The sequence below is a fragment of the Paenibacillus urinalis genome (genome assembly GCF_028747985.1).
Lineage (GTDB): Bacteria > Bacillota > Bacilli > Paenibacillales > Paenibacillaceae > Paenibacillus > Paenibacillus urinalis.
In genome coordinates this window covers 140,001-247,500 of record NZ_CP118108.1, presented here as the reverse complement: position 1 = coordinate 247,500, position 107,500 = coordinate 140,001, and the positions used below count along the sequence as shown (strand labels likewise).

Annotated in this window: 93 protein-coding genes, 9 tRNA genes, 1 rRNA gene, 1 other RNA gene and 2 pseudogenes (2 of these 106 only partly in view); 21 read left to right on the top strand and 85 right to left on the bottom strand. The window is 46.4% G+C overall.

Going from position 1 to position 107,500, the window contains the following annotated elements; translation table 11 throughout:
• From PUW25_RS01185 to PUW25_RS01165, 5 genes and pseudogenes are all read right to left on the bottom strand, one after another.
• Nucleotides 1–358: the 5' portion of an MBL fold metallo-hydrolase gene (locus tag PUW25_RS01185; RefSeq protein WP_274337906.1), read on the bottom strand. 323 nt of this gene lie to the left of the window's left edge; 358 of the gene's 681 nt are visible here — the first part of the coding sequence; the start codon lies at nt 356–358; its stop codon lies off the left edge, out of view.
• Nucleotides 359–362: 4 nt separating this feature from the next.
• On the bottom strand, nt 363–995 hold the full coding sequence (locus PUW25_RS01180) for a TetR/AcrR family transcriptional regulator (protein WP_238546495.1): 633 nt from the start codon (nt 993–995) through the stop codon (nt 363–365).
• Between the two features lie 227 nt (nt 996–1,222).
• Nucleotides 1,223–2,152 (bottom strand): hypothetical protein, encoded by a 930-nt coding sequence (locus PUW25_RS01175; RefSeq protein ID WP_052512278.1) that lies wholly within the window; start codon nt 2,150–2,152, stop codon nt 1,223–1,225.
• 83 nt (nt 2,153–2,235) lie between these two features.
• Nucleotides 2,236–4,395 (bottom strand): annotated as a pseudogene (locus PUW25_RS01170) (alpha-amylase family glycosyl hydrolase); the annotation flags it as partial.
• 316 nt (nt 4,396–4,711) lie between these two features.
• The gene (locus PUW25_RS01165) at nt 4,712–5,404 is read right to left on the bottom strand and encodes a YceI family protein (RefSeq protein ID WP_047913955.1); all 693 of its coding nucleotides are present in this window, start codon (nt 5,402–5,404) and stop codon (nt 4,712–4,714) included.
• 305 nt (nt 5,405–5,709) lie between these two features.
• Here PUW25_RS01165 and PUW25_RS01160 point away from each other — a divergent pair, with 305 nt between their 5' ends.
• Nucleotides 5,710–6,396, top strand: coding sequence for a response regulator transcription factor (locus PUW25_RS01160; protein ID WP_047913954.1), 687 nt, complete (start codon nt 5,710–5,712; stop codon nt 6,394–6,396).
• On the top strand, nt 6,381–7,784 hold the full coding sequence (locus PUW25_RS01155) for a HAMP domain-containing sensor histidine kinase (RefSeq protein ID WP_081872778.1): 1,404 nt from the start codon (nt 6,381–6,383) through the stop codon (nt 7,782–7,784). Before PUW25_RS01160 ends, PUW25_RS01155 begins: the two co-directional genes overlap by 16 nt.
• Before the next feature lie 129 nt (nt 7,785–7,913).
• On the opposite strand, the gene PUW25_RS01150 is transcribed toward PUW25_RS01155, so the two are convergent.
• Complete coding sequence (locus PUW25_RS01150) at nt 7,914–8,540, bottom strand: nitroreductase family protein (protein ID WP_205055152.1); 627 nt, start codon at nt 8,538–8,540, stop codon at nt 7,914–7,916.
• A 227-nt stretch (nt 8,541–8,767) separates the two neighbouring features.
• Here PUW25_RS01150 and PUW25_RS01145 point away from each other — a divergent pair, with 227 nt between their 5' ends.
• The 3 genes from PUW25_RS01145 to PUW25_RS01135 all read left to right on the top strand — a co-directional run bounded on the left by PUW25_RS01145 (nt 8,768) and on the right by PUW25_RS01135 (nt 11,265).
• Nucleotides 8,768–9,652, top strand: a complete 885-nt coding sequence (locus PUW25_RS01145) for an NAD(P)-dependent oxidoreductase (RefSeq protein ID WP_274337905.1) — start codon at nt 8,768–8,770, stop codon at nt 9,650–9,652.
• A gap of 384 nt (nt 9,653–10,036) precedes the next feature.
• The gene (gene udk / locus PUW25_RS01140) at nt 10,037–10,678 is read left to right on the top strand and encodes a uridine kinase (protein ID WP_274337904.1); all 642 of its coding nucleotides are present in this window, start codon (nt 10,037–10,039) and stop codon (nt 10,676–10,678) included.
• Between the two features lie 95 nt (nt 10,679–10,773).
• A complete protein-coding gene (locus PUW25_RS01135) occupies nt 10,774–11,265 on the top strand; it encodes a hypothetical protein (RefSeq protein WP_274338507.1) in 492 nt (163 codons plus the stop codon).
• A gap of 25 nt (nt 11,266–11,290) precedes the next feature.
• Here the strand turns inward: PUW25_RS01135 and PUW25_RS01130 are convergent, their stop codons facing one another.
• From PUW25_RS01130 to PUW25_RS01085, 10 genes are all read right to left on the bottom strand, one after another.
• Nucleotides 11,291–12,544 carry an L-lactate MFS transporter gene (locus PUW25_RS01130; protein ID WP_274337902.1) on the bottom strand — a complete coding sequence of 418 codons (1,254 nt, stop codon included), beginning with the start codon at nt 12,542–12,544 and terminating at the stop codon, nt 11,291–11,293.
• A 133-nt stretch (nt 12,545–12,677) separates the two neighbouring features.
• Nucleotides 12,678–13,406 (bottom strand): LytR/AlgR family response regulator transcription factor, encoded by a 729-nt coding sequence (locus PUW25_RS01125; RefSeq protein WP_274337901.1) that lies wholly within the window; start codon nt 13,404–13,406, stop codon nt 12,678–12,680.
• Complete coding sequence (locus PUW25_RS01120; protein WP_274337900.1) at nt 13,403–15,067, bottom strand: sensor histidine kinase; 1,665 nt, start codon at nt 15,065–15,067, stop codon at nt 13,403–13,405. Before PUW25_RS01120 ends, PUW25_RS01125 begins: the two co-directional genes overlap by 4 nt.
• A gap of 163 nt (nt 15,068–15,230) precedes the next feature.
• Nucleotides 15,231–16,070: a methyl-accepting chemotaxis protein gene (locus PUW25_RS01115; RefSeq protein WP_274337899.1), complete on the bottom strand. Its 840-nt coding sequence runs from the start codon at nt 16,068–16,070 to the stop codon at nt 15,231–15,233.
• 230 nt (nt 16,071–16,300) lie between these two features.
• Nucleotides 16,301–17,113, bottom strand: a complete 813-nt coding sequence (locus PUW25_RS01110; RefSeq protein WP_274337898.1) for a hypothetical protein — start codon at nt 17,111–17,113, stop codon at nt 16,301–16,303.
• Complete coding sequence (locus PUW25_RS01105; RefSeq protein WP_274337897.1) at nt 17,103–17,645, bottom strand: RNA polymerase sigma factor; 543 nt, start codon at nt 17,643–17,645, stop codon at nt 17,103–17,105. Before PUW25_RS01105 ends, PUW25_RS01110 begins: the two co-directional genes overlap by 11 nt.
• 440 nt (nt 17,646–18,085) lie before the next feature.
• Complete coding sequence (gene pcp / locus PUW25_RS01100) at nt 18,086–18,733, bottom strand: pyroglutamyl-peptidase I (protein WP_274337896.1); 648 nt, start codon at nt 18,731–18,733, stop codon at nt 18,086–18,088.
• Nucleotides 18,734–19,123: 390 nt separating this feature from the next.
• Complete coding sequence (locus PUW25_RS01095) at nt 19,124–19,432, bottom strand: DUF3817 domain-containing protein (protein WP_076315594.1); 309 nt, start codon at nt 19,430–19,432, stop codon at nt 19,124–19,126.
• A 292-nt stretch (nt 19,433–19,724) separates the two neighbouring features.
• Complete coding sequence (locus PUW25_RS01090) at nt 19,725–22,511, bottom strand: glycoside hydrolase family 3 C-terminal domain-containing protein (RefSeq protein ID WP_274337895.1); 2,787 nt, start codon at nt 22,509–22,511, stop codon at nt 19,725–19,727.
• A gap of 279 nt (nt 22,512–22,790) precedes the next feature.
• Nucleotides 22,791–22,970, bottom strand: coding sequence for an aspartyl-phosphate phosphatase Spo0E family protein (locus PUW25_RS01085; protein ID WP_047913938.1), 180 nt, complete (start codon nt 22,968–22,970; stop codon nt 22,791–22,793).
• A gap of 425 nt (nt 22,971–23,395) precedes the next feature.
• Between PUW25_RS01085 and PUW25_RS01080 the strand changes: the two genes are divergently transcribed.
• The 6 genes from PUW25_RS01080 (at nt 23,396) to PUW25_RS01055 (ending at nt 29,449) form a co-directional block, all read left to right on the top strand.
• Nucleotides 23,396–23,773, top strand: a complete 378-nt coding sequence (locus PUW25_RS01080) for a helix-turn-helix domain-containing protein (RefSeq protein ID WP_047913937.1) — start codon at nt 23,396–23,398, stop codon at nt 23,771–23,773.
• 108 nt (nt 23,774–23,881) lie between these two features.
• Nucleotides 23,882–25,576 carry a PrpR N-terminal domain-containing protein gene (locus PUW25_RS01075; RefSeq protein WP_047913936.1) on the top strand — a complete coding sequence of 565 codons (1,695 nt, stop codon included), beginning with the start codon at nt 23,882–23,884 and terminating at the stop codon, nt 25,574–25,576.
• Nucleotides 25,577–25,732: 156 nt separating this feature from the next.
• Nucleotides 25,733–26,719: a 2-keto-3-deoxygluconate permease gene (locus tag PUW25_RS01070; protein WP_047913935.1), complete on the top strand. Its 987-nt coding sequence runs from the start codon at nt 25,733–25,735 to the stop codon at nt 26,717–26,719.
• 55 nt (nt 26,720–26,774) lie between these two features.
• Nucleotides 26,775–28,070 carry a four-carbon acid sugar kinase family protein gene (locus PUW25_RS01065; protein WP_047913934.1) on the top strand — a complete coding sequence of 432 codons (1,296 nt, stop codon included), beginning with the start codon at nt 26,775–26,777 and terminating at the stop codon, nt 28,068–28,070.
• Nucleotides 28,067–29,068, top strand: a complete 1,002-nt coding sequence (gene pdxA / locus PUW25_RS01060; RefSeq protein ID WP_274337894.1) for a 4-hydroxythreonine-4-phosphate dehydrogenase PdxA — start codon at nt 28,067–28,069, stop codon at nt 29,066–29,068. The genes PUW25_RS01065 and pdxA overlap by 4 nt, the downstream gene beginning before the upstream one ends.
• A 204-nt stretch (nt 29,069–29,272) precedes the next feature.
• Nucleotides 29,273–29,449, top strand: coding sequence for a hypothetical protein (locus PUW25_RS01055; RefSeq protein ID WP_177178851.1), 177 nt, complete (start codon nt 29,273–29,275; stop codon nt 29,447–29,449).
• A gap of 130 nt (nt 29,450–29,579) precedes the next feature.
• On the opposite strand, the gene PUW25_RS01050 is transcribed toward PUW25_RS01055, so the two are convergent.
• The gene (locus tag PUW25_RS01050) at nt 29,580–30,416 is read right to left on the bottom strand and encodes an alpha/beta fold hydrolase (protein ID WP_047913932.1); all 837 of its coding nucleotides are present in this window, start codon (nt 30,414–30,416) and stop codon (nt 29,580–29,582) included.
• 379 nt (nt 30,417–30,795) lie between these two features.
• Here PUW25_RS01050 and PUW25_RS01045 point away from each other — a divergent pair, with 379 nt between their 5' ends.
• Nucleotides 30,796–32,019: an MFS transporter gene (locus tag PUW25_RS01045; protein WP_274337893.1), complete on the top strand. Its 1,224-nt coding sequence runs from the start codon at nt 30,796–30,798 to the stop codon at nt 32,017–32,019.
• Nucleotides 32,020–32,104: 85 nt separating this feature from the next.
• Here PUW25_RS01045 and PUW25_RS01040 read toward each other — a convergent pair whose 3' ends face one another.
• The 4 genes from PUW25_RS01040 to PUW25_RS01025 form a co-directional block, all read right to left on the bottom strand.
• The gene (locus PUW25_RS01040; RefSeq protein ID WP_274337892.1) at nt 32,105–33,106 is read right to left on the bottom strand and encodes a type I glyceraldehyde-3-phosphate dehydrogenase; all 1,002 of its coding nucleotides are present in this window, start codon (nt 33,104–33,106) and stop codon (nt 32,105–32,107) included.
• A gap of 33 nt (nt 33,107–33,139) precedes the next feature.
• Complete coding sequence (locus PUW25_RS01035) at nt 33,140–34,090, bottom strand: ring-cleaving dioxygenase (protein ID WP_274337891.1); 951 nt, start codon at nt 34,088–34,090, stop codon at nt 33,140–33,142.
• Nucleotides 34,091–34,208: 118 nt separating this feature from the next.
• Nucleotides 34,209–36,050 (bottom strand): amidohydrolase, encoded by a 1,842-nt coding sequence (locus tag PUW25_RS01030; protein WP_047913928.1) that lies wholly within the window; start codon nt 36,048–36,050, stop codon nt 34,209–34,211.
• A gap of 27 nt (nt 36,051–36,077) precedes the next feature.
• The gene (locus PUW25_RS01025) at nt 36,078–36,251 is read right to left on the bottom strand and encodes a XapX domain-containing protein (protein WP_076315583.1); all 174 of its coding nucleotides are present in this window, start codon (nt 36,249–36,251) and stop codon (nt 36,078–36,080) included.
• Between the two features lie 273 nt (nt 36,252–36,524).
• On the opposite strand from PUW25_RS01025, the gene PUW25_RS01020 reads away from it, so the two are divergent.
• Nucleotides 36,525–37,163, top strand: coding sequence for a hydrolase (locus PUW25_RS01020; protein ID WP_047913927.1), 639 nt, complete (start codon nt 36,525–36,527; stop codon nt 37,161–37,163).
• A 133-nt stretch (nt 37,164–37,296) separates the two neighbouring features.
• Here PUW25_RS01020 and PUW25_RS01015 read toward each other — a convergent pair whose 3' ends face one another.
• The 5 genes from PUW25_RS01015 to PUW25_RS00995 form a co-directional block, all read right to left on the bottom strand.
• Nucleotides 37,297–38,859, bottom strand: a complete 1,563-nt coding sequence (locus PUW25_RS01015; protein WP_047913926.1) for a response regulator — start codon at nt 38,857–38,859, stop codon at nt 37,297–37,299.
• Nucleotides 38,834–40,762 (bottom strand): sensor histidine kinase, encoded by a 1,929-nt coding sequence (locus tag PUW25_RS01010; protein ID WP_238546493.1) that lies wholly within the window; start codon nt 40,760–40,762, stop codon nt 38,834–38,836. The genes PUW25_RS01015 and PUW25_RS01010 overlap by 26 nt, the downstream gene beginning before the upstream one ends.
• Nucleotides 40,763–40,781: 19 nt before the next feature.
• The gene (locus PUW25_RS01005) at nt 40,782–42,440 is read right to left on the bottom strand and encodes an extracellular solute-binding protein (RefSeq protein ID WP_047913966.1); all 1,659 of its coding nucleotides are present in this window, start codon (nt 42,438–42,440) and stop codon (nt 40,782–40,784) included.
• Nucleotides 42,441–42,767: 327 nt separating this feature from the next.
• The gene (locus PUW25_RS01000) at nt 42,768–43,643 is read right to left on the bottom strand and encodes a LysR family transcriptional regulator (RefSeq protein ID WP_047913925.1); all 876 of its coding nucleotides are present in this window, start codon (nt 43,641–43,643) and stop codon (nt 42,768–42,770) included.
• Nucleotides 43,628–44,527, bottom strand: coding sequence for a LysR family transcriptional regulator (locus PUW25_RS00995; RefSeq protein ID WP_047913924.1), 900 nt, complete (start codon nt 44,525–44,527; stop codon nt 43,628–43,630). The genes PUW25_RS01000 and PUW25_RS00995 overlap by 16 nt, the downstream gene beginning before the upstream one ends.
• Before the next feature lie 289 nt (nt 44,528–44,816).
• Between PUW25_RS00995 and PUW25_RS00990 the strand changes: the two genes are divergently transcribed.
• Nucleotides 44,817–45,509 (top strand): hypothetical protein, encoded by a 693-nt coding sequence (locus PUW25_RS00990; protein WP_202964141.1) that lies wholly within the window; start codon nt 44,817–44,819, stop codon nt 45,507–45,509.
• Between the two features lie 123 nt (nt 45,510–45,632).
• On the opposite strand, the gene PUW25_RS00985 is transcribed toward PUW25_RS00990, so the two are convergent.
• Both PUW25_RS00985 and PUW25_RS00980 read right to left on the bottom strand, forming a co-directional pair.
• Entirely contained in the window at nt 45,633–46,205 is a 573-nt protein-coding gene (locus PUW25_RS00985) for an ATPase (RefSeq protein ID WP_238546492.1), read from the bottom strand.
• On the bottom strand, nt 46,195–46,392 hold the full coding sequence (locus tag PUW25_RS00980; RefSeq protein WP_047913922.1) for a hypothetical protein: 198 nt from the start codon (nt 46,390–46,392) through the stop codon (nt 46,195–46,197). The genes PUW25_RS00985 and PUW25_RS00980 overlap by 11 nt, the downstream gene beginning before the upstream one ends.
• A gap of 382 nt (nt 46,393–46,774) precedes the next feature.
• Here PUW25_RS00980 and PUW25_RS00975 point away from each other — a divergent pair, with 382 nt between their 5' ends.
• Both PUW25_RS00975 and PUW25_RS00970 read left to right on the top strand, forming a co-directional pair.
• Nucleotides 46,775–47,227, top strand: a complete 453-nt coding sequence (locus tag PUW25_RS00975; protein WP_047913921.1) for a VOC family protein — start codon at nt 46,775–46,777, stop codon at nt 47,225–47,227.
• A 178-nt stretch (nt 47,228–47,405) separates the two neighbouring features.
• Nucleotides 47,406–47,990, top strand: coding sequence for a TetR/AcrR family transcriptional regulator (locus PUW25_RS00970; protein WP_047913920.1), 585 nt, complete (start codon nt 47,406–47,408; stop codon nt 47,988–47,990).
• A gap of 187 nt (nt 47,991–48,177) precedes the next feature.
• On the opposite strand, the gene PUW25_RS00965 is transcribed toward PUW25_RS00970, so the two are convergent.
• Nucleotides 48,178–50,964 (bottom strand): AAA domain-containing protein, encoded by a 2,787-nt coding sequence (locus tag PUW25_RS00965; protein ID WP_047913919.1) that lies wholly within the window; start codon nt 50,962–50,964, stop codon nt 48,178–48,180.
• A 213-nt stretch (nt 50,965–51,177) separates the two neighbouring features.
• Nucleotides 51,178–52,767, bottom strand: coding sequence for a restriction endonuclease (locus tag PUW25_RS00960; protein WP_052512279.1), 1,590 nt, complete (start codon nt 52,765–52,767; stop codon nt 51,178–51,180).
• A gap of 514 nt (nt 52,768–53,281) precedes the next feature.
• Here PUW25_RS00960 and PUW25_RS00955 point away from each other — a divergent pair.
• Complete coding sequence (locus PUW25_RS00955) at nt 53,282–53,410, top strand: hypothetical protein (RefSeq protein WP_274337888.1); 129 nt, start codon at nt 53,282–53,284, stop codon at nt 53,408–53,410.
• 328 nt (nt 53,411–53,738) lie between these two features.
• Here PUW25_RS00955 and PUW25_RS00950 read toward each other — a convergent pair whose 3' ends face one another.
• The 13 genes from PUW25_RS00950 to PUW25_RS00890 form a co-directional block, all read right to left on the bottom strand.
• Nucleotides 53,739–55,283, bottom strand: a complete 1,545-nt coding sequence (locus PUW25_RS00950; protein ID WP_047913917.1) for a type I restriction-modification system subunit M — start codon at nt 55,281–55,283, stop codon at nt 53,739–53,741.
• Nucleotides 55,280–55,876, bottom strand: a complete 597-nt coding sequence (locus tag PUW25_RS00945) for a restriction endonuclease subunit S (RefSeq protein ID WP_047913916.1) — start codon at nt 55,874–55,876, stop codon at nt 55,280–55,282. The genes PUW25_RS00950 and PUW25_RS00945 overlap by 4 nt, the downstream gene beginning before the upstream one ends.
• Before the next feature lie 21 nt (nt 55,877–55,897).
• Nucleotides 55,898–56,716 carry a DUF3800 domain-containing protein gene (locus PUW25_RS00940; protein ID WP_047913915.1) on the bottom strand — a complete coding sequence of 273 codons (819 nt, stop codon included), beginning with the start codon at nt 56,714–56,716 and terminating at the stop codon, nt 55,898–55,900.
• A 438-nt stretch (nt 56,717–57,154) separates the two neighbouring features.
• Nucleotides 57,155–57,518: a transfer-messenger RNA gene (gene ssrA / locus PUW25_RS00935) on the bottom strand.
• Nucleotides 57,519–57,813: 295 nt separating this feature from the next.
• A complete protein-coding gene (gene smpB, locus PUW25_RS00930; protein WP_047913914.1) occupies nt 57,814–58,293 on the bottom strand; it encodes an SsrA-binding protein SmpB in 480 nt (159 codons plus the stop codon).
• Nucleotides 58,294–58,427: 134 nt separating this feature from the next.
• A complete protein-coding gene (locus PUW25_RS00925) occupies nt 58,428–59,561 on the bottom strand; it encodes an N-acetylglucosamine-6-phosphate deacetylase (RefSeq protein WP_052512275.1) in 1,134 nt (377 codons plus the stop codon).
• Nucleotides 59,562–59,660: 99 nt separating this feature from the next.
• Nucleotides 59,661–60,458, bottom strand: a complete 798-nt coding sequence (locus PUW25_RS00920; RefSeq protein WP_081872780.1) for a glucosamine-6-phosphate deaminase — start codon at nt 60,456–60,458, stop codon at nt 59,661–59,663.
• Nucleotides 60,459–60,540: 82 nt separating this feature from the next.
• Nucleotides 60,541–61,569 carry a Gfo/Idh/MocA family protein gene (locus tag PUW25_RS00915; protein WP_052512274.1) on the bottom strand — a complete coding sequence of 343 codons (1,029 nt, stop codon included), beginning with the start codon at nt 61,567–61,569 and terminating at the stop codon, nt 60,541–60,543.
• A 6-nt stretch (nt 61,570–61,575) separates the two neighbouring features.
• Nucleotides 61,576–62,649 (bottom strand): Gfo/Idh/MocA family protein, encoded by a 1,074-nt coding sequence (locus tag PUW25_RS00910; protein WP_047913913.1) that lies wholly within the window; start codon nt 62,647–62,649, stop codon nt 61,576–61,578.
• 232 nt (nt 62,650–62,881) lie between these two features.
• Complete coding sequence (locus tag PUW25_RS00905) at nt 62,882–63,883, bottom strand: sugar phosphate isomerase/epimerase family protein (protein ID WP_081872776.1); 1,002 nt, start codon at nt 63,881–63,883, stop codon at nt 62,882–62,884.
• Between the two features lie 39 nt (nt 63,884–63,922).
• Nucleotides 63,923–64,753, bottom strand: a complete 831-nt coding sequence (locus PUW25_RS00900; RefSeq protein ID WP_205055146.1) for a carbohydrate ABC transporter permease — start codon at nt 64,751–64,753, stop codon at nt 63,923–63,925.
• A gap of 164 nt (nt 64,754–64,917) precedes the next feature.
• Nucleotides 64,918–65,880 (bottom strand): carbohydrate ABC transporter permease, encoded by a 963-nt coding sequence (locus PUW25_RS00895; protein ID WP_076315564.1) that lies wholly within the window; start codon nt 65,878–65,880, stop codon nt 64,918–64,920.
• Nucleotides 65,881–65,903: 23 nt separating this feature from the next.
• Complete coding sequence (locus tag PUW25_RS00890) at nt 65,904–67,277, bottom strand: ABC transporter substrate-binding protein (RefSeq protein WP_274338506.1); 1,374 nt, start codon at nt 67,275–67,277, stop codon at nt 65,904–65,906.
• A 128-nt stretch (nt 67,278–67,405) separates the two neighbouring features.
• Here PUW25_RS00890 and PUW25_RS00885 point away from each other — a divergent pair, with 128 nt between their 5' ends.
• Nucleotides 67,406–69,238 carry a cache domain-containing sensor histidine kinase gene (locus PUW25_RS00885; protein ID WP_205055145.1) on the top strand — a complete coding sequence of 611 codons (1,833 nt, stop codon included), beginning with the start codon at nt 67,406–67,408 and terminating at the stop codon, nt 69,236–69,238.
• Nucleotides 69,239–69,258: 20 nt separating this feature from the next.
• Entirely contained in the window at nt 69,259–70,311 is a 1,053-nt protein-coding gene (locus PUW25_RS00880; protein ID WP_047913908.1) for a response regulator, read from the top strand.
• Nucleotides 70,312–70,421: 110 nt separating this feature from the next.
• On the opposite strand, the gene rnr is transcribed toward PUW25_RS00880, so the two are convergent.
• The 9 genes from rnr to PUW25_RS00835 all read right to left on the bottom strand — a co-directional run bounded on the left by rnr (nt 70,422) and on the right by PUW25_RS00835 (nt 81,189).
• Nucleotides 70,422–73,040: a ribonuclease R gene (rnr, locus tag PUW25_RS00875; RefSeq protein WP_047913907.1), complete on the bottom strand. Its 2,619-nt coding sequence runs from the start codon at nt 73,038–73,040 to the stop codon at nt 70,422–70,424.
• Between the two features lie 232 nt (nt 73,041–73,272).
• Nucleotides 73,273–73,503, bottom strand: a complete 231-nt coding sequence (gene secG, locus PUW25_RS00870) for a preprotein translocase subunit SecG (RefSeq protein ID WP_047913906.1) — start codon at nt 73,501–73,503, stop codon at nt 73,273–73,275.
• Between the two features lie 95 nt (nt 73,504–73,598).
• Nucleotides 73,599–73,778, bottom strand: a complete 180-nt coding sequence (locus PUW25_RS00865; protein WP_047913905.1) for a YjfB family protein — start codon at nt 73,776–73,778, stop codon at nt 73,599–73,601.
• Between the two features lie 130 nt (nt 73,779–73,908).
• Nucleotides 73,909–75,195 (bottom strand): phosphopyruvate hydratase, encoded by a 1,287-nt coding sequence (gene eno / locus PUW25_RS00860; protein WP_047913904.1) that lies wholly within the window; start codon nt 75,193–75,195, stop codon nt 73,909–73,911.
• 109 nt (nt 75,196–75,304) lie between these two features.
• Nucleotides 75,305–76,849: a 2,3-bisphosphoglycerate-independent phosphoglycerate mutase gene (gene gpmI, locus PUW25_RS00855; RefSeq protein WP_047913903.1), complete on the bottom strand. Its 1,545-nt coding sequence runs from the start codon at nt 76,847–76,849 to the stop codon at nt 75,305–75,307.
• 1 nt (nt 76,850) lies between these two features.
• The gene (gene tpiA, locus PUW25_RS00850) at nt 76,851–77,606 is read right to left on the bottom strand and encodes a triose-phosphate isomerase (RefSeq protein WP_081872774.1); all 756 of its coding nucleotides are present in this window, start codon (nt 77,604–77,606) and stop codon (nt 76,851–76,853) included.
• A 31-nt stretch (nt 77,607–77,637) separates the two neighbouring features.
• The gene (locus PUW25_RS00845; RefSeq protein ID WP_047913902.1) at nt 77,638–78,819 is read right to left on the bottom strand and encodes a phosphoglycerate kinase; all 1,182 of its coding nucleotides are present in this window, start codon (nt 78,817–78,819) and stop codon (nt 77,638–77,640) included.
• Nucleotides 78,820–79,070: 251 nt separating this feature from the next.
• Complete coding sequence (gene gap / locus PUW25_RS00840) at nt 79,071–80,075, bottom strand: type I glyceraldehyde-3-phosphate dehydrogenase (protein ID WP_047913901.1); 1,005 nt, start codon at nt 80,073–80,075, stop codon at nt 79,071–79,073.
• 91 nt (nt 80,076–80,166) lie between these two features.
• Nucleotides 80,167–81,189, bottom strand: coding sequence for a sugar-binding transcriptional regulator (locus PUW25_RS00835; protein WP_047913959.1), 1,023 nt, complete (start codon nt 81,187–81,189; stop codon nt 80,167–80,169).
• 332 nt (nt 81,190–81,521) lie between these two features.
• On the opposite strand from PUW25_RS00835, the gene PUW25_RS00830 reads away from it, so the two are divergent.
• Nucleotides 81,522–81,596: transfer RNA gene (locus tag PUW25_RS00830), tRNA-Arg, on the top strand.
• A gap of 204 nt (nt 81,597–81,800) precedes the next feature.
• Nucleotides 81,801–82,400 (top strand): ATP-dependent Clp endopeptidase proteolytic subunit ClpP, encoded by a 600-nt coding sequence (gene clpP / locus PUW25_RS00825; protein ID WP_047913900.1) that lies wholly within the window; start codon nt 81,801–81,803, stop codon nt 82,398–82,400.
• A gap of 77 nt (nt 82,401–82,477) precedes the next feature.
• On the opposite strand, the gene PUW25_RS00820 is transcribed toward clpP, so the two are convergent.
• The 33 genes and pseudogenes from PUW25_RS00820 to PUW25_RS00655 form a co-directional block, all read right to left on the bottom strand.
• Nucleotides 82,478–83,233, bottom strand: a complete 756-nt coding sequence (locus PUW25_RS00820; protein ID WP_047913899.1) for an SIMPL domain-containing protein — start codon at nt 83,231–83,233, stop codon at nt 82,478–82,480.
• Nucleotides 83,234–83,437: 204 nt separating this feature from the next.
• Nucleotides 83,438–83,707, bottom strand: coding sequence for an HPr family phosphocarrier protein (locus tag PUW25_RS00815; RefSeq protein ID WP_047913898.1), 270 nt, complete (start codon nt 83,705–83,707; stop codon nt 83,438–83,440).
• Between the two features lie 106 nt (nt 83,708–83,813).
• Nucleotides 83,814–84,770 (bottom strand): DNA-binding protein WhiA, encoded by a 957-nt coding sequence (gene whiA, locus PUW25_RS00810; RefSeq protein WP_047913897.1) that lies wholly within the window; start codon nt 84,768–84,770, stop codon nt 83,814–83,816.
• Between the two features lie 5 nt (nt 84,771–84,775).
• Nucleotides 84,776–85,762: a gluconeogenesis factor YvcK family protein gene (locus tag PUW25_RS00805; RefSeq protein ID WP_047913896.1), complete on the bottom strand. Its 987-nt coding sequence runs from the start codon at nt 85,760–85,762 to the stop codon at nt 84,776–84,778.
• A gap of 282 nt (nt 85,763–86,044) precedes the next feature.
• Nucleotides 86,045–86,944 (bottom strand): RNase adapter RapZ, encoded by a 900-nt coding sequence (gene rapZ, locus PUW25_RS00800; protein ID WP_047913895.1) that lies wholly within the window; start codon nt 86,942–86,944, stop codon nt 86,045–86,047.
• A gap of 51 nt (nt 86,945–86,995) precedes the next feature.
• Nucleotides 86,996–87,946: an ROK family glucokinase gene (locus PUW25_RS00795; protein ID WP_274337885.1), complete on the bottom strand. Its 951-nt coding sequence runs from the start codon at nt 87,944–87,946 to the stop codon at nt 86,996–86,998.
• A 230-nt stretch (nt 87,947–88,176) separates the two neighbouring features.
• Nucleotides 88,177–89,136, bottom strand: coding sequence for a thioredoxin-disulfide reductase (gene trxB / locus PUW25_RS00790; RefSeq protein WP_047913893.1), 960 nt, complete (start codon nt 89,134–89,136; stop codon nt 88,177–88,179).
• Nucleotides 89,137–89,168: 32 nt separating this feature from the next.
• A pseudogene (locus PUW25_RS00780) lies at nt 89,169–90,958 on the bottom strand (tetratricopeptide repeat protein).
• A gap of 167 nt (nt 90,959–91,125) precedes the next feature.
• Nucleotides 91,126–92,076, bottom strand: a complete 951-nt coding sequence (locus PUW25_RS00775; RefSeq protein ID WP_047913892.1) for a ribose-phosphate diphosphokinase — start codon at nt 92,074–92,076, stop codon at nt 91,126–91,128.
• Between the two features lie 88 nt (nt 92,077–92,164).
• Nucleotides 92,165–92,983, bottom strand: coding sequence for a histidinol-phosphatase HisJ (gene hisJ, locus PUW25_RS00770; RefSeq protein WP_047913957.1), 819 nt, complete (start codon nt 92,981–92,983; stop codon nt 92,165–92,167).
• A 22-nt stretch (nt 92,984–93,005) separates the two neighbouring features.
• The gene (gene hisIE, locus PUW25_RS00765) at nt 93,006–93,698 is read right to left on the bottom strand and encodes a bifunctional phosphoribosyl-AMP cyclohydrolase/phosphoribosyl-ATP diphosphatase HisIE (protein ID WP_047913891.1); all 693 of its coding nucleotides are present in this window, start codon (nt 93,696–93,698) and stop codon (nt 93,006–93,008) included.
• Nucleotides 93,695–94,453 carry an imidazole glycerol phosphate synthase subunit HisF gene (gene hisF, locus PUW25_RS00760; RefSeq protein ID WP_047913890.1) on the bottom strand — a complete coding sequence of 253 codons (759 nt, stop codon included), beginning with the start codon at nt 94,451–94,453 and terminating at the stop codon, nt 93,695–93,697. Before hisF ends, hisIE begins: the two co-directional genes overlap by 4 nt.
• A 38-nt stretch (nt 94,454–94,491) precedes the next feature.
• Nucleotides 94,492–95,238 carry a 1-(5-phosphoribosyl)-5-[(5-phosphoribosylamino)methylideneamino]imidazole-4-carboxamide isomerase gene (gene hisA / locus PUW25_RS00755; protein WP_047913889.1) on the bottom strand — a complete coding sequence of 249 codons (747 nt, stop codon included), beginning with the start codon at nt 95,236–95,238 and terminating at the stop codon, nt 94,492–94,494.
• Nucleotides 95,239–95,359: 121 nt separating this feature from the next.
• Complete coding sequence (gene hisH, locus PUW25_RS00750; protein WP_047913888.1) at nt 95,360–95,983, bottom strand: imidazole glycerol phosphate synthase subunit HisH; 624 nt, start codon at nt 95,981–95,983, stop codon at nt 95,360–95,362.
• A gap of 4 nt (nt 95,984–95,987) precedes the next feature.
• Nucleotides 95,988–96,605 carry an imidazoleglycerol-phosphate dehydratase HisB gene (gene hisB, locus PUW25_RS00745; protein WP_047913887.1) on the bottom strand — a complete coding sequence of 206 codons (618 nt, stop codon included), beginning with the start codon at nt 96,603–96,605 and terminating at the stop codon, nt 95,988–95,990.
• Between the two features lie 110 nt (nt 96,606–96,715).
• Nucleotides 96,716–98,002 (bottom strand): histidinol dehydrogenase, encoded by a 1,287-nt coding sequence (gene hisD / locus PUW25_RS00740; RefSeq protein ID WP_047913886.1) that lies wholly within the window; start codon nt 98,000–98,002, stop codon nt 96,716–96,718.
• 175 nt (nt 98,003–98,177) lie between these two features.
• Nucleotides 98,178–98,813 (bottom strand): ATP phosphoribosyltransferase, encoded by a 636-nt coding sequence (hisG, locus tag PUW25_RS00735; protein ID WP_047913885.1) that lies wholly within the window; start codon nt 98,811–98,813, stop codon nt 98,178–98,180.
• A gap of 34 nt (nt 98,814–98,847) precedes the next feature.
• Complete coding sequence (locus PUW25_RS00730) at nt 98,848–100,068, bottom strand: ATP phosphoribosyltransferase regulatory subunit (protein ID WP_047913884.1); 1,221 nt, start codon at nt 100,066–100,068, stop codon at nt 98,848–98,850.
• 266 nt (nt 100,069–100,334) lie between these two features.
• Nucleotides 100,335–100,859, bottom strand: a complete 525-nt coding sequence (locus PUW25_RS00725) for an acyltransferase (RefSeq protein ID WP_193746110.1) — start codon at nt 100,857–100,859, stop codon at nt 100,335–100,337.
• A gap of 2 nt (nt 100,860–100,861) precedes the next feature.
• A complete protein-coding gene (gene ppaX, locus PUW25_RS00720; protein ID WP_047913882.1) occupies nt 100,862–101,506 on the bottom strand; it encodes a pyrophosphatase PpaX in 645 nt (214 codons plus the stop codon).
• Between the two features lie 6 nt (nt 101,507–101,512).
• Entirely contained in the window at nt 101,513–102,535 is a 1,023-nt protein-coding gene (gene lgt / locus PUW25_RS00715; RefSeq protein WP_205055142.1) for a prolipoprotein diacylglyceryl transferase, read from the bottom strand.
• Nucleotides 102,536–102,576: 41 nt separating this feature from the next.
• Entirely contained in the window at nt 102,577–103,515 is a 939-nt protein-coding gene (gene hprK / locus PUW25_RS00710) for an HPr(Ser) kinase/phosphatase (RefSeq protein WP_274337884.1), read from the bottom strand.
• A 270-nt stretch (nt 103,516–103,785) separates the two neighbouring features.
• Complete coding sequence (locus tag PUW25_RS00705) at nt 103,786–104,910, bottom strand: ABC transporter ATP-binding protein (protein ID WP_047913879.1); 1,125 nt, start codon at nt 104,908–104,910, stop codon at nt 103,786–103,788.
• 143 nt (nt 104,911–105,053) lie between these two features.
• Nucleotides 105,054–106,166 carry a PucR family transcriptional regulator gene (locus tag PUW25_RS00700; RefSeq protein WP_193746109.1) on the bottom strand — a complete coding sequence of 371 codons (1,113 nt, stop codon included), beginning with the start codon at nt 106,164–106,166 and terminating at the stop codon, nt 105,054–105,056.
• Nucleotides 106,167–106,400: 234 nt separating this feature from the next.
• A tRNA-Lys gene (locus PUW25_RS00695) sits at nt 106,401–106,473 on the bottom strand.
• 10 nt (nt 106,474–106,483) lie between these two features.
• Nucleotides 106,484–106,569 (bottom strand) — tRNA-Tyr (locus PUW25_RS00690).
• Nucleotides 106,570–106,582: 13 nt separating this feature from the next.
• A tRNA-Phe gene (locus PUW25_RS00685) sits at nt 106,583–106,655 on the bottom strand.
• 94 nt (nt 106,656–106,749) lie between these two features.
• Nucleotides 106,750–106,826 (bottom strand) — tRNA-Asp (locus PUW25_RS00680).
• A gap of 16 nt (nt 106,827–106,842) precedes the next feature.
• Nucleotides 106,843–106,918: transfer RNA gene (locus PUW25_RS00675), tRNA-Thr, on the bottom strand.
• 5 nt (nt 106,919–106,923) lie between these two features.
• Nucleotides 106,924–106,999: transfer RNA gene (locus PUW25_RS00670), tRNA-Val, on the bottom strand.
• 9 nt (nt 107,000–107,008) lie between these two features.
• Nucleotides 107,009–107,085 (bottom strand) — tRNA-Met (locus PUW25_RS00665).
• 66 nt (nt 107,086–107,151) lie between these two features.
• A tRNA-Ser gene (locus PUW25_RS00660) sits at nt 107,152–107,243 on the bottom strand.
• 157 nt (nt 107,244–107,400) lie between these two features.
• Nucleotides 107,401–107,500: ribosomal RNA gene (locus PUW25_RS00655) — 23S ribosomal RNA — on the bottom strand; it runs 2,832 nt beyond the window's last position.

The following is a 107,500-nucleotide window of genomic DNA, read 5'->3' as shown; positions in this document are numbered from 1 at the left end:
AAAGAGGAGTTGCGAGCTGCTTAGGCAGTGAGGCGGCAGCTTTTTTTCGACGAGGGTAGGCTATATCTCCTTCCATATAGGGGATCTCAACAGGATGCACATAAACAGGGACCTGATGATGTTCTCTTATTGAAGTCACGGAGCCGACATGATCGGAATGTCCATGAGTAAGTACAATCTGCCGAATCTGTCCTGCTCCCAGCTGCTCAACGAACTTCAGTATTCCTTTGGCCATGGAACCCACTCCGGCATCCACGAGAGTCACTCCATCCTCTTCTGCTACAATCCATACGCGCACCGGAAACAGCATCCACGTCTTCAATGCCCAAATATGCTCGGAGACTCGCTCTATTTTCATTGTCTTACCTCCTTGATTTTAGCTTCTCGGTAAAACCCAGTAATATGATCTCAAATGATTCTTTAAATGTAGGCAAGAGTCTCGCTGATAATTCCTCAGCTGTCTCGCTTGATTGATGATAGGTTCCAACGATCCCATGCAGCATATAAAAATATATTCGGGAGTAGGACAACAATGTATCACTTTCTTCTTCAAGCTCATAGATGTCTCCAAGACCTCTCTTAAACAGATTGAACAGTTCATTGCGCAGTTTATTAAGCGGAAGCTCTGGCTCGATATCCACCCGCTCTGTATTGGTTCCGAAAAATATCGTATGCATGTTGCGATGACGCAAGCAGAATTCAATAAATCGCCAGCTCACCTCTATAAGCCTCTCTTTAGAACTCATATTCGTATCTTCAAGCGCCAGAAGCATATTCGACTTTAAACGTTCCAGCGGTGGTACGGATAATTCGTGAAGCAGTGCTTGTTTATCTTTGAAGTAGATATAAATCGTTGTATGTGAGCAGCCCGCTGCTCTTGCAATCTCTCTCATAGACACCGTATCAAAGCCACGTTTCGAGAAAAGCTCAGCTGCCATGGCCAAAATGACCCGCTTGGTTTCTTCAGAACGAATCTCTTGTCTGTTTCCTGCCACTAAAACACCTCCTTTAGATAACCACTGGTTTGTAACCTCTGGTTATAATATAACCAATGGTTATCTAACAGTCAACCATTAATTTCCAAACAAAGAAAATGGAGTTTTTTTGCATCTATATAGCTAAATCAACTTCCGACTTGCAACATCAAGGTTTGTCTACCGCACTTCAAATAAAAAAAACCGAGTCAGGCTCGGCCTGCTCGGAATTCATTAAAATGCTGATATTACGCATCTATATTTCCACGTACGGTCATAGTACCTAATATAGTGTACGTCGATTTAATCGGTTCTTGGCCTTGGATAGTAACTCCTACCCTTCGGGCTTCATCTTCATATCCCCTGCTGCGCAAATATTGCTGTGCTACTACTCTTGTCTCGTACATCGCACTTAATTCTACATTTCGAATGATTGCAAGTGCTGCGGGAAGACTGCACTGGTCAAGTGAGGTTCGTACCTCTTCTTCACTCTCTGGATCTACTTGCTGTATAAGTCGCAGCTCCTCCTCAGCTAGTTCCGCCTTCTCTAATGGATTCGTTACGATATGAAGAGTGTCTTGTGTGAGGACGACAGCACTAGCAGCACGTTCAGCCTGTATTTCTTTAATATAAGCATAAGGATTCTCGATCACAGGCAGATCAAAGTCCTTCCGAAGCCTCTCATGCAGCTCCTTCCTTAGCTTCTCTTCTTCCGGTGTACAGCCATACGGTGAAGCCAAAGCTTCTTCTTCCCAAATCTTAACCTGCGTTCTGTATGCATCCTCACTCTCAAAACGATTATAGAACAGAGCACTATCCGTAAGAGCAATACTTAGAAAATCTCTGAAACTGCCAGCGATCAGTTTGTTTGTTTCTCCAAAATCCATAGGGCTGATGCAGACGATCGGTGCCTGATCCAAGCTCTCCACCTCACCGAAATCAGTCAGATAGCCGTAATGAATACCATCACAGCCATTGGAGCCAAAAACAATAACATCTGAGGGTGTACATAAGTAACGAAAGCTGCCTAGTTCAGGGATGAGCCCCATACCAAAATCCAAGCCCTGCGGATGAACCGCACGGAATTCTTCTTCTATAGAAAGAAGCAGCTGTAGATCAGCCGGGATCTCGTATTTTCCAAAGTTAAGGCGGACGGATTCAGACGAAAGATCATGCATCGTGATAATCCCCTTTTCAAATGATGTATTTTAAACTATAAATACGAGATCCCTTATGGTATTCCTCTATCCTCTCTGCAAGCTCAGCTCTTCTTCTCCTTTAAGACAACAGCCGTCAGCGGCTCCAAAATCATCGTATCTGCCGTGAGCTTCACTCCTGTCGGCTGATCCAGCCGACTGACTCCTGCACGAGTTTGGTCTACAATGACCTCACATGAAGTATAGTCCTGTTGTAGTCTGAGCTTCCTTGCCTTCTTATCCGCATTTACAAACACATGATAGCACTCACGCTCATCACTTGAGAGACAGCTGTATGCGATAACGAGATCTGTTTTTTGAATATCCGGTGTATTAATTCGTGTTACATTGCGATTAATGAGCTCCATGCTGTCTAACCGGAAGGCGTCCGAAGCTTTTCTGAGCTGTATAAGCCCTTGAAGATGCTTGCGGGTCTCGATATTTACTGGATATTGCCCTTCGTCTGTAGCTTTTGCCCACTCGAACATGTTGACGACATCCGTTGAGTCGTGAGAATCATTAATATAATAGTGGATCTTATCCCCGGTTGATGCAAACTCATGGAACTTATGCTCTGGTATACCCTCGGCCTTCCACTGCTTCGTTCTTCCATACTCCTGTCCTGCATGCAGGAACACCGTCCCCTGAGAGGTCAGCACGAGAACATGACCCAGGCGAATCCGCTGATGAATCTCCAGATCGTCCTCCGGAATCTCTGGATCTTTATCGGTTGAGATCGCAATCACATCATAGAGCGTTAAATTGTCATGCGCTTCAATATATTGGACCACATCCCCCGGACTATCTGCCGGGATATTGGAGGGCTGTGCCTTTATGTTGTTGAAAATGAGTTCAATGTCTCTTGGCCCGTCCGTTAGAAAACGGGGTTCTCCTTCATTGCCAAAACCCGACTTCAGCTCATTTCGGATCTCATCTGAGAAGACACCGACATCGTCTGTCTTATCCATCCAGTCCTGATCTGCAGCAAGCCCCTTCAAGGCCGCATCGGATTCATCTCCTGCAAAGGTACGCCATCCTTCGCCGATAAATAGGGCTTGAGGATTGATTTTAGCGGCTTCATCATATGCCTTCTGAACGGCGGGATACGTTGCATCCCCCATCATGTCCCAGCGCAGACCGTCGATTTTATACTCACTAAACCAATATTTGACCGAATCCACCATCAGCTTCTCTGCCATCTTCCGATCTGTCGCCAGATTGTTGCCGAAGCCGCCGATAAATTCTCCCTCCGCATTCTGCCAAGCATAATAACCCGGTACAATATCATTAAGGAATTCCGGGAGTGCCATGTGCGTGTATACGACATCGAGAATAACACCCATTCCGGCCTCGTGAATGGCATGGATGAGTGACTTCAGCTCCTTGATACGAAGCTCGGGGTCAGCAGGATTCTCGGAATACGCCCCGTCCGGTGAGAAATAATTGTGCGGGTCATAGCCCCAGTTATATTCATTGTCGAGGGCAGAATAGTGAAGCTCTCTCTCTCCCATCTTCAGTTCATTCCCTAAATACCAAGCCATAACAGGCAGCAGCTGAACGTGGGTTACTCCCAGCGATTGAATGTAAGCTAATTTGTCCTCAAAAGCTCTATAAGTCCCCCATCTTGCAGACAATTCCCCTTCAATCTGCGGATCAGAAGTAAAATCACGGACGTGGATTTCCCATATGATCGCGTCTTCTCTTTTGTTGTAATCTTTAATAGAAGCAAAGCTCAGATCAGCGACACGGGTACGTTCCAAATCTACGATGGCCGCCTTACCAATAAGTTCGCCGTCCTCACCCGGATCTCCCTTGGTATCCACTCGTGACGGAGCCATGGATTTAGCATAGGGATCAAGCACCTTTTTGGTGACGCCCTGATTTGTAACTTCATATTGATAGAAATAACCGTGAAGGTCATCTACAGATAGCTCATCCGGTGATAGAACCAAACTCCAAATACCGCGTTCTCCTTGAACGAGCGGGAATTGGCCAGCCAGCTTCGTATCGTCATTCGGATGGTATAGACTCACTTTAACTTTAGAGGCAAGTGGAGCCCATAGTTTCAGTGTTACAGAACCGTGATGGTAATGGGCGCCTAAGTCATCACCGCTGTATGCATACTGCTCATCGAATTGCTTCCAATCGACTGGATTGTGTGAAGCTGTGGAATGCGTAGTTTTATGTACGTTCAACTGATTTTGTTCGATCATACCTTGAGCCTCCGGTTCGTTATATAATCTTGCTGCTAAGCTGGAATTCACCAATCAACGTCCTATCTAATTACACGGGCTGCAACTGACTCCATTTTCATAACTCATTTCAACTAATAGGTATTTCCCAAACCCATTCAAAATGAAACATCTTCAATATAAATTTAATTCATCGTAAATGCAACCGTTTGCATAACTTTGCACTAACTTTTTATTTTCTTACCACTTTCAGCATTCTTCTTATTCACTTCAGGATTCTTCTTATTTATAGAAAGAAAAAACCCAGTCTTTTAAATAAAGACCAGGTTTCTCTACTGAATGTATTACATTAAGACTGACTCAATACGAGCTCCAGACGCACATTCACATCATTTTCTGTCTCCACAACGACGTTATGCGGGTTCTCCATCCCAAAATCATCGAATGTCACTTCCGTTTGTCCGGACAATAGGAGGTTTCCTTCCTGATAGCTGACTTCAGAGAAGAAGGTCACATCCTTTTCCATCCCTCTTACCGTCATGGTGCCTTCAATCGTTACTGGCACAACCTCACCTTCTGTCCACTCCTCAGGAAGTCCTGTAAAGGTGTCTGCAGTAAAAGTAGCCTCAGGGTATGCTGCTACATCAAAAAAGTCGCTCTCCTGTAAATGATCATCACGCTGAGCATTACCTGAATCGAGGGCCGACATATCCATGATGCCTTCAGCCGACATCGACTCCGGTGCTGTAAAATCAATACTCCATGCTCCCGTCACCGCATCATTCACAAAGTTTACGGTTTCTTGAGAAGTCGTAATAGACCAGTACACTTTGGATTCATCCTGCAGCGCCCAGGCTCCAGTCAACTCTTCACTGCTTACGGTCTGTGCTTCACCCGAAGGCTCTGTATTGCCAGACATAACCGATTCAATCTCTACATTGTTGCCAAGAAAATTGTTGATTCCTCCATAAGCGGCTGTGCCGCCAACAATAAGGGCCGCGGCTGCTCCTGCAATAATCCAATTTCTCTTTTTCTTATTCATTATTATTCCTCCCAGCATCTCTCATGTTTTTGATCTAATCTATGGTTTCTCTCTTGTGTTCTGGCTGCGGCATGAAAGAATCATAGCAAAGGAATGTGTCAGGAGAATGTCAAAAGAAATAGAGAAGTGTTTATGATAAAATTCATGCATATCCTTGCACAAGGACAGCCATCGAGCTACGTTCATATGAAAAGAAATCAACCTGTAAATGATTAGAGAATAAAGCTTGTACCGTTTAACTGTAACGGATAAATAGAGAATGAGACCTGTGCTGTAATCCGGGAGGAGAAAGGAGAAGGTGTCTGTTGAAAAAAATAATGATCGTGGAAGATGAACGGGCTATTTCAAAAGTACTCAGCGCTTATCTGAAAAAAGCCGGATTTGAAGTGAACGCTGTATATGATGGAGAAGAAGCCGTAAGGCAGCTAACCATTCAGGTACCGGCGCTTGTCATATTGGATATTATGCTCCCTCGCAAAAACGGCTGGGAAGTGCTGCAGCACATCCGAAAAACGAGCAGCGTTCCTGTCATCATGCTTACCGCCAAGGACGGTATAGATGATAAGCTCATCGGATTGAACAATGGGGCCGACGACTATATGTCCAAGCCTTTCATCCCCGAGGAGGTCGTTGCCCGTGTGAATGCCGTACTGCGCAGACCGCTCGGCTGGACAGACAATGAGGAGCATAGACGCAGCTATGGCTGTCTCTCTCTCGATTTTCGCTCACAGAGAGTCATGTTAAACGGAGCCGACGTCCCGCTTACTCCGCGGGATACTTCTGTACTCTTCTTTCTCGCAGAGCATCCGAATCAAACCTTTACACGGGAGCAGCTGATCGAGAACATCTGGGGACTGGATTACGAAGGCAGTGATCGGGCTGTGGATCTATCGATTAAACGGATCCGGCATTCCCTCTCCCACTGGCCTAAAGAAGAAGGAGATATCAAAACATTACGAGGAACGGGGTATCAATTTTGGATAAACCGCTGAGATCGATAAAAGTATACTGGACAAGGCGCTATTTCCTCGCCCTCTTCGCCGGGCTGGCCATTCTGAGCCTGCTGTCCTTCTGGTGGGTCAAGCATGAATCCATGGATCGTCGGCTTGAGACCACCCGAATCCTTGCCCAAGAGATCGCTGACAAAATCGTTCAAGGAGCCGGCAGCGATGAGGTTGAGTACCACAGGCAGGATTTAAATGCGCTCATCGATAAACGTAAAAATATGATCGAAAAAAGCGCGGGCATGTGTGTCATTATTACGGATCAGGAGGGTAAACCTGTGTTCTCCAACCCTCCGATGCCAGAAGAGCAGTTGAAGCAACGGATTCTATCGCCGGAAGCATCTGGCTCGAAAAAGATTACCGCCCCTATTACGCAATCAGGGACAGAAATTGGCGAGGTTATCCTGCTCCTTCCAATAAAGTCGTTCACGATCATTACGGACCAAACCTGGCTTGTTGCCGGGGCCTTTGTCTTTCTTGCCGTCCTTGGGTGGGTCACAATCCACCTGCTCACAAGAAAATTGGTCAGCCCGATCCGTGATGTCGCCGAGGCAGCACGCGAAATACGCCAGGGTAATTACGATGTAACTCTAAGCACCGACGTGAAGGAACAGGAAATTTATGAGCTGACGACCTCGTTTAAGGAGATGTCCGAGCGTCTGAAGACGTTGGAGCACTCCAGATCATACATGCTTGCAGGACTGACACATGAACTGAAGACGCCTGTCACTTCCATCAAAGGATTGCTTCATGCCGTACAGCAAGGCGTCGTTGAACAAGAGGAAGCTGGCGAATTTATGGAAGCCGCACTCAAGGAAACGAATAGGTTAGAGCATATGGTTGCTGATCTGCTGGATTATAACGCCATTGCAGCCGGAGTCATTCCGCTCAGGCCTGAGTCAATATCAGCGGTTCCCTTCTTCAGAGAAATGATCTATCAATGGTCACTTCATCAGAGCTGTGACATGCAGACGCCTGAGCTGACGTGGGAAGAATCCGTAACAGAGACTACTCTATGGGGAGATCCGCTGCGTATCCAGCAGATCATGACGAACCTGCTCAACAATAGTGTGGAATCTGCAACAGAAGATCGACAGTTTCATTTAAGCGTCCATGTAGCTTCAGCGGGGAGTCAGGACTTGTCCATCGTCGTTAAGGATAATGGCAGGGGAATACCGGCAAACGAGCAGGAGCTCATCTTCGAACGCTTCTATCGCGGGAATGACAAACAGGAACGGGTTCGTGGATTGGGGCTGGGTCTCAGCTTCAGCAGGTTGCTAGCCGCGAACATGGGCGGTCATCTGCGGCTCATTGAAACTTCTACTGCAGGAAGTACGTTCGAGCTTCAAATTCCTTTGACCTCTGGAAAGAACTGAATAAACGAAAAACAGCCGCTTGTATGAATTGTGAACTTCGTCCTGTTTTTAGATGGCGTTCTAACTATGGAGGGATCACTTCATTCAGGCGGCCGTTTCATGTTTAGGCGTTATTTTTAGATGAGATGCTTACTTTCTTTTCAGTTCCAAAATGCTGTCGCTTAAGGCACGGCGCTCATTGGGTATTTCTCGCTCACGGAATCGCTCATCCAACGTGTCCAGCCCTGCACGATAACCCAGAGCGATAACCGCTTGCAGCTCAATGTAATCCGGAATGTCTAGAATTTCACGCGCTTTGTTTCGGTCATAGCCTCCCATGGCCCGAGTAGCCAGCCCCAGCAGATGTGCCTGCAGTGCGATGGAGCCCCAGGCAGCACCTGCATCAAAAGCATGTGCTCCATTAACTCCACCGTTCTCGTCTCTGCGTGTATCTGTAGCAAGCAGAATCAGAACAGGCGCATGATCTGACCATATCCGGTTACCAGGAAGTATGAATTCCTTGAACAGCTCGCGCTCTTCTTCTGTCTGAGCAATATAAAAACGCCATGGCTGCAAATTGTTGGAGGACGGCGCCCAGCGTGCGGCCTCAAGCACCGTATACAGCACATCTTGTGGAACCGGTTGATCCGCGAAGGATCGGGAAGACCAGCGCTCCACAAACAATGGATTCACCGGATAGTCCGGTGCCCGATGAGCACTTACATCCTGCAAAGATACTTCCAGCACATTCTGACGCTGTGTCTCTTTATTACTCATTCTCTATCACTCCTTGTTTGGTGTTATAAAAAACAGAGGCATCGTCCCTATGCAGTAGAGCAACACCTCTGTTTGTTCACAGTCAGCTATATTTATGTCATGTCTTAGATAACTTACAAATTCGATGAGATTTGTATAGATTGAAAATAGCACCAACGAATTGGTGTGTCAATCTATATTTAGGATTATACTTAGAAGCAGGATATCCAAAGGAGGCAGCAATTCATATGGCAATTTCATCAGAACAAACCGCTGTAGGATTCATTGGTACAGGTGTAATGGGCAAGAGCATGGCAGGGCATATACAGAAAGCAGGATACAAGCTTCATGTATACACAAGAACTGCAGAGAAGGCAGCCGAGCTCGTAGAGCAAGGGGCCGTCTGGCATGAAACTCCTGCTAGTCTGGCTGAGGCCTGTCAGGTCATCATAACCATGGTCGGCTATCCGAAAGATGTGGAGGAGATTTACCTCGGTGAGAATGGACTTATCGCAAACAGCGCTCAAGGAACTTATCTGATTGATATGACGACGTCCAGTCCTCAATTGGCAGAACGCGTCTATCAAGAAGCCGCTGCAAAAGGACTTCATGCCCTGGATGCTCCCGTATCAGGTGGTGATATCGGCGCGCGAGATGCGAAGCTGTCCATTATGATCGGCGGAGACGCTGCGGATGTTGAGGAGGTAACTCCTCTGTTTAAGCTCATGGGAACCAACATCGTTCACCAAGGCGCAGCCGGTGCGGGACAGCATACCAAAATGTGCAACCAGATCGCCATTGCCTCAAACATGATCGGGGTAGCAGAAGCACTGGCTTACGCCAAGACTTCAGGACTTGACCCGGAGACGGTACTGAAAAGCATCGCGACGGGCGCCGCTGGCAGCTGGTCGCTCAGCAACCTCGGCCCTCGCATGATTGGCGGTAATTTCGAGCCTGGATTCTATGTGAAGCATTTTATCAAAGACATGCGTATTGCACTTGAATCGGCGAAGGAAATGGGACTGGATACACCAGGCCTCGCACTCTCTGAATCCATCTATGAGCAGTTGTCCAAGCTGGGTTATGATGATAAAGGAACACAGGTCATCTACAAACATTTTATTGAAGAATAAATACCATTACGTTTGTTTTATTTCTAATGCTTATGAAATATCACTCAGCAGCTTTACCTTAGTAACGCTGGTGCAAGAGGAGTACTCTTGCACCAGCGTTATTTTTTTTCAAAGATTCAAATGGGAATTGATCGGTTTACGAATATTTATATGCATGAATCAATTTCATAAATCATTAAAAAGGTATTATGAAATTGATTCGCATTTATAAAAAGACCAAGATACTCATATTTCAGTCCAATAATACAAAACCTAAGAAATACATCCTTCCCGCCTTTTATTCACAATTCTTCCCTTTTTGCATGTCATAGAAAAATCAAGCCTGCTGTGCTAAAATACTAAGGTTGCTCCTGCAATTATTCTAGGGAGGTTTATATATTCGCCATGCTTATTATTGGTATTGCCGGAGGAACCGGCTCAGGTAAAACTACGGTAGCTCGCTCTGTTATTGAACGGTTGGGGTCGAGCAAAGTGACTTTTATATCTCAAGACAACTACTATAAAGATCAGGCTCACCTCAGTCTGTCCGAACGGGAGCTCACGAATTATGATCATCCCTTCGCCTTTGACAATGAGCTGCTGATCCAGCACCTTGCAGCACTTCGTGATGGACAAACGGTCCATGCGCCGGTCTACGATTTTACGATTCATGCCAGATCCTCTACAGACACGGTAGAGCTGCATTCGAACAACATCGTCATGATCGAGGGACTGCATGTTCTATCGGATGAGAAGCTCCGCGAAATGCTGGATATTAAAGTATTCGTCGATTCTGATCCCGATGTACGTATTCTGCGCCGTGTCGTTCGTGATATTGAGGAACGTGGACGTACGATTCAATCCATTAACCAGCAGTACTTGGCTACAGTGAAGCCCATGCACGAAGCATTTATTGAACCATCCAAGAGATACGCTGATATCATCATTCCGGAAGGCGGACATAACGAAGTTGGTATTCAGCTGTTGTCCATCCTCACCGAGAAGTATTTATCCGGCGACAAAAAGTGGTCCGGTACAAGACTATAATCCATATAAAAAGGAGACCCTGCAAAGCGAGCCGCTTGCGTGAGGATCTCCTTTTTTATTTGCCACGTAACCTTTACCCCTCAATAGGTGTCTATATGAATAAGAACGGATACAAGGGAGTGAGCCATATTCGTATAGCAGAAAAATGGGCAATGTACCCTATGCATCTGCTCATCATGTTTATGATTAACCTGTTCTTCGGTACCATGAACTTATTCTGGGCTGTGTATGAAGATCACAGCATTTTGTCTACAACGATCTCCCTGCTCTATCTGACGACCTGGATGCTCTATGCTCTATTCATGAGACGCTGCAGCGGGGATTTCATGATTCTAACCTCTATTTTTTGGCTAGGCGGCTTGGCATTGCTCGCCTTGCTTTATACGGTAGAACAGGTAAGTATCGCCCTTTTATTGTTGTTTTTTAGTTCAATTCACGGTTTCACTCTCAAACTGGAAATGACAGATCTCTGGCTTGTCTTTGAATATGGTCTCATTTCCCTAACCTGTTATATTGTCGTCATCGCGGTTAATTGGATTAGTGCCAGACGCTACAAACAAAAAAAGCCTGAAGTTCCTTTTAACTAAAGGTCCTTCAGGCTTTGCACTACGATTAGGCTGTACGTTTGTATGCTTTGAACGGAACATCCTTTTCCTTAGTTCCCGCAAACGGCGGTTTGATCGTCAGTGCTATAAGCACAGCAACAATACAAAGCGCACCGATGACGATAAAGGTTGGCTTGAAGCCGCCGAGCATGGCAGCAATAAACGAGCCGGACAGTGCCCCGATACCAAAGCCTTGGTAGACGATGCCGTAATTTTTCGTATGATTCTTCAGTCCGAAGAAGTCACTCACGATGGCCGGAAATACAGTAATGTTGCCTCCGAAGCAAAAAGCAATGGCTGCCACACAGACGAAGAACAAACCGTAATTCAGCGGTACAGCACTTAGTACGAGCGCAGCGGCTGCTGTAACGGCCAGCGTACATCCTACCAGCTTGATCCGGCTCACTTTATCCGACAACGCACCTAGAATCAGTCGTCCTGCGGTGTTAAAAATAGCGATCATGGCGACTGCATTGGCTGCCGTTGCGGCATCCAGATGCGCCAGCTGCATACCGATATCCTTGACAATCCCGATCAGATAGAGTCCGCTCATACACGCTGTGAAGAACACAATGAACAAGAGATAGGCTTGTTTCGTTCGCAGCATTTCACCTGTTGTATAGTCTTTCGCTCCTTGAAGCGGTCCTGCCACCTGATTCGCTTCTCTCTTGCCACTCTCGGAGACAGAAGGAGCGACGCTTGCTTCTCTAACAAGCAGTGAACCGGTCAGGATCATCGCCATAACAATCAATCCCCAGTAGAGAAACGCCTGAGATACACCAACGGATTCAATCAAACCGCCGTTAATGTATTTAAACACAAGGCTTCCTGTTCCGTAGGCTCCGACGGAAATACCTGAGATGAGACCTTTTCGGTTCGGAAACCATTTAATTAGGTTAGATAAAGACGTAATGTAAGCCGTTCCGTCGGCAAAGCCGACAATAACGCCTGCCAGCACATATAAGGCTGCAAGCGAGCTTGCCTGCGAGCTGAGCATAAGACCAATACCAAGCAATATACCGGACACGGCTGTCAGCTTTCGAAGTCCTATTTTTTCTTGAATCTTACCCGCAAACAATGTGGCGAAGGCAAGCGCAAAGCTAGTGATGGAAAAGGTAATGGATACGGAGCTGAGCTCCCATCCGAACTTACTCACAAGCGGAGCGTTAAACAAGCTCCATGTATAGATGGTCCCAAGACCCATTTGCATAATAATGGTACCGAGTACAATAAGAAAGCGATTGCTATTCTTTGAGTTCATATCTCGTTCCTTCTTTCTCTCGCTGTTCTAAGCGTACGATGCAGTGCTCCTTACGCTACTTCATTGTAACGCTTTCACAGAGAGTTCTAACGTGTTTAGGAACGAGATAGCACAGATTGAGAATGAACTGCATTTATATGCGCATGAGCTGCTTGAACTCCTTCGCTTTGCTGCGGCTGACGGGAATCTCCACATCCAGATCCGTTAATTTGAGCAGATACGTATTGTTGAACCAAGGGATGATTTCGCGTATTTTGGACAGATTGACCAGATAGGAGCGGTGACAGCGATAGAAAGACTCTCCAGGCAGCCGGGAATGAAATTCACTAATGCTGACATTCATTGTATATGTCTCTGCTTGGGTAATCACTTCTGTTGTCTTCTCCTGGGCAGAGGCATAATAGATGTCGTCACTATCTACAACGATAATCTTCTCATTCTTCCATAAATTAACCTTACGAATAGCCGGCTTGGACTCTTCTTGTACAGGCTGATGCTGCTGTCTATAGGCAGCTTCCAGCTTCGCCAGCATGGAGGATATACGAGATTCACTGTAGGGCTTCAGAATATAATCAAAGGCTTCGATCTCAAAAGCCTCAGCCGCATGCTCTTTATACGCTGTAATGAACACGATGTAGGGCTTCACCTGGAACTTGCTTATATTCTGGGCAAGCAGCACACCGTCGATTGAAGGCACGTTAATATCTAGAAAGAGAACATCCACCTCATGGCTCTGTAAATACTTGAGTGCATCCAGCCCATCCTCGAATTCCTCTTCAATCTCAATGCTGCTATGCGTTCGAATCAGATAGGCCAGCTCCTGACGGGCGAGAACCTCATCTTCTACAATGATTGCTTTCATGCCTGCTTCTCCTTTTTTACATCAAAAAATATTTCGGTGCCTTGATCCAACCGCCGGATATGCAAACCCTCTCCATAAATGAGCTGTACACGCTGATGCACATTATACAGTCCGATGTGATGCTCAGGCATATTGCCTTCCTGCACCTTCTCAATGATCTCCTCCGGAATGCCAGCCCCTGTATCCGAAATGGTGATTCTCACCCTTCCTTCGTGCTCCTTCACGGCAATCGTGACCGTTCCGGGTCCTTTTGTTTTCAGTATCCCATGGTTGATTGCATTCTCAACCAGCGGCTGAATGATAAGACTTGGGATTCGCACCTGTACTTCATCAATATCGTACACCACGTTCAGTCGTTGGCCAAAGCGGGCTTTTTCAATCTCTACATACTGCTGTACCTGCTGCAGCTCGGCATGAATATCGATCATTTTATCCGTAAGCTCCAGATTATAGCGCATATATCCCGACAGATTCACGATCAGCTCCCTGGCTTTATCCGGATTGATTCGAATCGACGAGGCAATCGCATTCAGCGCATTGAACAAAAAATGAGGATTGATCTTCGTCTGCAGCGCCTTCAGCTCCGCCTTGTTCGCCATTTCTTTCATTCCTTCTACCCTGGATACTTCCATCAAGGTCGAGATCATTTGCGACAAACCGATCGCGAGGGCTTGCAGTGAATCTGTAATCTTATGAGCCTTGGCATAATAAATTTTCAGTGTCCCTGTGACCTCTCCCTTCTCTTGAAGCGGAATGATTATCAGTGACTTAATGAATGGATTCGTATGCGCCGTATCGTTATTTCGAATCGTAATTTGCCCGCTGGAGATCGTCTTCTTCGTCTCTTCACTAATAATCTCATGACGCTCCAGATAGTGCTCTTCACCAACCCCGACATATGCCAAAATCAGCTTTGTGTCCGTGATCGCCACCGCGTCCGCACCAATCTCATCCTTAATAATCCGGCAGATCGTATGCAGCGATTCCTGATTAATGCTTCGGAAATAGGGGAGCGTCTTGTTCGCAATATCAAGTGACAGCTTCGCCTGCTTGGCCGCTACAACCTCCTTCTCCCCTTCTACGCTTTGAACCAGCAGAACAATAAGACCCACACTGACCTGGCTTAGAATCATTGGAAAAGCAATTCGGGAAACGATCTCCATCCCTAATGAGGCTGGCTCGGCCATCACTAATATGAGGATCATGGTTAAAGCTTCGCAGGCCATACCTGCGAGAATACCTGCTTTCCACCTCTGTTCGGCTGACCTCAGCTTGTATATGTACCCTGATACAACCCCTGCCGTAATGCTTGTGATTAAACAAGGGACCGAGGTAACCCCGCCAATGTCGATCAAGAAACGGTGTATTCCCGATATGACACCCGTAACGAGCCCCACCCACGGACCAAATAATATCCCACCAGACATTATGGCAATAATCCGCACATTGACGAGTGAGCCTTCAACATTAATACCGCTGTATGTACCAAACAAGGCAAAGCCACTGAAGATCAGGCTGGCGATGGTGAGCTCCTTCCATGTCTTGTCTCCGTTCTGAAAAAAAGTCCTGAAACGGGGTACCCGGATCAGCACGAACAAGCACATCAGCAGCAATGCAGCCCGCTCTAATAGCTGCAGCAGCATCAGTAAAGTGTCCTGCATGATATGTAACCTCCCAACCCCATAAATCGTGCTCTCATTATAGCCATGGTATTTTTATCTTGTCTAATTTCCCTCTTTTTCTTCCATCGGTATTTAGGCAAAAAATAAAGCAGCTCTAGTGAGCCGCTCGAGGTGTGCATAGGTTTGCATAGGTGTGCATCAATTATTTGGTCTGATCATACGTTATAAATTTATTGATAAAACCGCGTAGGTTTTGACTTGTTTCGTTCAACTGCTCGATTGCGGTCATAAAGTTCATAACCAGCTGCGCCTGATCCTGTGAAGCATGGGCGATCTGTCCAATCTCTTCCTCCATCTGTTTAATGGACTGCTGGACACTGTCCAGGGAGGTCTCAATCTGATGCGTCGCCTCTTTGGTGTCAACCGACAGCTTACGAACTTCCTTGGCAACAACACCAAATCCCGCTCCTGCTTCACCCACACGCGCTGCTTCGATCGCAGCATTAAGCCCCAGCAGATTCGTCTGCTCAGAGATCTCACGAATAAATCCAGTGACATGGTTGACCGCTTCGGATTTTTTCACCGCTTCTTTGGAATTGTTCAAGATTTCATCCGAGGTAGCGGACAATTCTTCGGAATGCGCAGCGACTTGCTGAATACCGCTGAGCAGCTGTTCAGCAATTTGCTCTGTGGCCCCCATATATTTCTCAAGCATTTCCTGGTTCTCGAGGCTGTAGTTTACGCTGAGTGCAGCCAGCATTTCTCCATTCTCGTCCTTAATGGGCAGAAACATCGCTTCAAAAGGGTATTCGTAGCCGGAGTATTCCACCCGGTCCGCCGTCTTCACATATCCGTTAGGGAAAAAAGAGAAATTCCGATTATGCTCATCCAGAGGATACCCTGCCTCAAATCCAAACTTCAAAGATTCACTGTCAGACCAATACAATATCTTCTCACGGTCAAATATAGCTATAGCTACATCCTCACGGATGACTTCTTTAATAAACGGCATGCTCTTAATCAGCGCGTCTACAATATTCATTATCTTTCCCTCCATATCTCTAATCAACTATTAGTTGATTCACTTACTAGATATTTCGGCATAATGTGAATGAAAATACAGACATTAATTGTATAAAGAGGTGTTGGATCTGGATGAAAATAAAAAGGGCCGCTATAAGCAGGCCCCTTTAATCTTTTGACGACACAAAAAAGAGAACAGTCCGGGCATTATAAACCACGAACTGCTCTCTTCATATAAGGTAATCTTACCTATTGCGTCTGTGATGCTCCATTTGTAATGTGGAACTCCAGCATCATCTGCTGTAGTCGTGAGCCGAAGCCCTCGGATGCTTCCATGAAGTAGTTTTGCTTCACAATAAAACTGCCGCCTTTTTCATTGTCGAACACATAATACCTGACGATCGGATCATTCCATTCCGAACCACCTGTTCCGCCAATGGCTCTTACTTCCCAGCCTGTGACCGGCGTCTCAATAGCTTCCGCAGCGTGTACTTTGGAGTAATCCTTCTCAAGGGTTGCTTCAATGTCGGCTGCTGCATCCGCTGGGAGCATGGCTACCTGGTATATTTCCATTGACACCTCTGGATACGGTTCTCCTGGCGGATCAGCGAGTACAATCTTGTCCATTCCATCCTCTTGGATCATCTTATACATCGTGGTATCAAAATAAATGACGTACTCCTGATCTGTCCCTTCATGCAGCGTATCAACACTTGTGGAAGGCATGCCTTCAATCTCTGTCTCCACCGTTTTCTCCGGTGCGAACCATTCCCTAACTTGCTCGACGAGTGCCTGTACGGGCGCAGTTGGCAAGCTCATGACAATAAGGATGGAAGCAGCCGCCACTGCCGGGATAATCCATCGCTTCCGCTTCGATTTCTGTTTCCTCCTAGCAGAATACTGCTCCCCTGCTGCTTCCTTATGTCGACGCTCTTCCTGAATCTGCCCTTTGATGGCCGACCATATCTTGTCCTGTTGCTGTACCGATTCATCCGTTCCTGCCTTCAGCCCGTCCCTCAGCTGGTGTTCCAGCTGGTTATCTCGTTCTTCGTTATGAGCCATCCTGCTCTCCTCCTTCATTCAGTCTCAGCCAGCCTTGCAGCTTCTGTCTTGCTTTATACAATCTCGATTTGACGGTGTTTACGTTCAGATCTAGCAATTCTGCGATATCCTTCTCTGCGTAATCATTTACGTATTTCAGAATGATCGGAATTCGCTGCTGATCCTCCAGTCTCTGCACCATGTCGTATATATCGCCGTGCTCATCAAAGGTGTAGCGGTCATGCTGCGATGGCAGCACGCGCTCATCCGTAAGCTCTGTCGGAACCAGCCGTGAATGCTTTTCTAAATACCGGTTGCATTCATTCACCAAAATCCGATTAAACCAGGGTTCAAAGGGTTTGTTCAGATCAAAGGTATTCAAATTCCGATATACTCTCATAAATGTTTCTTGTACAACATCCGCTGCACTTGCCGAGCTTCTCGTTATGGCCGTCGCCGTGCGTATCGCTTTGTCAGCATAAACTCTGTAGAGCTGCTCGAATAATTCATCGCTATACTCTTGTTGGAGCTGCCTGATCAGGTCTTGTGTCAACGCGCGGCCCCCCTTTCTGTATGTCAGTCATATATAATACCCTGGGATCACGATAAAAAGTTTTCGATTCCGATCTGTAAAAAAAGAAAAGAACCGCGCTGTTGGCTGCACGATTCTGACGAGAATAAATTCTTAAAAAGCGGTCAAGGAAGATTATTAAATGTATTGTGAACAGGAGTGAGCTAAGAAATAAAGAGCGATTCATCGTTTCTTATAATATCTTATACACTTCCTGATTAACCAATCAATACAAATAATAGCGATAAGAAATACCGACCAATAATTCCCGATAAACCAAATAGAGAAGAAGCTGATCATAATAAAAAATACAAGCACTGCCAAAATAAGTCCAAGTTTGTCCATGATGTCTAATTCCTCTAGATATGTATTTAAAAACACAGGATACCTTCGAATACCCTATACGGGGTACTCTTTCTACGCTAATGAAGCTCTCCACCGATTACCTTGATATCCTCTTCGGCATTTGCAGCTGTGATCGCAGCTATTTCAAGACCTTTTACAATGTGATCAAGACATAAGCTCGGGGCCCCCGAGTTCAATGTCTGCTCAGGAAGATACGGGATATGAATGAAGCCGCCGCGAATATGCGGTGAGTAGGACTGCAAATAATGCATTAAGCCATAAAATAAATGATTGCATACAAAAGTGCCTGCTGTATTGGACACGGCCGCAGGAACGCCGGCTGCTCTCATCGCTTCTACCATCTTTTTGATCGGTAATGTAGAAAAATAAGCGGCAGGCCCGCTCTGTACAATCGGCTCATCAATCGGCTGCTGCTGTTCATTGTCTGGTATACGGGCATCATCTACATTGATCGCGATGCGTTCCGGTGTAATCTGTGTCCGTCCGCCAGCCTGTCCAATGCAGATGACAACATCGGGCTGCTCTTTTTCGATAGCGGATATGACATGCTGAATGGACTTGGCAAAAACGGTCGGGATTTCATAAGCAACCAATTTCACATTACTCGTCTTCTTGCAATTCAGCCGCTTCACAGCTTCTAGCGCAGGATTGATCTGTTCACCCCCAAAAGGGTCGAATCCAGATAACAGCACCTTTTTATCCATTTGATAAGCCTCCATATGCTATGATCCTTGATTTCTCTACTATATCCTATTTTTACCTGATAAAAATATCCATGGCGTTGAAGGTTAACCGCTGCAATGAATGTTGCTTGCTAATATTCACCTTTTAATGAAATATGAAAGTGAATTTATTACATCATCTTTGACTTTTCTACTATATTAGAGAGTATTTTAGCGAGTTACAAAGCTTATTTCCCGAGAAATAATGACAAGAATCGATGTATAATGATAAAATTTAAGATTTTTATGTAAGTATTTACATATACACCTTCTTCTCATATCTTCAAAAGAAAAAAAGCTGATGAGATCACCTCAACAGCTTTACTGCTACTCTTTATATTCTATGACGCTTCTATGCTCGCTTGCAATCGATCAGGCAACCGCCAAATTTCTGCGAATTCTGCGATCAATAATAAAAGGTCCAAAAGGTATGATGGAGGCGACGAGTGCAGCAAGCACCATCTTGATCGACCAGCGGTTTAGAAATGCCGCTATCGCTATGGCGATGATGTAAAGAACAAACAAAAATCCGTGTGCTCCCCCCACAATGGTTACAGCTGCTGGAATATCAAATGCATATTTCAAAGGCATGGCAATCGCAAGCAATAAAATGAAGGAAATGCCCTCGATCATTCCGACGACACTAAAAAAACGCATTGCATTCTTGCTTGATTTGTTCATTATCCACCTGTCCTCTCCTGCTATATACCGTGTCAGACGGGTAACTAACTCGTCTCACTTCAGCATTCAGGGACATCTTACAACGGGTCTAATGATAAGGTCAATGGAACTTGTCCGTTTGTTGGAATTCCGTAACAGATCCTTGTGAATTAAGTGAATTATTGCGCTGCAATCTTGCCACAGATTTGATTTAAACACACAAACCTGCCAGCTTAAACTTCAATTTATACATTAGAACCACCCACAAGCAAAAAAGCCACCGCAAACGCGGAGGCCTATGTGAAACCTTTTATTACACTTGCTTGAATTCAATTTGGTCAATATGCATACCTGGCTTGATATGCTCAAACGTCAATTCATATTGACCTGCTTCGAGCTCCACCTTGATCTGCTTCAGCTTCACCCACTTACCTTCCGTTCCGTTCGTTTGGACCGTAGTGACCACTTGTCCGTTCAGCATCAGGTTACAAGCACTTTGTGCAAGCTCGCCATCTGGAGACATGACATTTGCAAAAATGCGGTACACTCCCGGCGCTTCGACTTTAATCACCGCTGGACTGTCTGGCACGATCTTCACTTGACCTTCCTCTGCCACCGTCTGCACCTGTTCTGGATGCAGGGATACACTCGCCTTAAACTGCTCCACGCTCTCCTTAATAAACGTATCTCTTGAGAACACCGGAGCCTGCATCAGCCACTCACAAATATTGATGGCATTACGCTGTAATTCCCCACGCGTGAGCGTGCCGTTCTCCAGGGATTCTATCGTATTATCGCCATACGCGTTCGTTTCCGCTCCATAGTTGCTGACCACCATATAGAGATCGTTCTGAGCGCGAATCATAAAGTTCGTGTTCTTACGGTCTGCTGGACCGCTGTTCGCCGAATCGTTCATCACGGCCCACCAGTCCGTCATCACGATCCCTTTATATCCCCATTCACCGCGGAGAATCGTCGTGTTCAGATCATAATTGGAAGCAGCCCAATGGCCGTTAATCGGATTATATGAGGTCATAATGGAGTTTGCCCCACCTTGTTTTACGGCCATTTCAAAGCCCTTTAGATAAATCTCACGCAGAGCACGCTCCGATACGACCGCATCGACTTTGGTACGATACTTCTCCTGGTTATTGCAGGCAAAATGCTTCAGTGTAGCAAAAGAACCTCCCTTGCGAATTCCGCGCGTACAAGCTGCTGCAAACAAACCGGTTACCAGTGGATCTTCGGAGAAATACTCAAAGTTCCGGCCGTTCAGCGGACTGCGGCGAATATTAAGGCCCGGCCCCAGTAGAGTGTCGATTTCATTGCGGACCAGCTCTCTGCCTTCCATCACATAGAGTTCTTCGACCAGATCCACATTCCATGTCGCTGCAAGCAGTGTGCCGATTGCCACCTGTGTTGCCTGCTGCCCGCTGTCCATCCGGATGCCGGAAGGGCCATCTGCTGTACATCCAACAGGAATACCGAAGCCTAGCAGACTGTCGCTGACACCTCCAAAAGCCGAAGCCGTCCCTGGCGTAACGAGCGGGCTGCTCATACCCTCGCCCCGAACGATAGCCGCCAGATCCTGGTCGCTCAGCTGAGCAATAAATTGCTCAATGCTGACTTTACCCTCATGCACATCTTTCAGCTTGTAGCCTTGATCTCCCGTCTGTGCTAGTGTCTGTGGAAGATTCTTCTCAATTCGCTCTCCAAGAGAAATCTTCCGTGTGGGAACTTCGGCTGCCGACAGCTCATATGTGCCATCCGCCTGGCGTGCACCAGGCATCATCCGCTTGAAGCCTTCCGTTGGCGCCATCGCCTCCTGCAGCTGCTCCACGACGACAAGCGATTCAAGAATATAGCCTTCCTGCCCGTCTACCGTTACTGCTTCCAGCTGTTTAACGCTGCTGCCGACATAGAAACGATACACCCCTTCTTCCAATACGTAAGCCGATGGGTGCCCTGTTACGCCGCTGTCATCGTAGGAAGCCATAGAATCAACGGAGAAGCGGAGTGTCAGCTGCTCTGATTCACCCGGCTCAAGGAGCTTTGTTTTGGCAAAAGCGGCAAGCGCTCGGGCAGGCTGTCCCAGCTTCCCTTGCGGCGCTTCGTAATAGACTTGAACAGTCTCTTTGCCCGCATAAGCGCTGCCTGTGTTAGTTACCTTGACCTTCAATTCAATAAATTCGGCTCCACCTTCGCTCCCCTTCGTCGCACCATCATTCTCAATTGAAAAGGTCGTGTAGGACAGTCCATATCCAAATGCAAACTGCACCTTATCCGGACAGAAGGTTTCGAAATAACGATAACCTACGTAAATATCTTCCTCGTACAGATTCTTAAACTCATGACCGTAATTACGGGTCGAAGGATAATCCTCGATGGAATATGCAATCGTATCGGTCAGCTTACCGCTCGGCGTAACATCCCCTGCCAGCACATCGGCGATCGCATTTCCGCCTTCCATTCCGCCCTGCCATGAATAGATCACTGCCGAAATCGGGTAAACATGACTTGCATCGTCCAGCCAGCTCATATCAATGATGTTGGAGACATTAAGCACGACAATGGTTTGTTCAAAATACTTCGTTACCATGGTCAGCATCGCTTTTTCATCATCCGTCAGCTGATAGCTTCCCTGCTCGTTCGCATTATCCTGATCCTCACCAGCTGTACGCCCGATCACAACAATTGCCTTTGCAGATTTGCTTCTAGCCCCAGATACCAATTCATCGGTCAATGGCATTTCTTTCTGATGCCAAGGTTCGGCTGCCCATCCGCCTCCGCCGTTATCGAATGGATTTTGTTCAATCCATTTTTCATAGGTAGCTGCTAGCTCCTCATTGACCTCGATTTGAGACTTTGCGCGAAGGCCATCCAGCAGATTGGTCGTATATACCACATTGACACTGCCGCCTGATCCGGTACCGCTGCGATAGTAATTTACCTGAGTACGTCCAAAAACTGAAACGTTTTCGGAACGTTGTATAGGCAGCACTTGTCCATCGTTCTTGAGCAGTACTGCACCTTCTGCCGCGACCTTTCTACTGAATTCTGCAAATCCTTCTAATGGAACACCGATAAGTTGTGAGCTCAAATGATTCCCTCCTGAAATGTTTTTTCGAAAGTACTAAATGATTTATGAGATTGATTCATATTGCTATATAAATGAAAGAATACAAGAAAAACGAAGAGTGTAGGCGTTTACAGTTTCAGTTGTATACGTTTACCTCCCTATTCTATTCCATAGTAACAGATTTCTAAAGACATTTGAAAGATACAGATCACAAAAAGACCCATTCGTTAAAATGGGTCTCAGCAGCACTATAATTAACATCTCACAGCGAATAATCGCTTCCTGAATACAGAATGCGGGTTACTGATGATCGTGAGCACTCTTCTGTTTAACCAGACTGTAGTATTTGTTAATATCGTCATCTACTTCTCTGGATTTCGCAAGTACAATTTCAGAGTTATAACCATACCAATCGGCCAGAAGATTGAGTTCATGTCTCTTCTTCTCAATAAGTGAGTAAATTGAAATCTTCCCCAACATGAATTCCCCCTTAGTATGTTTGTACTTACACAAAATGAGTCATGCTAGTGAGTATTACTGTGGAATTTAACCCTAATTTAAGAATAGTTCGGATGGTAAATCTCAATCTCTTAATTCTCAATCATGAGTTGTCTCCATCAAACTATATATAGATAAAATATATCAAAACTAACCTATATGTACTCTTAATTAGAGCTAACAAAAATAATTCTGAAAATGATATGAATGAGAGAAAAACCTCTCTTTTCGTCTATTTTACTACTTTTTCCACATTTTGCAACTATATTTTATAAACTTTTTACACGTATGGTGTATAAATTTCCTCGTTCTTGTCTACACAATTCGTGTACATGAACACTTATTGTGTAAATAAAACTTTATTCTGTGTAACCATGCTAAACTAACTTTTTAGGAGGGATTTCATAATGTCTGTCTTGGGAGATCGTCTGAAGCAACAAAGAGAACACAGAGGATGGTCTCAGGTCTTCGTATCCAAAAAGTTAGGTCTAAAACGCAGCAGCACTTATGCAAACTGGGAGTACGGAATAAGAGAGCCTGACTTGGACATGCTGCAGAGAATCGCTGATCTATATGAGGTTTCTATCGATTGGTTGAATGGCAGAGAGCAGAAATACGAGATTAATCCTGAGCCACAAGAAGAATATATACTGAAGATTATTAGAGAAACTGAAGCCGATTACAACGTACAGCTTCGTGGTGATCCCGTTGTGGAATCTACGCTCCGAGATCTGATACAAAATATAGCAAAGCTGAAAAAAGCAGCACAAAACGAGAAGGACTGATGTCATGTGAGCGCTTGTGCTCTTAAGTGCGGTTCCTACATAAGTTGGTTATAATAAGATAAGCAGGACAGGTTACATAAGTTAGTAATAAATAAAGGCAGGAGACATATGCGTACACACGTCCACATCATTGCTCCTTATGAAGCGATGATTCCTATTATAGAAGAGTGCATTCCGCTATTTCCCCACTTAGATATTCAATATGCGATCGGTGATCTTGGCAGAGGAGCCGAACTCGCAGCTAGGGCAGAAAAAAACGGGGCAGAAGTTATTATTAGCCGCGGAGGGACGGCTCAATTCATTAAAGAAGCCGTGACGATTCCCGTCATCGACGTCCACCTTTCGGGTTACGATATGATTCGTTCGCTAACGCTAGCCAGTCAGTTTAATGGTCAAACGGCTATCGTCGGATTCTCCAATATTACATCAGGCGCACAATCGATTATTGATCTGATGGATTTGCCTCTAAAGGTGTATACCATACACAGCTCCGAGGATGTGGCAAGACTGCTGCTTGAGTTAAAGGCGGCAGGTTACCGCCAAATTGTGGGGGATGTTATTACCGTGAATACAGCTAATGCTTATGGCATGAAGGGGCTGCTGATTCAATCCGGTAAAGAATCGATATTGAGAGCGCTGGATGATGCCCAGCTTATTTATCGCTATTTGAGCAAGAACAACACCATATCGTTAATTTTGAATGAGCTCGTGATGAATGAGCATCCCAACCTCATCATATTGAATGAGCATAATGAAGTCGTATACGAACAGTTGAACGATTTTGACCATAACCCTTTGACAGAGAACCATATCTATGTGACCAACACGAATATCGATTTTCATCAATCGAAGGTTCAAAATGTTTTTATAGTTGATGACTATCAGCTCACCGTTAACGCCTATGAAACGACGATAAACCGTATCAGCTACAAGGTTTACTCCTTGGAAAAGGGACAGCCCTATGCCTTTGCTCATCTTGGCATCAAAGCCTATTATGAGACATCCGTAGAGCCCATTGTAGCTGAATCCACTGCTATGCGCACAACGTTAAGCCATATTAACATGCTCTATAAGTATCATGAGCCCATTCATTTGCTGGGTGAGGAGGATACAGGAAAGTCCTACTTGGTGAAGTATATTCATCAAACGTATGCCAATGGAGGGCTGCTGCTCCAGATCGATCTGAAGCAAGTTCCTCCAGGTGTATTAAGCGACATTCCACTGGCCAAAGTAAGAAATGTAGAATTGAATCATGTGGAGCACCGCATTGAGGATCCAGAATGGATCGCATTTATTGAGTCCTGCCTGAATCAGCAGGTTGGAATATTCATTATCAGTGAACAGGCACTGAACGAGCATTGGCCTCCACATCTTAAACTGAATACCATCATCATGCCGACCCTCTTGGAGAGACTGGATGATCTGCCATCACTGATTCAGCATTTTCTATCGGATTATTATCAGAAATATGGAACAACGGCAATCAAGATTAAGGAAGATGCATTGCAGCTGATACAGCAAAAAGCATCCCATATGTCTATAAGCCAGCTAAAGCAGCTGATTAAACAAGCAGCCATGAACGAAACGGAGTATGTACTTTCAGCAAATACAGTTTCCCGATTATTAGACGGATACTCTACTTCGAAGGCCTCGAATTCCATAGAGCTTACAGGTACATTAAAAGAAATTGAAAAAGAAATTATCTCCTATGTATTGCAAGAAGAAAATAATAATCAATCCAAGGCAGCGGAGCGATTAGGGATTAATCGAGCCACCCTATGGCGTAAACTTAAGAATGAATAAGTTTACGCTTTTTTTATTGCGTAATGTGTTGCATATTTAAACAATTTTTAAATTTAGGCACATTTACATAATTTTAATGTTGCTAAAATAAACAACATGATATAGTATTGTTCCTGCAAACGCTTTATTAAAACGATTACACAAGGAGCTAACAATATGAATATTAAAGCGACGTTAGATCGGATCCCTGGCGGCATGATGGTTGTCCCTCTTCTCATCGGGGCATGTATCAATACATTTGCTCCAAACGCTTTGCGGATTGGCGGCTTTACCGAAGCCTTATTTGTCAACAGTTCAAGCACGCTTATTGCACTATTCCTATTGATCGCCGGTACGCAAATTACGTTTAAAACAGCGGGTTCATCTGTTGCAAAGGGTGTTACGCTGCTGGTGTTTAAATGGGCCGTCGGCGCAATCATCGGATTGATTGCCATCATGTTTGCCGATTCTTCAACCGGACTATTTCTGGGTCTAGCGCCTCTCGCCATTATTGCCGCCATGACGAACTCAAACGGTGGACTCTACATTGCACTAGCTGGACAATACGGGAAAGAGGATGACAAAGCAGCTTACCCTTTCCTTGCACTCAGTGACGGACCGTTTCTTACCATGGTAGCGCTCTCGATCTTTGGCGCGATGGGCTTTGCTGACGGAATGTTCTCACCGATGTCCTTCGTAGCAGTACTGCTTCCGCTGGCTGTCGGCATAATTATTGGTAACCTGGACCGTAATATGGCAGAATGGCTGCACAAAGGCAGTGATAAGCTGGTTCCTTTCTTCGCCTTTTCTCTGGGGATGGGCATCAATTTCTCTTCCATCATCCAAGGTGGCCTTAGTGGTATCCTGCTAGGCGTACTAACCGTGCTGCTCACAGGCGGTCTCGGATTCCTGCTCTTCAGAGCCATTGGCTGGAACCCAATTGTCGGTGCATCGGAAGGATCAACAGCAGGTAATGCAGTAGGTACACCGGCTGCGATCGTCGCAGCGAATGCTTCCTTTGGACCGATTGCTGAAATCGCCACAGTACAAATTGCGGCAAGTGTCGTAACGACCGCCATCTTATTGCCGATCTTCATTGGCTTCTTATCCAAACGATTGGAGAAATCCGGCGGCGTCGAAAAATATAACAATCCAGCTGCATAGAGGTTATAATAGCCCCTCAATTTGCACTCGTTTTTCTCAAGGAGGAGGTAACTGCATGAAACTAGCCATCATTGCAGATGATTTGACTGGCGCCAATGACAGTGGAGTTCAGCTCGCACGTCATGGCCTTAGAACAAGCGTATTATTTGATATGGATGAGGATAACATTCGCAGCTACGATGCTGTCGTCTATGATACAGACAGCCGCTCCATCACCCAGGAAGAAGCTTATCAGCGGGTAAGTAAGGCCGCGGAATTCTTAATAAAGGCCGGATTCAATACCATTTTTAAAAAGATGGATTCCACCATGCGTGGAAATATCGGTGCAGAGATCGATGCATTATATGATGTCGTTAAGCCTGACTTTATGATGATTGCACCCGGCTATCCCAAAAACAATCGCACCATCTTAAACGGTGTCCACTATTTGAATGGTATCCCGCTTGGTGAAACAGAAATTGCAAATGATCCCAAGACTCCGGTTACTCTCTCTTACCTTCCAGATTTGCTTAAGCTGCAAACGAAGTATGAGGTCGGTGAAATATCCGCAAGTGATCTGGATGCCGGGAAAGATCATGTTGAAAATAAGCTGAAACACTTTATGCAGAACTCCGTTCCTTATGTGCTCGTTGACTCGACCAAGGAGCATCATTTGGAACGGATATTGCAAACAACGAAGCAGCTAAGCTATACGTTTGCATGGGCCGGTTCAGCAGGGATTGCGAACTACCTGCCCGAGCATTACGCTATATCACACGCTCACTCAGAGCTTACGATCGCTGAAAATCAAGGTCCGACTCTTACTGTCGTCGGCAGTGTAAACAAGAACTCGCGCGCACAGCTCAGACAGCTGCTTGAACAAACGGATGTGTGCCCGGTACAATTTATATCTTACAAGGCTGTGTCTGAGCCATCGGATCGCAACGCAGAAATGGAACGTGTATTTGAAGAAGTGAAGTCACTGGCCTTAGAGGGTAAGGATACTGTGATCTACTCCACAGCAGAGCAGATCGATATCGAACAAGCACGTACCACCGGCGAGTCCAGAGGACTTAACCATACCGAGGTTAGTAACGAGATTGTGCGAGCCATCGGTGAGGTTTGTGCAAGACTGCTGGAGAAGGGTTATTTTACAGGTGTCTCCATGACAGGCGGAGATACGGCGAAGCAAATCTGTATGATGTGGAATATCAGCGGCTTTGAATTGTTGGACGAGCTGGAAATTGGTGTGCCGATTTCGAAATTTATAGGCGTCAAGGATCTGTACGTGATTACAAAAGCAGGCGGATTCGGCAAGCCAGACGTATTTATCCATGCGATTCAAAAGTTAAAAGGAGGAACTATAGCATGAAACCAACCGTCGGAATTACGATGGGTGATGCAGCAGGCATCGGACCCGAAATTATTATGAAGGCATTAGCCCACCAGGAAATGTACGATAACTGCAATCCTCTTGTGATCGGGGATGCCAAAATATTAGACCGAGTTCTGCCAATCATCGGCTCAGATCTGAAGGTACGTTCGATTCAGGAGCCATCTGAGGCGAAATACGAATTTGGTACCGTGGATGTAATCGATCTGGATCTCGTCCCTGCAGATCTTGAATTTGGTGAAGTATCTGCTGTAGCAGGAGATGCAGCCTTTCAGTTTCTGGCAAGAGCGATTGACCTAGCGAAGCAGCACAAGATCCACTCCATCTGTACGGCTCCATTGAACAAGGAGTCTTTGCACCAGGGCGGACACCTGTATCCGGGACACACTGAAATTTTGGCTGATCTCACGGATACCAAAGATTTCTCCATGATGCTGACAACTCCGAACCTGCGGGTCATCCACCTGACAACCCATATGGGACTGATTGAAGCCATCCACAGCATTACTCCGGATAGAACGTATACTGTCGTTAAGCTTGCCCATGATACGCTGAAGAAAGCCGGTTTCGACAACCCGAGAGTTGCGGTCTGCGGAATCAACCCTCATGCAGGTGAGAATGGACTCTTCGGAAACGGTGAGGAAGAAGAAAAGCTACAGCCCGGCATTGAGCGTGCCCAGAAGGAAGGCATTAATGTAGTAGGTCCTCTCCCTGCTGACACTTTGTTCTTTAGAGCTGGCAGAGGCGATTTTGATATCGTTGTTGCCTGCTACCACGACCAAGGGCATGCGCCAATCAAGGTCATGGGTATTGAAGAAGGCGTGAACATTACGGTCGGACTAAAAGGCGGTATCATCCGCACCTCTGTCGACCACGGAACAGCATTTGATATTGCAGGCAAAAATATTGCTGAAGACAAGAGCATGCTGGCGGCGATCCGCTCTGCCATTGAGCTTGCTCCAAAGGATCGACTCTAATACCTAGCTTGACTGCAGCTTGCACATGAAAGACCCAGCGATCGCTGGGTCTTTTTTGATGTGTCGCTTTCATGTGTTTTCGTTTGCTGCTCTTGCGAGTGAAATTTGCAATACAGATCTGCTCCTCGCACGAATAGGTGCATATAAGCCAGCACATAATATACCTCATAAACCGATCTCAGTTAGATAAGGAGGACTCATCAATTGAGTACGAACCAACCAGACAAGAATCTTATAAATGAAGTGAAAGATCTAGAAACCACGGCTGTGAACAGCCTGGATGCACAGCAGAAGCAGCAAGCCCGCAATGACCGCCGGAAGCAATCGCAGCATGACAGCAATGGTAAATATAACGAGAGTGAATCGAATAACTATCATTAGACGCCTCTCGCATTCAGAAAAGGCTCAGCCATAAAGTCCAGAGCAGAAAAAAAGAATCGGTCCCGTGAAGCATCGTTTTAGATGCCTGCGGACCGATTCTTTCTATTATATAGATCTACTTTTTATCCATTTATTTATTCAGGAAATCGATTAACGCTTTATTGAATGGCTCAGCGTGAGTCGCATTCAAGCCGTGTGGTCCACCTTCAATGACAACAAGTTCACTGCCTTTCACGGCTTCATGCGAGAGCTGACCGCTGACTTCAAGCGGAACGACCGCATCGGAATCCCCATGAATGACGAGCAGCGGGATATCGAATTTGGCCAAGTCTTCACGGAAGTCGGTCCGGCCGAAGGCAGCAACACAATCCAGCGTTCCTTTTGGAGAAGCAGCAGAAGCAATGGCAACATTGTACAACCGGAAGGGCTCGCTGACCAGATCTGTTCGATCTCCTGCCTTAAAGAAGTTATGCGTGAAGCCATCGAGAAAAGCGATTCTGTCTTCTGTCAGGCCGGCTTGAAATTCTTGAATCGTCGCTTCGTCCAATCCCCCTTCCGGATGCTCGGCAGATTTGTAGAAGTACGGAGGAACAGCACCTGCCAGTACGGCTTTTCTAACACGACTCGTTCCATAGGTACCAATGTACCGGGCAACCTCACCGCCACCCATGGAGAAACCGACCAGTGTTACATCGCTCAGATCCAGATGTGTAATCAGCTGATCAAGATCAGCTGCAAACGTATCGTAGTCGTATCCATTATACGGCTGAGAGGATTGTCCAAATCCGCGGCGGTCATAAGTAATTACACGATAGCCTGCGTTGATAAGCGCTGGAACCTGCTTCTCCCAAGAACGTCCGCTGAGCGGCCAGCCATGAATGAGAATGACGGGTTTACCCGCACCAAGATCCTCAAAATATAGTTCAATCGGTTGTCCGTTTTCGGTTCCTACATTTAATTTAGGCATGTTTATACGTTCCTCTCGATTTAGTTTTTTAGGGTCAGCCACCACTGACCTTTTTCATCATTATCATAGCGGTTTTTTTAAGTATTGTATTTTAGCAATTTACTATACCTTCTATAGGATTTTTCTATATGTAATTACCCTTAAATTGGATGAGCATATCAAGTGAATACATCAAATTATTCTATAAATAAAAACTATATGAAATATAGTTAGCTCCATATTGATCAGAATATATACGGCTTATAAGATGGGTTTAATTACATGTAAAGGAGAATATTAATGGGGATTAAATTTGAATGGGTTCCATGCTTAACTGTATCGGTGAAACCCACCTTGGTTCGGCTCGAAACACGCACTACACATAGAAAGGGGGCAGCCATTGAGCCGTCTATCAACAGAACGCGCACCTAGCTCATCCGTTACGATTATTTTGTTCTGGTGTTCATTGATCGTTGTCTCCGCTGTCTACATAACGATTCCTTTAATCTCACTATTCGCTGAAGTATTCCAAGTATCTTCCTCTCAAGCCGCTTGGGTCGGCAGCGCATTCTCTTTTGCCTTCGCAGGCGGAGGACTCCTCTTCGGGGTTCTATCTGATCGATATGGACGTAAAAAATTGATGATTACCGGGCTGCTGCTGCTAACCTTCACAACACTATTGATCGGCACCGTCCAATCCTTCTTTTGGCTTGTTGCTTTGCGTTGTCTTCAAGGCTTGGCTGCTTCCATGTTCCCCCCATCTGTTCTAGCCTATGCCATGGAGATGTTCCCCGCGAAGAAGCGAGTAACGATTATCGGATTTATTAGTACCGCCTTCCTGATGGCCAGTATCATCGGACAAATTTACAGCAGTATCATCGTGTTCACGTTCAGCTGGTCGTACGTATTCTATTTTTTGTTCGGCATCTATCTCATATCTTTTGTGATCATTACCTTTGGAATTCCAAGCGACTCGAATGATGGGCAGCGAGGCAGCATTGCTGCTTCATTCGTCCGGATCGGTACCATTTTTCAGATCAAAGGACTTCCTTTTTGCTACATTATATCGACGATCCTGTTCACTGCACTGGTTGGATATTTTACGACGCTCGGCAGTTACTTGACGAGTCCGCCATTTCAATTAAGTCATGAGGATATTTTATGGATTCGGGCAGCAGGTATTATCGGCATGCTGGTGTCTCCATTCGACGGTAAACTGGTCGCCAAGTACGGGGTGAAACGTGTGTTGTGGAGCGGATTATTATTGGCAGCTATCGGTCTCGGATTGCTCGGAGTCTGGCCTAATTTAACCTTCCTGATCCTGATGAGCATCGTATTCACAACGGGCGTTGCCATTGCACTTCCTGCCCTCATCTCGCTGATCGGTCAGCTTGCAGGAGAGGTTAGAGCCATTGCCGTTTCGTTCCACATGTTCATGCTATTTATAGGTGCGTCGCTCGGACCTATACTCTCCATTTATCTCATTGATAGGGGAGGTCATCTACTTACATTTGAAATCCTGGCTGGCCTGCTCTGTCTAAGCATGATCGTTCCACTGTTAATTCCGCTTCGAGAGCCGCCTGCTGCAACCGGCCATCAGCATCAGCCGAACCGTTCGATTTAAGTCTATGAAAAATGGCAAAAAGCATGCACCCGTGAAACCTCAGTTTTACCGGTGCATGCTTTCTTTTCATTTTATTCACATTAGCTTATTGCTCGATCGCAAGAAAGGCAGCGACTTCAGCTAACCGGGAGGCATATCCCCATTCATTGTCGTACCAGGCTGCCACGGATAAGAGCTCGCCTTGAACCTGTGTTAGCGGAAGATCAATAATTGAAGAATGTGGATCTGCAACGATACGGGAAGAAGCCCACTCTCCCTCCAGCACATCCAGCACGCCCTTTAACTCGCCTTCTTGGGCAGCCTTGCGGAACATATCATTGATCTCCTGCGCTGTACACGGCTTCTCCGTAATGAGATTCAATTCCGCAATACTGCCGGTTCGGGTTGGAATTCGATAGGCTTTGCCTGTGATCTGAAGATCCTTCCATATAAACTTAAGTGCTTTGGCAGCTCCAGATGAGGAAGGAATAATGTTCTCCGCCGCCGCCCAGGAGTCTCTGCGGTCTTCCATCGGCTGATCGGTCAATGATTGGGTATTGGTATACGAATGAACGGTGGAGAATAAGCCATATTTGATCCCATAATTCTCTTGGACCAATTTAACTACAGGTGCCAAGGCGTTAGTCGTGCAGCTGGCCATACTAATAATTTTATGCTCTACCGGATCATAGCTGGACAAGTTAATGCCTTTTAGGAGCACTGCATCACAATCCTCCAGGCTCTTGCTTGGACCGCTTACGAGCACTCGGTTGGCTCCCCGGTGAAGATGGAGCTCTGCAGCAGACCGTGTAACCGCGCGTCCTGTGCAATCAATAACCAGATCGACACCGAGCTCTCCCCAGTTCGGGATTTCCTGTGCTGCATTCAAGTAGTGGATGTGACGGTCGCCTATCGTAATTTGTCCTTCACTACCTTGAACAGGCTCATGCCAGCGCTTATAATTTGTATCTACTTCAAACAAGGCAGCCAGCGCAGCTTCATCTTTAATGTCTGAGATGGAATAAGGTACAAATAAATCGTTAAGCAGTGCTGCACGAAGCAGCTGTCTTCCAATGCGTCCGAATCCAAAAATCGCAATTTTCCCCATGGTATCCTCCTATTTATCTCCTTAGGTTTATCTTTAATTTATATCTTCGCCTAACACACGAACTTCAATGGGAAGAAGATTCCCCTCTACAATGTCTCGCTGGGATTCCAACCAAGGTGGAAGCTGAAGCTTCTCCCCCAGGCTCTCCATAGGCTCATCGGTTGCGAATCCTGGAGGGTCGGTAGCGATCTCAAACAGGATTCCCCCTTGTTCGCGGAAGTATATCGCATTAAAATACTGGCGATCAATAATTGGCGTGGCTTGAAAACCGTGCTGCACAACATGCTCACGCCACATGACATGATCCTCGCTATGCTGTGCCCGCCATGCAATATGATGCACGGTGCCTGCGCCTTCACTCTCCCATCCCATGGGTTCAGCATTAACGTCGATGATGTTACCAAGATCACCATAGGAACGATATCGTACCAGTCCGCCCTCTTCGCCGACTTTGTCCAAGCCCATAACGGTTCTTAGCGTATTCTGGGTTTGTTCGGGATTCGTGCTGTATAGCACTGCTCCGCCAAACCCTTTGATCGCTTTATCGGCTGGCACGCCCCCATAGGACCACTTGCTTAACGCCCCTTCTTCTCTCGCAACCACTTCCAGCTGCAGGCCGTCCTTATCATTGAATTGCAGGTAGGTCTCATTGAAACGCTGCGTGCGCTTGAATTCAACGTTCAGTTTAGCCAATCGCTCTTCCCAGAATGTCAACGCTCCGGCCGGGACCACAAACGTTGTGAGCCCAACCTGGCCTCCTCCCACTCTGCCGCGGCGGGCTCCATCGAATGGAAAGAACGTCATCGCTGTGCCTGGACTTCCCACTTCATTGCCGAAATAAAGATGATATACTTCGGGAGCATCGAAGTTGACGGTCTTTTTTACGAGCCGGAGACCTAATACCCCCGCGTAAAAATCAACGTTTCTCTGCGGATTACCCACAAACGATGTAATGTGATGAATTCCAGCTGTTTTTTTAGTCATGATAAACAACCTCCAAGTTATGCTTAGTAAGAAACGGGGAAGCTCTTGCAACCATCAACAGGCCGCCGATCGAACGGCAGCCTGTGCACAGCCTCTGCTTCGTATAGGACTATTACTTTTAGAACACAAAACAATCCAAGTCGCAGAATCCGCCGCCATGGTGGTGACTGCATCTGTGATGATGGTGAAGCTGTTGATGCTGTTGATCTAACACTTGCTGGCCGTTTGTCCCTCCGGATATAGGTGTCTTATAGTACCCGCCGTAATAGTTATGCGGCGACCAGTCGGGGCTTGCTTTGGGAGCTAGAGGTGATAAATGCTGGAATTCGCCGACGCCATAGACGATCTTCCCTCCGACTACCGTCAATACCGATTCGATTTTTTTGATCTCCTCTTCAGGAACACTCAAGAAGTTAGCTGAGAGCAGCGAAAAATCCGCATAATAACCAGCTTTGATCTGCCCTTTGACATCCTCTTCCTTGGAGAACCATGCATTCCCTGCCGTATACATCCGAAGCGCTTCATGGCGCTCCACACGGTTGGATTCCGGATACAAGGAGAGTCCGCCGAGTGTTTTGCCCGTTACGAGCCAGTACAAGGCTACCCATGGATTATAGCTCGCCACACGAGTCGCGTCCGTTCCAACGCCTACGCGCAGACCAGCCGTAAGCATCTTCGCAATCGGCGGCGCATTCTCGGCTGCCTCAGCCCCATAACGGTCAACAAAATACTCTCCCTGGAATGCCATCCGATTTTGGACAGCGATCGATCCTCCTAAGGCTACGACCCGCTCTAAATCTCGCTCATGAATGGTCTCGGCATGATCCAGAATCCAGCGCAGATCCTTAAAAGGCACCTCTTTATTCACACGTTCAAATACATCCAAGAATCGGGAGATCGACTCTCCATATGTTGCATGCAGACGGAATGGCCACCGCTGCGAAACAAGATGCTGTGTAACCCCAAACAGCTCATCCTCCAGAACGGCAGGCAGCTCCGGGCGAGGCTCGACAAAATCCTCAAAATCTGCCGCACTGTATACGAGCATTTCACCCGCACCGTTATGCCGGTAATAAGCACTTCCCGTATAAGGGGTGGATGAAGCTGTCCACTTCTCGAAATCAGCCAGCTCCTTATTCGGATTCTGTGTAAAGAGATTATAGGCCGTGCGAACCGTGATCTCCTCCCGTCGGTCCAGCTCTTCAAATACTTGATAGTCATCCGGATAATTCTGAAAACCGCCGCCGGCATCGATGACACTCGTGATGCCAAAACGATTGAGCTCCCGCATAAATAGGCGAGTGGAATTCAGCTGATCCTCGTAGCCCAGCTTCGGACCTCGCGCCAAGGTTGCATATAGAATCGTTGCATTTGGTCTTGCGATCAGCATCCCTGTTGGATTCCCCTTGCTGTCCCGCTGAATCTCGCCGCCTGGTGGATTCGGTGTGTCCTTCGTATAGCCAACTACGCGAAGAGCCGCTTTATTCAAGAAGGCCTGACGGTACAAATTAAGAATGAACACCGGTGTATCCGGTGCGATGCGATTAATCTCGTCCAGGGTAGGCATTCTGCGTTCCTTGAATTGGAACTCTGTCCAACCACCCACAACTCTAACCCAATGCGGTGCGGGTGTGCGGTCAACCTGAGCCTTTAGCATACGCAAAGCATCAGCGACCGACGGCACTCCGTCCCAGCGAAGCTCTAGATTGTAGTTCAAACCACCGCGAATCAGATGAATGTGAGAATCATTCAGTCCCGGAATCAGCATCCGCTTATTGGCGTTTACCATACGGGTTGCTGCCCCTTGATACTGCATGACTTCAGCCTCTTCTCCAACGGCTATAAATCGGCCCGATTTGATGGCTGCAGCGGAAGCGATCGGATTCGCCTCGTCCATTGTAATCATGTGCGCATTATGAATAATGAGTTCTGCTTCTGTAACACGCGTTTGCTCGGACATCGTATATCCCCCTTTACATGTTATGTACTACTTACTGGATAGCCAGAGTTTGATCCATGGAATTAATCGCTGCCCCAGGAACATGCCGAATAAGCCTAGCAAGCCTAAGAATGGCGGTGCGGGAGAGGGTATACGAAGCGATTGGAACACGATGCCGATTGCAATCCCTGTGCCTAATGCCAAGATCATGGATCCCCACATGTAGAATACCTCCTTACGCTCAGAATTGATCTTACACAAGTTTTTGATAGTTTCATTCTATGGGAAGGCTTCAAAACGCATCAATAAGGCTCTCTCTATACCTGATATAGTAAAAACTTATATTCAAGGTATAATTTCTTCCTATCTTTCCTATAGAAAAAAGCCAATTGTTTAAAATGGATTATTTTTCTAGTATAAGTGGCATACAACAGCACATCGCTTAGCCGATTAAAGTCTGCTGTATCCAAAATAGAGCGAAGGTGGGACTTTTATATGTTTAAGGACAAAGAAGATTTGCTTACACCAGACAACTCCGCTATTATCCTTATCGATCATCAGCCACAGATGTTATTTGGCACGCAAAGCGCTGATCGCCAGGTCATTATTAACAACACGGTGGGATTGGCTAAGACGGCTAAAGTATTCAATGCTCCGATCATTCTGACAACGGTGGCTTCCGAATCCTTCTCAGGACCGCTTCACCCGCATATCCAGGAGGTGTTCCCTGAGCAAAAACCAATTGATCGCACCTCTATGAACTCTTGGGAAGATGAGAATTTTGTAAATGCGGTGAGAAAAACAGGCCGTAAGAAACTGATTATGGCCGCTTTGTGGACGGAGGTATGTCTGGCATTTCCGACAGTGGCCGCCATTAAGGACGGTTACGAGGTATATATCGTTACAGATGCTTCGGGTGGAACAACAACAGAGGCTCATGACATGGCCGTGCAGCGGATGATTCAGGCTGGAGCTATTCCAGTCACCTGGCTCTCTGTCCTGCTCGAATATCAGCGCGATTGGTCTCGTCAGGAAACCTATAATCCTGTGATGGATGTGGTCATTCAAAATACGGGTGCTTACGGTTCCGGCGTTTTTTATGCGAAAACGATGTTTGACGCACATGAGGGATAATAGTCGAGCTGCTAAATAACTTACGAAAAAAAGCGACATCTCTCCTCCATGATCGTGGGGAAATGTCGCTTTTTTTGCAGCAGTGCTGTGTATGTTTCTTGTTGTTATAAGTACGTTCCTACACTGACACCGGTTATACTTCCGTTTCAAACCGCCTTCGCTGGCCTCGGAATTCCAATGCTGTGATGCCTTCGGTGTCTTTGAATATTCTCGTAAAATGCTTCACATTCTCGAATCCAACCTGCGCACTGATCTCATACACCTTCAGATCAGAGTGAACCAGCAGCTCCTTGGCCTTATCCAGCCTTAGCCGGCGGACATAGTTCGAGAAGCTCTCCCCACTATACTCCTGGAAGGCATGGCTGAAATACGAGTAATTGAGCGAGAAATGATTGGAGACGACCGCCATGTTCAAATCGTCAGCATAATGCGTCTGCAAGTAGTCGAGAACTTTTTGCATCGTATTCTGTTCCGTCGGCACCTGCTCTTTGCGGTTCTGAATAAACAGATCCAGACGATGGAGAAGCTGCTCGACAGCTATGTAATAATCTTCGAATCGATCGAAGTTTCCAATGTGACCTACAGGAGCATACGTCCTCAATAATTCAAGCACCTTATCTCCGTAAATGCGGAACAGCTTATCAAACAATTCCTCGTTCAACAGCTGGCTAATTCGCTCCAGATAGCCGATCTCGCAGCTGCTAATAATGCGGACATCAAGGATTTGATCAAGAAGAAGCTTGATCTCATCTCTGCGCCCCATACCAATGAGATTCGATAATCGCTGAATCAGATCAACAGGAACGACATGCCGCTCCTCAGTGCGTTTGCTTAAGCTGGTGTAGTCCAGCACATCAAGCTCAGGAAGCAGAATACCGTATTTCAACGTTTGCTTCGCTTGACTGTAGGCCAGCCGTACCTGTTCTATTCCCTGAACAGAACCGCTAATTGCAATCCGCAGCCCCGGCTCATCTCTACTTAGTTTCCACTTCTCTGCCAATTGGTAGAACATCACCGGATCGCGGGCGATCATCATCATACCACCTTTTCCATCACGAGTGAGTGTCCAATCCATATGCTCTTGTAATCGTTCAGCGATTTGATTCCGGAGGTAAGCTGTATCCGCACTGCCAGGTCCTTCCCCACTGCGTCGCGTAAGCAAGCCCAGCGTATATCCTCCAGCTAACCAGCTTAGGCCAGCCTGCTTCAGCTTGTTCGGTGTTATGGCATTACCCACATCTACCTGATTCACATGTAAAGTAACCAGCTCGGCAGCATACAGGCTGGCATCTTCATCTGCCCTGTCTGCTCGTTCTCCTTTGATCCTTATGTCCCGTATTAACCGCGTCAGGACGGCAAACAGCTCCTCCCGAACTACAGGCTTGACAAGATAATCCTTCACACCACAGCGGATTCCTTTCTGAGCATAAGCAAAATCATTATAGCCGGACAGCAGTACAACCTCTGGGATAACCGGGTGGTCTTGCAGCTGTTCCATCAGCTCAATCCCATCCATAATGGGCATACGAATATCTGTGAGCATAATATCTGCAGATTCCTGGTCAAGCAGCTCCAGCGCCTCTTGCCCGTTCTCGGCAAATCGGAAGCTGAACAACTTAGGAAACTTTCTCTCAATTACCGACTGCAAGCCTCTCCGAATGATCTTCTCGTCATCGACGATCAGCAGGCTGATCATATAAGTCCACTCCTTCCCCCATGACTCGATAAGGCAAAGTCATCATGACGCGTGTATAGCTTCCTTCCTGACTCTCGATCTGGATACCATATTCGGCCCCGTAGCTCATCACTAAGCGTTGGTCTACATTGCGGAGTCCGATTCCATTGCTGTCCTGATCCCTGCGAACAAACAGCTTCCGGGCATCCAAGTAAGCAGACTCCTCCATCCTTAACATTCGGTTCAATAATTCAAGCCTTTCCGTCGGTATGCCGCAGCCGCTATCCGTGACCTCTATAATACATGTCTGATCCTGCCGAACAGCAGAGATCGTAATGACGAGGTTTCCGTCGCTCGAATGCATCCGGCTCATCCCATGCTTGATTGCATTCTCGACTGCGGGCTGTAGTGACATCTTGAGCGATTCCTGCTTGAGACATTCGGGTGCAATCATCAAACGGAGATCAAGTCTCCCATCATAACGAATGTTCATAACCGATACATAATGCTGAACATGCTGAATCTCATCGGTGAGCATCACATAATCCTGCTTCCATTCCATCGAATATCGCATCATGCCTCCCAGGGAGGTCATGATATCCGATATAAGGTCCTGCCCTTCAAGCTCAGCCAGCATCTTGACGTTCTCCAGCGTATTGTAGAGAAAATGAGAGTCAATCTGGTTCTTCAATGCCCGCAGCTCGGCTTCCTTACCCGCTGCCTGTCTGGCTGCCTGCTCTTGAATAAGCTCGTTAATCTTCAGAATGAGCTCTCGATAATGAAAGCCCAGTTCACCTACCTCATCCGTACCCGAAATCGGCGGCAGCTCGACCTTGAAGTTGCCGCTTCGCACCTGCTGCATAGATTCCCTTAATACCTTAAGCCTGCGCAAAATGATTGACTGCATCGAATAAGACAGCAGAACGAGAAAGGCTACAAGTAGTGATATAAGGACAATATACCGAACTCTCGACTGGTTAATACCTTCGAGTGTGTCCGCAAGACTCACCATATTGACCAGATGTAAGTCAATCGATGGGATATAGCTCTGAAATGCAACGTAGGACTGCCCTTGAACCTTGAACTGTAACTCCTCGACAGCTGCATTACGCGTCAGCTTCACATGGCTCATCAATTCCTCTGCGCTATGCTGAGCGAATACAGGTGCCTCCTTCAAGCTGAACACATCTCCGCTCCTTGCCACTACGATTAACTGAGAGTTCTTATCCTGCACACTGTCAAACGTTTGAGAGAAGAAGTTCGACAGCTTCATCGAGATCTCCAGAATTCCGTTATGTGTTGCATTGTCCGGATATTTGAATTCCTGCAGATAGGTCATGAACGGTTCATTCGGTGAAGGTTCGGTTGGCTCATTCGTGATCGCCACATTCTCCTGTATCTCCCACCAAGGCAGTCCGCTGCTCTTCATTACCTCTTCATACCAAGGCTTGGCCTGGATACGTGATTCCTGCAGGATAACGGGCCAAATCTCATTCACATACACATTGTCCGTAAACAACCGGACATTGGCAATCCGTGGATTGTTGAACAGATAATATTGAAAGCTGTTGACCACATCGTTTTTGATACGAAAAACTTGCGCTGCATCCTGGAACTGTTCAATTTGCAGATAGTTGTTCATTTCTCGATTGGATAAGGCTAGCTGACCGGTCCATCCCATCAGCTCTATGTTATTCTCAATATTTATCTTCTCAACCTCCAGCACATTCTTGCTGTTCTCCGCCAACTCTTCCAATGCACTGGCAGACTCTTCATTCAGTGTGTACCAAGAGAATAGAATTACCGGTATGAAGATGACGATGACAAATGACAGAATCAGTTTGACTTGAAGCGAAAATTTAAATGAAAAGGTTCGTATCCCCAATAACCTGCGGATGACCGCAAATTCCATCTCCTGTTTCACAGCTTGCTCCCTCTAAGAACTATGGATTATGTGTCGATCTCAGCTTCTCTACATTTCGTTCATAAGCTGCTTGGCGGCTAGCGATGATCGCTTCATACTCGGGTGCCTCGGTAATGGTGTTCATATATTCAGCGAATAGCTGATCGAATTCAGCTTCTGACTTCGCCATTAGCAGCTTCGGCAGTGTCTCGGCCCAGAGCCGCGTATTCTTGCCTTCCGCAATCCCTTCCTTCGTCGTTGGATCTGGATCCAGATTCTCAAATTCGGACATGCTGACCGTCTTGCCCCTCGTCCAATCCGAGATCTGTTTAGCAGGTTCAGCATCCATTCCTGTCATCCATTCCAAATTCTTGTTTGTGTCCATTAGCATCCAGTACATATAAGAACCGCCATATTTGCTGTCGAACGCTTGACGGTCGGTGTTAAGCAGCTGCATGACCTCGGGCAGAAACTGATCCTTACCGTCTATTCGATCGTAAGTAACGCCCTTCTCTCCGAGGAACAGATCCCGGTTCCCCTCCTCGCTGAGCAAATAACTGAGGAAGGCAATCGCCCGCTCTTTATCTTTGACGTTCTTCGAGATGAGCGTCACCGTCCAGCCAGAGACACCATTTCCTGCAAGCGTTGGGGGATCATGTGCTTCATTCGCCGGACCATCAATTGCGATATATACTTTATTCGGGTCCTTCTTATATAAGGCTTGATTAATCTCTGAAAAATCAGACCACTGATAGAGCATGGCGAAGTAGCGGCCTTGCGCTATTTTCTCATCCTTTTCCAGCCGTTTCTCATCAATATAAACATCTGTAGGGATCAGCCCATCCTCATGCGCTTGGCGGAACACCTTCAGCCATTTTAGATAGGTAGGATCACTTCTACGATCGTATAGTTTACCGTCCTTCTGCTGTGGAATAGCCAAGAAATTCTGAAGGTACTCTTCCAGCGAATAGTTGCCGGTCTCCGTAAATTCATGCAGGCCAATTGGAATAAGCGGCTGACCGTCTACCTCCGGAAACTTCTCTTTCGCAGCCTTAAGTGCGCTCAAGAAACCTTCCGGTGTGCTCATATCTGGCTTTCCAAGTGCTTCATACATGTCTTTGCGAACAACAAAGGTCTGATTAGATGTAAATAACGGTCCATACTTTTGATAATCCGCGGGGGATGAAGAGGCATTCGGGTAGGCGTAGACATTCCCATTAGACTGTCTGTACCAGCCAAGCTTCGCGGGGTCTGCGACTTTAAAAAAATACGGATCATACTGATCCGCCAGTTCATTCAACGGGAGAACCATGTCACCATTAATCAATTTCTGCACAGAATCCTCGTACCAGGCCAGTGTGATGAAGTCAGGGAGTGATCTCGCTGCCATCATCGTGTTCAGCTTCTCGCTGGCATCGCCGGCAGGCACGATAAAGTTCAGGCTGACTCCTGTCTTATTCGTTATATAATCGGATACTACGTTACCTCCCCACTTGCTGGTGAACCAATCAAAATTGATGTACCAGTCAAATGTAATAGGTGTCGTGTCCAGCTTCCAGGCTGGCTCATCCGGGGAAGACTTCATTGGAGAAGAATCTGCCTCGATGGGTTTGGGGCTTGAGTTCGATGGAACCTCAGCCGTGTCTTCACTCGAGGTGCCTGTGTTGCCGGAGCAAGCCGCTAACGTCCAGCACATCATCAGAGCTAGTAACATCTTCATTGCTGAGATACGCTTTTTAACCATTCATAGATCACCTCATATCATTGTATTTTCAATGTGAAGTATAGTGCCATTTATAGGAATTTTATGCTCAGTTTACTGCTAGTATAAATGTTATTTCACGCAAAGGACAGGGGAAAAAGGCTCACCGATTCCGGATTACCGTCCTTATAATTCTCTGTCCTTCGTGAACTCGAATAAGCGAGCATGACAAAGGCAATCCCCTTCGTTTCAGCTCGCATTTATTAGATATATAGTGCAGTTATTACATTACACAAATAGATTGTAACCGCCCTTTCTGCCCTATCATTTGGATTGCTCTAGAAGAAATTCGATACATTGCTGAACAGAAGGATTGCTGTACTGATACTTCTTATACATGAGCTTAATTTCACGAACTGGCGTGGGATCGATGAGACGAATCATTTTGATGGGCTGACCCGTATGACTCTCAATGGATGAGACAGGTAAGATCGCGACTCCCATCTGCTGCAGGACCATAGTAAGAAGGATCGAATTAGAAGTAGATTCGAACATGGACTGCAGAGAACTAGAGGACTTAGGATTGGATGCATGAAGCTGCTCGTATAAATTTAGATCGCCGGCAAATAACGGAGTATCCAACTCTCCTAACTCTCGAAAAGAAACAGAAGTCCGATCAGCCCATGGATGACCTGCATAAACGGCCAAAGCCTGCTCTTCTGTATGTAGATGCATCGTATGAATTTCTTTGTTTGGAACCGGATGGTCGGTGATCCCAATATCGATACTGTCATTCAATAGTTGCTGAGTCGTATATTCTCCACTAGTAAATTTGACTGAAATGTCGGGATACTGCTCATGAAACTTCGAAAAAAGAGGCGCTAAACTTAAAAAGTCCATCGGCGAAATGCCGATCGAAAGTTTATTGGCCCGAGCCTGAGCATGGCGCAGCTCATTGGTTTCTTTCTTCGCTTCGTCAAGGAGCCTCATCACGGAAAGGGCTTTTACGTACAGAATTTCTCCGTCAGCTGTAATCTTGATCCCTCTGCCAAATCTCTCAAACAAGGGGGTTCCTACCTCTGCCTCCAGGAAGCGGATCTGTTGACTTAAGGTCGGCTGAGAGATCATTAGAACCTCTGCAGCCTTAGTAAAGCTGCCTGCTATGCATATTTGTATGAAGCACTCTAATTGCCGGAACAAGATAGCTTCACCTCATTCTCTCTTACATAGGAATGAATCTCTTGAATAAATAGGTGTACAGACGGCCTCATCTTTACAGATTTTAGATATGCGAGGGAGATGTCCCAGCTAGGAACACGGCCTTCTAACTTTACAATACGCAGAGAATCGTCCCTTAAGCTGTCAAGTACCGACGTTGGGATTAGAGATGCTCCCAGTCCATGCCGGACCCAATGGATTAATACGGAGGTGGAGGAGGTATGCATGATGGAGTTAAGTGTGAACCCATAAGAGAAGCAGCACATATCAATTAAGGATTTGTTTTGTTCTAGGAACATCATAGAGTTGATTTGCTTCACAGCTCGGAAAGGGATCGAGGATTTGTCCGCCAAAGGATGCGCTGAGTGGATCAGCATAGCCAGCTCCTGTCTATACAAATGAGTCGTGGTGACAGAAGTATTCGCGATTGTATGTGCAGTGATTCCAATCTCTACGCGCTGGTCCAGCACTCTATTCTCCACATCCTCGGTATCGACGATTCTCAATAGAATATGAGGGTGGTTCTGGTGAAATCTCATAAAGTAAGGAGCAAGGTATTCCAGCTCAGCAGGACAGCAAGCAATTGAGATGGTTTCTACCGATTTATGTCGCCTTTCATGTATTTCATTACGTGCCTCTTCCAGAAGCTCCATAATCGCGTTGCCCTTATTCAAGAGGATCTTTCCTGCTTCCGTTATTTCTACCCCCCTGTTTACCCGATCGAACAATGGAATGTTATACTCATCTTCCAATACCCGAATTTGCTGACTCAGTGTAGGCTGGGTCACTCCCAATTCTTCTTTGGCCTTGGTGAAGCTCCCCGATTTGCAAATCTGAATAAAGTATTCAAGCTGGCGCAATTCCATGTGCATATCCCCCTTCCAAGCTGACGATTGACCATATAGACATCCCTTTATGAGTATTATAGAAAAGAACCAGGCGATTAAGATATCCGCTACATTTCAGGTGAGGGTTACTGGATTTTAGGGTCCTTCAAAGATTGAAGGCAAGCAAACAGCAAGTCCTCTTTACCATCTCTCTTTCAGCAAAATATGATCCTCTGCAATAAGCCCAAAATAGGCGACCATAGGTACAATGGGCACTCCCCCAACATAGCATATTAAAAATCAGATCAAACAAAGGAGAAGATCCTTAATGTACCCTTATCATTGTTTACCTTCTGGCTACAGCCCGAATGAGTACCGTCAGTTACTTCCATCCGGCACCTTCAACTTCCCATTTGGGCAGCAGGACCTGGGAGTCGAATGGCACGAGCAAGAGGGATCATGGAGCGGAGTATGGCGCCGGAGGGGAAACAGCAACATCTTTGATGCAAGGTGGACGATGCCTGGTACGAATGAGACACCAATCACAGCGGTTTTGACAATCTATATCTTCGGTAATTTTGTGTTTGTTCAGCGTCGAAACAGCAGCGACGGTAACAACTGCGACTACACAGGCACCCTCTCTTCAGATGGACGCAGGGTTGCTGGAACGTTTAGATGCAATCAAGGAGGAGGTACTTGGACCGCCACGATTATAAGGCGTGAAAGATCCCGTCTAGGACGAGTTTGGTACGAACAAGAAGGCGGCTGGAGCGGAGTATGGACGCGCCGAGGAAACAGCAATATTTTCGATGCAAGGTGGACGATGCAAGGTGCGCAGGATATTACAGCTGTACTGACGATCAATATATCCGGCAACAACGTGCAGGTGTTACGAAGAAACAGCAGCGATGGCAATAACTGTACCTACACCGGCACTCTTGCTGCAGACGGCAGAACCGTTACAGGAACCTATACATGTACGCAAGGCGGCGGATCTTGGAGAGCCACGATTACTTTTTGATTTGTTGAATGGACAGAGTTGGCCTGTGAATCTTCCGAGTAAAAAAAGGACCCATTATTCGCTGGGTCTTTTTTTGTATTGAGGTGTGTTGTTTAGTGATACTGTACTTGCTCTTACTCTATTTTATAGATCATTTACACTTTTGTACCATTCCGGCACATGGTCTATCTTATAAATTAATTGATTTTGTTGAATATCTGCAACAATTATGGGTTCGTATGTATTATCTATTAATATAACTTGATCTGCAATCTCAATAGCAGGCTGTAAATTCTGCAAAGATTGTCCATAGCGCCATCGGATATCTTTTTCGGAAATCCAATGACCTCCTTGCTCTACGCGTGAAGCTACGCGGTCAATATGCATCTGTACATCCTGGAGACCGATATAGTACATCGTAATCTCATAACCCTTTTGTTTAGCGAGCCGCATATGTCTCAAATAAAATGTTCCGGACAATGTGGTTTCTACTGCAAAATGGTCATTGTTTTGAATGAGAGTCTGGATTTTTTTGATCGCTTCCTTACCCGCCGACATATCCGCACTACGGGGATCTTCAGGGTTCAGTCGCATCGCGTTTTGGTCAGGATCAACAACCTCCCCAATCCACTCTCTCATTTGCCAACTAAGTGTACTTTTCCCAGCTCCATTAGTACCAGCAAACACTGTCATTACTGGCTTACTATTATTCATCATATGCTTGCTCCATCCGATCCCCATGGACATCGAAATAGATTTCATATTTATTTCCTTCCGCATCTTCGCGGATTCGTTTGTTGTCTTTAATATAATAAAGGGAAGCTCCGGATTGCTTGGCTTGCTCACGAGCACGCTGATTGGCTTTTTTGAGAATACCTTGAAGTTGTTCGCGATTCACTGCCATGACAAGAACCTCCTTTACGAATTATTGAACTATTATATCACAACAGGATTCCACACTGCCGCGCTAACTATGTAGTGCCTATCTAACCAGTAGCATTGATCACTTCCAGAATGTAGTATTAGACCTCTTTCTAAACGCCAAAAAAGAGTATTGTCCAACGATAAGCAGCGTATGGGAGTGGCGTTGGAACATTCGAAGTTTTTTAGATCTATGTGCGTATTTCCTTATTACCGTCAAACACGATACTCGAATACATGAGTGTGGACGGAATATGGTTTACCGATTCCATTCTGTGAAAGTTCAGTATAATAAACCTCATTTACATACATACTGAATGTATGTTATAGTGTTTCCATATTAAGGATAAAGGGGATGTTTACCAATGATTACTACAAGTTTCTACCCTGTTATATTGACGGAGAAGGTTGCCTTGAGTTCAGCATTTTACTCAACCTATTTTCAATTTGAAAAGGTATATGAAGCCGACTGGTACGTGAGCCTTAAATTGACTAATGGTAAAGTCCCTTATGAATTAGCTCTCTTGGACGCATCACACCCTACCATCCCCTCTGTTTACCAAAAGAGCGTCCAAGGTTTGATTCTAAATATTGAAGTAGATGATGTGGATTCAGAGTATAAGAGACTTATTATGGATGAAAAACTGCCCCTGCAGCTCGATATTCGTAATGAAGAATTTGGACAGCGACATTTCATAACCAGCGACCCTAATGGTGTATTAATTGACATCATACAAATAATCCCTCCATCTGAAACAGAGAGTGCTAAATATACAGATCAGATTTGGTTGAGTAATAACAATGGTGAAATGGAATAAGTACTACGATACAATTAAAGCATTATTTTACTGGAGAGTTGGCAATTCGTCTCCGAAACTTCTATTACGGAGAATGAAACCGAAGACGGAATGTTCAACAATGGATATCATCTAATACCTGTTGCCTGTTTCGTTGAACAGTATGGGTTATAGCACTCTTAGAGGAGATAGACAGTTTATGAGAAGAAACAAAGAAGAAACGAATGAAACCATCAACAGTTTAATAGAGGTTGCCAGAGGTTATTTTACCGAACATGGGTATGCGGATTCTGCTCTAGAGGATATTGCCAAGGAGTCAGGGCTAACGCGAGGGGCACTCTATCATCATTTTAAGAATAAAAAAGGTCTTTTTCATGTTGTACTAGAGTCAGTTCAAAAGGATGTTGCCAAACGAATTGAGGCTGAAGCAGCAAAAAGTGAAGATGTATGGGAGCAGCTGCTCCTTGGATGCATTGCCTTCGTAGATGCCGCAGTTGAGCCTCAGAACATGCGCATTATGCTCGTGGATGGACCCGCTGTATTGGGATGGGAGACTTGGCGGAGTATGGACGAACATAACTCCATGCGCCTACTCCGGGGACAACTGCAAGTTATGGATGAGCAAGGCTGCCTTAAACAAGGGTCGATCGAAGCCTTGACGCATTGTCTATCTGGAGCCTTGAATGAATCCGCACTCTGGATTGCACAAATGCCCAATTATGAACAAGCATTGGCGGATACCAAAATCATTATCTCCCATATGCTGAATGGTTTTAGGAGTTAAGTTGAATGAGCTGTAAAGCAATAGGAAGCAAAAAATCCACAACCTCATTGGGTTGTGGATTTTTTATGTATGAAGGAGAGTCGAATCCTATTTTGTAAGTCTTACCAGAACCGTTAACAGGAACAGTATGGTAGCTGGAGTATAGTTTTAGATAAACCGAATATACGGATCCGAATTATTATCTCGATCATTCTACCTTATACAACATAGATCTTAACAGTTCCCTAACCCTCTGTTCTTCCCCACTCTCGTTGGTACGGAATCTTTCTAATTTCATTCCATATTTTCTGAAAATCTCTCCTTTCTTCTTATCTCGCTTAAGTTGCTCAGGCTTGTTCTCATGAAAGGCGAATCCATCTACTTCAATTGCCAGCGCAAGCGATCTGTCCAGTTTGTGATAAACTACAAAATCAACAGAAGAACGTTGTTTCACGAATCTACGCTCTTCCTCATTTAACCGTTCCAGGTCCGTAAACAAATTCATTAGAAAAATCTGATTCGCGAGTTCAAAATCCTTAAACATAGGTTCCTTTAACATCTGGTCGAGCAGGGCGTGCATAATATTCTCGCTCCGATGCCTTGATTTATTGAAGAAACGAACACGCTCTCGAAATTCTTGGAGACTATTAGAGTATTCCTTGTACAACAAGTCAAATACAGAATGAATCTCGCTCTCTACGACGTTGTTGTCCAGCGTGCTATATTCCATATATCGCATGAGATCCCCTACTTCATTCCCATACTTGCGAAATGCCGACTGATCGGTCACAAGAATAAACCTCTTCTGTGAACGGGACACAGCAACATTGATCATACAAGGATCATTAACAAATTTCATTCCCATGCCTCCTGCCATCGTTTGGTCGAGCACTGTAGACATGATCATGACGGATTTCTCACGTCCTTGATATTTATGTATTGTGTCACTCTCTATATCGGCAGTAAATAGCTGGGTCGCTTTCTCCACCTGCTTGCGGTATGGCGTCACAAAGCCAATATCCTCATGACCTGCTGCCGTTTCGAGATACCCCAACAGAATCTCCTGTTCAATGACTTCAAGTTCCCTGACATTGAACTTGCCTTTTTGTGCATGGGTCAATTCCCTCATATGATTACCGGGTGACGTCTTGTAGATCAATAAAGGTGATTCGGATATCCCCGGATCGGTAAAAGCGATCAATTCGCCATCGTAATATTTCGTGTTGCAGAATTCAATAATTTGGGGATGGCAGCGGTAATGCTCTCGTAACATTACTTTTGGAACGGAGTCCCCGTATAAGGCCAACATGGACGACAACAAATTATGCTCGATATAACCGTAAGCTTCATCCATGCCAGGAACCGCCTGGCTCTGGATCTTCTGTTCAACCTCCTTCCCAACGATATGAGGCAATTGCTTGGTATCACCTACGATAATAGCCTGCTTGCAGCAGGACAAAGCCAGAGCTCCTGTCAACAGATCCACCTGCGAGGATTCGTCAATGATGCAATAGTCAAATAAGTAATTCTCAGGTATACAATTCCGCAAAGAAAGCGTCGTGCTAAGTACAATCGGATAGTGCTCGATAAACGTTTTAAACTTGTTGCTCTGAGTGTACGTCTTCTCATTGCAGTCCACAGCCGGACGGTTTTGGTATTTCTTATGTAATCTGTGCCGAAATAGCGTTTCGGATAACTGCTGGTGCTGACCCATTAAGGCTTGATAGTCTTGGGACTCTAATTCCTTCTCAAGCTCCTGTATACGATCTGATAACTCTTCGACTTTTAACGTGTAAAATTTACGCTGAACATTCAGGATGACATCCAATCCCTGCTCCTTCAAACGTTTGAAATCCGTAAAACCATGCCTGAAGAACAACTTGAATTGGTATAGGAGCTTATATTTCCTTTTCATCTCTACAGCCAGGAAGCTGTCTTTCATAAACTCCAAAATCCGCTTTGGTGTCTGCCGGTAAAATGACCACTTCTCTACAGACTGGACATCCTGCCTGGCATAATAATGCTCAAAATGCTCCTGTTCAAGTAAATAGGCTGACAACTTCTGCATAAGTTGTGCCTTCTCCCGATCCAGTTCCATCAAGCGGTGAATACGTTGATCCAGATCTTGTAGTTTGGCGTTTAATTCTTCCTCTGACACTTCACTTGACCATTCCGAAACATCCCCATTTGGTAGATTGGCAAAAAACTTTTTCTTATTCTCTTGTTTGCCCAAACTAGCTACAAAAAAATGGTAACCTTGCCGTTCCATCTTTTCTTGTACATTCAGAACTGCAGCGTTGTTACCGGAAACAACCGCTACCTTCTTCCCCTGTATAACCGACAGATTCGCAAGGATGTTTAAGATCGTCTGGGTTTTACCAGTACCTGGAGGTCCCTCGATAATACTAATGGTGCTTTGTAAAGCCTGTTCAAGTGCAGTTCTTTGACTCAAATTGTACCTGAAAGGAAAAATCAGTTCGCTTGTAACCGGAATATCACGCTTTATAGGTTTTTTCAAAAGGTATTGGCTCAAAGCACTTTCCGGATCTACATAGTTTAACTTTGCAAATTCCTTTGCCAAAAAATCTTCCTTTTTCTCGTCTTCATCCTCACTCTTCGCAAGTTTTGAAATCGCACGCCAATAGTCCAGAATCTGACGCCCTTCAGCGTTTTGAATACTACTATTTCTAACTTGAATACGCTCCCTATCGTATGTACGAATACTCCCATTACTGAAACACACCCGAATCTTTAGACCGAAATCCAGCACCCTTTTTACATTATAGAAAGGATACTCATTGTGAAAAACAGCCATATCCTCAGTTATTTCTTGAACAGTCGGCGTCAGTATCTGTATATCATGAAGTGAATAACTATAAATCTTGGTAGAATCTTTATATTTAATCCTTACTATTGGAGGATCCATTTCATATGAGGATACATCCTCTGTCTTGTCAGCACCTTTTACGATGATCATATATCTCTCTTGGTCCATAACAACCTCTTTTGTATGTATAGTCGATGTAAGATAAAATGATTACATGATACACCTATGAGTACAGTCTGATTTAAATACTATACTAACTTTATTCATATTCCGTGAATCTAAATAGTGAAAACCCGCTAAATTAGCGAGTTTTCACTTGATGTGTATGGAATTACGTCATTCCTAAGGAAGAATAGATGCACTGAGTATGAAACAGTTAGATTATTCAAAAATAATTCGTGCTTTAATACCATTTTGTTCCAACAAATAAAGTAACCCTCCACCATCAATTAACTCGATTGGCTTATCTTTTGCAAATTCGTAGGCATCAGGACCATAACCTTTTGTTGTGACTAGAATACCTTTGTTTGCACCTTCATTTAACATTGTCCCGTATAAGTCCCTTACTGCTGAAACACCCACAGTGTTTTTATAACGTTTTGCCTGTATAACGACTTTACCTCCCACTATTGGCCTGGTATCAAATGCAACACAATCAACACCACCGTCTTTTGATGAACGAGTTAACTTAGCATCTAATCCCATTCTTGCGAACAAATCTGTAACTAACATCTCAAACTCATATGGATTTAACTCCATTAAATTAGGAAGACCTTGCAAAGATCCAAGCATATCTTCATGTTCAATAAAACGTTTGTCTACCATATCAAACTCTACAATTGGTTTTACAGCTTGTAGTTCAGCAGGTCGAGGGGACACTTGTGCTCCCAAATTTCTTAAACATACTGATTTCTCCACGCGATTTAAATCAAGCTCATCAAATTTTTCTTTAGTAACCCGAATTGAAATGAGGTATGGTGTAACATCTTTACCCGTAGCAGGATCGACCGAATGTACATACCCACTTAAAACTACAACATCAATAACTTTCCCCTGATCAGCTTCTAATACCTCATGAATGGTTCGAAGTGTTACACCGGCTACAATATCTGAATAGATATTCTTAACCTCTTGGATTTTTCTAGTCTTCTCACTTATTTCATCTTTTGTTTTTACATATTTATATTCCATTACTGTTGGCACAATATCCTTATTGGGAAGTTCGTAATCAATTACTAACTCTTTGGAATCTGGTATATACGCTAGTCGAAAAATTTGAGGGAAGCCTGTTGGGTATTCAGAACGTTCAAGCACCATAGTGTTATAAACGATAACTGCTTCACTTTCACCATTACGATAGTTTTCCTCAAGTTCATCAATTTCTAGATTTCTATCTCTAACTTTTAAATCAAACATAGACTTTTCATGATCATATTCTGCCTTTAACTTGTCTAATGTAACTAATCTTTCATTTTCTTTTGCCTCGTACTGAACAAAGTCATTCTCGAATTGTTGTTTTGCTTCATTAAGGTCTCTCTGATATTTCTTTTCTGAACCAGGCATTAATTTTGTAAAAAGGTTTGGCTGCTTTATCTTTCTTATGTAATCATCTAATTGAGGTTTAGTAGCCGGAATAGAAATATTAGTAGGTACATTAAAATCTTTAAAATTCTCAATAATCTTCAGAGAGGAAAATGAAACCACATCATTCACTTGCAAAGTGTGATCTAATATACCGTATAAGTCTTCTATTCGCTCAGCAAGTTCGCTATTTAAATCATCTGTTTCCTCTATTCTACTTTCTATATAACGTAATTTTGCTTCCTTTTCATCTTGAATCTGTTGTCTTTGCTGCACTTTTGCGATTCTTATTTGTTCACGTTCATATCGTTTTCTCTCAGCCTCACTTATTCTAGCCTGCCTTGCAGCTTCTCTTGCTATAGTAGCCATAAAGCCACTTCTTCTCGCCAACTTGATCTCCCCAATTCTATTATATGTTTTGTTAATACGTTTTTTATGAAACCCACTCTCTTCCTGTGTACTATTATACCTAACAAAAAGGGAATTACTACCTAATACAGCATATAGTATATTAGAACCAGACAATTAGATCACCAAATATTAATTTCAACTTCTAGTAATCATCCAATCTTCAATTAAGATTAAATCTATTGCCGATTTATTTGAGAGAAATTATAAAACAATTACCCTTAGGTTAACGAACACGAGAACTACCATAAGTAGTAGACTTACATAAAAAAGAACAAACACTCAGACAATACTCCTATGAAGTGAAATGGAGGCAGCTCTGCTCGTTAATGAGGGACATATGAGTATTCAAGAAGTAGTTAAACGATTGGATATCAGTAACAAATATCAAGCACAAACCTGGGCAGCAAAGTATTCGATCAGGTGGAACTATCCAAAAAAATACTCAAAGAAGAGGAAGACCTAAAACTAAGTTTTCGAATATGGAGGAGAAGAAATGGCATACCTACGAGCGGAGATTGAGTATTTAAAAAAAGCAGTAATCAAATCTACACAAGGAGTGACGAGTAAAGAGGCAAGGCTCGGAATTATTGATGAAATGAGAGCAAGATTTCCACTCCAATGATTATATTTAGCTCAAGTTTCCCGTTCTGGTTATTACAAGTGGAGAAATGCTCGACAGACAATGAATTAACGTAAAGAAAAGATGAAGCAACCGATCCCCGGTTGAATACCGAGTAACGGTTGCTGCTTAAAAGTGACTTTTTAGATCTGTCTATTTGAACAGGGGTATGACCTTTAGAATGCGGTCATTTTTATGATAGAAATATCGCAGTTTAATTTCCATAATTTGAAGAAGTGCTATGATCAGTCAAATCAAGAGTCTACTATAATTTTATCTAAAAATGCGACATCCCTACGCGGGTACAACGTAACAATCAACATAAACGTATTTAAAGATTCTTAGAAACGATGCCTAATTCTTTTAATTTAGATTTTATTACAGCATCGATCTCTGCTATTTTTCGATCTATTCCCTTTAGCTGACGTTCGGCAGATGTTATATCGATTATGTCATTCTCTATATCCTTATCGATATACCTCGAAATATTCAAATTATAGTCGTTATCTTTCAACTCATCTAAAGTAGCAAGGTAGGAGTAGTGCTCAATTTGTTTCTTGTTAATATAGGTATCGACAATTTTATTAACATCCACGTTCCTTAATTGGTTCTGGTTCCTTCCATTCGCATATTCATGAGAAGCGTCGATAAACATAACCTTATCGTCAGTTTCACGACTTTTTTTCATAACGACGATACATACTGGAATAGATGTACCATACATCAGGTTAGGGGGCAATCCAATGATCGCATCAATATAATTATATTTTTCAACGAAGAAACTCCGTATTTTCCCTTCTGGTCCTCCTCTAAACAGTATTCCCAGTGGTAATATTGCCACAAGAATACCTTTGTAATCCAATTGATGAATCATATGCTGAATAAATGCAAAATCAGCCTTCGATTGTGGGGCAAGTACCCCATATGACCTAAAACGTTCATCATCTAAAAAATGGAAATGTGCGCTCCATTTTGCACTATAGGGAGGGTTAGCGACCACCGCTTCGAAACGCATATCCAAATGTTTAGGTTGCTCTAACGCATCATCGTTACGAATATCAAATCGATTAAACGCAACCTCGTGTAACAACATATTCATTCTAGCCATATTATAAATCGTACTCATTTTTTCCTGACCGTAAAAGTGTCCTACCTTGGCCTCTTTTGCAATTTGTAGAAGAAGCGAGGCAGAACCACAAGTTGGATCGTATACACTCCTAAGTTCGTCTTTATCTGCCGTCACTATTTTAGCAATGAGTGCTGAAATTTCAGGTGGCGTATAGAACTCCCCACCCTTCTTGCCTGAGCTTTCCGCAAATCGCGAGATTAGAAATTCATATGCCTCCCCAACGAATTCCGGATCAATATTATCGCTTGCGAAAAGGAGATCGTAAATGGCTACCATAACATCAGTCATGAAGTTAGATTCAGAATTAACAAGGTTTCTTAATAGAGAAGCAGACAATTCCATATTAGCGAATAGATACCGCAGACTGTGCTCGCTGTCAGCTCCTTTTATGGAGCGATTAAAGCATTCAATACCTAACTGAAAGTATCCTACATTAAATAAACTTTTTTTAATCTGACTAACCATGGTTGAAAATAAGTACTGAGGCTCAATTACGTACCCTAAAGTCGAAACAAGCTCTTCCCTTATACTATTACGCATTTCTTCATTTTTCCATGCTTCCTCAAATGAGCATTTATCATAAAGCAGTGAATTACTAACTCGATCTTCAATTTTATGAGAAAGGTATCCATAACATATAATTCCCAGAAAATAATCGCGTATAGCCGACTCCTCCAAAAATCCGCGCATAGACTCAAGCCGTGCCCATAAATGATTATAAAGTTCTAATCGCTGTGAAGAAATCATCTCGATCCCTCCTGCAAGTAAGAGATCAATTGTTGATTAATGCTTTTCTCTTCTAGGTAGATACGTTGCATCAATAGTCTTTTTTTATTCAATAAATTACTATATAAATCACCTATAATCTTCTGTTCCTTCAGAGAAGGTACCACGACAGGTACTGCCCGAAGTTTTTGAATCGAGAGCGCCGCCACGGTCGTTCCTTGCGTCGCTTCACTTAAATAATTTTGGCTCTCAGGGTACTCATTTAAATACCACTCTAAATAAGGAGCATACAATGTTTCATTAACATTAATAACGGCAAAGTTTGAAGGGACCAGTCTGCCCAGATATTCCAATCTTACAGTTGCCGCACGACGTGATATTAAGTTAATAAGTACCATGTTTTTATCGGTTATAGGCAATTTTCCAACTTTCTTTTCCGTAACAAGAATCTCTTGAGGTTTATCACGACTACCTCGATTTTCATTTCCTAAGCTTTCATTCATTTCTTTCATTGTATAAAGCATTAACTTAACCGAACTGAAACCCGGTTCAGCCTGTACACGGGATAAGTTAGCTCCTTGAACAACGTTCCCATAATCTGCAAGATTTAACAATCCTCAGCACCTCACAATAACTTAAACTTCAATCCTTCTGTACTCATCAAAATGTTTAGCGATAAAAAGGTTGATATAGGTTTTAAAGTTTCTTTCCGTGAGAATAGATTGGCCTGTCCATTCATAAATAGACATGTTCTGAATGAAGCATTCCAACAGTCCCAACTTGTACAATATAAAAATTAAATTCCGTTGTTCACGTTTTGATCTTGAGTTGGATGTACTGTTCTCCATTATTGTTCTTATTATTCCGAGTAATAGATCTGTAAGCTCCACACCAATTTCTTCGCCTTTACGCTTGTAACTGCATTCTGAAACGAAGTACGGTTCACCTCTATATAGGGCATGAGCGTTTAGTTGTTTCTTCAAAGAATTTGCCAGATCAAGCCGTTCATACTCATATGCATGTTCAATATACAGAGCTGCGTTTAATTGAGAGGATTTATCGTATTCTCTGAGTAATCCGTACATGATCCGCTCAGGAAATTTAGTATATACAGTGTACTCGATTATCTCCGCCTTTAGTCTAGACCCAAACCGAATTGCGTCTGCTTCGATTTGGCTATAATGATAATGAAGAATATTCAATTGTGCGTACGGTGAAATCTTAGCTGCCATTTGGAATAACTTGATGATACCATTTCGCATCTTGGCATCTCCAGAATAATCAGTCCAATGAAAAGAATATTCTTTATTCAATTCGTGCATCATAATTAATGAATCATTTTTATAAATATCCGTTGGGAAGCAAAGCGCACCCATTAGTTGGACTGCATTATTCTTTTTTCCACTTTCATCAAAGAAAATGGAAAGAGTCGTATTATTCACAGCAGTTTCCAAGGATCAACCTTCTCTCTGTACAAAAACGTTGTTTTATGGCATAATTAATTATCAGTAAAATTATTAAAAATTCACTCGCAGCGCCTGAGTTTGCGCGTGATCCATTTTTTTCAAAAGGAACTTGCACTGCTTGATGTGCACGTTCCTTTTTGCTATTGCAAACAATTACCTTATAGCCCAATACTACACTCATATCAAGGATAAATCAACTGCTATTTTTTAAAATAGCAGTTGATGATGCATCCATCATTCTTCTCACAATAAACCGAACTAGCTCAGGCATTAATCAAACTTGCCACGATCATGAAAAATAGCCGACAAGTGAAACTTAAAACTTTTCAGAAATCATGATAGTGGAAAGAAAAGTTTTGATATATTTAGAAGTTGGAAGCTCTTAGACAGCAAAAATCCACAACCAGATTCGGTTGTGGATTTGACATATGGAGGCGAGGGGAGTCGAACCCCTGTCCGAAGATAACGCCACATAAGCTTCTACGGGTGTAGTCACAGTTTTGATGTCACCCGAGTAGCGCCCCGTAACCGGCTCTACGTTGGGTCAGCCTGTTTGTCTTCTTCAGCTAGCCGCAGGCGGAGACTAGACAGCGTATCCCACTAAAGTTGGGCCCTCATCCCGGTACATGGGCGATACAGAGCGAGAGCACGCACGCAGGTTATTAAGCTGCGAAAGCGTAGTTGTTTTGTTGTTTGCCGTTTAATAGGCTTTAGCGTTGATGAAGCGGACGCGTCCCCACTACCCGCTACTCATGCTCGAACTATCCCCGTCGAATCCAAAAACGCCCCCTTGTTATAAAGGGCCTCCTGGATAGATCGGATCAATAAGAGCACCAGTAGATCTATTCCGCATCCTTCCCCTCCATGGTGAAAGGATGACTAGAAGCAATTGGTTATACCAGAGCACTTGTTCTCTCTCGTACTTCCTTAGTATATCACAAAAGTATATATAATGCGACTTACTCCAATCTATAACTTGCAGGTAAACAAGGAGAGAGTTGGAAAAGCGCGTCATACCTAACCTATTCTGACCAGCTGCAACAGAGCTAACTCAGACATTAATTATCACTTCACTCCAAATCAACTTACCGAGCAATCTTCTGCTTCTCGCGCAGTGCACGCTGGATATCACGCTGTGCATCCCGCTTCGCGGCGGTGTCACGTTTATCATATTGCTTCTTACCTTTACCCAGTCCAAGCAGCAGCTTCGCATATCCATTACGAACATAAATCTTGAGCGGTACGATGGAGTATCCCTCCTGCTTCGACAGACCCAGCAGCTTGTTAATCTGTGCCTTGTGCAAGAGCAGCTTACGCGTACGTGTAGGATCATCAGGGTTATTGCGGTTCCCTTGTTCGAACGGGCTGATATGCATGTTATGAATATGGATCTCGCCGTTCCGAATGGTCGCAAACGCATCTCCAATATTCGCACGCCCATTCCGCAGAGACTTAATCTCTGTCCCAGTCAGCACCATTCCTGCTTCATACGTATCCTCGATGAAATAGTCATGGGAAGCCTTCTTATTCTGCGCTAATACCTTGCCGTCATTCTTCTTCGCCATGTTCTCTTCACCTCTTCGTATCGTATTGTAGCAAGCACTGACGGTCATTTCGTCTATAAGACTGCGGGAAATAACAATCATTTCCGGACTTCATTGTATCAAATTCTATGATGAGAAATCAAGGTAACAAACCCCTATATGCGTTGTACCCCGCTGCCAGCGGTTTGAAGCACTTGCACTTCCCCATCTCGCATTGTAAAAAGAACACTCGGCTCAAGCTCCGGCTGAGCTTCACTGTAGTTATTCAGCAGTCTCCAAGGTTGAACAGACCCCATATTCCACGCTTCCTCGAGCGTACACAACCCCTTGCGAACCAATCGGCTGATCCCCTGAATCAGCATTTGAGCCGATCCGGCAAGCAGCTCCGGCTGAGCGGTCAAATGAAGCTTTCCTAATTCCGTCAGTGTTACTCTTCCACCAATATGCGTCTGATAATCCCCTGCCGGTAAACCCGCCAAATGGGCCGCATCGCTGACAAGTATGGCCTTTTCCTTTTTTACACGCATAATGACCTTCTGGACCGCATCCGGCAAATGAAATCCATCCGCAATAAAGCAGGTGTACAGCTCATCAGCGGCTAGCTGCTCCCATATGTAGTTGGGATGTCTCGGAAGCATCAGATGTGCCCCATTGCCAAGATGAGTAGACATCAGCGCCCCGGCTCTTACGGCCTCAAAAATCTGCTGACTGCTCGCCGCTGTATGCCCTATGGATACAATGATTCCTTCCTGCACACACTGCTCTATAAACAGCTGGCTCCCAGCCCACTCGGGTGACATCGTCACAATCCGGATCATCCCTGTGGCAGCACTCTGCAGGCGCTGAAACAGATCTATATCCGGTGCAGTCACAAATTCCGCTGGGTGTGCTCCCCTGGGGCCGTCCTCTGGTGAGATAAAAGGACCTTCCAAATGCACCCCCGCTATGCTCCTCCTTGTGATCTCATTTACTGCACAGGCTGCCGCAATTACTCGCAAGGACTGACTCATTGCTTCTTCACTGTTTGTAATTACAGTCGGGCAGTATTTGACGACACCAACGGCTTGTAACAGTCTAGTTACTTGGTGAACCTGCTCCACCGTAAGATCTGGGCTATTAAAATCAATACCCATGTATCCATTTACCTGCAGATCAACTAGACCTGGCGCGAAATAGACCGTTTCATTATTCATACCTGCTAGAGCGGCCAAGCTATCATCTGTCATCTCCACCCTGATTCGTTCCCCAGTGGCATAATGCACAGCTTCCGTATATCGCGTGTTAACCATCTAGACTAACCTCCTTCTCATATAAAAAAGCGTCTTAACGACGCTCGATAACATGGAAAATTAGCTGTAAAAGGCTATGTCTCCGCTTAAATACACTCTTTATTTTAAAGGGGATTCATGTTCATTCATTTCACCCCAAGCTGCCAAATCTACATACAAAGTACACCTCGGGTGGGTTCTTAAAATGCTGGCCGGACAAGCTTCGCTAATCTTACCGTTCACCGTGTTATATACCGCCTGCTTTTTGGTTGGTCCTGGTACCATACAGAACAGCTCTGTTCCGGACATGAGTGCGGGCACCGTCAATGTAAGCGCATAGGTGGGTACTTCGTCGAAGCTCGGAAAGCAGCCATCATTCACCTGCTGCTGCCTGCACGCCTCATCCAGCTCCACCGGCTTCACCCAAGCCTGATCTGAAAAATCAGCCACCGGAGGATCGTTGAAGGCAATATGGCCGTTCTCACCAATTCCCATAAATACAAAGTCAATCGGTCTCTCCCTCAAGAGCCCTTCATACCTGCGGCACTCCGCTGCCGGTTCCGCCTTCCCGTCTAGTGGATGCCATGCGTTTAGCCCCGGTTCTGCCGCCTGTATGACCCGCTCCTCTACAAATCTGGCAAAGCTTTGTTCTGCCGTGCGGGACAACCCGATATACTCATCCATATGAAAAGCTTCCACCCTGCCCCACTCCACATCGGCTGCTTCCATAAGCGCTTGCAAAAATTCATTTTGCGATGGAGCTGCAGCAAAAATAACTCTCACCCGGTCCTGTATGCGTAGCCGCTGCTGTAAAGAACGAACGGCCTCTGCGGCAGCCGCCTTCCCCATCTCTTCGCGTGTTGCATATATGCTGACCTTCAGCTGATCTGCATGCGTTTGAAATACTGGTGTAATCATGAGCTCACTCACCCTCTCACCCGCCTTTCTTCCTAACAGCCTAATGAGGATTCCATTTCAATTTTGCATTCCTGCTGCTCCCCTACACCATTGAAAAATGCTCTTTGAGCTTAATCTCCTGCTTCAGACGCGAGGATGCATACGTCCCCAAAATAATCTCCAGCGAATGCCTTCCCTCTGTCCCCGGTACCACCGGTGTACGTCCTTCACGCACTGCATAAGCCAAATCTCGAAGCTGCTCCCGATGCCCGTCTGGAATGACGGCAAAAGGGGCAAACTCCGGCAGTGTAACCTCTGCTCCATCCAGCTCCAGCATTACAATATCATCCTCTTCAATGATCAGTGTGCCCGTTTCGCCATATAGCTCTAAACGCTGACCCTTCCCTTTATAAGCGGTTGTCGTAATCTCCAGTACACCCATCGCACCATTTTCATATTGGAGCAGTGAGGTTACCGTGTCCTCCACCTCAATATCTCGCAGCACATTTCGGGCTCTTCCCTCAAGCGAAGCAACTGGGCCTGCCAGCCACTGGAGCATATCCACGGTATGTATGCCCTGATTCATCATGGCTCCGCCTCCGTCCATCGCCCATGTTCCACGCCATCCCGCACTGTCATAATAAGCCTGACTCCGATAGATCTTCACGTAGGCGGAACACAGACTCAGCTTGCCAAGCGCACCAGAGGCAATAAGCTGTTTCGCATACTGTGCTTGCGGTGACATGCGGCGGGGAAATACGGTAGCAAGCAGAACTTCCTCCTGCTCACAGGCTTCAATCATGCGCTCTACGCCTTCCATCTGGATCGCCATCGGCTTCTCGACAAGGATGTGTTTACCCGCTCTTGCCGCTCGAACGACCTGCTCCTCGTGCAGTCCGCTGGGTGTACAGATGGATACCACTTCGATGTCGGGCCTTGCTAATAACTCATCCAGATTCGAGTATGCGGCTGCCCCATATTGTGCAGCGAATCGCGCTGCCTGATCCGGATTCACATCACATACCGCGACAAGCTCTGCTTCCGCTAGCTTTGCGATCTCACTGGCATGAACCTCGGCAATAATTCCGCAGCCCACAATCCCATATCTCACAGGCATCATTCCTGCTGACATAACCACTCACCCTTTCTTTATATGTTCCTTTTTAGAGTAAACATGGACCCGCTCTGCCTGCTCATCTGCCAGCAGTGTGGCTCTTGTAGCTGCCAAGAGATCCTCATGCGTAAATTCATGCGGCTTCCCCTCAATCCGGTTTATAAAATCCTCCACGATGCGAACAGGAGGCATACGCAGCGGCACTTGCTGCAAGGGCTCCTCATGGGTCATCACGAGCAGCAGCTCCTCTTCACCATCCAGCTTCGCTGCCGGATCACCTGCGAGCCGAATTTCGGCGCTCCCCAAGGTGCCTGTCACGAAGATGCGTCCATCTCCCCAAGTCCAGCATTTCTCCGGGGCATGCCAATCCGCATACAGCTGAGCACTTACCCCGCCATCCAGTACGGTTTGAACAGCGGCCGTATCGTAAAAGTCTGGATACTGTGGCAGGATTCTCTTGCCCATTGCTGCCTGAATGCTGTGAATCTCTTGACCCGTCAGCCAGCGCAGCAGATCAAAGTCATGCACCAGCAAGTCAATAATAATGCCTCCCGACTCCTGCTTGTTGAAGTGCCAGGCTGGACGGGTCTCCGGCCGCAGCCGATGCGGCTTCCGCATGGTAATACTCATGATCTCTCCCAGCTCACCATTCAGCACCATTTCGCGCAGCGTATATAATGAAGGTCGATAACGCTCTGTTAACAGCATCCCTAACTGAATATTCCCTCTATTGATTAGCTCCTCAAGCTCGTTATACCCCTTCCAGTGAACAACCGCTGGCTTATCCAGCATCAGGTGCTTGCCGTATTTCTCACATTCGAGCGCGATCCCCAGCTTAAGGTTATTGATGGCAGAGCTCCCTATGATTCGAACCTGCTCCGGCTCAAGCAGCTCCTTACTGCTGTCTACAAGCTGCAGCTGGTACTTGGCAGCCAGCTGATTCGCCAGCACTGGATCACCTGGTTCAAATATGCCCGCACACGCATAACCGAGCTCCAGCATCTCCTCGATAAAAATCGAGATATGCGGATGCTGACAGCCGATCACCGCAAACCTCTCCGCCCTTCGTGATCCCGGCAAGCCTCTTACAGATGACATCATACCTCTCCTTTCCACTAAGAGATTTTTACAAAATGTCATGCTCCAATACGCCTAACTCTGCTTAAATGCTCTCCGCCCTCGCCTCTATCTTCAATTGCACTTGCCTTTCACCAATAAAATTGCAGCTTCACTTTAGCTCTTTTTACTTCCCTATGCTGCTGCTACTGCTGAATCCCTCATCTCACCTGTACCACTTCCCAAGTAACGCCTGAATCTAGCGGCTTCCCCTTTATCTCTGGTGCTGTGCCTTCACCTCTGCCATCAATCTTTGAATCTCCTTCAGGTCATAAGCAAGGCGCTCGACCGCAGGATAAGGCGCTGCACATTCCAGCGTAATCCACCCGCTATATCCGCTCTGATGCAGAGCCGCCAGCAGCGGCGCGTGATCTACCTCGCCCTCTCCCAAACGGCACTGCATAAATGCCTCATTCCCGTGGCGAGTCAGATTGACAAACGTCCCTTCCTCACCCGCAGTCGCCATTCTCCGCTCATCCTTTACATGGACATGGCGGAGAGAAGCACCGAGCTGCTGAACCGATTCAGCCCCATAATCAACATCGGAGATGTACATGTTGCCTGCATCATGGATGAATCCCAGCCTGTCATCCCCTGTTAATCCCTGCAGCTTCATAGCGCTAACGGCGTCCTCTGTCAGCGTTTGGTTATGAATCTCAATAAGGATTTGAACCCCTGATTCCGCCGCCTCTTCTACACAGGCTCGCAAATACCGGGCTGCCTGCTCGTAGTGATGCTCCTCTGCCTTAAATGCATTGGGGCCACCCGGAAACACACGAACATAAGGGACGCCCAGTACACTTGCAATCTGAATGAGCTGCCGAACATCTTCTACAGCAGCCTTACACTCCTCTACCGTCAAGTTAGAGAAGTATCCGACATATCCTGCTAAGGCTGGAATGGCAAGTCCCAGCTCCTCTGCCCGCTCTCTCACTTTTCTGGCTTCCTGAAGCGGCATATCTAGCGGAAGGTGAGGAGAACGACAGGCAATCTCAATACCATCAAAACCAAGTTCAGCCGTAATTCTCATTGCTTCCGAAAGGCTGTACTCGATCAGGGTCCCACTGAAAGCCGCGACAGGAAATAAACGGTCATGAGACACAATGCCATCCTCCTGCCTGTCAGTACGCAGCTGCGAGTGAGCACGCGGAAGCGGATTATAATTAGATGATTTTGTCTTGTCCTGATCTTCCCGACTTGCCTCATTATGATCCATCCTTACTCTCCCTCCTTACGGGCAACATCCAGTTCCGTATCATTTAATGCCCGACGCCGTATGGTTCTGCACGAAGTACTTCTCCGCAAACAGAAATACGAGCAGAATCGGCAGCAAGCTCATCAGCGCCGCAGCGACCATCAGCTGCTCATTGCCGACCCATTGACCTTTTAGACCCAAGATGCCGATCGGCAGTGTAAACTTCTCGCTGGAGCTCAAATAAATGGACGGTGCCAGAATCTCATTCCATTTGGTCATGAATGTAAAAATAGAGAGTGTCGCGAGCGACGGCAGACTCAGAGGCATATAAATGCGCCAGTAGATCCGCAGCGGATTGGCTCCTTCCATCTTCGCTGACTCCTCATACTCACCCGGTATGCTGAGAAAAGCCTGCCGCATCAGAAAGATGCCGAACGGCTGGGCAAGCCATTCAATAACCCACAGCGGTGTAAGTGTATCCAGCATGTTCATCGAGTTGAAGATGATAAAATGTGGAATGATGATAACCACGGGAGGGATCATCATCGTGCCGAGTACAAACATGAACAGAACGTTTTTAAAGGGAAAACGGAGCCTGGCAAAGGCATACCCCACCAGTGAGCAGGACAGCAAGGTTCCGACCACAGACAGAATGGCAACAATGAAGCTGTTCATCGTCTGCGTGCCGAAATCGCCCAGCTTTAATACCTCCGCATAGTTGGACCACTGAAAGTCTTTTGGGAACCAGGTCGGCGGTACGGCGGTGTATTCTGCATATGTTTTTAATGAGTTCAGAATCGCCTTAACAAAAGGAACCAGCATGATGAGCGAGCTGATCACGATTGCGATATAAGCAATGATCTTACCGGATTTCTTACCAGAGGATTTCATGGATTGACCTCCTTCCTATAGGAAGACGCTTCTTATCATTTAAAAATAGACCTTATTACTGCTAATCTGATTAGATCAAGTGCTTGAATGAGCACCAGTGATTAGCTCTAGTGAACAGGTTCTAGGATCTAGCTTCTAGCGACCGAACTCTAACCTCTAACCACCTAGTTGTAATGCACCCAGCGGTTCTGCAGCTTCATCTGCACGAGCGTCAGGCTGAATAAGATCACGAACAGCACCCAGGCAATGGCCGAGGCATAGCCCATGTGGAGGAACGAGAACCCTTCACGATACAGATACAGCATAAGTACAAGACTGGAATCACGCGGACCTCCTGCTGCTGCAATGTCCCCGCCGCCTGTCATGACATAGATCTGCTCAAACGCCTGAAACGTGGAGATTGTACTGAGTATAATGACTAGAAACGTCGTCGGCGAGATCAGCGGCACAGTGATGCTCCGGAATTTGCGAAGCACACCTGCACCATCCATCTCAGCAGCCTCGTACAGCTCATTCGGTACATTTTGCAGACCTGCCAGGAACAGCACCATGATGTACCCGATGCCTTTCCATACGGCAATAATGACGAGCAGCGGAATAACCCAGTTTTCACTGTTCAGCCATTGCTGCGGCTCAAATCCCCACTTCACCAGCAGGGAGTTGGCAAATCCGAACCGAGGATTAAAAATCGCATCCGCAACATACAGGATGACCGTCCACGAAGAGATAACCGGGATAAAATGTGCCATTCGGAACCATTTGAGTCCTTTTAGCTTCTGATTCAGCATCACAGCCAGAACCAGGGCGAGAATCGTCTGCAGCGGCACAAACAAAATGGCAAAATAGATCGTATTCCACAGCGACTTCCAGAACAGCGGCTCGTTAAACAGCTTGTTATAGTTCTCTGTCCCGATCCACTGCGGCGGGGTCAGCATGTCATAATCGGAAAAGCTGAAATACAGGGAGACAAGTAGCGGGCCGGCGACGAATACGACGAAATGAATAAGATACGGGGACACCATCAGGAGTCCCCATCTTCCTTCCGATCGCAAGTAGCGGCTGCGGCCCGCGGACTTTAGCTTATGCCCTCTCTTGGGCACGGCTCTCGTCGATTTGCTTAGTGTCATCCGCGGCAGCTCCTTTGGCTTCGTTATTTCTCATAAAATGCATCCAGCACATCCTGAATTTCTCCATTAGCCTTCGTCAGTGACTCATCCACCGTAGCGTCACCAAGGAAAGCGCGCTCTGCATTCTCATTGAATTTGGATACCCACTCTTCCCATACGGCATTGGTATCCAGTGTCCCGGCAAATTCAAAGCTGTCGAGGAACGCCTGGCGATTCTCAGGCTTCTCCCCAGCGGTTAAGAACACGTCGGAGTTAGCTACTGACTTCTTGACCGGAACGGCCTCCCCAAGCGCTGCCCATTCCTTCTGCACCTCATCCTCCGTAGCCCAGAACTTCATCCATTCCCATGCTGCAGCTGCCTTAGCCTCATCGGCTTTCGCACTGATGACCCATGAGTTCGCAATAACCGGAGCAAAGCGTTTGCCGTCCGGGCCTGTCGGCAGTACGGTGACATCATAATTCAGTCCCGCTTCATTAGCTGCCTGAACACGGGCATAAATACCGATCCGCATCGCGGCTGACCCGCTCGGGAACACAGCCATCGCACTCTGGAAGCTCTTCAGATCCACGGGATCGGTGAAGATGCCTTTTTGCATACCATCGACAATCCAGTTCATCGCTTCCTTATTGCCGTCGGAGTCTACAATTGACTGTGTGCCGGTCTCGTCAAGAATGCCGCCGCCGTACGATTTCAGTACCGTAAACCAGCCCTCGGTTATGCTGAAGAAAGTAAGTCCGAACTGACTAACGGTATTCGTATCAAACCCTTCCTCTGCAGCAGCCTTTCCGCTTCCATCTACCGTCAGCTGAGTCGCAGTTGTCTTCAGATCCTCCCAGCTCCACTCCTCTGTCGGATATTCGACTCCGGCTTTATCAAACAAATCCTTGTTATAATACAGGACCCCGATTTGAATGCCTTGCGGAATGCCCCAGTATCGTCCATCTGCATCCTTGTTGAACTCCAGTCCGTAATAGTCATCCTTGTTCAGATCACGGTCGATCCACTCGGTTACGTCCTTCAGCGTGCCTCTCTCGGCGTACTTCATGACGAGCGCCCCGTCCGACAGCCAGACATCCGGTGCTTTGCCTGCGGCAATCTGTGTGTCGAGCTTCTGATAGAACTGACCATACGGCGCACTTTGCGTGTCTACTTTAATATGCGGAAACTTGGCGGTGAACTTCTCGATCAGTTCCTTCATTTTGGCATCACTCTTGCCATCAGAGTAATATCCCAGCGTGATAGCTACCTCTTCCTGAGACGTTCCCCCGTTGTTGTCTGGATCTGTGCCAGCTCCTTCACTGCCTCCATTCGTTCCCCCTCCACTGCAAGCTGCTGCGAATACAGAGAACACAAGCAGCATACATACGAGTACGGACACCTTCTTACGCTTGACCATTTAACCGCCCCCCGCTATAGTAATTCCATCCACATCTTATATTGTAAATATTGTAAGTGAGGGAGGAATGGTTAATCCTACTCTAGTTGTCTTTTCCTGCACTCACCTGATTCACATCGCAAAGAGAGGTGGTTCATATCTTATCCAGCCTGTCTATTAATAAGAGACTGATTGCAATCAGCCTGATCTTTGTCTGTCTGCCTGTAATCATCCTCGGCTCCTATTGGTACAATGCATCGACTCGCACCATTGAAGAGTCTGCTATCGCATCCAACGAACGAATCGTGACTCAAACCAGCGAATATCTGAATCTATATATATCTAATCTTGAAACTTCAACCTACCCCTTTCTCTCGAATCCGCATATCCAAACCCTAATCAATCGTACCAGCATGACCCCTTATGAATACTTGAAGCTATCTGATGCCATCGAAAAAGGACTGTTCGCCCAAATGCTATATGGACGTGATGATCTCGTCGGGCTCTCCGTTCTTGCCAAGAACGGGATGCAGGTCAGTGATTACAGCCGCTCGGAAGAAATGCTCGATATGCGGAGCATCAGGCAGCGTAATCGGCTGCTGTTAGCGGACATGGATCAGATGGACGATTTTCATATGACGGGGATCCGCTATATTGGTTCAGAGCCCGTGCTGACAATAATCCGAAAAATATCGAGCAGTAGAAGCTATCTCTACGAGGGACTGCTCGTGGTCGATCTGAATCTCGATCAGATTGCCGGTATTTGCAGCAACGTATCCAGGGAGGACCTTCACCTGTGGATTGCCGATACGCAAAATAACCGCATCCTGTATCATCCGGACAAGGAACGAATTAACGATCTCTTACCTGCATCCCTTGCGGAGAAATTCTCAGCAGAGCCTGCCGGCTTAATACATGAATACGAAGGCAACAACGAAAATATTTTATTATATGAGGAGGCCACTCTCTCCAAATGGGCGGTCGCACTGGAGCAGCCTAAGAATGCCGTCGTGTTCGAGCTCCTTAATCTAAGATCAACCACCGTATATTTGTTTGTCATCATTATGCTGGTGACGCTGCTTGTTATGGGCGGCTTCTCCTTACAGATCAGCCGCGCCTTATCGCTGCTCCAGCATTTCATGAAACGCGTACAATCCGGTGATTTTTCTACCCCTATCACCCGTATGACCGGGCGCAAGGATGAGATCGGCGGGCTGTTCCGCAGCTATTCCCATATGGTCGGTGAGCTCAAACGACTCGTAAGCGAGGTTCAATCCGCCAAGCTCAAAGAGCGTGAGCTGAGTCTGAAGCAGAAGGAATCGGCACTTCATGCGATGCAATCCCAGATTAATCCTCATTTTCTGTACAATACACTTGAAGTCATTAATGCTCATGCCATCCTCGACAACCAAATGGTGATCAGCCGAATGACAACCTCACTCGCCGATCTGTTCCGCTATAACCTGAAGAATGCTCATCAAATTGTTTCGCTTCGGGAGGAGATCGGACATTTAAAGGCGTATTTGGATATCCAAAAGGCGAGGTACCGAAAATTAACGGTCGATATCTGCATCGAGGAGTCTGTAATGGATCAAATTCCGCTGGTTCGGCTGACACTGCAGCCGCTCGTTGAGAATGCATTTATTCACGGCTATCAGCACCACCGTCTGCCGCCATCCTATATCGGTCTGACGGGAACAGCGGATACGGAAGGGAATTATATACTGCGAATTATGGATCATGGTAAAGGAATGGATGAGCATCGAATGGAGCTGCTGAATCAGTTCTTCAGGAACGGTGAGGAATCTAGAGTAGAATGGGAACCACTGCTTCAATCCAGCGGAATCGGGCTCACCAGTGTTCATGAGCGGCTTAGGCTGTCCTTTGGAAGTCATTATGGATTGAGCGTTCATTCCTCCGGTCCTGCCGGTACCATCATTGAAATTAAACTGCCACTCCGTTTACAGCCGGCCCGTCCATAACAAATAAGGAGGGATCTTGTATGTATAAAGTCATTATCGCGGATGATGAGTACATGATTCATGCCAGTCTTGCGAAGCAGGTGGAGTCCTCGGGGCTCCCGTATCAGGTAGTCGGTGAGGCTGAGGATGGACAGGAAGCACTCCTGCTGCTATCCGAGCAGCCTGATCTGATTGTAACAGACATCTGCATGCCTGCGATGGATGGACTCACGTTTATCGAAAAGGCTAGAGCAGTGAACCCCCATGTTGTGTTCCTCATTATTTCCGGCTACAGTGATTTCGAATACGCCCGGACTGCACTGCAGCTTGGTGTGGAAGATTACCTGGTCAAGCCGGTAAGCCCTGACAAATTCAGAGCAGCACTTGAATCGATCCTTCACAAAATCGAGTCCCGCAAACATCAGCTAATTCACCAGAAGCAATGGGTCGTTCATCAGCTGGAGCTGCTAAACGAGCTGGAGAGCAGCATATGGAGATTGGATGAGACGGCAGCCCGTCAAGCAGCTGTCCACCTGCTGGAGCAAGGACTGCCGCAGGATGCGCCTGCTGGACCCCCGAACCTGATCATCAATCAGATCAAATTAGATCTTAGCGAGATGCTTAAGACGCGGGGAATTGATGTATCTTATCTTCTTTCAAACAAAGGCGCAGCGATTCAGCTGGATTCCTCCGAACCCGAAGCCGCCTTTCTTCAATATGTATCACTTCTCTTAGACCAGATTAAGCAAGAACGCAATTTTGGCTCACGTAACCAGATTCTAAGAGCAATTGCTCATACGCGGAAGCACCTTCATGCAAGCGACCTCTCCGTACAGCAGGCTGCAGATATGGCGGGGATGTCTGTAACCTATTTCAGCAGGCTGTTTAAGGAGGAAACAGGGGCGAGCTATGTACAGTATCTCATCAAGCTGCGAATGGAGGAAGCTAGAATACTGCTTGAGCAGCAGGCCTGCAGCGCATCCGAAGCGTGCGAGCGAACGGGGTATACGGATTATCCCCACTTTAGCAAGACGTTCAAACGGTATTATGGTATTGCCCCCGCCGATTATATGAAGCACCACCGCAGTTTATAACCGGTAAAGTAAAAGGAAGGCTCTTGCACACAATGAGAACTTAAAGAAATCTATAGAAATAGGCCAACCAGATATCTCTGGCTGACCTAATCATACTGGCTATACGGATTCTATTTCTTTTTCTTACGGACAAATGCGGCCATTCCGTTTCCGCCGCTTTTCCCTTTAGGCTTACGCTTGCGCTTGCCGGAGCCTTCTCCACCTTTAGCCGGGTTGCCGCTTGGCGCCTGTGCTGCTTGTTCGCCAACGAATACGCCGCTCTTCGACGTTTTTTTCTTGCGGCCCTTACCCTGGCCTGAATGTCCACCACGTCCGCCTTCTGCAAAACCGGTAGAGGATCCGCCTGGTGAGTTATAGCCGCCTTTGCCGGAGCCAAAGCCGAAGCTCTGTCCTCCGCGTGATTCTGTACCGGAAGCTCCCTGCTGTCCGGCTCTGCCGCCATTCTTGCCGCGGTTTCCACCGCTGCCGCCCTTGCCTCGGCTGTCCCGTCCGCCCTGATTACCGCCTCGGCTGTCTCTGCCTCCGCGGCCGTCACGGCCCTCGCGGCGGGATCCGCCGCCGAAGCCGGCACCAGGTCCGCGCTCCTGCCGGGGCTTCATGTCTACCATTTCAAAATCAATGGTGTACTCATCCATATTCACCCGTGCTACACGGATCTTCACTTCATCCCCGATACGGAATATCTTCGAGGTCCGCTCGCCAATAAGAATCATGTGCTGATCATCAAAATGATAATAATCATCGGTCAGCATACTGAGACGAATGAGACCCTCTACCGTGTTCTCAAGCTCAATGAACATTCCGAAGCTGGTCACACTGCTGATCATGCCGTCAAACTCTTCTCCGACCTTATCGAGCATATACTGTGCTTTCTTCATCTTCTCGGTGTCACGTTCGGCCTCAACGGCTACACGTTCCCGCTCTGAAGATTGCTGAGCAATGTCAGGCATCCGGCTCGCCAGGTACTCCTGTCGGTTCTCGGGAAGCGCGCCGCCATTCTCGAACACTTCTCGCATGACACGGTGAATTACAAGATCCGGATAACGACGGATCGGTGACGTAAAGTGGCTGTAGAATTCCGCAGCCAGACCAAAGTGTCCGGACATTTCGGAATCGTATTTCGCCTGCTTCATGGAACGAAGCATCATCGTGCTGATAACGGTCTGTTCCTTCGTGCCTTGGATATCTTCAAGCAGGGACTGAAGCGCTCTTGGATGAATAGAATTCCCGCGTCCCTTAACGTGAAACCCAAAGTTTGCAGCGAAGCCCAGGAAGTTCTGCAGCTTCTCCTGATCCGGGTCCTCATGGACACGGTAGATGAACGGCACTTTCAGCCAGTGGAAATGCTCTGCTACGGTTTCGTTAGCCGCCAGCATGAATTCCTCAATGATCTGCTCCGCCACCGTACGCTCTCTCTTGACGATATCAACCGGCTTACCTTCCTCATCCACAAGAATCTTGCTCTCTTCAAAATCAAAGTCTACCGCGCCACGGCGCATACGCATGTCACGCAGCTTCATCGCGATTTCCTTCATCAGCTTGAAGTCGTCCACCAGCTCGCTGTACCGCTCGATCAGCTCAGGATCTTCTTCCTCCAAGATTTTGTACACATTCTTATAGGTCATACGTTCTTTAGTCTTGATCACACTGGTGAAGACCTCATGGTTTACGACCTTCATCTGCTCATTGAATTCCATCACACAGGACATGGTCAGCCGATCCACTTGGGGATTCAAGCTGCATATTCCATTGGATAAACGATGCGGCAGCATCGGAATAACCCGGTCTACCAAGTACACGCTGCAGCCCCTGTTATACGCTTCCTGATCCAGCTTGGAATTCTCGCGTACATAGTAACCGACATCGGCAATATGAACGCCTAGACGATAATTGCCATTCGGCAGGCGCTCTACGTTGACCGCATCATCCAAGTCCTTCGCATCTTCACCGTCAATGGTTACAATATTCAGCCCGCGCAGATCTCTGCGTCCCTGCTTAATAATTTCATCCTCCGTAATGGAGTCAGGGGCCTGTTCTGCCTCTTCTATAACTTCCTCCGGGAATGCTTCAGGCAGCTGATGCTTGCGAATGACGGACAAAATATCGATACCCGGGTCGTCTTTATGCCCAAGAATTTCGATGATTTCCCCTTCTGCAGCAGCACGACCTTCCGGATAGCTTACGATATTGACGACAACCTTCTGGCCGTCCACCGCATTATTAAAGCCCGTCCTCGGGATAAAAATATCGCGATTAATACGCTTGTCATCTGGAATAACAAACCCATATACCTCTTGGCTCTGGAACACGCCAACGACCTGTACTACCGCGCGCTTGACGATACGGATGACTTCACCTTCCAGCCGCCCGCCTTCCGGACCTTTGGAGGTTACACGAACCAGCACGGTATCTCCATTCATCGCACTCTTCAGGTCGTTTGCATGAATATAGACATCCGGATGCTCACGATCCTCGGGTATGAGAAAAGCAAAGCCCTTCGCGTGAGCCTGCAATCTTCCCTTCACCATCTGCATGCGTCCTGGCACACCGTAACGGTTCGTACGGGTCAAGACAATTCTTCCCTCGTCCTCGAGCTGATTCAGAAGCTTCAAGAACGCTTTGAACTCAGCCGCATCTTCGATGCCGAAATGCTGCTCCAGCTCTTGATACGTCATCGGTTTATAGGCCGTCTCCAGCATAAAATCAAGTAATTGTTGTTCAGTTATCATTTAGTTCACCTCTAGGAAACATAAGAGTAGGCCTTTATGTACTTTGTCAGTCTTGATTATCATTAGTAAAATCTTACCCTAGTATACACGAATTTAATCCAAGAATGGATTTTGTATATACCCAAATAGGGACCTTCCATCAATATGAGTCTCAAATCAGGCAAATCGCCTTAGTTACAAAAGAGCCTTCGTTCCTCTGAGGAACGAAGGCTCTAAGCGTCCATGTGTTGAATTATTCAAATACAGCGACGAGAATCGCAAGGATCATAAACCCTGCTGCGAGACCAACTGTAACCCGTTGCAATACAAGTTCCAATCCGCGTGCTTTGGTTTTGCCAAATAGATGTTCCGCACCGCCGGAGATGGCACCGGAAAGACCCGCACTTTTACCTTGTTGAAGAAGAACGACGACGATTACACCGATGGCGAAAATAACGAGAAGCAATTTCAAAACGATATCCATAACTTCCACCTCCTATACGAAATGTGCGTAACTCCACGCAGTAAACAATATTTTTATTGTACCATACGCTCTGCACATATACAATCCGAAAGTCCTTAAGCTTTCAGATCAATCGAATGACCTGAGGTCGGATGCGGCGCACTCTGAGAGAGCATCTGCGCCATCTGATTGCCCATCACTTCCGCTTGACTCTTCGCCATATTCAGCACCTGAATGGATGCTGCCTGCTTAACGGCTGTCATGGACATGACTGTAGACATTGCTGCGATATCCATTACGCACCTCCTTTCTCTCCTCTATATCGGCAGAACGAACATTAAACTGCAATCGTGCATCATACACTGGGGGTAAGCCAAAAAAAGAGCCGCCCCGATGGGCGACTCTCCGTACTAAGCGGTTAGCTTATTATTTTTTCAGGTTGTAGAAGGAAGTCAGGCCGTTGTATTGAGCGAGTTCACCCAATTGATCTTCGATGCGAAGAAGTTGGTTGTATTTCGCGATACGGTCTGTACGGGAAGGTGCACCCGTTTTGATCTGTCCTGCGTTTGTTGCAACCGCGATGTCAGCAATTGTGCTGTCTTCGGATTCACCGGAACGGTGGGAGATAACAGCTGTGTAACCAGCGCGTTTCGCCATTTCGATTGCATCAAATGTTTCTGTAAGTGTACCGATTTGGTTAACTTTGATAAGGATCGAGTTACCGATCTTCTCGTCGATACCTTTACCAAGACGCTCTGTGTTTGTAACGAACAAGTCGTCACCAACAAGTTGGATTTTGTCTCCCAGTTTCTCAGTAAGGAGCTTCCAACCTTCCCAGTCATCCTCGGAGCAGCCATCTTCGATTGTAACGATTGGGTATTTATCAACCCAAGAAGCAAGAAGGTCTACGAACTCAGCGGAAGTAAAGGATTTGCCTTCACCAGCGAGTGTGTACTTGCCATCTTTGTAGAACTCAGTGGAAGCAACGTCCATTCCAAGAAGAACATCTTCACCTGGTTTGTAGCCTGCTTTTTCAATAGCTTCCATGATCGCGCCAAGAGCGTCTTCGTTGGAAGTGAAGTTAGGAGCGAAACCGCCCTCGTCACCTACAGCTGTGTTCAGTCCTTTTGCTTTCAGAACGGATTTCAGGCTGTGGAAGATTTCAGCACCTGTACGAAGAGCTTCCTTGAAGGAAGGAGCGCCTACAGGCAGGATCATGAACTCTTGTACGTCCACGTTGTTGTCCGCATGCTCACCGCCGTTAACGATGTTCATCATTGGAACTGGAAGCTGTTTCGCGTTGAATCCGCCAAGGTATACATACAGTGGAAGATCAAGAGCGTCTGCAGCTGCGCGGGCTACTGCCATGGATACAGCAAGGATTGCGTTCGCACCGAATTTACCTTTGTTTGGCGTACCATCCAAAGAGATCATCAGTTTGTCGATACCCAATTGATCAAGAGCGTCCATACCGATAATTTCTGGAGCGATTTTTTCGTTTACGTTCTTAACTGCGTTCAATACACCTTTACCAAGGTAACGGTCTTTGTCGCCATCACGAAGCTCAACCGCTTCGTGTGCACCCGTGGAAGCACCGGATGGAACGATTGCGCGTCCGATTGCACCGGACTCTGTATATACTTCAACTTCTACTGTAGGATTACCGCGGGAGTCAAGGACTTCGCGTGCGTATACGTCAGAAATAATTGTCATGAGTAATTACTCTCCTTTATTCTTCGATTCATTTTTGCTAGCTAGCATAGCATCTTCTATCATTAAACCCTATACGCGCATAGGATTGCAAATCGATTCGTTTAACAGCTTACTTGCGTCCTGAAATAACGGAATGTCCGGTCATTTCCGCAGGCTGCGGAAGTTCCATCAAATCAAGGATCGTTGGAGCGATATCTGCCAGAATTCCGCCATCGCGGAGCTCTACATTCTCAGATGTCACGATGAATGGAACCGGATTTGTTGTATGTGCTGTGAACGGTTTGCCGTTCTCGTCAAATACCATATCCGCATTACCATGATCCGCTGTGATCAGTACAACGCCGCCTTTTGCAAGAACAGCCTCTACCACACGACCCATGCATTCATCGGTCGCTTCTACTGCTTTGATCGTTGGCTCCAGCATACCGGAGTGACCCACCATGTCTGGATTTGCAAAGTTCAGGATGATCGCGTCATGCTTGTCTGCCTCGATCTCCTTCACACAAGCATCCGCAACTTCATAAGCGCTCATCTCAGGCTTCAGGTCATAAGTTGCCACCTTCGGCGAATTGATAAGAATGCGAGTCTCGCCAGGAAGCTCAACATCGCGGCCGCCGCTGAAGAAGAAAGTAACATGCGGGTACTTCTCTGTTTCCGCAATACGAAGCTGTTTCTTGTTGTTCTGAACAAGCACTTCACCAAGTGTATTATCCAGGTTCTTCGGAGAGTATGCTACATATCCTTCAACGGTTTCGCTAAAGAGTGTAAGACATACAAAGTGAAGTCCCTCAGGGAATTTGTCTCCACGATCGAAACCACGGAAATCCTGGTTGGTAAACACTTGAGACAGCTGAATTGCACGGTCAGGACGGAAGTTCAGGAATATAACAGAATCGCCGCTTTCCACGAGTCCCACAGGTTGTCCATCTTCCTTAACGATGACCGTTGGTTCAACGAACTCGTCGAATACGGATTTCTCGTAGGATTCCTTGACAGCCACCATCGGGTCCGTATATACCGGTCCGTCTCCATACACGATCGCACGATAAGACTTCTCTACACGTTCCCAGCGTTTGTCGCGGTCCATTGCATAATAACGTCCTTGCACGGTTGCGATTTTACCAATGCCCACTTCCGCAATTTTTGCATTCAATTGCTCCAGGAATTTGATACCGCTGTCCGGGGATACGTCGCGTCCATCGAGGAATGCATGGATGTAAACATCGTGCATATCTTCTTTTTTAGCCAGATCGAGCATAGCGAACAGGTGATTGATATGGCTATGAACACCGCCGTCGGACAATAGTCCGTACAGGTGAAGCTTTTTACCCGTTGTCTTCGCAGCACGAACTGCGCCTACGAGTGTTTCGTTATCGAAGAATTCACCTTCACGAATGGACTTGGAGATCCGAGTTAGATCCTGATATACGATACGACCTGCACCGATATTGAGGTGACCTACTTCCGAGTTCCCCATTTGCCCTTCCGGCAGTCCAACCGCTTCACCGCAAGCAGTGAGGGTTGTATGCGGATATTTCGCCATGTAACGATCATAATTCGGCTTCTTCGCTTGAGCTACTGCGTTACCCACTTCTGTGTTACGCAGTCCGAAGCCGTCCATAATAATCAGAGCTACAGGTTTTGGTGCAGTCATCTTACTTCGCCCCCTGAACGAGCGCGATGTAGGATTCAGGCTCCAGGCTTGCTCCGCCTACCAATGCACCGTCAATATCGCTTTGTCCAAGATATTCAGCTACATTCGCTGGCTTCACGCTTCCGCCGTATTGAATAACAACCGCATTCGCTACATCTTCGTTGTACAGACCTTTGATGATGCTGCGGATGTAAGCAATAACTTCGTTTGCATCTTCTGCAGTCGAAGATTTGCCTGTTCCGATCGCCCAGATTGGCTCGTAAGCTACAATCACTTGAGCTGCTTGGTCAGCAGCAAGTCCTGCAAAAGCCGCCTCTGTTTGCACTTTGCAAACGTCCTTCGTTTGATCTGCTTCACGCTCTTCCAATTTCTCGCCTACACATACGATCGGTGTAAGACCATGACGGAATGCAGCGTGGACTTTCTTGTTCACGGTCTCGTCGGTTTCGTTGAAGTACTGACGACGCTCGGAGTGTCCAATGACCACGTAATCTACACCCAGATCCTTCAGCATCAAACCGCTGATTTCACCTGTGAATGCGCCATTGTCTTCAAAGTGAAGGTTTTGTGCACCAATCTTGATGTTTGTGCCTTTCACTGCTTCTACCAAAGCCGGCAGGTTCGTAAAAGGAGCACAAATTACGCTCTCCACGCCTTCTGCTTCGACTTTGCCTTTTACCGCTTCGATAAACGAAGTGGCTTCCGGTACAGTTTTAAACATTTTCCAGTTACCTGCGATGACTTTTGTTCTGCTCACCGTTTATCGCCTCCTCAAATGGGATTCAAAATTATTTATCGTTCAATGCCACAACACCTGGGAGTGCTTTGCCTTCCATGAACTCCAGGGAAGCACCACCGCCTGTAGAGATGTGGTCCATCTTGTCAGCAAGATTGAATTTCTCTGCTGCCGCTGCAGAATCGCCGCCGCCGATTACAGTGTAACCTTCCGTTGCTGCACAAGCTTCTGCAACTTGACGAGTACCATGTGAGAATGGCTCAATCTCGAATACGCCCATTGGTCCGTTCCATACAACCAGCTTGGAGTTTTTGATCACTTCTGCATACTTCGCACGTGTCTTCGGTCCAATGTCAATGCCTTCCCAATCTGCAGGGATTTCATCGATGTTGACGATCTTCGTTTCTGCATCAGCGCTGAATTCTTTCGTAATTACGATGTCTTCAGGCAGAAGGAAGTTTTTGCCCAGCTTTTTCGCTTTATCGATGAAGCTAAGAGCAACGTCCATTTTGGATTCATCCAGAAGTGAAAGTCCGATTTCATGACCTTGAGCTTTGAAGAATGTGTAAGTGAGACCTCCGCCGATCAGTACGTTGTCTGCAAGGTTCAACAGGTTGTCGATCACATCAATTTTATCTTTTACTTTTGATCCGCCGATAATGGCTGTGAAAGGACGCTCTGGGTTGGACAATGCTTTGCCAAGTACAGACAATTCTTTCTCCATCAATAAGCCAGATACAGCTGGAAGATGATGCGCGATACCTTCTGTGGAAGCATGAGCACGGTGTGCTGCACCAAATGCATCGTTCACGAAAAGGTCAGCCAGTTCTGCAAATTGTTTTGCAAGTTCTGGATCGTTCTTCTCTTCTCCAGGATAGAAACGGACATTTTCAAGCACAAGCACGTCGCCGTTGTTCAATTTCTCGATTTCTGCTTTTACTGCTTCACCGACAGCTTCATCCGCTTTTGCAACCGGTTTGCCAAGCATCTCGGACAGACGGTTTGCAGCAGGTGTCAGACGAAGAGAATCAACGAATTCACCTTTTGGACGACCCATATGGCTCGCAAGAATCACTTTCGCACCGTTCTCGATCAAATATTTGATCGTTGGCAGTGTTTCACGAATACGAGTATCATCCGTAATCTTTCCATCTTCGAGCGGTACATTAAAATCGACGCGAACAAAAACGCGTTTTCCTGTTACTTCTACATCACGTACACTTTTCTTGTTCATCTCCACGTTCCTCCTAAGCGCTATCTACCACAGCCAATCACCGGCATCTTATATGCAGTTACGGTCCGGCCTTAAAGTGGACAGCCCATTTTTATTAAACAGCAGCATGATAAAAGTAATAATCTCTATATAATGTAATCTTCTATATCCGGTTTCCCCGGTTCTCTGGCATTAAAGATAAAATCATGGTGAAGAGGAGACCAAAAGCCTTGTTCTCCTCTTCACCTTATTTTAAATTCCTATCGTTGGTCTTACAGACCTTTGCTTGCGATGTAAGCAGCGAGGTCTACGACACGGTTGGAGTAACCCCACTCGTTGTCATACCAAGAAACAACTTTAACCATGTTGTCGCCTACTACCATAGTGGAGAGAGCGTCAATTGTGGAAGAAGCTGGGTCGCTGTTGTAGTCGCTGGATACAAGCGGCTCATCGGAGTAGTTAAGGATGCCTTTCAGCGGTCCGTTAGCTGCTTCTTTAAGCGCTGCGTTTACTTCGTCTACAGTTACGTTTTTGCCAAGCTCAACAACCAGGTCAGTTACGGATACGTTCTTAGTAGGAACGCGCATTGCCATACCGTTCAGTTTACCTTTCAGTTGCGGCAATACAAGGCTAACAGCTTTAGCTGCACCTGTTGTAGAAGGAATGATGTTCTCAGCTGCTGCACGAGCACGACGAAGGTCTTTATGCGGCAGGTCAAGTACTTGCTGGTCGTTAGTGTAAGAGTGAACAGTTGTCATCATACCTTTAACGATACCGAAGGACTCGTCAAGAACTTTAGCAAATGGTGCCAAGCAGTTTGTCGTACAAGAAGCGTTAGAAATTACTGTATGGTTAGCTGGGTCGTATTTCTCTTCGTTTACGCCCATAACGATTGTAATATCTTCGTTTGTAGCTGGAGCAGAGATGATAACTTTTTTAGCTCCGCCTTTAAGGTGAGCTTCTGCTTTTTCTTTCGCTGTGAAGATACCAGTGGACTCAACAACGATTTCAACACCGTTAGCTGCCCAAGGCAGGTTCTCAGGGTTGCGCTCAGCAAATACTTTAACTTCTTTGCCGTTAACGATCAGCGCGCCTTCTTTAGCTTCTACAGTTGCGTTCAGACGACCATGAGTTGTGTCGTATTTAAGCAAGTGAGCCAAAGTGCTTACGTCTGTCAAATCATTGATTGCTACGATTTCTACATCGCTGTTGTTCAGCGCTGCGCGGAATACGTTACGTCCAATACGTCCAAAACCGTTAATACCTACTTTTACCATGAGTAAGTTCCTCCCAAGTTTTGCTTTTATTTTATATATTCAAGACAAGCCTGTTAGGGCCCATCAAGACAACGAATCAGTGAATCAAATTCTATAAATCTTTAACAATTTCAGCTGCCGCCGCTTCATCAATGACAAGAATATCTTCCTGTCCGAAGCGAAGCACCGCCTGTATCGAAGCTGCCTTGCTCTTACCGCCTGCGATGGCGATAACAAGCTCAGTGTGTCTAATGTCCTCCAAACGCATACCTAGTGTCAGCATCGTATGGACGACCTCTCCCTCGTTATTGAAATAATAGCCGAAGGATTCTGCCACCGCACCTTCATCGCGAATTTCAGTAACCGTCTGAGGCGCCAGCTTGCGCCGTTTGGCCATTTCCATCGCACCGCCTATTCCATGAATCACGATGCGTGCCTTACGGATCATATCCAGAATTTCCTGTATGTTGGAGTCTTGTATAAGTGAATCATAGGCATGATTGCTTAGTAGATCAGGTACGTGCAGCAGCCGATATTGTGCTCCTAGCTTCTTGGCCATCATGGAAGCAATCGTATTTGCCTGAAGCTCCAGACTTTCTCCAAGTCCGCCACGTGCAGGCACAAACCATACATCTCTCTTAGAAGATGAAGGGGTCAGATGCTCTGCTATCGCTGCTGTCGTGGAACCGCCCGTTACAGCTACAACGTCTTCATCGTTCATGACGCTGAGAAGCGCCTTGGCACCGGCACGTCCAAGCTCACGCTTGGCATACTCTGAGTTCTCAGAATCACCTGGAACGACGATGACCTTACGAAGTCCATAAGTTCTTCTAATCTGCTCTTCCATCTCCGATAGTCCAAACAGTTCCTTGGCTACCGGTTCAAGCATTTCAAGCAGCTCTTCTCCAGCCTGGCTGATTCTCATTCCCACCGTCTCGATCTCTATGAGTCCTTGCGACTTCAGCAGATCTGTCTCTGCTCTAAGTACACGCTCTGTCATATCCATGGCGTTCGCAAGAGTTCTCCTTCCAATCACTTCCGAAATCATGATCTGGCGTAGAATGGTATACCTCTTCTTCATTACGTCCATGAGATCAGGTAGAAGCTGCTTCTGCACTTCTAATATCGTTCGCATGCTATCCACTTCCGCAAGCTCCTTCATTCCGGTCTCTGAGGTGGACTAAAAATGTCCCGGGTTAACTTTTTAAGTCCCACGTATATTTTAACTAAATCTGACGTGCGATGCAAGGGGTCCAAAAGTATATTTTACAAAGCCTTTTCCCTTTATTCGCTTGTGTAAAATATCACAATTTGAAAGTTGTATCTCATTCTCTTATCCCTTCAATTATTCCCTTCATCTATAGGTTGTACATATATGGCTCACATCAAACTCAATCGGGAGACTCTCTTGCAAATTTTTTTACATTCGGATATAATCAATATTGCTGTCACCGACAGTTATAACATGCGCCCGTGGTCCAACGGATATGACGTAGGCCTCCGGAGCCTGAGATCGAGGTTCGATTCCTCGCGGGCGCGCCATTATTATTAATGGTTCCATATACAATTAACCGATGAAACCGAGCAGGTTTCTTTTTTTATCAAAATAGTTTGACTTTCTTTGACTTTTTGTTTGAAATTGTTTATGATGTGGTTAATACGGAAACAGTGAGTATATGTAGATGTAGTTCCTGTTCTCGTGTCTCGTGAACTTAAACTCTAAATTTTTTTGAGGAGGTTTTTCGCATGAGTTATATTCCTATGGTCGTAGAACAAAGCAATCGCGGTGAACGCGCTTATGACATTTATTCCAGACTGCTGAAAGATCGCATTATTTTCCTTGGCAGTGATGTCAACGATGTCGTCGCTAATTCCATCATTGCTCAAATGCTGTTCCTAGCTGCGGAAGATCCGGAAAAAGATATTCATTTATACATTAACAGCCCTGGCGGTTCCATCACTGCGGGTATGGCGATATACGATACAATGCAATTTATTAAGCCCGATGTCTCCACAATCTGTATGGGTATGGCTGCTTCAATGGGCGCTTTCCTGCTTAACGCTGGTGCGAAGGGCAAGCGTTTTGCTCTCCCTAACAGTGAAGTCATGATCCATCAGCCGCTTGGTGGAGCACAAGGTCAAGCCTCTGATATTGAAATTCGCGCACGCCGTATTCTCAAAATGCGTGATAAGCTGAACCACATTCTGGCTGAACGTACAGGACAGCCGCTGGAGCGCATTGAGCGTGACACAGACCGCGATAACTTCATGTCCGCTGAAGAAGCGAAGGCATACGGTTTGGTTGACAAAGTTCTGGAGTCTTCCACACCTGAACAAGGTCTGTAAGACATAACAAAAATCCTCGATCCTGAAATTCAGGACCGAGGATTTTTTATTTTTCTAAATTCCATGGGTAAAAAATTTTACTTCAGCTCATATCGAACCGTCAGCTGTGTAGACAGCTTGATCTCTCCGCTCTCAATTGCTGTGTTGGCGCTGTCTTGACTTGAAGCAGCAGACTGCAGCTCCATGGATTCCTTGTAATAAGCTACTGGTTCATCAATACTTCCCTGGCTGACACTAAGAACGATACCCAGCTGACGCTGTGCCGCATTTGCGATCGCTCCAGCTTTAAGCTTCGCATTCGCCATCGCCTTGTCTATCACTTGTGTTTCAAACGCTTCTGTATCCTCGATAGAGAATACAACGTTATCGATCTGATTGGCTCCTGCATTGGTCGCAGCATCCAGCAGCTCACCGACTTTCTCTAGATTACGGTAAGACACTTTAAGCGTGTGATAAGCGGTGTAGCCCTTAATTTTCTGTCCATCCTTCTCGCTGTAAGTATAATTGGGCTGTACATAGAATTGATTCGTTTGAATATCCTTGCTGTCCACTTTCCAGGTATTTTTCAAGAGTGTAGTGATCTTTTGAATTTTGGCTGCATTCGCTTTTTGTGCCGCCGCTGCAGTATCCGCTTCCGATGATGCACCAATAGACAGGTAGGCAATATCCGGCTTAACTTCAATCTCACCTTTTCCTGTAACCGATACGAAGTTCTGTGTTGCCGCTGCCTCTTGGGCCAGCGCCGTCCCCCCTGCAGACCAGCTCCATCCTCCAACTAGTAGTGCTCCGGCAATGGCTGCGGCAGCGAAAGGTTTCATCCATTTCTTGTTCATCACTTCATCTAACCTCCTTGAATTTGCAATCTATACCATTGGACGCAGTCTTCTTAAAAAAAGTTTCAATATCCTCAAGCATGTCCAAAAAAACGAAAAAGCCACGATTCATCACTATGTCATTAAGCTAGAATTCAGCTTTAATGGCATCGCGATTACTCGAGGCTCTCTCTGTATTTAGGCGTTACAAAAAAGATGGCGGAATTATTGGTTCTCCAATTCTTCTTTGCTTACGAGACTTACTAAAGCGTTTACAGCCTGTTCTGAATCCGCACCTTCTGCACTAATGACAACTTCAGTCCCTGTGCTGATTGCAAGGCTCATAATTCCCATGATGCTCTTTGCATTTACTTTTTTATCATCTTTTTCCACAAAAATCTCAGACGAGTACTTATTCGCTTCTTGTACGAATAGTGCGGCTGGTCTGGCATGAAGACCCGTCTTCAAACGGACTACTACCGGGTGCTTTGTCATGGAAACTTACCCCCTCTACAAAATCTATACAACAATCAATACTTCATAATTATAAACATTATACCATTATAGCATGAATGAAACTAGAAAAAAAAAGAGTTATTGTCTACAAGTTTGAGTTCGTAAATAAACCCTTCTCTGTTCTAATTTTTTCAGCCATTTCATCAATTTTGCGCAGGCGGTGATTCACACCCGATTTGCTCACTGTCCCTTTTAGTAATTCCCCAACTTCCTTCAAATTAATATCCGGATGGGCAAGCCTTACCTCAGCGACTTCTCGCAGCTTATCAGGCAGGGTATCCAGCCCTACTTCCTTATCCAGGAATTTGATGTTCTCAATCTGGCGGACAGCTGCACCAATCGTCTTATTCAAATTGGCCGTCTCACAGTTTACAATCCGGTTCACCGAATTTCTCATGTCCCGCATAATTCGAACGTCCTCAAATTTGAACAATGCCTGATGGGCACCGATGATGCTCAGCATTTCGATGATCTTCTCGCCTTCTTTGATGTAAAAAATAAAGCCCTTTTTTCTTTCGATGCAGCGTGCATTCAGATTGAACTCATTTGCAAGATCAACTAAGGCCTGGCAATGCTCTTCATACATGGATGCAATCTCAAGATGATAGGAAGATCCTTCCGGATTGTTCACCGATCCACCAGCCATAAAGGCCCCCCGCAGGTAAGCCCGCTTACAGCAGTTTTTGCGGATAACCGCTTTCTCTATGCCTGGTGTGAACATAAATCCTTCCGATACGATGTGAAGCTCCTTTAATATTTCCTGAACTCTTGCCGGAATTCGGACGATATATACATTATTCTTTTTGAGCCGCATTTTCTTACGAACTAACAACTCGGTGTGCACTTGAAAGTGTTTTTTGAGCAAAGAATAAATTCGCCTTGCTATCGCGGCATTCTCCGTAGAAACGTCCAAAATAACCTTTTTGTTCGAGAGCTGAACCGCTCCAAGCATACGGATGAGTGCTGACAGCTCCGCTTTTTCACAGCAAGGCTCGCTTTCGATCATGGTTAGTTCTTTTTTGGTCTGTGCCGCAAATGACAAGGGTCTCACCTCTTTCGAATCATCCAATTTTGAACGAGCGTATAGATATGATGACTGAGCTTATTGGCATCATGTCTAAGATAGGTCCTGTATAGAACAAGCCGATCTGCAATACACTCGTTAGACAGCTTAAGTATTTCTTCCAGATCCATCTGTACAGGCTTAGCGCCTTGCTCCGCATACATCTCCTGTACCGGTTCTGGTATATCTCCATTATTTACAATAACGTAGTCGAACAATCTCGTCCCGATGTGCGCATCAATAGCTTTGAGATGGTCACTTACCGTATATCCGTCGGTTTCCCCTGGCTGGGTCATCACGTTGCAAATAAAGATCTTCGCCGCCTGGGAGGCAACGACAGCTTCTGCCAGTTTGGGAACGAGCAGGTTGGGCAAAATACTGGTGTAGAGACTGCCTGGACCTATAATAATGGCATCTGCTTGTTCGATAGCAGCGACAGCCTCTGGCAACGGCTCCACGTGATCCGGTTCAAGGAACACTCGTTTAATCCGGCCGCCATGCTCAGGGATCTGCGACTCACCGGTTACGATTGTGCCATCTTCCATTTCTGCGTGTAAAACGACGGCTTCACCGGCAGCGGGAAGCACCTGTCCACGTACTGCAAAGACGCGGCTGATCTCCCGGACTGCAGTCACAAAGTCGCCCGTTATATCGGTCATACCTGCCAAGATAAGATTGCCAAGACTATGTCCTGCCAAGCCATTACTTCCACTAAAACGATAATTAAGCAATTCTGACATCAGCGGTTCCACATCAGCAAGCGCTGTGAGTACATTACGGATATCGCCGGGAGGAGGCATCTGCAGCTCATCGCGCAATATGCCTGAGCTCCCCCCGTCATCAGCTACCGTAACGATTGCCGTGATATCAAGCGGCTTATTCTTTAACCCCCGCAGCATAACAGACAGCCCTGTACCCCCGCCCATTACGACGATATGCGGACGTTTCATTTGTTCAACAGCCACTTTCATCACTTCACCTTCTATAAGAAGTTGCTCAAGTTAAGCTATTTATCACCTAAGGGAATCCATTTCATACTACCTCTAACAGCGTTATGAAAACTGATTCTGACAAGAGCGGATTATACATCATATGCTGTAACCTCCGCAATGGCTATTATTAGCATGAACTTTCATACGGAATGCTCACCACAACTTTTAAACAGTCAGCCTCTAGAATAATCATGCTCTGCCTTTATGATAAATGATGCCTAACTGCAACCTTTCTATACTAAATCTCTTGATTCTGACCCGTTAATGACGGTCACGATCCGCATCCCGATGCGTTACAGATACAGATTCTGTCTCACTTGCACCAAGCATCTTGCCAAGGTATTCAGATATGGCAACCGAGCGGTGCTTGCCGCCGGTACAGCCAATTCCAATGATGACTTGGCTCTTCCCTTCCTTCCGGTACTGTGGAATAAGAAAATGCAGCATATCCAGCAGCTTCGTCAAGAAGGACTGCGTCTCTGGCCATTTCATTACATATTCATAGACATCACTGTTCTGCCCGGTGTTTGGACGCAGATGCTCCACGTAATGAGGATTCGGCAAAAACCGTACATCAAATACAAGATCCGCATCAATTGGAATACCGTATTTAAATCCGAACGACGTTACATTGACCGACAGCATATTCGCCTCAAGATGTGAGAAACGGGAGATGATCCGCTCCTTCAGCTGTGCAGGCTTCATATTACTCGTATCAATGACCTGTGTGGCTGAATTTTTGAGCTCCTCCAGCATCTTGCGCTCCAGTCTGATTCCGTCCAGCGGCATGCCATCTGGTGCAAGTGGATGACGGCGTCTGCTCTCCTTATAACGCTGTACCAATACGCCATCCTGGGCATCAAGGAACATGATCTCACAATGGATGGTGAAGTGATCCTTGATGTAGTTCAAAGACTCCGACAATGCCGTAAAAAATTCGCGTCCTCGTAAATCGATGACGAGCGCCACTTTGGAGATCTTCCCGTTTGACTGCACAATGAGCTCCGCAAACTTAGGAATGAGAACCGGTGGCAGGTTGTCGACACAGAAGAAGCCCAGATCTTCAAGACTTTGCACTGCAATCGTCTTCCCTGCTCCTGACATCCCTGTAATGATAATAAGGGTTGCTCCTCCTGCTGGTGATTTTTCACCTTCTGACATGAATATCCCCCCTATCAATTTCAGTTCGTCCCGTATAACTTCTTGTATGAATTAAGATCGAATTAACAGTCCAGCGGCTCCGACGATTCCTGCATCATTGCCAAGCGTAGCGGGTACAATAGATACCCCATCTTGCAGTGGTTCAGGGGTGTAGCTCGCGAACACGCTGCGCACTTCGTCGAACAGGATGTCTCCTGCCTTCGATACGCCGCCCCCGATAATATAAGACTGCGGGTTCAGTACAGCTGCTACTGCAGCCAGTGATTTGCCGAGATAGAAGGCTGCACGACGAACAATACGAAGGGCTACCTCATCTCCTGCTTTGGCTGCATCGAACACATCCTTCGCCATAATCGTTGGTACAGTGCTCAGGCTCGTGTGATCTCCGCGTTCAACAGCGTCCTTCGCCATACGAATAATACCGGTTGCAGATGAAACGGTTTCCAAACAGCCCATCTTGCCACAGCCGCACTTAATCGCCTCAAGATCCGGGACAACGCTGACATGGCCAAGCTCTCCAGCCATACCCGAGAAGCCTTGATAGATCTTGCCATTAATAATAATACCGCCGCCAACGCCTGTTCCAAGCGTATAGCACACACAATTCTCAACGCCAGCGCCCGCACCAGCCCATGCCTCGCCAAGTGCTGCTACATTCGCATCATTATCTATTTTGACAGGCTTGCCAAGTCTTTCTTCGAGAATGGAACGAATCGGAACATCTCGAAATCCTACGTTAGGTGCCAGAATAATAATTCCTTCGCGCACATTAGTGAATCCGGCAACTCCTGCACCAACTCCTGCAAGCTGGTCCCAACTGTATGGTGACTCCTCTGCGATATGACGGACATACTTCTCGATGTTGTTAATAACCGTATCTACACCTTTGTCCACTTCTGTAGGTCCTTCATAGGTATGTAGAAGCTTTCCTTGCTCGTCGCAGATTCCGACTTTGATTGCGGTTCCGCCCAAATCCACTCCAACGTAGATATTTTCAGACATTGCTAGCAAGCCACCTTTATCATCTGTAATATTTATTCTTACGTTATCACTATAATTGAAGGAACAAAGTCGGTCAAGACGAAGAAAGTGCTAAAACACCTTATAAAAAGCGACCTGTAACAAAAAATTCTTGAATGCTCTCCATAGAATTTCAGCTAGTACAGCTGCCCATAAAATCAGCCGGGCACAAAAGAAACGTGCCCGGCTGGTCATGTGAATCTTGTATTCATTTATGGATTGAGAGTCTCGCTCCAGTCATGAGTCATGCTGCCTTCCAAATACTTCTCACAGTCCATAGCGGCCATACAGCCTGACCCGGCCGCTGTGATTGCCTGGCGATACTTCGTATCCTGTACGTCGCCGCATGCAAACACGCCTGGAATGTTTGTTTCCGTTGTGCCTGGATGAACTGCAATGTAGCCCCCGGCATCCAGTGTAATCTGTTCTTTCAGGAATTCCGTATTGGGACGGTGTCCAATTGCGACAAACACGCCGGAAGCTTCTATCAGCTCTTCTTCGCCTGTCTCGTTGTTCTTCACCTTGAGACCTTTGACCCCTGACTCCTCCACTACGACCTCAAGCGGTGTACGATTAAGAGCCCACTCCACTTTTTCATTCCCACGTGCACGGTCCTGCATAATCTTTGAAGCACGCAGCTCCTCCCGGCGGTGAACGACGGTCACGCTGGAGGCAAAACGAGTCAGGAAGTTGGCTTCCTCCATCGCTGAATCTCCTCCGCCGATGACGACAATTTTCTTGCCCCGGAAAAAGAAACCGTCACAAGTCGCACAGGTGCTGACACCGCGGCCTACGTTTTCTTTTTCCCCTGGAATACCAAGATACTTGGCAGAGGCTCCCGTTGAGATGATAACGGCATCGGCCGTTATTTCCTCCCGCCCTTCCACTTTGATACGGAATGGCTTCACAGACAAGTCGATGTCGTCCACCCAGCCGCTCTTAAACTCCGCACCAAAGCGTTCAGCCTGCTTGCGCATGTTGTCCATCAGCTCAGGACCTAGAATCCCTTCGGGAAAGCCCGGGAAGTTCTCCACCTCTGTTGTGGTTGTCAATTGTCCACCTGGCTCAAGACCCTCGATCACGAGTGGATTCATATTCGCACGAGCCAAGTATATGGCTGAAGTCAGACCTGCGGGTCCTGTTCCAATAATAACCGATCTATAGTGAGACATACGGATACCTCCCTAGCGTTTATTGTGGAATGCTACGATTTCTTCTCCTTCAGAGCCTGAAAGATGTGTTCAATTCGATGCTGAATATCACATACACGATCAATTTGCTTCACGTATCTGCTTACAGTTGATGCAGAAATCCCGTATCTTTGGGCCAGTTCTGAATACGTTGTTCCCTTAGATACATACTTCATCGTCAGATATTCCAGGGCAGCTGACCATCCTTCTGTATGCTGAATGGCCGGCATGTCAGGAGACACTCTCATCAGATAGTCTGCCCATAAATGCTGAACACCTTCACGCAAATGCTCAGATCGTTTATTCATTTTCTCGAGAGCCATGTCGACGACCTTGCCTGCTGCCGATCATCCAGTACAGGAGATGACTCCTGCCCCTGTTCGCTTCGGCCAAAACGGTATTGCGTCAGTACCGGTGTGCCTTGACCGTAAGAATTCGACAGAGATTCCGAAGCTCCGTCATCCATATCGGTTTCGTTCAGATCCCCAATCTCACGGAGCACAGACAGCGCCATTTGCTTCAGCTCCAGACTCTCCCCTTCCTCCTCCAAAAAAGAAGTAAGAGCCTGCTGAACCTCATAGTCTCCAATTATTCGAAGCGCCCTAATGACATTGGCCTTCGTTGCATCATCGCCGTGATGAAGAGCCCAGAAGAAGGAAGAACGGATTAACGGATCTTTTTTGATATCATCGGGCACATGGCTTCCGTACTTCTCCCACAGACGAAATTGCTCTTCGAACGGTAAATGATAGTGGTAGCTTACAGGACCTACGCTTTGATCCTCTCTTCTCGAATGGAGCTGGTCCAAATAAAACTTCGGTACCTCTGACTCCGGATCCAGCTGACTGACCATCTGCCACAGTCGTTTCGCTGTATCATACCTTTCGGTATTGCATGCGGCGACAGCCGTATAATGCACGAGTGAAGGATCACTCCCAGCCTCTCCACTCTTCATCAGCCGGCGGAAATGCATATAGGCCGCTTCGTGCTGACCTAAGATCCCCATCGTAGTGCCCAGCTTAAATACATGCTCTTGTTCAAAAGGAACCAGGGTCAAGAGCTGCTTCAATAGCAGTGCCACTTGCTCTGTGTCTCCTTCGTTCTGATAAAAAATCGCCAGATTGCACAGTGCATGCAAATTGCCGGGCTCCTGCTCAAGCAGATCGTATATCGTTTGCTTGGCTTTCGGGAATCGTCCCATATAATAGTAAGCCAGAGCTAGATTGTTGCGTGCTGATACAAAATCAGGATGCTCGGAAGCGATGCTCTCCAGCATTTCTGCTGCCTGTGCAAATTTGCCTTCCTCCAGCAAGCTGCGCGCATAATCATGCTCTGCAACGCCTTCTCTTGCTTTGATCCTTTTAACATGAGGCTTGCGTTTGAGCTCGTGAGATAGAAGCTCCATCATTTCCTCTGCTTCTTCGAGAAAGTGCCCTTGCTCATCCTCCTCCAAATAGGTCACCAGTGCTTCCTCGGCAGATTCAAACTGCTCCATGTTGGCGTAGTTATTGGCCATATAGAAGTAGCATTCTGTCATTCCAGAGTCAACGTGCTTCATGATATGCTCCAATACTTCATTCGAGCCGGCATAATCACCCATCTCTGATAATATACCCGCCATATTACAATGATTCACCGGATTGTCCGGTTCATATTCAACAGCTTTGCGAAAATATTTAAGCGCCTTGTCATAATGATTGCGATCCAGCTCGCGGACGGCTCTTTCAAAGAAGAAAGAAGCATCGAGATGAACCTGTATAACATTATTAGAAGAGCTGTCAGTCCGCTGTGGCTTGCTTTTCATATGTGCCAAGGCACCTCCCCATAACATACAATTTCATACTCTCCAGTATAACATAATCTGAGCAACTCTTCGCCGGTATTGCAAAACTATGCACTCAATGAAAATATATACTATCCATCTTCATGGAGTGGTAATAAAAAAAGCTCTCCCGTCTATAGGGAGAACTTCTATACACCAGCATCCTTAAACAACGTGGCAATTGAGCCGCCATCAAGAATAATACGAATCGCTCTCGCCAGCATCGGTGCAACGGACAAGACCGTGAAGCACGAAGGATTACCTGATTCGGGCAACGCTATGGAGTCGGTGACCACAATCTCAGAAATATGAGGGTGCGTAAGCCTTTCCAAGGCTGGTCCTGAAAATAGACCATGCGTCGCGCAGACAATAGCAGGACCGGCTCCTCTCTCTTTAAGCCCCTCCACCACATTTACAATGGTCGTACCTGTATCAATTAAATCTTCTATTATAATCGGTGTCCTGCCATCTACATCCCCGATAACATGAGTAATAACCGATTCATTATGATTGGGACGCTTCTTAATCATGATGGCGAATGGTGAGTCCAGTCTGCTGGCCAGCTTCTCCGCCATGGAGGCCCGGCCTGCATCCGGTGACACAATAACCGGATTCGCAATATTTTTACTCTTCAAGTAGTCACATATCAAATCAAGAGCCGTCAGGTGATCAACGGGTATATTGAAGAAGCCCTGGATTGCTGCAGCATGCAGGTCGATCGTTACGACTCTGCTCGCACCCGCTGTCGTCAGTACATCCGCCAGCAGCTTGGCAGAGATCGGCTCTCGTGGTGCGGATTTGCGTTCCTGCCTTGCATAGCCATAATAGGGCAAAATGACATTAATCGTTCGGGCAGATGCCCGCTTGGCGGCATCAATCATCACGAGCAGCTCCACGAGCAGTTCGTTGATCGGTCTCGACAGCGATTGGACTAGAAATACATCACAATTTCGGATCGTTTCCTCATAGTGCACATAAATCTCACCACTCTTGAAGCGGGATATTTTGAGCTTACCCGATTCGACTCCAAGCTTGCGGCAAATATTTTGTACAAGCTGAGGGTTGGACGAACCCGAAAATATACGGAGAGAATGCTGCATACATACCTCCTGGAGCTGAATTTTTGACGTCACTACTAGTCATCCGTAATACAACCTTATATTTCCATTATACTCTTAGGCGAGCGGATTACAATGGAACAGACGACCGTTTTCGCTGCTCGAATACGGCAAGCTCAGTGTAGCCGATTTCTCTTAGAAGTTCTCTTGCCTGATCGACATGCTCGCCTACTTTCGCCGGATCATGTGCATCAGATCCAACCGTGATTGGAATATTCAGTTCACAGGCTTTCTCAAGTATTCGCCGGCTCGGGAACATCTCCGCACAAGGCTTGGATAGACCAGAGGCATTCAGCTCTATTGCCATCCTGCTTGCGGCAATCGTCTCAAGGACGGAGCTCTCCAGCTGCAACCATTCCTCTGCTTCCACTGGCTTGGGTGTATAGCCGAAACGTTTGATCACATCAATGTGCCCGAGAAAATCATAGAGCCCTGAGCGTGCCGCCTTCTTCACTGCATCGTAATACGTCTTGTACACTTCAAGAACATCCTTGTTCTCCCAGTTATGCACCTGCCGATAATCCGAAATGTCCCATTCCTTCAAGAAGTGAACGGAGCCGATGACATAATCAAAAGGATAGGCATGAATGATCTGCTCAATCTTCTCCTCCCATCCCTCGATGTAGTCACCTTCAAGACCGACGCGCACCTCGATTTGTCCCTTGTACTTCTCCTTCAGTGATAAACACTCCTCCACGTAGCGGGGAAGCTCCTCCATTGGCATGGCCATTTCAGGATAATACGTTGCCGGATCGACGTGGATCAGCGGCATATGATCGGACAGCCCAATTTGGCTGTAACCGAGCCGAACGGCTTGCTGTACATAGGCTTCCAGCTCTCCAACGGCATGCCCGCAGCGGGCATGATGTGTATGAAAGTCGATTAGCATAGACATAGAGCTCTCACCTTCCTTAATCCCGGCGTGGACGTTCATGACGAAGACTGAGCTCCTGCATGATCTCATCCAGCGGCAGCTTCCGTTCTTCAAGGAGAACGAGTAAATGATAGATCAGGTCACTGACCTCAAGTCTGAGCTCCTGATTATCCTTATTCTTGGCAGCGATGATCGTTTCTGACGCTTCCTCACCGATCTTCTTGAGGATCTTATCTACGCCTTTATCGAACAGATATGTCGTATATGCACCTTCAGGGCGCTCCTTCTCACGCTCTGAGATGACACGCTCCAGCTCAGCCAGTACTTCAAACCGGACTTCCGATGCAGAACCACCCTCACTAGTACCGCGTACAGTCACAGAAGCATTCGTTCGAGCCAGTCCACGAATCTCACGATAAAAACAGCTGTTCTCGCCCGTATGGCAAGCTGGGCCTTTTGGCTCTACCAGCATAAGCAGCGTGTCTCCATCACAATCGTACTTCATAGTTATGATCGACTGAACATTACCGGACGTCGCCCCCTTATTCCACAGCTCGTTCCGCGAACGAGACCAGAACCAGGTCTCTCCCGTTGAGATGGACTTCAGCAGCGACTCTTCATTCATATAGGCCATCATCAGCACTTCTTTGGTGTCCGCATCCTGAACGATGGCAGGGACTAGACCCTTTTCATCAAAACGGACGGCTTCTATTGCTAGTTCTGTACTCATCGAATTTCAACCCCTTTGGATTTCAGCTGCTGTTTGAGATGCGGTATCGCGATCTCTTTATAGTGGAAGATCGTTGCAGCTAGCCCTGCATCTGCTTTGCCTTCTGTGAACACTTCTTCAAAATGCGCTTCTTGCCCTGCACCGCCTGAAGCAATAACGGGAATGCCGACTGTCTCACTGACAGCCTTCGTCAGTGCGATATCGAATCCGTCCTTCGTTCCGTCTGTATCCATGCTCGTTAAGAGTACTTCTCCAGCTCCCAGCTGCTCAGCTCGTTTGACCCAATCCAGTGCCCGAATCCCCGCAGCCTTTCTCCCGCCGTGTGTATATACCTCCCAATCGCCAATGGACTCGTTCCACTTGGCATCGACGGCAACCACAATACACTGAGAACCGAACCGCTGTGCACCTTGAGTAATTAAATCCGGATTCAGTACAGCGGCTGTATTAATCCCGATCTTGTCCGCACCCGCACGCAAAATTCTCTTCATGTCATCCACATGCTTGATTCCCCCGCCGACTGTGAAAGGAATCGCAATTTCTCCAGCGGTTTGACGGACGACCTCAATCATCGTCTCCCGCCCTTCTGCTGAGGCCGAAATGTCCAAGAAGACAATCTCGTCTGCCCCTTCCTTATCATACAAGGCAGCCAGCTCTACAGGATCACCGGCGTCTCTCAGATTGACGAAATTGACTCCCTTTACTACTCTGCCGTCCTTTACATCCAGGCACGGAATGATTCGCTTGGCCAGCATAGGTCCACCTCTTCTCTCGCTCTTTCGTCTATACTCGCTTACGTTAAACCATTGTTATTCATCGTCTCGATCGCCTGTCTCAGATCAATCGCTCCCGTATACAAGGCCTTTCCAACGATCGCACCGCTGACGCCCTGATCTCTGTATCTGTGCAGACGCACCAGATCTTCCATCGTGCTGACTCCGCCGGAAGCAATCACCTGCTGTCCGCTGACCTCAGCTAAGGATACAATGGCTTCAATATTCGGACCCTGCATCATTCCGTCTCTCGAAATATCCGTGAAAATAAAAGTCTTAGCTCCGTATGCAGCAAGCTCCTTGGCCAGCACCTCCGCTTTAACCTGAGAAGTTTCAAGCCAGCCTCTTGTCGCCACATAACCGTCTCTTGCATCAATGCCAATAGCTACCTTGTCACCATAGGAAGCAAGCACCTTCTCTGTAAACTGCCGATCCTCGATTGCCGCAGTACCGAGAATAACCCGGCCGACGCCAAGTGACAGAAGCTGTTCTACATCCTCAATCCGGCGCAGCCCGCCTCCGACTTGCACAGGAACATTTACAGCGGAGGCAATTTTTCCGATGACTTCAGCATTCACCGGCTTACCTTCCTTCGCTCCATCAAGATCGACCAAATGGATGAAGGAGCCTCCCTGCGCCTCCCACTCCTTGGCAGCATCTACCGGACTGTCGTTGTACACCGTCTCTTGGTTATAGTCTCCTTGCACCAGCCTTACACATTTGCCGCCTCGAATATCAATCGCCGGATATATAGTGAACAAAGACATACTAATTCAGGCCTCCCCCATCATCTCTCTGGATTCTCACACCAATCTTGACCCCATCATTCAAGAGAGCTATAGCTATAAGCTCCTCGTTACAATAGATTCTTAAGACTTATTCATCCTCTCATTTAGAAGCTTCCGCTAAACGCAGGAAATTGTTCAGGAGCTGCATTCCCAGCTCTCCGCTCTTCTCGGGATGAAACTGCATGCCATATACAGAGCCTTGGCCGACAATTGCGGTCACTGGATACCCATAATCCGTAACTGCCAGCAGATTCGATTCCACTTCCGGCTTCACATGATAGGAATGGACAAAGTACACATGCCCTTCCTCCAGTCCATCAAACAGAGGGCTATCCTCATGCTTGAATTCAAGCTCATTCCATCCCATATGTGGAACCTTATACTCTGCTCTCTCTTCAAATCTGACAACATCCCCTGGCAAAATACCGAGACCTTCATGATTCCCGTGCTCTTCACTCCGGCTGAAGAGCAGCTGCATCCCAAGACAAATACCGAGCAGCGGTGTTCCGTTCTCGCTTACCTGCTTAACGACCGTATCGAGCTTCGTTTCCCGAAGATGCTGCATCGCATCTCCAAATGCACCTACACCCGGCAGAATGACGCCGGAAGCCCCTAGAATCTCCTGTTCATTTCCTGTTACGAGTGCTGTATAACCGAGTCTTTCGACAGCTTTGCTTACGCTGTGCAGGTTCCCCATTCCATAATCAACAATAGCTATGGTCATAAGGCTACAGCACTCCCTTCGTCGATGGGACACCGGTAACACGCGGATCGACTGCTGTCGCTTCGTCCAGTGCTCTGCCAAGCGCCTTAAATACAGCCTCAATCATATGATGGGTGTTCTGACCGTAATGAACGATAACATGAAGCGTAATGCGTGCTTCAAGCGCAAACTTCCATAAGAATTCCTGAACCAGCTCTGTAGAGAAGCTTCCTACCTGCTGGGAAGGATACTGCGCCCGATATTCGAAGTGCGGACGATTGCTGATATCGATCACGACCTGTGCCAGCGCCTCATCCATCGGTACAAATACACTTGCATAGCGCTTGATCCCTTTTTTATCACCTAATGCAGTATGCAGCGTTTGGCCAAGACAGATGCCGATATCCTCCACAGTGTGATGATCGTCAATTTCGATATCGCCTTTGGCGACGACTTGGAGATCAAATTGACCGTGCTTGGTAAACAAGTCAAGCATATGGTTCAGAAAGGGTACATCCGTCTCTATCTCGGAACGACCCGTCCCATCCACACCGAAGGCAAGCTGAATGTCGGTCTCATTCGTTTTTCGGCTGACGCTCGCTCCGCGTCCTTCTTCAATAAAGCTGTTGTCCTGATTTCCCATTTTACGCCTCCGCTCTTCAGCATCTCACTTTTATTTCATCGTACTTGTTGTTATTTATCCTCTTGCTTAATGTTAATGCAAACCTAGCGCAGACGAAAAATTCTATACAATTAATCGCCCTCTTGCTGCAATCTAATTTCAATTGCTCTTGCATGGCCTTCTAGCCCTTCATGACGGGCGAGCTCCATAATGGCCTCTCCATTCTTGAGGAGCGCTTCCTTGCTGTAATAGATAAGGCTCGACTTCTTCGTAAAATCGTCCACATCGACCGGCGATGCATATCTTGCCGTCCCGTTGGTCGGAATAATGTGATTAGGTCCTGCAAAATAGTCTCCGACCGGTTCAGAGCTGTATGGTCCAAGAAAAATGGCGCCCGAATGTCGGATATAGGACACATAAGCCATTGGCTCCTGTACCATCACTTCCAAGTGCTCCGGTGCCAGCTTATTCACAACTTCAATGCCTTCCAATATGGAATCGACAACGATAATCGCTCCATGTGCCTCTACCGAAGCTCTCGCAATGGCTTCTCTCGGCAGCTTCCGAAGCTGCTCCTCTATATCCTGCTGTACCTCTTCAGCCAGCTGCTGGGACGTCGTCACAAGAATGGCGGAGGCCATTTCGTCATGCTCCGCCTGAGATAACAGGTCGGCGGCAACATAGTCCGCTTTCGCGGTTTCATCCGCCAGGACCACAATCTCACTCGGGCCTGCAATGCTGTCGATATCGACGGCCCCGAACACTTCTCGCTTCGCGAGCGCCACATATATATTGCCCGGTCCACAGATCTTGTCGACCTTCTCAATGCTCTCTGTGCCGTAAGCCAGGGCGGCAATCGCCTGCGCGCCGCCCACCCGGTACATCTCGTTAACACCTGCTTCCGCAGCAGCCACGAGAATGTACGGGTCAATACCCTCACCGCCGCTCGTTGCCGGCGGCGTCACCATCACGATCTCGCGCACACCAGCCACCTGTGCTGGAATGACATTCATCAGCACAGAGGATGGATATGCCGCCTTACCGCCTGGCACGTAGACACCCACACGGTCCAGAGGACGGATAATCTGTCCAAGCAGACTTCCATCAGAATCAAAGTCCATCCAGGAGCTTCGCTTCTGTTTTTCATGAAATTTACGTATGTTGTGCGCAGCTGCCCGAATTGCGGTAATAAATGAAGGCTCCACTACATCATAAGCGGCCTTCATCTCCTCCTCCGTCACCTTCAGCTCGGCTGCAGTTAATTCCGTCCGGTCATGGAGAGCAGTATACTTCAGCACAGCTGCGTCTCCATCGCTCCGGACATCCTGAATGATTTGACGAACCGCTTCATTCTGTTCCTTCGTTCCATAATCCACATCACGCTTCAGACGAAACTCCTTAGCCGGTACGATTCTCATCACCGAATCCTCCTCATCGACACACTTTCAGGGCTAACAATCCTTTATTGATTTCGTTAAGTATTCAACTGCTTAATGATTCATTCCATGAAGCACCGTCAGGCTAAACCTTATATTGTCAAGGTTCACACCCATATACCCGCTCCAGCATTTCATGTCATGAACCATTTATCCTCTATTCTGCAGGTGCTGCAGTTACCTTCTGCAAGGCATCACATAAACTCTGAATCTGGGCGTTCTTCATCCGGTAGCTTACCCGGTTCGCAATCAATCGGCTGGTGATCTCGAACATGCTCTCGAATTCAATGAGTCCGTTCTCGCGAAGCGTCTGGCCTGTCTCCACCATATCAACGATCCGGTCAGCCAAACCGATTAATGGAGCAAGCTCAATTGACCCGTTCAGCTTAATGACCTCTACTTGCTGACCCTGCTCTCTAAAATACTGTGAAGCCACATTCGGATATTTCGTGGCCACCCGTTGTCTGATGCCCGGCTCCCAGTCCGGCAGTCCGATAACAGACATCCGGCAGCGAGCGATCCCTAAGTCAAGCAGCTCATACACGTCTTTGTTTTCCTCCAACAAAACATCCTTGCCGACAATACCGATATCGGCTGCTCCGTACTCTACATAAGTGGGAACATCCACCGGCTTGGCCATGATGAATTCCAGCTGTGCCTCCGGCAGTGGAATGACCAGCTTGCGGGATTCATCGATATCGGCTGGAATCGCAATGCCTGCCGCACGAAACAGCTCAGAAGCTTTCTTATATATTCTTCCTTTTGGCATAGCTACCTTTAAAATTTCGCTCATGTTTGACACTCCCTCCTTCTAGCCTCCTGCTGACTTAGATAGAATTACTGTAAGTATACACCTTCTCATATTTTCCCTGGAGCATAGACACCGCATAGTTAGAGCCCTGCTCACCCATTTCAATGGCCTGATTATAACGATCGTCATCTCTTGCCATCAGCCTGGTGACAACAATTCGTCCTTCGCTTCTCATCTCGCCTGCCCGTGACAAGGCCTCTGTCCGGTGCTCCTTGGTATATTCAATAAGTACAGGCAGCGGCTGCTCCACACGAATTCCCCTTACCCCGTCGACAATTCGGTTTGTCTTGAGCGCAAAGCCGGTAGCGGGCACGTCTTTACCAAACTGCTTCAGCAATTTGTCATATCTGCCTCCACTGCATACCGGGGATCCCAGCTCGGCTGCATATCCCTCGAAGGTCATGCCTGTGTAATAGGAGAAGTCGCCGATCATCGTCAGATCAATCAACACATGCTGTGACACCCCGTACGCTTCAAGCACCTCCCATACGCTGCAGAGATGGTTCATCGAGCTGCGAGCTTCACGGCTTGCACTCAGCTGCTCTGCCTTACTGCAGATCTCCTTCCCTCCGCGCAGGCGCAGAATCGCGTTCATCCGTTCCTTCGATTCGTCTTCAAGCGGCAGCTCGTCAATCTTCTCACGATAACCGACATAGTCACGCTTCAGCAGGACTTCCTTAAGCTCCTCCTGCAATTCCTTCTGGCCTGGAACAATTTCTTCAAATAGCCCGTTCAAGAACCCCACATGTCCCATCGCGATCTTAAAGGACTGAACTCCTGCCGCTTTCAAAGAAGCAATAGCCAGAGCAACCACCTCCGCATCGGCTTCAGGCGAGTCGTCTCCAACCAGCTCCACACCTGTCTGAAAAAATTCCGCTTCCCTTCCGGCTTCCTCTTCAATGGCTCGGAACACATTCGCATGATAAGACAGACGCAGAGGCAGCTTCTCCTCCTTGAGAAGTGAAGATACAACCCGTGCAATTGGTGCTGTCATATCAGAACGAAGGACAAGCGTAGTTCCTCGATTGTTGAGCAGTTTAAACAGTTTCTTATCCGAGGTCGAGCTGGCAACACCCACCGTGTCATAGTATTCCATGGAAGGCGTTATAATCTGGCGATATCCCCAGCTGCCCATGCACTCCAGTACCCGATACTCGATGCGGCGCAGTTTATCAACCACATGAGGCAGATAGTCGCGTACACCAGCTGGTTTTTCAAAGCCCTTTGGTTTAGACATTTGAATTTCTCCTCATTATTTATATTGTCATTGTATTCACGAACATATCTTTATTGCGTTAAAGTGCTACCAATCTAACAAATTAAAGAATTATTCGATATAATATCACGTCTTCCATAACACGTCAATTCATCTCGAGCTTTAGGGAGCATCCCGTTCACATAGTAATGGAGTTTTTTTATACGAAAAAAGGACCTCACTGGGTCCCTATTTTTCTTTTCTATCCTAGTCATAACCTATTTGCGTTGCTGTTGACTCGCCTTGATTCACATCGGCTCACTTTTCGACTCATTTTCAGTAGTAATCTCAGCCTTGGACTTCAGCTCTCGAAGCGGATTACCGCCAACAAAAGCCCCCGGTGCAACATCTTTATGAACTACAGACCCGGCAGCAACGACCGCACCATCTCCAATGGTCACACCAGGCAGGATCGTTGAATTCGCTCCGATCAGCACATGATCACCGATCACAACATCCCCAAGCCGATACTCCTTAATGAGATACTCATGCGCGAGAATTGTCGTGTTATACCCGATGACAGAGTTGGTGCCGATCTTGATCCTCTCCGGAAAAAACACATCCACCATCACCATAAGTCCAAACGCGGTATAATCTCCTACCTGCATTCGCAGCCGGCTTCGGTAGATCCAGTTCTTCAAAGGCAGAATCGGGCAGTATCTTGAGAGCTGGATCCAGATGAAATTGCGAACCCCCTTAAAGGGACTCACCGTACGGTAAATATGCCACAATGCATTGTGTCCCTCTACAGGATAACGCTCCACCTTTCTCACAATTACTGCTCCTTCTGGATTATAGTCAATATATCGTTCATGTCATGCAAAATATAATCCGGCCCGTACTCCCGCAGCTTCGCCTCACCCTTCAATGACCAGGCTACCCCTGCTGCTAAGACTCCCGCTGCTTTTGCAGACTGGATATCGACAGGACTGTCACCAACCATCAAGGTTTGGGCTGGATCGGCTCCAAGCTCCTCAACTGCCTTTTGAACCGGCTCCGGATGCGGTTTGGGATGCGTCACATCTGTAACCGTAACGATGACCTCCATATACTTCTTAAGATCATACATTTCCAGCACCTTCAGTGTACTTGGCCGAATCTTTGTCGTAACTACACCCATTCGAATTCCTTGCTTACGAAGCTCCTCACAGACCTCTGTAACATTCGGGAAGGGATTCACCATGGCATCATGATGGATCGCATTGTATGCACGATAGCCTGTAACATATTCAGCTACATCGGTCTTTCCTGTAAAAGCCTGCATTTGCTGCTCCAGTGTCCCACCCATATGCGGAATAATCTCTTCGCGCGGAAGTGCTCGTGGGCCAAGCTGCTCCAGGACATGCAGAAACGAGCTGATAATCAGCTCGTTCGTATCTATTATTGTTCCATCTAAATCAAATAAAACCGTGTTAATCATGCTGGACTACTCCTTTTTCTGATCAGAGCTCCCCTTGTTGCTGTGAGAAGCGTCTTTGTTGTCCTTTTCCTTATCCATACTTGTCAGCTCGTCATCTGCCTTCACTGCCGGTGTCTTCGTGGACACAATCGGATCTGAATAACGTTCCTTAGAGGCACCCGTCACTCGGCGCACAACAATCAGTACGATTGCAATCAACACAAAAGCGATAGCCAGCAGCTGTGAGATTCGGATATTGCCGTAAGCCGGGTCTAAATAGCCTTCTTCGAAGCCCATAGCGGTCATCGGTGACCACATACCGTGGATCAGCGATGCAAGCCATTCAGGGCCTTGGAATGCCAGGCTGTCAGTACGCAGTCCTTCAATAAAGAAGCGTCCGATGGAATACCAGATGAAGTAAGACAAGAAGAGCTCCCCGGCACGCATAAATCTTTGACGACGCAGAATGAAGAATAGCAGGAGCCCAACGATGTTCCAGATCGACTCATATAAAAATGCCGGATGATGATATGTACCTTGTACGTTCATCTGATTAACTATAAAGTCAGGGAGATGAAGGGTATTTCTGAGGAAGGATTCTTCCACAGGCCCGCCATATGCTTCCTGATTCACGAAGTTCCCCCAGCGGCCGATGGCCTGACCGATAAGTAGTCCCGGGGCACATATGTCTACAATTCTCCAGAAGTTATATCCCTTATGTCTGAAATAGAAAAATGCACAAATGATGGCCCCGATCAGCGCACCATATATAGCAATACCGCCCTGCCATATCTTAAATACATCCCAGAAGTTGTCCTTGTAGTCATCCCATTGAAAGGCAACATAATAAATTCTTGCCCCGATAATGGCCGAAGGGACACCCAGCAGTAATAAATCCATAAAGAAATCAGAAGGTATACCGAAACGTTTCCCTTCCTGCATAGCCAGCAGTAAACCTGCAATGGCTGCGGTCCCTAATATAAGCCCATACCAATGAACATTAAGAGAGCCAATGGAAAAAGCAATAGGATCAAGTAATAAGGTGCCCATTTGTCCACTCCTTAAATTTATCATCACTTTTGTTAATTATATCAGTCCATATCATCATTATCTTCCGCGATCGTTGCCGTCAGCTTGTTCGTAAATTGAAGCGCAGCGTTAACGCCCATTCGTTTCAAGCGGAAATTCATTGCCGCTACTTCAATAATGACCCCTAGGTTACGACCAGGACGAACCGGAATCGTTACGAGCGGCACATCTGTATCAATAATACGAGTCGTCTCCTCGTCCAGTCCAAGACGGTCATACTGTTTATCCTGCTGCCACGCCTCAAGCCGTACAACAAGTGTAATTCTCTTATGGTTTCGAATAGCCCCTACACCAAATAGTGTCATTACATTGATAATCCCGACGCCGCGAATCTCAAGTAAATGTCTGATCAGCTCAGGTGCAGTACCATGTAATTGATTATCTGCCGTTTGGCTGATCTCAACTGCATCATCTGCAACGAGACGATGACCCCTCTTCACGAGTTCAAGAGCCGCCTCACTCTTACCAATTCCACTGCTTCCGGTGATGAGAAGACCGATGCCATATACGTCGCACAAAACCCCATGAATGGTTGTCGTCGGCGCAAGCTTCCCTTCCAAGAAACCCGTAATGCGGCTGGATAAGATCGTAGTCGACATTGGGCTGCGCAGAACGGGCAGGTCACGCTCATTACTGATATCGACCAGCTCCTGTGGCACATCAAGACAGCGTGTCACCACAATACATGGTGTTTCCTCATGACATAGACGGCTCATTCGATCACGACGTTCTTCTTCAGGCAGCATCCGCAAGAAAGCAAGCTCTGTTTTGCCAAGCAGCTGTACCCGTTCCGTTGGATAGTATTCAAAATAACCTGCCATTTCAAGGCCTGGTCTGTTCAGATCATCTACTGTAATCGGACGCTTGAGTCCTTTTTCACCCGATACAACCTCAAGCTGAAATTCATTAGCCAGCTCTGTTACTTTTACTTTTTTAGCCATGTTGGATTCTTCCTTCCATTACAATCAGGATGACTCCTGCGAATTATGTTACTGTTGAATCCATTTCATAATACCTTAGTATGCGAAATAAATTCGGTTTACGTGTGTTATGTACATCTCTTTACCTAGCTTCAATGTCATTATCGTATAGGAAATTAGTGCTGAATGCAATGTTCATACCATGGCAGGGCAATCTAGCACCTATAAAAAAATGAAAAGGGCTGCCCTGGCGCTAAGCCAAGACAACCCTCTCTATTCTGTCCAAAGATCTTAGTCTTGAACAAGTACATTAGCTTCTGTTTCTTTATCGAAGATATGAACCTTGTTCATGTCAATCGCCATTTTTACAGTGCTGCCATCACGAGTGTTGGAACGTCCATCAACACGGGCGATAGTAACATCACTGCCTACACCGCTCAGGTACAAGAGCAATTCGTGACCAAGGTTCTCACTTACGTCTACTTTAGCAGTAAACACGGTATGCGGGGAAGCTTCCAGGAATACTGGCTCTTCATGAATATCTTCTGGACGAACACCCAGAATCACTTCTTTACCTGCATAACCTTTGCTCTTCAAGATTTGAGCTTTCCCTTGTGGGATTTCTACATCAAGACCGGTAGCTGTAAAACGAAGTGTGTCTCCTTGTTGAGACAGCTTACCGTTGATGAAGTTCATTGTTGGAGATCCGATAAAGCCGGCAACGAACAAGTTCGTCGGATTATTGTACAGCTCTTCCGGAGAAGCAGCTTGTTGAATATATCCGTCTTTCATTACTACGATACGATCACCCATCGTCATCGCTTCGATCTGATCATGCGTTACGTAGATAACGGTTGTTTCCAAACGCTTAGCCAGTTTAGTAATCTCTGCACGCATCTGTCCACGAAGCTTAGCATCCAAGTTGGAGAGCGGCTCATCCATCAAGAAGACTTGTGGATTACGAACGATCGCACGTCCCAAAGCGACACGCTGACGCTGACCACCGGACAGAGCTTTTGGTTTACGATCCAGCAAATGCTCGATATCGAGAATTCTAGCTGCTTCGCGAACGCTCTTATCAATTTCTTCTTTTTTCACTTTGCGAAGTTTCAAACCGAATGCCATGTTCTGATACACGTTCATATGCGGATACAGGGCATAGGATTGGAATACCATCGCGATATCGCGGTCTTTTGGAGCCACGTCGTTAACGACACGATCACCAATATATAGTTTACCGTCGGAGATTTCCTCAAGGCCGGCAATCATTCGAAGTGTTGTGGATTTACCGCAACCGGAAGGACCTACAAGTACCAGAAACTCTTTATCCTTAATGTCTAAGTTGATATCAACTACCGTCGCCTTATCTGAACCTGGATATTGTTTGTAGATATGTTCTAAACGTACACCAGCCATGATTATTGCCTCCTCAGCATAATTTCATTAATTAATGTAAACGAATACACACAGCAGTATCAACAATGTAATCGAATTCATTTCCTGTTCTTATATTAACCTAGTTAGGTCTCTTATGACTATGCACAATTCATACAAAAAAATCAGAGCCTTTTCGTCACTTTGTACAAGAGCAGTGTCAGCTTCACCAAAACCGCGTCTTTAAAGCTCCGAACATCTAGACCGGTCTCCTGCTTTATCTTGTCCAGCCGGTAGATCAGCGTATTTCTGTGAATGTAGAGACGTTTCGCGGTTTCGCTGACATTACAATCGAGCTGAAAGAAGATCTCGAGTGTTGATATGGTTTCCTCGTCAAAAAGTATGGAGGAATCCTTCACCTCATCCAAATAGCCCGATCTCTGCTCTTCAGGTATTCTGGATACCAAGCGCTCAAGTGTAAACTGCCAGGGGAAGTACACATGCTCACTCATTTTAAAAACTTTCCCAAGCTGAATTGTCTCCATGAGCAATGAGGTTACGTTCGGCAGGCTCTCCAAAGTATACAACGGAGAATGAACCGATAGATTAAATACCCCTACCCATTCATTAGCTACCACTTCATATAGACCCTCGGCAAACGCCATCAGCTCGCTCTCAAGTGCAAATTCTGTCCTATCAGTGCTCTGGTCCATATCTTTGAGCTCTGTTCGATCCAGTACGATGGCTTCTTCTGCAAGAACAAGCCATTTATCCTGCTCTAGCAGTACAAGCATGATCTCTCCGCCAAAGTAAGATTGCAGCAGCTTGTACATCGATTTCGAAGCAATACCTGAATCGTGGCCACCCTCATATGTTATATAAAAGGGTACAATCCCTTCGCTGAAGACTGGCGTAAGCTTATCCAGCCCTTCAGGTATAGCGAGTAGCTCGGCACTGTCTATCTGATCAAGAATCCAGGTGCTCAGTAACTTCATATTTGACTGATCAGTTGTTTGATCCGCATGCGAAGGAGAGACAGACTGCATTGAAGTAATGATCCATTCTATAAGAGCTCTCTCTGATGCACTGACTCGATGAGCGGAGACAGATAGTACAAGCGGCTGTTCCTCTTTTTCATTATTCAAATGAAAGTATAGCTGATCATTGACGACAAACGATGCTTCTCCAAGATCTCGTTCAGCAATCGATTTGGTATCATCTATACTTTGGAGCTCATTAATTTCAAACGAGGTGTCCATGATTTGCTGCAGCTTCTGTAATAACACTGTATAATCCATTACCATCACTCACCACTTTGCAACTTTATGTTTTACACCAATAAATAAGCAGGTAAGCCAGTATTCAACAGACCATTAGACAATCTAACGATCTCAACGTATTCAGATTATAAGTATGACGATTTATTATCATATCCTGAGTGATCAAATATCATTGAATGATTTAATCATATTAAGCTCAGCTTTATTATACAACAAAAAAAGCCATCAGTATGAAACTGATGACTTTAGTGATGAGCCATGAAGGACTCGAACCTTCGACACCCTGATTAAAAGTCAGGTGCTCTACCAACTGAGCTAATGGCTCATAAGAAAACTGGTGGAGGATGATGGATTCGAACCACCGAACCCGTAAGGGAGCAGATTTACAGTCTGATGCGTTTGGCCACTTCGCTAATCCTCCAGGATTAAAAAAGTGGCTCGGGACGGAATCGAACCGCCGACACGAGGATTTTCAGTCCTCTGCTCTACCGACTGAGCTACCGAGCCAAGGTATTGTGGCAAAAAAAATAAAGTGTCGGGTAAACCCTTTCCCACTTTATACGTGGAACATGTGCTTTATTAACATTTCTCAAAAGTTAAATGGCGGAACTGACGGGATTCGAACCCGCGATCTCCTGCGTGACAGGCAGGCATGTTAGGCCTCTACACCACAGTTCCTAACTTTTTTGAAAAATGGTGCCGGCGAGAGGACTTGAACCCCCAACCTACTGATTACAAGTCAGTTGCTCTACCAGTTGAGCTACACCGGCGTATATGGTGGAGACTGAGGGGATCGAACCCCCGACCCTCTGCTTGTAAGGCAGATGCTCTCCCAGCTGAGCTAAGTCTCCAGTATAATATGGTAGCGGCGGAGGGGATCGAACCCCCGACCTCACGGGTATGAACCGTACGCTCTAGCCAGCTGAGCTACACCGCCATATTTTTATCACACAACTTGTCCAATGTTATCATAGCCGATTATAAAAATCAACTAGATAATTAGTGGCGGAGAGAGAGGGATTCGAACCCTCGCACCGCTTACGCAGTCTAACCCCTTAGCAGAGGGTCCCCTTATAGCCACTTGGGTATCTCTCCAAAAGATGTGTAATTACCTTCAAGGATTTACTCCCTGAAAACTAGATACGAAACAATGTGCGAAGTTAGAATCTTTGTTTACCCGGTTTTGTTCCGGGCCCCGAGAAAGTATTCGGATTGACCTTCGAAGCATTCGCTTCACTTTCTTGGGTATCTTTTGGATAAGCCCTCGACCGATTAGTACTGGTCAGCTCCATGCATTGCTGCACTTCCACCCCCAGCCTATCTACCTCGTCGTCTTCAAGGGGTCTTACTAA

Excerpts from the sequence above, each read along its gene's own strand:
- clpP (WP_047913900.1), top strand. The coding sequence starts at position 81,801 with ATGAGTTATATTCCTATGGTCGTAGAACAAAGCAATCGCGGTGAACGC.
- PUW25_RS01005 (WP_047913966.1), bottom strand. The coding sequence starts at position 42,440 with ATGATGTGCTGGACGTTAGCGGCTTGCTCCGGCAACACAGGCACCTCG.
- udk (WP_274337904.1), top strand. The coding sequence starts at position 10,037 with ATGCTTATTATTGGTATTGCCGGAGGAACCGGCTCAGGTAAAACTACG.
- PUW25_RS00805 (WP_047913896.1), bottom strand. The coding sequence starts at position 85,762 with ATGAAAGTGGCTGTTGAACAAATGAAACGTCCGCATATCGTCGTAATG.
- rapZ (WP_047913895.1), bottom strand. The coding sequence starts at position 86,944 with ATGTCAGAAGGTGAAAAATCACCAGCAGGAGGAGCAACCCTTATTATC.
- hisJ (WP_047913957.1), bottom strand. The coding sequence starts at position 92,983 with ATGCTAATCGACTTTCATACACATCATGCCCGCTGCGGGCATGCCGTT.
- PUW25_RS01125 (WP_274337901.1), bottom strand. The coding sequence starts at position 13,406 with ATGAAAGCAATCATTGTAGAAGATGAGGTTCTCGCCCGTCAGGAGCTG.
- PUW25_RS01050 (WP_047913932.1), bottom strand. The coding sequence starts at position 30,416 with ATGCCTAAATTAAATGTAGGAACCGAAAACGGACAACCGATTGAACTA.
- hisA (WP_047913889.1), bottom strand. The coding sequence starts at position 95,238 with ATGTCTTTGTTCACTATATATCCGGCGATTGATATTCGAGGCGGCAAA.
- PUW25_RS00950 (WP_047913917.1), bottom strand. The coding sequence starts at position 55,283 with ATGATTTCTTCACAGCGATTAGAACTTTATAATCATTTATGGGCACGG.
- PUW25_RS00980 (WP_047913922.1), bottom strand. The coding sequence starts at position 46,392 with ATGGCAGTGAATCGCGAACAACTTCAAGGTATTCTCAAAAAAGCCAAT.
- PUW25_RS00920 (WP_081872780.1), bottom strand. The coding sequence starts at position 60,458 with ATGATTACACCAGTATTTCAAACGCATGCAGATCAGCTGAAGGTCAGC.
- PUW25_RS00775 (WP_047913892.1), bottom strand. The coding sequence starts at position 92,076 with ATGCAGCATTCTCTCCGTATATTTTCGGGTTCGTCCAACCCTCAGCTT.
- PUW25_RS01120 (WP_274337900.1), bottom strand. The coding sequence starts at position 15,067 with ATGCAGGACACTTTACTGATGCTGCTGCAGCTATTAGAGCGGGCTGCA.
- PUW25_RS00835 (WP_047913959.1), bottom strand. The coding sequence starts at position 81,189 with ATGCGAACGATATTAGAAGTGCAGAAGCAGCTTCTACCTGATCTCATG.
- PUW25_RS01075 (WP_047913936.1), top strand. The coding sequence starts at position 23,882 with ATGCGTACACACGTCCACATCATTGCTCCTTATGAAGCGATGATTCCT.
- PUW25_RS00975 (WP_047913921.1), top strand. The coding sequence starts at position 46,775 with ATGATTACTACAAGTTTCTACCCTGTTATATTGACGGAGAAGGTTGCC.
- PUW25_RS01035 (WP_274337891.1), bottom strand. The coding sequence starts at position 34,090 with ATGACTAAAAAAACAGCTGGAATTCATCACATTACATCGTTTGTGGGT.
- PUW25_RS00910 (WP_047913913.1), bottom strand. The coding sequence starts at position 62,649 with ATGTCATCTGTAAGAGGCTTGCCGGGATCACGAAGGGCGGAGAGGTTT.
- PUW25_RS00955 (WP_274337888.1), top strand. The coding sequence starts at position 53,282 with ATGGCATACCTACGAGCGGAGATTGAGTATTTAAAAAAAGCAGTAATC.
- PUW25_RS00820 (WP_047913899.1), bottom strand. The coding sequence starts at position 83,233 with ATGAACAAGAAATGGATGAAACCTTTCGCTGCCGCAGCCATTGCCGGA.
- smpB (WP_047913914.1), bottom strand. The coding sequence starts at position 58,293 with ATGGCGAAGAAGAATGACGGCAAGGTATTAGCGCAGAATAAGAAGGCT.
- PUW25_RS00865 (WP_047913905.1), bottom strand. The coding sequence starts at position 73,778 with ATGGATATCGCAGCAATGTCTACAGTCATGTCCATGACAGCCGTTAAG.
- PUW25_RS00700 (WP_193746109.1), bottom strand. The coding sequence starts at position 106,166 with ATGGATTATACAGTGTTATTACAGAAGCTGCAGCAAATCATGGACACC.
- rnr (WP_047913907.1), bottom strand. The coding sequence starts at position 73,040 with ATGATAACTGAACAACAATTACTTGATTTTATGCTGGAGACGGCCTAT.
- PUW25_RS00925 (WP_052512275.1), bottom strand. The coding sequence starts at position 59,561 with ATGGTTAACACGCGATATACGGAAGCTGTGCATTATGCCACTGGGGAA.
- trxB (WP_047913893.1), bottom strand. The coding sequence starts at position 89,136 with ATGTCTCACTATAGATCGGTTATTATTGGAACAGGACCCGCAGGTCTG.
- ppaX (WP_047913882.1), bottom strand. The coding sequence starts at position 101,506 with ATGATTAACACGGTTTTATTTGATTTAGATGGAACAATAATAGATACG.
- PUW25_RS00730 (WP_047913884.1), bottom strand. The coding sequence starts at position 100,068 with ATGTCTAAACCAAAGGGCTTTGAAAAACCAGCTGGTGTACGCGACTAT.
- PUW25_RS00845 (WP_047913902.1), bottom strand. The coding sequence starts at position 78,819 with ATGAACAAGAAAAGTGTACGTGATGTAGAAGTAACAGGAAAACGCGTT.
- PUW25_RS01115 (WP_274337899.1), bottom strand. The coding sequence starts at position 16,070 with ATGAATATTGTAGACGCGCTGATTAAGAGCATGCCGTTTATTAAAGAA.
- PUW25_RS00915 (WP_052512274.1), bottom strand. The coding sequence starts at position 61,569 with ATGTCAGCAGGAATGATGCCTGTGAGATATGGGATTGTGGGCTGCGGA.
- PUW25_RS00880 (WP_047913908.1), top strand. The coding sequence starts at position 69,259 with ATGTATAAAGTCATTATCGCGGATGATGAGTACATGATTCATGCCAGT.
- hprK (WP_274337884.1), bottom strand. The coding sequence starts at position 103,515 with ATGGCTAAAAAAGTAAAAGTAACAGAGCTGGCTAATGAATTTCAGCTT.
- gap (WP_047913901.1), bottom strand. The coding sequence starts at position 80,075 with ATGGTAAAAGTAGGTATTAACGGTTTTGGACGTATTGGACGTAACGTA.
- PUW25_RS01175 (WP_052512278.1), bottom strand. The coding sequence starts at position 2,152 with ATGCATGATCTTTCGTCTGAATCCGTCCGCCTTAACTTTGGAAAATAC.
- PUW25_RS01015 (WP_047913926.1), bottom strand. The coding sequence starts at position 38,859 with ATGATCAGCCTGCTGATCGTCGATGACGAGAAGATCATTCGGAGAGGC.
- PUW25_RS01070 (WP_047913935.1), top strand. The coding sequence starts at position 25,733 with ATGAATATTAAAGCGACGTTAGATCGGATCCCTGGCGGCATGATGGTT.
- PUW25_RS00985 (WP_238546492.1), bottom strand. The coding sequence starts at position 46,205 with ATGATGAATAATAGTAAGCCAGTAATGACAGTGTTTGCTGGTACTAAT.
- PUW25_RS00990 (WP_202964141.1), top strand. The coding sequence starts at position 44,817 with ATGTACCCTTATCATTGTTTACCTTCTGGCTACAGCCCGAATGAGTAC.
- pdxA (WP_274337894.1), top strand. The coding sequence starts at position 28,067 with ATGAAACCAACCGTCGGAATTACGATGGGTGATGCAGCAGGCATCGGA.
- PUW25_RS01085 (WP_047913938.1), bottom strand. The coding sequence starts at position 22,970 with ATGTTGGGGAAGATTTCAATTTACTCACTTATTGAGAAGAAGAGACAT.
- hisIE (WP_047913891.1), bottom strand. The coding sequence starts at position 93,698 with ATGAGTACAGAACTAGCAATAGAAGCCGTCCGTTTTGATGAAAAGGGT.
- PUW25_RS00705 (WP_047913879.1), bottom strand. The coding sequence starts at position 104,910 with ATGGCTGGTGTACGTTTAGAACATATCTACAAACAATATCCAGGTTCA.
- PUW25_RS00905 (WP_081872776.1), bottom strand. The coding sequence starts at position 63,883 with ATGGATCATAATGAGGCAAGTCGGGAAGATCAGGACAAGACAAAATCA.
- PUW25_RS00995 (WP_047913924.1), bottom strand. The coding sequence starts at position 44,527 with ATGGAATTGCGCCAGCTTGAATACTTTATTCAGATTTGCAAATCGGGG.
- hisD (WP_047913886.1), bottom strand. The coding sequence starts at position 98,002 with ATGAGAATCGTACCGGCTAAGGAGTTTCGTCTGAAGCGTGATGTGGAT.
- gpmI (WP_047913903.1), bottom strand. The coding sequence starts at position 76,849 with ATGACTGCACCAAAACCTGTAGCTCTGATTATTATGGACGGCTTCGGA.
- PUW25_RS00965 (WP_047913919.1), bottom strand. The coding sequence starts at position 50,964 with ATGGACCAAGAGAGATATATGATCATCGTAAAAGGTGCTGACAAGACA.
- pcp (WP_274337896.1), bottom strand. The coding sequence starts at position 18,733 with ATGGATAAAAAGGTGCTGTTATCTGGATTCGACCCTTTTGGGGGTGAA.
- PUW25_RS01150 (WP_205055152.1), bottom strand. The coding sequence starts at position 8,540 with ATGAGTAATAAAGAGACACAGCGTCAGAATGTGCTGGAAGTATCTTTG.
- PUW25_RS00890 (WP_274338506.1), bottom strand. The coding sequence starts at position 67,277 with ATGGTCAAGCGTAAGAAGGTGTCCGTACTCGTATGTATGCTGCTTGTG.
- PUW25_RS00795 (WP_274337885.1), bottom strand. The coding sequence starts at position 87,946 with ATGTCTGAAAATATCTACGTTGGAGTGGATTTGGGCGGAACCGCAATC.
- PUW25_RS01165 (WP_047913955.1), bottom strand. The coding sequence starts at position 5,404 with ATGAATAAGAAAAAGAGAAATTGGATTATTGCAGGAGCAGCCGCGGCC.
- hisB (WP_047913887.1), bottom strand. The coding sequence starts at position 96,605 with ATGGGAAATCAGGACAACAGCTTTATTGAAGAAGGACGCGGAGCGAGC.
- PUW25_RS01020 (WP_047913927.1), top strand. The coding sequence starts at position 36,525 with ATGTTTAAGGACAAAGAAGATTTGCTTACACCAGACAACTCCGCTATT.
- PUW25_RS01130 (WP_274337902.1), bottom strand. The coding sequence starts at position 12,544 with ATGAACTCAAAGAATAGCAATCGCTTTCTTATTGTACTCGGTACCATT.
- eno (WP_047913904.1), bottom strand. The coding sequence starts at position 75,195 with ATGACAATTATTTCTGACGTATACGCACGCGAAGTCCTTGACTCCCGC.
- PUW25_RS01025 (WP_076315583.1), bottom strand. The coding sequence starts at position 36,251 with ATGTGGGGATCCATGATCTTGGCATTAGGCACAGGGATTGCAATCGGC.
- secG (WP_047913906.1), bottom strand. The coding sequence starts at position 73,503 with ATGGATATCGTTTTGAAATTGCTTCTCGTTATTTTCGCCATCGGTGTA.
- PUW25_RS01065 (WP_047913934.1), top strand. The coding sequence starts at position 26,775 with ATGAAACTAGCCATCATTGCAGATGATTTGACTGGCGCCAATGACAGT.
- PUW25_RS01030 (WP_047913928.1), bottom strand. The coding sequence starts at position 36,050 with ATGTCCGAGCAAACGCGTGTTACAGAAGCAGAACTCATTATTCATAAT.
- hisF (WP_047913890.1), bottom strand. The coding sequence starts at position 94,453 with ATGCTGGCCAAGCGAATCATTCCGTGCCTGGATGTAAAGGACGGCAGA.
- PUW25_RS00970 (WP_047913920.1), top strand. The coding sequence starts at position 47,406 with ATGAGAAGAAACAAAGAAGAAACGAATGAAACCATCAACAGTTTAATA.
- hisH (WP_047913888.1), bottom strand. The coding sequence starts at position 95,983 with ATGACCATAGCTATTGTTGATTATGGAATGGGGAACCTGCACAGCGTA.
- PUW25_RS01080 (WP_047913937.1), top strand. The coding sequence starts at position 23,396 with ATGTCTGTCTTGGGAGATCGTCTGAAGCAACAAAGAGAACACAGAGGA.
- PUW25_RS01135 (WP_274338507.1), top strand. The coding sequence starts at position 10,774 with ATGAATAAGAACGGATACAAGGGAGTGAGCCATATTCGTATAGCAGAA.
- hisG (WP_047913885.1), bottom strand. The coding sequence starts at position 98,813 with ATGAGCGAAATTTTAAAGGTAGCTATGCCAAAAGGAAGAATATATAAG.
- PUW25_RS00900 (WP_205055146.1), bottom strand. The coding sequence starts at position 64,753 with ATGAAATCCTCTGGTAAGAAATCCGGTAAGATCATTGCTTATATCGCA.
- PUW25_RS00895 (WP_076315564.1), bottom strand. The coding sequence starts at position 65,880 with ATGACACTAAGCAAATCGACGAGAGCCGTGCCCAAGAGAGGGCATAAG.
- PUW25_RS01095 (WP_076315594.1), bottom strand. The coding sequence starts at position 19,432 with ATGAACAAATCAAGCAAGAATGCAATGCGTTTTTTTAGTGTCGTCGGA.
- PUW25_RS01110 (WP_274337898.1), bottom strand. The coding sequence starts at position 17,113 with ATGGCTCATAACGAAGAACGAGATAACCAGCTGGAACACCAGCTGAGG.
- lgt (WP_205055142.1), bottom strand. The coding sequence starts at position 102,535 with ATGGGCACCTTATTACTTGATCCTATTGCTTTTTCCATTGGCTCTCTT.
- PUW25_RS00815 (WP_047913898.1), bottom strand. The coding sequence starts at position 83,707 with ATGACAAAGCACCCGGTAGTAGTCCGTTTGAAGACGGGTCTTCATGCC.
- PUW25_RS01145 (WP_274337905.1), top strand. The coding sequence starts at position 8,768 with ATGGCAATTTCATCAGAACAAACCGCTGTAGGATTCATTGGTACAGGT.
- PUW25_RS01040 (WP_274337892.1), bottom strand. The coding sequence starts at position 33,106 with ATGGGGAAAATTGCGATTTTTGGATTCGGACGCATTGGAAGACAGCTG.